Annotated in this window: 101 protein-coding genes, 4 tRNA genes and 1 other RNA gene (1 of these 106 cut by a window edge); 44 read left to right on the top strand and 62 right to left on the bottom strand. The window is 67.6% G+C overall.

The window, feature by feature from the left end:
- Positions 1-175, top strand: partial view of a hypothetical protein gene (locus ACIP5T_RS02310; RefSeq protein ID WP_400860264.1) — the 3' portion only. The gene continues 122 nt to the left of window position 1, outside the view; 175 of the gene's 297 nt are visible here — the last part of the coding sequence; its start codon lies off the left edge, out of view; its stop codon occupies positions 173-175.
- Between the two features lie 72 nt (positions 176-247).
- Here ACIP5T_RS02310 and ACIP5T_RS02305 read toward each other — a convergent pair whose 3' ends face one another.
- The 4 genes from ACIP5T_RS02305 to nirB are packed head-to-tail and all read right to left on the bottom strand — an operon-like array spanning position 248 to position 5,080.
- Entirely contained in the window at positions 248-1,375 is a 1,128-nt protein-coding gene (locus tag ACIP5T_RS02305; RefSeq protein ID WP_400860262.1) for a uroporphyrinogen-III synthase, read from the bottom strand.
- Positions 1,372-2,139 (bottom strand): uroporphyrinogen-III C-methyltransferase, encoded by a 768-nt coding sequence (cobA, locus tag ACIP5T_RS02300; RefSeq protein ID WP_400860260.1) that lies wholly within the window; start codon positions 2,137-2,139, stop codon positions 1,372-1,374. The genes ACIP5T_RS02305 and cobA overlap by 4 nt, the downstream gene beginning before the upstream one ends.
- Complete coding sequence (nirD, locus tag ACIP5T_RS02295; protein WP_400860258.1) at positions 2,136-2,504, bottom strand: nitrite reductase small subunit NirD; 369 nt, start codon at positions 2,502-2,504, stop codon at positions 2,136-2,138. Before nirD ends, cobA begins: the two co-directional genes overlap by 4 nt.
- On the bottom strand, positions 2,501-5,080 hold the full coding sequence (gene nirB / locus ACIP5T_RS02290; RefSeq protein ID WP_400860256.1) for a nitrite reductase large subunit NirB: 2,580 nt from the start codon (positions 5,078-5,080) through the stop codon (positions 2,501-2,503). Before nirB ends, nirD begins: the two co-directional genes overlap by 4 nt.
- A gap of 215 nt (positions 5,081-5,295) precedes the next feature.
- Here nirB and ACIP5T_RS02285 point away from each other — a divergent pair, with 215 nt between their 5' ends.
- Both ACIP5T_RS02285 and ACIP5T_RS02280 read left to right on the top strand, forming a co-directional pair.
- Positions 5,296-6,657 (top strand): DUF349 domain-containing protein, encoded by a 1,362-nt coding sequence (locus tag ACIP5T_RS02285; protein ID WP_400860255.1) that lies wholly within the window; start codon positions 5,296-5,298, stop codon positions 6,655-6,657.
- A gap of 61 nt (positions 6,658-6,718) precedes the next feature.
- Entirely contained in the window at positions 6,719-7,270 is a 552-nt protein-coding gene (locus ACIP5T_RS02280; RefSeq protein ID WP_400860253.1) for a type IV toxin-antitoxin system AbiEi family antitoxin, read from the top strand.
- On the opposite strand, the gene ACIP5T_RS02275 is transcribed toward ACIP5T_RS02280, so the two are convergent.
- The 8 genes from ACIP5T_RS02275 to ACIP5T_RS02240 all read right to left on the bottom strand — a co-directional run bounded on the left by ACIP5T_RS02275 (position 7,257) and on the right by ACIP5T_RS02240 (position 15,854).
- A complete protein-coding gene (locus ACIP5T_RS02275) occupies positions 7,257-9,506 on the bottom strand; it encodes a RelA/SpoT family protein (protein WP_400860251.1) in 2,250 nt (749 codons plus the stop codon). The genes ACIP5T_RS02280 and ACIP5T_RS02275 overlap by 14 nt on opposite strands.
- Positions 9,507-9,574: 68 nt before the next feature.
- Entirely contained in the window at positions 9,575-10,564 is a 990-nt protein-coding gene (gene secF, locus ACIP5T_RS02270) for a protein translocase subunit SecF (RefSeq protein WP_400860249.1), read from the bottom strand.
- Positions 10,564-12,294 carry a protein translocase subunit SecD gene (gene secD / locus ACIP5T_RS02265; RefSeq protein WP_400860247.1) on the bottom strand — a complete coding sequence of 577 codons (1,731 nt, stop codon included), beginning with the start codon at positions 12,292-12,294 and terminating at the stop codon, positions 10,564-10,566. Before secD ends, secF begins: the two co-directional genes overlap by 1 nt.
- 52 nt (positions 12,295-12,346) lie before the next feature.
- On the bottom strand, positions 12,347-12,748 hold the full coding sequence (gene yajC, locus ACIP5T_RS02260) for a preprotein translocase subunit YajC (protein WP_400860245.1): 402 nt from the start codon (positions 12,746-12,748) through the stop codon (positions 12,347-12,349).
- Positions 12,749-12,829: 81 nt separating this feature from the next.
- The gene (gene ruvB / locus ACIP5T_RS02255) at positions 12,830-13,855 is read right to left on the bottom strand and encodes a Holliday junction branch migration DNA helicase RuvB (protein WP_400860243.1); all 1,026 of its coding nucleotides are present in this window, start codon (positions 13,853-13,855) and stop codon (positions 12,830-12,832) included.
- Positions 13,848-14,453, bottom strand: coding sequence for a Holliday junction branch migration protein RuvA (gene ruvA, locus ACIP5T_RS02250; RefSeq protein ID WP_400860241.1), 606 nt, complete (start codon positions 14,451-14,453; stop codon positions 13,848-13,850). Before ruvA ends, ruvB begins: the two co-directional genes overlap by 8 nt.
- Before the next feature lie 9 nt (positions 14,454-14,462).
- Positions 14,463-15,047, bottom strand: a complete 585-nt coding sequence (gene ruvC / locus ACIP5T_RS02245; RefSeq protein ID WP_400860239.1) for a crossover junction endodeoxyribonuclease RuvC — start codon at positions 15,045-15,047, stop codon at positions 14,463-14,465.
- Between the two features lie 45 nt (positions 15,048-15,092).
- A complete protein-coding gene (locus ACIP5T_RS02240; RefSeq protein WP_056510015.1) occupies positions 15,093-15,854 on the bottom strand; it encodes a YebC/PmpR family DNA-binding transcriptional regulator in 762 nt (253 codons plus the stop codon).
- A 183-nt stretch (positions 15,855-16,037) separates the two neighbouring features.
- Here ACIP5T_RS02240 and ACIP5T_RS02235 point away from each other — a divergent pair, with 183 nt between their 5' ends.
- The gene (locus ACIP5T_RS02235) at positions 16,038-17,417 is read left to right on the top strand and encodes a pyridoxal phosphate-dependent decarboxylase family protein (RefSeq protein ID WP_400860238.1); all 1,380 of its coding nucleotides are present in this window, start codon (positions 16,038-16,040) and stop codon (positions 17,415-17,417) included.
- 16 nt (positions 17,418-17,433) lie between these two features.
- On the opposite strand, the gene ACIP5T_RS02230 is transcribed toward ACIP5T_RS02235, so the two are convergent.
- From ACIP5T_RS02230 to pdxS, 5 genes are all read right to left on the bottom strand, one after another.
- Positions 17,434-20,793: an ATP-binding protein gene (locus ACIP5T_RS02230; RefSeq protein ID WP_400864561.1), complete on the bottom strand. Its 3,360-nt coding sequence runs from the start codon at positions 20,791-20,793 to the stop codon at positions 17,434-17,436.
- The gene (locus ACIP5T_RS02225; RefSeq protein ID WP_400860237.1) at positions 20,790-21,449 is read right to left on the bottom strand and encodes a DUF4194 domain-containing protein; all 660 of its coding nucleotides are present in this window, start codon (positions 21,447-21,449) and stop codon (positions 20,790-20,792) included. Before ACIP5T_RS02225 ends, ACIP5T_RS02230 begins: the two co-directional genes overlap by 4 nt.
- Positions 21,442-22,905 carry a DUF3375 domain-containing protein gene (locus ACIP5T_RS02220; RefSeq protein ID WP_400860235.1) on the bottom strand — a complete coding sequence of 488 codons (1,464 nt, stop codon included), beginning with the start codon at positions 22,903-22,905 and terminating at the stop codon, positions 21,442-21,444. Before ACIP5T_RS02220 ends, ACIP5T_RS02225 begins: the two co-directional genes overlap by 8 nt.
- A 73-nt stretch (positions 22,906-22,978) precedes the next feature.
- Positions 22,979-23,584: a pyridoxal 5'-phosphate synthase glutaminase subunit PdxT gene (pdxT, locus tag ACIP5T_RS02215; RefSeq protein WP_400860233.1), complete on the bottom strand. Its 606-nt coding sequence runs from the start codon at positions 23,582-23,584 to the stop codon at positions 22,979-22,981.
- Positions 23,574-24,467 carry a pyridoxal 5'-phosphate synthase lyase subunit PdxS gene (gene pdxS / locus ACIP5T_RS02210; protein ID WP_400860232.1) on the bottom strand — a complete coding sequence of 298 codons (894 nt, stop codon included), beginning with the start codon at positions 24,465-24,467 and terminating at the stop codon, positions 23,574-23,576. Before pdxS ends, pdxT begins: the two co-directional genes overlap by 11 nt.
- A gap of 112 nt (positions 24,468-24,579) precedes the next feature.
- On the opposite strand from pdxS, the gene ACIP5T_RS02205 reads away from it, so the two are divergent.
- A complete protein-coding gene (locus ACIP5T_RS02205; protein ID WP_400860230.1) occupies positions 24,580-25,887 on the top strand; it encodes an aminotransferase class I/II-fold pyridoxal phosphate-dependent enzyme in 1,308 nt (435 codons plus the stop codon).
- A 46-nt stretch (positions 25,888-25,933) separates the two neighbouring features.
- Positions 25,934-26,785, top strand: a complete 852-nt coding sequence (gene pdxY / locus ACIP5T_RS02200) for a pyridoxal kinase PdxY (RefSeq protein ID WP_400860228.1) — start codon at positions 25,934-25,936, stop codon at positions 26,783-26,785.
- Positions 26,786-26,794: 9 nt separating this feature from the next.
- Here pdxY and ACIP5T_RS02195 read toward each other — a convergent pair whose 3' ends face one another.
- The 5 genes from ACIP5T_RS02195 to ACIP5T_RS02175 are packed head-to-tail and all read right to left on the bottom strand — an operon-like array spanning position 26,795 to position 31,611.
- Positions 26,795-27,343: an HIT family protein gene (locus ACIP5T_RS02195; protein WP_400860227.1), complete on the bottom strand. Its 549-nt coding sequence runs from the start codon at positions 27,341-27,343 to the stop codon at positions 26,795-26,797.
- Entirely contained in the window at positions 27,340-29,340 is a 2,001-nt protein-coding gene (thrS, locus tag ACIP5T_RS02190) for a threonine--tRNA ligase (RefSeq protein ID WP_400860225.1), read from the bottom strand. Before thrS ends, ACIP5T_RS02195 begins: the two co-directional genes overlap by 4 nt.
- 46 nt (positions 29,341-29,386) lie before the next feature.
- Positions 29,387-29,743, bottom strand: a complete 357-nt coding sequence (locus ACIP5T_RS02185; protein ID WP_400860223.1) for a YnfA family protein — start codon at positions 29,741-29,743, stop codon at positions 29,387-29,389.
- A gap of 42 nt (positions 29,744-29,785) precedes the next feature.
- Entirely contained in the window at positions 29,786-30,457 is a 672-nt protein-coding gene (locus tag ACIP5T_RS02180; protein WP_400860221.1) for a response regulator, read from the bottom strand.
- Positions 30,454-31,611 carry a sensor histidine kinase gene (locus ACIP5T_RS02175; protein WP_400860219.1) on the bottom strand — a complete coding sequence of 386 codons (1,158 nt, stop codon included), beginning with the start codon at positions 31,609-31,611 and terminating at the stop codon, positions 30,454-30,456. Before ACIP5T_RS02175 ends, ACIP5T_RS02180 begins: the two co-directional genes overlap by 4 nt.
- Positions 31,612-31,788: 177 nt before the next feature.
- Here ACIP5T_RS02175 and ACIP5T_RS02170 point away from each other — a divergent pair, with 177 nt between their 5' ends.
- The 4 genes from ACIP5T_RS02170 (at position 31,789) to ACIP5T_RS02155 (ending at position 35,124) form a co-directional block, all read left to right on the top strand.
- On the top strand, positions 31,789-32,739 hold the full coding sequence (locus ACIP5T_RS02170; RefSeq protein WP_400860218.1) for an alpha/beta hydrolase: 951 nt from the start codon (positions 31,789-31,791) through the stop codon (positions 32,737-32,739).
- 19 nt (positions 32,740-32,758) lie between these two features.
- Positions 32,759-33,178 carry a hypothetical protein gene (locus ACIP5T_RS02165; protein ID WP_400860217.1) on the top strand — a complete coding sequence of 140 codons (420 nt, stop codon included), beginning with the start codon at positions 32,759-32,761 and terminating at the stop codon, positions 33,176-33,178.
- A gap of 57 nt (positions 33,179-33,235) precedes the next feature.
- Positions 33,236-34,585, top strand: coding sequence for a cryptochrome/photolyase family protein (locus tag ACIP5T_RS02160; RefSeq protein WP_400860215.1), 1,350 nt, complete (start codon positions 33,236-33,238; stop codon positions 34,583-34,585).
- Between the two features lie 89 nt (positions 34,586-34,674).
- A complete protein-coding gene (locus ACIP5T_RS02155; protein WP_400860213.1) occupies positions 34,675-35,124 on the top strand; it encodes a hypothetical protein in 450 nt (149 codons plus the stop codon).
- A gap of 77 nt (positions 35,125-35,201) precedes the next feature.
- On the opposite strand, the gene ACIP5T_RS02150 is transcribed toward ACIP5T_RS02155, so the two are convergent.
- The 3 genes from ACIP5T_RS02150 to ACIP5T_RS02140 form a co-directional block, all read right to left on the bottom strand.
- A tRNA-Val gene (locus tag ACIP5T_RS02150) sits at positions 35,202-35,273 on the bottom strand.
- A gap of 23 nt (positions 35,274-35,296) precedes the next feature.
- Positions 35,297-35,367 (bottom strand) — tRNA-Cys (locus ACIP5T_RS02145).
- Positions 35,368-35,420: 53 nt separating this feature from the next.
- Positions 35,421-35,493, bottom strand: a tRNA-Gly gene (locus tag ACIP5T_RS02140).
- Positions 35,494-35,645: 152 nt separating this feature from the next.
- On the opposite strand from ACIP5T_RS02140, the gene ACIP5T_RS02135 reads away from it, so the two are divergent.
- From ACIP5T_RS02135 to ACIP5T_RS02095, 9 genes are all read left to right on the top strand, one after another.
- Positions 35,646-35,718: transfer RNA gene (locus ACIP5T_RS02135), tRNA-Val, on the top strand.
- A 681-nt stretch (positions 35,719-36,399) separates the two neighbouring features.
- A complete protein-coding gene (locus tag ACIP5T_RS02130) occupies positions 36,400-37,215 on the top strand; it encodes an AraC family transcriptional regulator (protein WP_400860211.1) in 816 nt (271 codons plus the stop codon).
- A 109-nt stretch (positions 37,216-37,324) separates the two neighbouring features.
- Positions 37,325-38,290 (top strand): ABC transporter substrate-binding protein, encoded by a 966-nt coding sequence (locus ACIP5T_RS02125; RefSeq protein ID WP_400860210.1) that lies wholly within the window; start codon positions 37,325-37,327, stop codon positions 38,288-38,290.
- Positions 38,287-39,177, top strand: a complete 891-nt coding sequence (locus ACIP5T_RS02120; RefSeq protein WP_400860208.1) for a siderophore-interacting protein — start codon at positions 38,287-38,289, stop codon at positions 39,175-39,177. Before ACIP5T_RS02125 ends, ACIP5T_RS02120 begins: the two co-directional genes overlap by 4 nt.
- Positions 39,178-39,187: 10 nt before the next feature.
- Positions 39,188-40,216, top strand: a complete 1,029-nt coding sequence (locus ACIP5T_RS02115) for an iron chelate uptake ABC transporter family permease subunit (protein ID WP_400860206.1) — start codon at positions 39,188-39,190, stop codon at positions 40,214-40,216.
- Positions 40,213-41,280: a FecCD family ABC transporter permease gene (locus ACIP5T_RS02110; RefSeq protein WP_400860204.1), complete on the top strand. Its 1,068-nt coding sequence runs from the start codon at positions 40,213-40,215 to the stop codon at positions 41,278-41,280. The genes ACIP5T_RS02115 and ACIP5T_RS02110 overlap by 4 nt, the downstream gene beginning before the upstream one ends.
- Entirely contained in the window at positions 41,277-42,077 is an 801-nt protein-coding gene (locus tag ACIP5T_RS02105; protein WP_400860202.1) for an ABC transporter ATP-binding protein, read from the top strand. Before ACIP5T_RS02110 ends, ACIP5T_RS02105 begins: the two co-directional genes overlap by 4 nt.
- Before the next feature lie 61 nt (positions 42,078-42,138).
- Positions 42,139-42,591, top strand: a complete 453-nt coding sequence (locus ACIP5T_RS02100) for a hypothetical protein (RefSeq protein ID WP_400860200.1) — start codon at positions 42,139-42,141, stop codon at positions 42,589-42,591.
- 29 nt (positions 42,592-42,620) lie between these two features.
- Positions 42,621-43,043 (top strand): GIY-YIG nuclease family protein, encoded by a 423-nt coding sequence (locus tag ACIP5T_RS02095; protein WP_400860199.1) that lies wholly within the window; start codon positions 42,621-42,623, stop codon positions 43,041-43,043.
- A 50-nt stretch (positions 43,044-43,093) separates the two neighbouring features.
- Here the strand turns inward: ACIP5T_RS02095 and ACIP5T_RS02090 are convergent, their stop codons facing one another.
- The 4 genes from ACIP5T_RS02090 to zapE all read right to left on the bottom strand — a co-directional run bounded on the left by ACIP5T_RS02090 (position 43,094) and on the right by zapE (position 46,563).
- Complete coding sequence (locus ACIP5T_RS02090) at positions 43,094-43,477, bottom strand: SPW repeat protein (protein ID WP_400860197.1); 384 nt, start codon at positions 43,475-43,477, stop codon at positions 43,094-43,096.
- An 83-nt stretch (positions 43,478-43,560) separates the two neighbouring features.
- Complete coding sequence (locus ACIP5T_RS02085) at positions 43,561-44,139, bottom strand: type II toxin-antitoxin system PemK/MazF family toxin (protein WP_400860195.1); 579 nt, start codon at positions 44,137-44,139, stop codon at positions 43,561-43,563.
- A gap of 20 nt (positions 44,140-44,159) precedes the next feature.
- Positions 44,160-45,398 carry an ammonium transporter gene (locus ACIP5T_RS02080; RefSeq protein WP_400860194.1) on the bottom strand — a complete coding sequence of 413 codons (1,239 nt, stop codon included), beginning with the start codon at positions 45,396-45,398 and terminating at the stop codon, positions 44,160-44,162.
- Positions 45,399-45,513: 115 nt separating this feature from the next.
- Positions 45,514-46,563 (bottom strand): cell division protein ZapE, encoded by a 1,050-nt coding sequence (gene zapE / locus ACIP5T_RS02075; RefSeq protein ID WP_400860192.1) that lies wholly within the window; start codon positions 46,561-46,563, stop codon positions 45,514-45,516.
- 146 nt (positions 46,564-46,709) lie between these two features.
- Here zapE and ACIP5T_RS02070 point away from each other — a divergent pair, with 146 nt between their 5' ends.
- Both ACIP5T_RS02070 and ACIP5T_RS02065 read left to right on the top strand, forming a co-directional pair.
- Positions 46,710-47,603, top strand: a complete 894-nt coding sequence (locus tag ACIP5T_RS02070) for a sulfurtransferase (RefSeq protein WP_400860190.1) — start codon at positions 46,710-46,712, stop codon at positions 47,601-47,603.
- A 19-nt stretch (positions 47,604-47,622) separates the two neighbouring features.
- Positions 47,623-48,054 carry a SufE family protein gene (locus ACIP5T_RS02065; protein WP_400860188.1) on the top strand — a complete coding sequence of 144 codons (432 nt, stop codon included), beginning with the start codon at positions 47,623-47,625 and terminating at the stop codon, positions 48,052-48,054.
- Here the strand turns inward: ACIP5T_RS02065 and ACIP5T_RS02060 are convergent.
- On the bottom strand, positions 48,038-49,192 hold the full coding sequence (locus tag ACIP5T_RS02060; RefSeq protein ID WP_400860186.1) for an alpha/beta hydrolase family protein: 1,155 nt from the start codon (positions 49,190-49,192) through the stop codon (positions 48,038-48,040). The two genes, ACIP5T_RS02065 and ACIP5T_RS02060, sit on opposite strands and share 17 nt — an antisense overlap.
- Positions 49,193-49,217: 25 nt before the next feature.
- Here ACIP5T_RS02060 and ACIP5T_RS02055 point away from each other — a divergent pair, with 25 nt between their 5' ends.
- The 4 genes from ACIP5T_RS02055 (at position 49,218) to ACIP5T_RS02040 (ending at position 54,429) form a co-directional block, all read left to right on the top strand.
- The gene (locus ACIP5T_RS02055; RefSeq protein WP_400860184.1) at positions 49,218-49,799 is read left to right on the top strand and encodes a DUF3000 domain-containing protein; all 582 of its coding nucleotides are present in this window, start codon (positions 49,218-49,220) and stop codon (positions 49,797-49,799) included.
- Positions 49,792-50,985, top strand: a complete 1,194-nt coding sequence (locus tag ACIP5T_RS02050; protein WP_400860183.1) for a ribonuclease D — start codon at positions 49,792-49,794, stop codon at positions 50,983-50,985. The genes ACIP5T_RS02055 and ACIP5T_RS02050 overlap by 8 nt, the downstream gene beginning before the upstream one ends.
- 73 nt (positions 50,986-51,058) lie before the next feature.
- Entirely contained in the window at positions 51,059-52,264 is a 1,206-nt protein-coding gene (locus tag ACIP5T_RS02045) for a thiolase family protein (protein ID WP_400860181.1), read from the top strand.
- Positions 52,265-52,269: 5 nt separating this feature from the next.
- Positions 52,270-54,429: a 3-hydroxyacyl-CoA dehydrogenase NAD-binding domain-containing protein gene (locus ACIP5T_RS02040; protein WP_400860180.1), complete on the top strand. Its 2,160-nt coding sequence runs from the start codon at positions 52,270-52,272 to the stop codon at positions 54,427-54,429.
- A 48-nt stretch (positions 54,430-54,477) separates the two neighbouring features.
- Here the strand turns inward: ACIP5T_RS02040 and ACIP5T_RS02035 are convergent, their stop codons facing one another.
- The 3 genes from ACIP5T_RS02035 to ACIP5T_RS02025 are packed head-to-tail and all read right to left on the bottom strand — an operon-like array spanning position 54,478 to position 58,662.
- Positions 54,478-56,130 (bottom strand): GMC oxidoreductase, encoded by a 1,653-nt coding sequence (locus ACIP5T_RS02035; RefSeq protein ID WP_400860179.1) that lies wholly within the window; start codon positions 56,128-56,130, stop codon positions 54,478-54,480.
- Entirely contained in the window at positions 56,127-57,038 is a 912-nt protein-coding gene (locus ACIP5T_RS02030; protein ID WP_400860177.1) for a YegS/Rv2252/BmrU family lipid kinase, read from the bottom strand. The genes ACIP5T_RS02035 and ACIP5T_RS02030 overlap by 4 nt, the downstream gene beginning before the upstream one ends.
- The gene (locus tag ACIP5T_RS02025; RefSeq protein ID WP_400860176.1) at positions 57,031-58,662 is read right to left on the bottom strand and encodes an FAD-binding oxidoreductase; all 1,632 of its coding nucleotides are present in this window, start codon (positions 58,660-58,662) and stop codon (positions 57,031-57,033) included. Before ACIP5T_RS02025 ends, ACIP5T_RS02030 begins: the two co-directional genes overlap by 8 nt.
- Before the next feature lie 35 nt (positions 58,663-58,697).
- Between ACIP5T_RS02025 and ACIP5T_RS02020 the strand changes: the two genes are divergently transcribed.
- The 3 genes from ACIP5T_RS02020 (at position 58,698) to ACIP5T_RS02010 (ending at position 61,571) form a co-directional block, all read left to right on the top strand.
- A complete protein-coding gene (locus tag ACIP5T_RS02020) occupies positions 58,698-59,291 on the top strand; it encodes a TetR/AcrR family transcriptional regulator (RefSeq protein ID WP_400860174.1) in 594 nt (197 codons plus the stop codon).
- Positions 59,288-60,733 carry an FAD-dependent oxidoreductase gene (locus ACIP5T_RS02015; RefSeq protein WP_400860172.1) on the top strand — a complete coding sequence of 482 codons (1,446 nt, stop codon included), beginning with the start codon at positions 59,288-59,290 and terminating at the stop codon, positions 60,731-60,733. Before ACIP5T_RS02020 ends, ACIP5T_RS02015 begins: the two co-directional genes overlap by 4 nt.
- Positions 60,734-60,809: 76 nt before the next feature.
- The gene (locus ACIP5T_RS02010) at positions 60,810-61,571 is read left to right on the top strand and encodes an SPFH domain-containing protein (RefSeq protein WP_400860171.1); all 762 of its coding nucleotides are present in this window, start codon (positions 60,810-60,812) and stop codon (positions 61,569-61,571) included.
- 58 nt (positions 61,572-61,629) lie between these two features.
- Here ACIP5T_RS02010 and dxs read toward each other — a convergent pair whose 3' ends face one another.
- The 5 genes from dxs to dut all read right to left on the bottom strand — a co-directional run bounded on the left by dxs (position 61,630) and on the right by dut (position 68,509).
- Complete coding sequence (dxs, locus tag ACIP5T_RS02005) at positions 61,630-63,570, bottom strand: 1-deoxy-D-xylulose-5-phosphate synthase (protein WP_400860169.1); 1,941 nt, start codon at positions 63,568-63,570, stop codon at positions 61,630-61,632.
- 169 nt (positions 63,571-63,739) lie between these two features.
- A complete protein-coding gene (locus ACIP5T_RS02000) occupies positions 63,740-66,577 on the bottom strand; it encodes an aconitate hydratase (protein WP_400860167.1) in 2,838 nt (945 codons plus the stop codon).
- 153 nt (positions 66,578-66,730) lie between these two features.
- Positions 66,731-67,459, bottom strand: a complete 729-nt coding sequence (locus tag ACIP5T_RS01995) for a DUF3159 domain-containing protein (RefSeq protein ID WP_400860166.1) — start codon at positions 67,457-67,459, stop codon at positions 66,731-66,733.
- Positions 67,456-68,043, bottom strand: a complete 588-nt coding sequence (locus ACIP5T_RS01990; protein ID WP_311257136.1) for a DUF3710 domain-containing protein — start codon at positions 68,041-68,043, stop codon at positions 67,456-67,458. The genes ACIP5T_RS01995 and ACIP5T_RS01990 overlap by 4 nt, the downstream gene beginning before the upstream one ends.
- Positions 68,036-68,509 (bottom strand): dUTP diphosphatase, encoded by a 474-nt coding sequence (gene dut / locus ACIP5T_RS01985; RefSeq protein ID WP_400860163.1) that lies wholly within the window; start codon positions 68,507-68,509, stop codon positions 68,036-68,038. Before dut ends, ACIP5T_RS01990 begins: the two co-directional genes overlap by 8 nt.
- A gap of 12 nt (positions 68,510-68,521) precedes the next feature.
- On the opposite strand from dut, the gene ACIP5T_RS01980 reads away from it, so the two are divergent.
- Positions 68,522-68,986 (top strand): DUF3093 domain-containing protein, encoded by a 465-nt coding sequence (locus ACIP5T_RS01980; RefSeq protein ID WP_400860162.1) that lies wholly within the window; start codon positions 68,522-68,524, stop codon positions 68,984-68,986.
- 155 nt (positions 68,987-69,141) lie between these two features.
- On the opposite strand, the gene ACIP5T_RS01975 is transcribed toward ACIP5T_RS01980, so the two are convergent.
- Positions 69,142-69,435, bottom strand: a complete 294-nt coding sequence (locus ACIP5T_RS01975) for a DUF4193 domain-containing protein (protein ID WP_042540214.1) — start codon at positions 69,433-69,435, stop codon at positions 69,142-69,144.
- 196 nt (positions 69,436-69,631) lie between these two features.
- On the opposite strand from ACIP5T_RS01975, the gene sepH reads away from it, so the two are divergent.
- A complete protein-coding gene (gene sepH / locus ACIP5T_RS01970; RefSeq protein ID WP_400860159.1) occupies positions 69,632-70,672 on the top strand; it encodes a septation protein SepH in 1,041 nt (346 codons plus the stop codon).
- 29 nt (positions 70,673-70,701) lie between these two features.
- Here the strand turns inward: sepH and ACIP5T_RS01965 are convergent, their stop codons facing one another.
- The gene (locus tag ACIP5T_RS01965) at positions 70,702-71,823 is read right to left on the bottom strand and encodes an alkaline phosphatase family protein (protein ID WP_400860157.1); all 1,122 of its coding nucleotides are present in this window, start codon (positions 71,821-71,823) and stop codon (positions 70,702-70,704) included.
- Positions 71,824-71,882: 59 nt separating this feature from the next.
- Here ACIP5T_RS01965 and ACIP5T_RS01960 point away from each other — a divergent pair, with 59 nt between their 5' ends.
- The gene (locus ACIP5T_RS01960) at positions 71,883-74,324 is read left to right on the top strand and encodes a DNA topoisomerase (ATP-hydrolyzing) subunit A (protein ID WP_400860156.1); all 2,442 of its coding nucleotides are present in this window, start codon (positions 71,883-71,885) and stop codon (positions 74,322-74,324) included.
- Between the two features lie 55 nt (positions 74,325-74,379).
- Here the strand turns inward: ACIP5T_RS01960 and ACIP5T_RS01955 are convergent, their stop codons facing one another.
- The 4 genes from ACIP5T_RS01955 to ACIP5T_RS01940 all read right to left on the bottom strand — a co-directional run bounded on the left by ACIP5T_RS01955 (position 74,380) and on the right by ACIP5T_RS01940 (position 78,384).
- Positions 74,380-75,219, bottom strand: coding sequence for a 3-oxoacyl-ACP synthase III family protein (locus ACIP5T_RS01955; protein ID WP_400860154.1), 840 nt, complete (start codon positions 75,217-75,219; stop codon positions 74,380-74,382).
- A gap of 89 nt (positions 75,220-75,308) precedes the next feature.
- Positions 75,309-76,601 (bottom strand): F390 synthetase-related protein, encoded by a 1,293-nt coding sequence (locus ACIP5T_RS01950; protein ID WP_400860152.1) that lies wholly within the window; start codon positions 76,599-76,601, stop codon positions 75,309-75,311.
- Positions 76,601-77,398: an MBL fold metallo-hydrolase gene (locus ACIP5T_RS01945; protein ID WP_400860150.1), complete on the bottom strand. Its 798-nt coding sequence runs from the start codon at positions 77,396-77,398 to the stop codon at positions 76,601-76,603. Before ACIP5T_RS01945 ends, ACIP5T_RS01950 begins: the two co-directional genes overlap by 1 nt.
- Entirely contained in the window at positions 77,395-78,384 is a 990-nt protein-coding gene (locus ACIP5T_RS01940) for an NAD-dependent epimerase/dehydratase family protein (RefSeq protein WP_400860148.1), read from the bottom strand. The genes ACIP5T_RS01945 and ACIP5T_RS01940 overlap by 4 nt, the downstream gene beginning before the upstream one ends.
- A gap of 32 nt (positions 78,385-78,416) precedes the next feature.
- On the opposite strand from ACIP5T_RS01940, the gene ACIP5T_RS01935 reads away from it, so the two are divergent.
- Complete coding sequence (locus ACIP5T_RS01935) at positions 78,417-79,634, top strand: glycosyltransferase (RefSeq protein WP_400860146.1); 1,218 nt, start codon at positions 78,417-78,419, stop codon at positions 79,632-79,634.
- Between the two features lie 3 nt (positions 79,635-79,637).
- Here ACIP5T_RS01935 and ACIP5T_RS01930 read toward each other — a convergent pair whose 3' ends face one another.
- Positions 79,638-81,740 (bottom strand): type IIA DNA topoisomerase subunit B, encoded by a 2,103-nt coding sequence (locus tag ACIP5T_RS01930; protein ID WP_400860143.1) that lies wholly within the window; start codon positions 81,738-81,740, stop codon positions 79,638-79,640.
- A gap of 182 nt (positions 81,741-81,922) precedes the next feature.
- Here ACIP5T_RS01930 and ACIP5T_RS01925 point away from each other — a divergent pair, with 182 nt between their 5' ends.
- Complete coding sequence (locus ACIP5T_RS01925) at positions 81,923-82,135, top strand: hypothetical protein (RefSeq protein ID WP_042540282.1); 213 nt, start codon at positions 81,923-81,925, stop codon at positions 82,133-82,135.
- Positions 82,136-82,189: 54 nt separating this feature from the next.
- On the opposite strand, the gene ACIP5T_RS01920 is transcribed toward ACIP5T_RS01925, so the two are convergent.
- Complete coding sequence (locus tag ACIP5T_RS01920) at positions 82,190-83,230, bottom strand: alanine racemase (RefSeq protein ID WP_400860141.1); 1,041 nt, start codon at positions 83,228-83,230, stop codon at positions 82,190-82,192.
- Complete coding sequence (locus ACIP5T_RS01915; protein WP_400860139.1) at positions 83,227-83,934, bottom strand: alanine racemase C-terminal domain-containing protein; 708 nt, start codon at positions 83,932-83,934, stop codon at positions 83,227-83,229. The genes ACIP5T_RS01920 and ACIP5T_RS01915 overlap by 4 nt, the downstream gene beginning before the upstream one ends.
- A gap of 79 nt (positions 83,935-84,013) precedes the next feature.
- On the opposite strand from ACIP5T_RS01915, the gene ACIP5T_RS01910 reads away from it, so the two are divergent.
- Positions 84,014-85,030, top strand: a complete 1,017-nt coding sequence (locus tag ACIP5T_RS01910; RefSeq protein WP_400860137.1) for a sugar-transfer associated ATP-grasp domain-containing protein — start codon at positions 84,014-84,016, stop codon at positions 85,028-85,030.
- Between the two features lie 89 nt (positions 85,031-85,119).
- Here the strand turns inward: ACIP5T_RS01910 and ACIP5T_RS01905 are convergent, their stop codons facing one another.
- The 3 genes from ACIP5T_RS01905 to ACIP5T_RS01895 form a co-directional block, all read right to left on the bottom strand.
- On the bottom strand, positions 85,120-85,812 hold the full coding sequence (locus tag ACIP5T_RS01905) for a coenzyme F420-0:L-glutamate ligase (RefSeq protein WP_400860135.1): 693 nt from the start codon (positions 85,810-85,812) through the stop codon (positions 85,120-85,122).
- A complete protein-coding gene (locus ACIP5T_RS01900; protein WP_042540194.1) occupies positions 85,812-87,044 on the bottom strand; it encodes an RNA polymerase sigma factor in 1,233 nt (410 codons plus the stop codon). Before ACIP5T_RS01900 ends, ACIP5T_RS01905 begins: the two co-directional genes overlap by 1 nt.
- A gap of 167 nt (positions 87,045-87,211) precedes the next feature.
- The gene (locus tag ACIP5T_RS01895; protein WP_400860133.1) at positions 87,212-88,153 is read right to left on the bottom strand and encodes a proteasome assembly chaperone family protein; all 942 of its coding nucleotides are present in this window, start codon (positions 88,151-88,153) and stop codon (positions 87,212-87,214) included.
- Between the two features lie 103 nt (positions 88,154-88,256).
- Between ACIP5T_RS01895 and ACIP5T_RS01890 the strand changes: the two genes are divergently transcribed.
- The 3 genes from ACIP5T_RS01890 to sucB all read left to right on the top strand — a co-directional run bounded on the left by ACIP5T_RS01890 (position 88,257) and on the right by sucB (position 92,945).
- Positions 88,257-89,732: a leucyl aminopeptidase gene (locus tag ACIP5T_RS01890; protein ID WP_400860131.1), complete on the top strand. Its 1,476-nt coding sequence runs from the start codon at positions 88,257-88,259 to the stop codon at positions 89,730-89,732.
- 2 nt (positions 89,733-89,734) lie between these two features.
- Positions 89,735-91,108: a dihydrolipoyl dehydrogenase gene (gene lpdA, locus ACIP5T_RS01885; RefSeq protein WP_400860129.1), complete on the top strand. Its 1,374-nt coding sequence runs from the start codon at positions 89,735-89,737 to the stop codon at positions 91,106-91,108.
- Positions 91,109-91,175: 67 nt separating this feature from the next.
- The gene (gene sucB, locus ACIP5T_RS01880) at positions 91,176-92,945 is read left to right on the top strand and encodes a 2-oxoglutarate dehydrogenase, E2 component, dihydrolipoamide succinyltransferase (protein WP_400860127.1); all 1,770 of its coding nucleotides are present in this window, start codon (positions 91,176-91,178) and stop codon (positions 92,943-92,945) included.
- A gap of 8 nt (positions 92,946-92,953) precedes the next feature.
- On the opposite strand, the gene ACIP5T_RS01875 is transcribed toward sucB, so the two are convergent.
- Positions 92,954-94,492, bottom strand: coding sequence for a hypothetical protein (locus ACIP5T_RS01875; RefSeq protein WP_400860125.1), 1,539 nt, complete (start codon positions 94,490-94,492; stop codon positions 92,954-92,956).
- Positions 94,493-94,653: 161 nt separating this feature from the next.
- Between ACIP5T_RS01875 and ACIP5T_RS01870 the strand changes: the two genes are divergently transcribed.
- The gene (locus ACIP5T_RS01870; RefSeq protein ID WP_400860123.1) at positions 94,654-95,364 is read left to right on the top strand and encodes a DUF4191 family protein; all 711 of its coding nucleotides are present in this window, start codon (positions 94,654-94,656) and stop codon (positions 95,362-95,364) included.
- A gap of 66 nt (positions 95,365-95,430) precedes the next feature.
- On the opposite strand, the gene ACIP5T_RS01865 is transcribed toward ACIP5T_RS01870, so the two are convergent.
- Positions 95,431-96,618 (bottom strand): RimK family alpha-L-glutamate ligase, encoded by a 1,188-nt coding sequence (locus ACIP5T_RS01865; RefSeq protein ID WP_400860122.1) that lies wholly within the window; start codon positions 96,616-96,618, stop codon positions 95,431-95,433.
- Between the two features lie 26 nt (positions 96,619-96,644).
- Between ACIP5T_RS01865 and ACIP5T_RS01860 the strand changes: the two genes are divergently transcribed.
- Positions 96,645-97,124 carry an ATP-dependent zinc protease gene (locus ACIP5T_RS01860; RefSeq protein ID WP_400860121.1) on the top strand — a complete coding sequence of 160 codons (480 nt, stop codon included), beginning with the start codon at positions 96,645-96,647 and terminating at the stop codon, positions 97,122-97,124.
- Between the two features lie 6 nt (positions 97,125-97,130).
- Here ACIP5T_RS01860 and ACIP5T_RS01855 read toward each other — a convergent pair whose 3' ends face one another.
- Complete coding sequence (locus tag ACIP5T_RS01855; RefSeq protein WP_400864558.1) at positions 97,131-97,517, bottom strand: RDD family protein; 387 nt, start codon at positions 97,515-97,517, stop codon at positions 97,131-97,133.
- Between the two features lie 160 nt (positions 97,518-97,677).
- Between ACIP5T_RS01855 and glnA (ACIP5T_RS01850) the strand changes: the two genes are divergently transcribed.
- Positions 97,678-99,102 (top strand): type I glutamate--ammonia ligase, encoded by a 1,425-nt coding sequence (glnA, locus tag ACIP5T_RS01850; RefSeq protein WP_140037208.1) that lies wholly within the window; start codon positions 97,678-97,680, stop codon positions 99,100-99,102.
- 145 nt (positions 99,103-99,247) lie between these two features.
- Entirely contained in the window at positions 99,248-100,708 is a 1,461-nt protein-coding gene (locus ACIP5T_RS01845) for a hypothetical protein (RefSeq protein ID WP_400860119.1), read from the top strand.
- A 26-nt stretch (positions 100,709-100,734) separates the two neighbouring features.
- On the opposite strand, the gene ACIP5T_RS01840 is transcribed toward ACIP5T_RS01845, so the two are convergent.
- Positions 100,735-101,235: a GNAT family N-acetyltransferase gene (locus ACIP5T_RS01840; RefSeq protein WP_400860118.1), complete on the bottom strand. Its 501-nt coding sequence runs from the start codon at positions 101,233-101,235 to the stop codon at positions 100,735-100,737.
- A 133-nt stretch (positions 101,236-101,368) separates the two neighbouring features.
- On the opposite strand from ACIP5T_RS01840, the gene ACIP5T_RS01835 reads away from it, so the two are divergent.
- Entirely contained in the window at positions 101,369-102,523 is a 1,155-nt protein-coding gene (locus ACIP5T_RS01835) for an AI-2E family transporter (protein WP_400860116.1), read from the top strand.
- On the opposite strand, the gene ACIP5T_RS01830 is transcribed toward ACIP5T_RS01835, so the two are convergent.
- The 4 genes from ACIP5T_RS01830 to ACIP5T_RS01815 form a co-directional block, all read right to left on the bottom strand.
- Complete coding sequence (locus ACIP5T_RS01830; protein ID WP_400860115.1) at positions 102,510-103,424, bottom strand: diacylglycerol/lipid kinase family protein; 915 nt, start codon at positions 103,422-103,424, stop codon at positions 102,510-102,512. The two genes, ACIP5T_RS01835 and ACIP5T_RS01830, sit on opposite strands and share 14 nt — an antisense overlap.
- 70 nt (positions 103,425-103,494) lie before the next feature.
- Complete coding sequence (locus ACIP5T_RS01825; RefSeq protein WP_400860113.1) at positions 103,495-106,470, bottom strand: bifunctional [glutamine synthetase] adenylyltransferase/[glutamine synthetase]-adenylyl-L-tyrosine phosphorylase; 2,976 nt, start codon at positions 106,468-106,470, stop codon at positions 103,495-103,497.
- A 9-nt stretch (positions 106,471-106,479) separates the two neighbouring features.
- Entirely contained in the window at positions 106,480-107,817 is a 1,338-nt protein-coding gene (gene glnA / locus ACIP5T_RS01820; RefSeq protein WP_042541155.1) for a type I glutamate--ammonia ligase, read from the bottom strand.
- Between the two features lie 2 nt (positions 107,818-107,819).
- Positions 107,820-108,035: an SPOR domain-containing protein gene (locus ACIP5T_RS01815; protein ID WP_400860111.1), complete on the bottom strand. Its 216-nt coding sequence runs from the start codon at positions 108,033-108,035 to the stop codon at positions 107,820-107,822.
- 70 nt (positions 108,036-108,105) lie between these two features.
- On the opposite strand from ACIP5T_RS01815, the gene ppgK reads away from it, so the two are divergent.
- Positions 108,106-108,852 (top strand): polyphosphate--glucose phosphotransferase, encoded by a 747-nt coding sequence (gene ppgK, locus ACIP5T_RS01810; RefSeq protein WP_400860110.1) that lies wholly within the window; start codon positions 108,106-108,108, stop codon positions 108,850-108,852.
- 239 nt (positions 108,853-109,091) lie between these two features.
- On the top strand, positions 109,092-110,576 hold the full coding sequence (locus tag ACIP5T_RS01805; RefSeq protein ID WP_400860107.1) for an amino acid permease: 1,485 nt from the start codon (positions 109,092-109,094) through the stop codon (positions 110,574-110,576).
- A gap of 89 nt (positions 110,577-110,665) precedes the next feature.
- Here the strand turns inward: ACIP5T_RS01805 and ACIP5T_RS01800 are convergent, their stop codons facing one another.
- From ACIP5T_RS01800 to ACIP5T_RS01785, 4 genes are all read right to left on the bottom strand, one after another.
- Positions 110,666-111,202, bottom strand: coding sequence for a hypothetical protein (locus ACIP5T_RS01800; RefSeq protein ID WP_400860105.1), 537 nt, complete (start codon positions 111,200-111,202; stop codon positions 110,666-110,668).
- Between the two features lie 114 nt (positions 111,203-111,316).
- Positions 111,317-111,673, bottom strand: an RNA gene (rnpB, locus tag ACIP5T_RS01795) — RNase P RNA component class A.
- Positions 111,674-111,703: 30 nt separating this feature from the next.
- Complete coding sequence (locus ACIP5T_RS01790; RefSeq protein ID WP_400860104.1) at positions 111,704-113,398, bottom strand: bifunctional 3'-5' exonuclease/DNA polymerase; 1,695 nt, start codon at positions 113,396-113,398, stop codon at positions 111,704-111,706.
- Positions 113,399-113,423: 25 nt separating this feature from the next.
- Complete coding sequence (locus tag ACIP5T_RS01785) at positions 113,424-114,155, bottom strand: zinc ribbon domain-containing protein (RefSeq protein ID WP_400860102.1); 732 nt, start codon at positions 114,153-114,155, stop codon at positions 113,424-113,426.
- Positions 114,156-114,186: the final 31 nt, after the last annotated feature.

Below are 114,186 nucleotides of genomic sequence, written 5' to 3'. Positions count from 1 at the left end.
CGCCGTCGTCGTCGGCGCGCTGATCGTCGCCGGCGCCGTCGTGAGTCAGGTCGTGCACGCTCAGGTGAACCCGCCAGCGCCCTCCCCCACGCCGACCGTCGAGCCGACCGACGCGCCCTTGCCGACCGAACCCGCGAGCCCCGAACCCGCCCCCTCAGACGCTCCGGCCGAGTGAACCCGCGGTTCGCCCTCGTCTGCAGCGCACGAACTGCGACATCTGCTGATCCGTCAGCTCCTGCCGCGGCCCTCAGTACTCGGTGACGGCGAGGCGGTAGCCTCTCTTCACGACGGTGTGCACGAGTTCATTGCCCCCGAGTGCCTCCCGCAGCCGAGCCACGGCGACCTCGACCGCGTGTCCGTTGCGCTCGGCGCCCGGAAGCACCCCGCCGAGCTCGGCCCGCGAGAGCACACGGCCACCTGCCGAGGCCAGCGCTTCTATCAGCGCCGCCGCCGAGCGCGAGAGCGGGATGAACGCGCCGTCCACGAGGACTCCGCCGCTGCGGACCTCGACGAGGCCCGCGTCGGTCGGCAGCGACGGCGCCCTCCCTCCTCCGAAGTGCGCGATGACCGTTCGGGCGAGCGATCCGAGTCGCCCTCGGTCGGCGATCGTGGTGCGGAGGTTCGCGGTCCGCAGGGGTGCCGCGGTGATCGGCCCCACGCACGCCAGCAGGAGGCGTCCCGACTCGGCGCGCCTTCTGATGCTCTCCAGGGCGCCCGACTCCTCGGCGAACGCGATCCACGATGCCGCTCCCGGCGCCGAGGTGAACAGCACGGCGTCGGCTTCTCCGCCTGCGGCTTGGAGCGCCGAACGTCGCACCACGTCAGGATCCGGAGGAGGACCCCAGCGGTACACCGTGATGCTCAGCACGTCGGCTCCGGCATCCGCCAGCAGCTCGTCGAGTCCGTCCGCTCCGGCACCGTGATGCTGCACGAGGATCCGCTTGCCCGCCACGCCGGAGGCGAGGAGGTATTCGCCCACCTCGGCAGACGTCTCGGACTCGGCGACCCAGTCGGCGGTGAAACCGGCCTGCTGGATCGCACCGTGCGCCTTCGGACCTCGGGCGACGAAGTGGGCGCCCTGCAGCGCCGCGTCGAGCTGCCCGTCGAGTCCGTGCTCGTGCGCCGCGTCCATCCACCCGCGGAACCCCACCCCGGTGGTCACGATCACGATGTCCGGCGGAGAGCCGATGACCCGCTCGGTGCGGGCGAGCAGTTCGGCGTCATCGGAGTTGGTGACGATGCTCAATGCGGGCGCTCGATGGACGACCGCTCCCCGACGTTCGAGAGCGGTCGCCAGGTCGATCGAACGGCGGTCGGCCGCGACGATGATCGTGCAACCGGCAAGCGCCGAGTCCAGTGCCCGCGCGGTCGTCATGTGATGCTCTCCGCGATCATCGCCGGCGTCGGCAGCAGGAGCCCCGCCCGAGCGACTTCACCGATCACGATGACGGCCGGGTTCACCAGCTGGGCCGACGCCGCATCCTCCGCCGCGCGCGCGAGGGTGCTGCGAATCGTCCGCTGCCTCTCGGTGTGCCCGTTCTCGACGATCGCCACGGGGGTGTCGCCGGACACCCCGTGCGAGACGGCCGATGCGGCCAGCCGCGGCAAGGATGCCACCCCCATCAGGATCACGGTGGTGACAGACGGATCTGCCATGGATGCGAGCGAACTCGCGGTGAGCTCGCCGTGACCGTTGACGATGTGCACACCGGACGCGACGCCGCGGTGGGTCACCGGGATCCCCGCGGCCTGGGGCACGGAGATCGCGCTGCTGACGCCCGGCGTCACGCTGACCGGCACTCCGGCGGCCTCGCACGCGAGAACCTCCTCTCCGCCCCGTCCGAGCACGAACGGGTCGCCGCCTTTGAGACGCACCACGCGCTGCCCGGCGAGAGCTCGATCCACCAGCAGCGCGTCGATCTCGTGCTGCGGTACAGGATGATGGCCCGGTCGTTTGCCGACGTCGATGATCTCGACGTGCGGCGGAAGCTCGTTCCTGAGCTCCTCGAACGGCCCGAGGCGATCGGCGATCACGACATCGGCCGCCATGAGCAGCCGGTACGCGCGCACCGTCATGAGATCGGCGGGACCCGGCCCTCCGCCGATCAGGTCGACCCTGCCCACTCGTGCTCGCCTCATGAGTCCGTGCTCTCCGGCGTCCCGACGTAGACGTCGCCGTCGTCTATCGCGACCGGCCACACCCGCAGCGCTGCCGGCGGCTTGCCGTGGGTCTCGATGCACTCGCCGGTACGGAGATCGAAGACCTGCTTGTGCAGCGGAGAAGCGACGGTGGGGGCGTCTCCCCGGCTGCCGACGATCCCGCGCGAGATGACGTGCGCGCCGGTGAACGGGTCGAGGTTGTCGACACCGTGCACCGTCCCGTCCGGAAGGAGGAACAGCGCCACCTGCTGTCCGTCGATGAGGGCCGCGCGCCCCCGCTCGACCTCGAGGTCGCCGATCGCGCACACCCGCACGTGCGTGAAGGGGTCGATCGCGATGCTCATCGACGCACCTCGAGAGCGGTGCCGGCGATCAGGACCCCGCCGGTGCGTCGCTCTTCCGCGGTGGCCGGACGGATCTGACCGCGTTCCGAGACGTAGGCGAGCGACGGATCCGGGGTATCCGCGGCATTCACGAACGACCGGAACCGTTCGAGTTTGGTGGGGTCGGCGAGGGTCGCCGCCCACTCGTCCTCGTAGCGATCGACGTGCTGCGCCATCGCCTCATCGAGGTCGGCGCAGATACCGAGACTGTCGTCGAAGATCACGCTCCGGAGGCCGTCGAGACCTCCTTCGAGATCCTCGCACCACGGAGCCGTGCGCTGCAGACGATCGGCCGTACGGATGTAGTACATGAAGAACCGATCGATGGCCGTGATCAGTCCTTCGTCGTCGAGATCGGAGGCCAGCAGCTGGGCGTGCCGCGGAGTGAACCCGCCGTTTCCGCCGACGTACATGTTCCACCCGGTCTCGGTGGCGATCACTCCGACGTCCTTGCCCCGCGCCTCCGCGCACTCACGAGCGCATCCGGACACCCCGAGCTTGAGCTTGTGAGGCGCGCGAAGCCCTCGATAGCGGAGCTCCAGCTTCACCGCCATCCCGACGGCGTCCAGCACTCCGTACCGGCACCAGGTCGAGCCGACGCACGACTTCACCGTGCGCAGGGACTTGCCGTATGCCTGTCCCGATTCGAAGCCGGCGTCCACCAGACGCTGCCAGATCACCGGCAGCTGCTCGAGCCGCGCCCCGAACATGTCGATGCGCTGACCGCCTGTGATCTTCGTGTACAGCGCGAAGTCCTTCGCGATCTGGCCGATCGCGATCAGGCCCTCCGGGGTGACCTCGCCGCCGGCCATTCTCGGCACGACCGAGTAGGTGCCGTCCTTCTGCATGTTCGCCATCACGTGATCGTTCGTGTCCTGCAGCGTGGCGTTCTCCCCGTCGAGCACGTGGGCTCCGACGAGGACCGACAGGATGCTGGCGATCGCCGGCTTGCAGATGTCGCACCCACGCCCTCGTCCGAACCGGTCGACGATCGCACTGAAGGTCGTGAGCTGCGCGACGCGCACCGCGTCGAACAGCTGTCGGCGTGAGAGATCGAAGTGCTCGCACAGGGCGTGAGACACGGTCTGACCGAGCTTCGTCAGCTCCTGGCCGACGACCTTCTTCACCATCAGGACGCACGAACCACAGGTGGCGCCGGCTTTCGTGCATCCCTTGACCGCGGCGGCATCGGTGCAGCCCTCGTCGTGCACCGCCTGGCGGATGCGCCCCGCCGTCACATTGGAGCACGAGCAGACGACGGCCTCGTCAGGCAGCTCTCCGCCGGGGGCCTCATTGCCTCCTTCCGGCAGGAGATATGCGGCAGGGTCTGCTCCGAGCTTTGCGCCCACCAGCGGCCGCAGGGCGCCGTAGGCGGCCGCGTCGCCGACGAGGATCCCACCGAGCAGCGTCTGCGCGTCGTCCGACAGCACGAGCTTCTTGTAGACCCCTGCCACAGGATCGGCATAGACGACATCGAGAGCGTTCGGCGTGGTCGCCATCGCATCACCGAAGCTCGCCACGTCGACGCCCGAGAGCTTGAGCTTGGAGGAGTCGTCGTATCCGGGGAACGCCGCGTCGCCGCCGAGGAGCCGGGTGGCGGCGACCTCCGCCATCGCGTAGCCGGGTGCCACGAGGCCGACGCACCGGCCTTCGAAGCTGGCGACTTCGCCGATCGCCAGAATGTGCGGGTCGGAGGTCGCGCACCGGTCGTCGATGATGATCCCGCCCCGCGGATCCACGAGCATCTCCGCGTTGCGTGCGAGTTCGTCGCGCGGCCGCACGCCCACCGTGAAGACGACGACGTCGGCTCTTTCGACTGAGCCGTCCTGGAACTCGAGCGCGGTGACCGCACCCGAGGTGTCGGGGTCGAGACGCGTCGTGCGCGACTGGGTGCGCACCGAGATCCCGCGCGCTTCGAGCAGTCGCTTGAGCATCCCTCCACCCGCTGAGTCGAGCTGCGCCGACATCAGGCGATCCGAGTACTGCACGACGGTCGCCTCCACATCCATCCCCTGCAGCGCGCCGGCGGCCTCGAGGCCGAGCAGACCTCCGCCGATGACCGCGCCGCGGAGCGGACGGCCGAGCATTCCGCTCCGCTGCGTGACGAAGTCCTTGAGGCCCTGCACATCGTCGAGGGTCCGGTAGACGAAGCAGCCGGGCAGGTCGGCGCCGTCGACCGCGACCTTGGCGGCGTACGAGCCCGTGGCGAGCACCAGCGTGTCGTAGGGGATGCTCGTGCGCGACCTCGTCGTGACGGTGCGTGCCGCGCGGTCGATCCGCAGCACCCTGTCATCGGGGAGGAACCGCACGCGGAAGTCGTCGAAGACCGAAGGATCGAGCTCCAGATCCTCCGGCGTCGATCCCGAGAAGAACCCGGTGAGACCGACCCGGTCGTACGGCCTGCGCGCCTCGTCGCCGATCACCGTCACATGCAGGGGTGTCTCAGCTCGACTGATCAGACTCTCGACGAAACGGTGCGCGACCATACCCGCACCGACGACGACGATCTCCTTGGGGGTGAGGAAGACCTCGCTCATGCTGCTCCAATCGCCGGGGGACGTCGTGATGGCGACGATAGGAGCCTGGTGTTTCCCAGATGTGACGCATGGTGTTTCGTGCGTCGAACGATTCGCTCACAGATCGGTAACGGCCATTGTGAGATCCGAGCACCACATTGCAACCTCGCTCTCGTACTAGGCTGAAGCTCGTCCTTTCCGCCTCCCGCGGGCCCTACCGCGCAAGGAGAATCACCGTGTCTGCCACAGAGCCGTCGAAGCCGACTCCCCCCGTTCCCGCTCCCCCTGCCGCGCCCCTGCCGCGGAAGGTGCCGACGCCCGCAGCCGTCGCCCCGACGGGAGCAGCTGCCGCAGCCGTCACCGCGTCGTCCGATGCCGCGAAGTGGGGTCGTGTCGCAGACGACGGCACCGTCGAGGTTCGCGAGGGCGAGGAGTGGCGCGTCGTCGGCCAGTACCCTGACGGCACCCCGGACGAAGCTCTCGCCTACTTCGTGCGCAAATACGAGGACATCGCTTTCAAGGTGCACACGCTCGAACAGCGTCACCAGGCAGGTGGCGCCTCCGCCGCCGACCTCGTCAAGCAGGCAGGGCACCTCCTCGCCGAGGCGACGGATGCGGCCGCCGTCGGCGACCTCGCCGGACTCCGCGAACGCCTGAACGCCTTGACCTCGTCGCTGTCCGAGGCGACTGCTCAGGAGGCGCAGCAGGCGAAGGAACTGGTCGACAAGGCCATCGCGGAGCGCACCGCCCTCGTCGAGCGCGCCGAGGAGATCGCCGCCCGCGATCTGTCGAAGGTGCAGTGGAAGCAGGTCACCGCTGAGCTCGGCGAGCTCTTCGACGCCTGGCAGGCACAGCAGCAGAACGGTCCGCGCCTGTCGAAGGGCGTCTCTCAGCAGCTCTGGAAGCGGTTCCGCGACGCGCGTGGAACCGTCGACAAGGCACGCCGTGCCTTCTATTCCGAGCTCGACGACACGCACAAGAGCGCCCGCGACGCGAAGACCCGTCTGGTCGAACGTGCCGAGGCCCTCGCACCCCGCGGTGTCGACGGCATCCCGGCGTACCGCACCCTTCTGGACGAGTGGAAGGCCGCGGGCCGTGCCGGACGCAAGGCCGACGACGCCCTCTGGGCGCGGTTCAAGGCGGCCGGCGACGCACTGTACTCGGCGCGTGCCGAGCAGTCCGCTGCCGAAGAGGCTGACTCCGCCCCGAAGATCGAGGCTCGTCAGGCACTGCTCGAAGAGGCTAAGGCCGTGGCCGATGAACCGAACATCAAGCGTGCGCGTGCACTGCTCACCGGCATCCAGCGCCAGTGGGATGAGATCGGTCGGATCTTCCCCCGCGACAAGGAGCGCGCTCTCGATGATCGACTTCGCGTGATCGAGCAGGCGCTCAAGGCTCGTGAAGAGGTCGACTGGAAGAAGAACAACCCCGAGACCAAGGCACGCGCCAACGACATGAGCTCGCAGCTCCTCGAGGCGATCGAGAAGCTCGAGGCCGAGCTCGCCGCCGCGGAGAAGTCGGGAGACAAGAAGGCGGCCAAGGCTGCCGCCGATGCTCTCGAAGCGCGACGCACCTGGCTCAACGCCCTGGGCGGCTGACCTTCTCCACAGATCCCCGGATCGACTCGGAACGCGGGATGCACCGCGCCAGACTGGCGTGATGCATCCCGCTTTCCTGTACCTGCCCGGCGTTCGCCTCACGATCCCCGAACTCAGCGCGGCGAGGATCGACGGGCACCTGGTCGATCTCGGCGAGGGGTACATCCCCGCTGATCTGATCGAGACCCCGAGTGCGCGAGCGGCTGCGATCGCGACTCTCGTCCCCGTCCACACTGCGGCCTCCGGGCCGTCCGCAGCATGGATTCATGGGGCCGGCGACACGCCACCCGCGCGCCACCACGTCAGGCGCGCGGTCAGCCACCGCATCCGCCCTGCGCTGCCTCCTCGGGTGATCCTGCACGACACCGCGCTTGCTCGAACGGACGTCGTGCTGCTCGGCGGAGTTCCGGTGATGAGCCCTGAGCGCACGATGGTCGACCTCGCCCTCGGACTGCATCGCGACGAGTCGCTGCGGCGATGGATGCTTCTCCTCGCCCACGCCGAACCGGGGCTCGTGCGGATTGCGCTCAGCGAACTCGACACCATGATCCGCGTGCCGGGGAAGCTGGCCGGACGCGGTGCGCTCGAACGACTGCTCGTCAGGACGAGGTGACGCGGTAGACGTCGTACACCGCGTCGATGCGACGCACGGCGTTCAGCACGCGGTCGAGGTGCACGGCGTCGCCCATCTCGAACACGAAGCGGCTGATCGCGAGACGTTCGTCCGTGGTGCTGACCGTCGCCGACAGGATGTTGACGTGGTGCTCGCTCAGCACCCGGGTGACGTCGGAGAGAAGACCAGACCGGTCGAGAGCCTCGACCTGGATCTGCACTCGGAACACGCTCTTCGTCGTCGGCGCCCAAGACACCTCGACGAATCGGTCTTCCTCGCTCTCGAGTGCCTTGACGTTCGGGCAGTCGGTGCGGTGCACCGATACGCCGCTGCCGCGCGTGACGAATCCGACGATCGCATCGCCGGGCACCGGGGTGCAGCATTTCGCGACCTTGACCAGGATGTCGGATGCACCACGCACGAGAACGCCCGAGTCGCCCGAGCGAGGCTCGCGAGAGGGCATGCTGCCGGGGAGATCGATGGGGCCCGTGGCAGGGTCGGTCGCCGCGACCAGGGCCGTGACCTTCTCGAGCACCGACTGCGTCGACACATGCCCCTCGCCCACGGCGGCGTACAGCGCCGAGACGTCTTCGTAACGGAGCTGGTGAGCCACCTCGGCGAACGAGTCCTGACTCATCAGGCGCTGCAGCGGCATGTTCTGGCGACGCATCGCGCGCGCGATTGCCTCCTTGCCCTGCTCGATGGCCTCCTCGCGCCGCTCCTTCGTGAACCAGCCGCGGATCTTGTTGCGTGCACGGGTGCTCTTGACGAAGCCGAGCCAGTCCTGGCTGGGGCCGGCATCGGGGTTCTTCGACGTGAAGACCTCGACCACATCGCCGCTCTTCAGCTCCGACTCCAGAGGCACGAGACGTCCGTTGACCTTCGAGCCCATGGTGCGGTGCCCGATCTCGGTGTGCACGGCGTAGGCGAAGTCGACGGGTGTCGCGCCGGCGGGGAGTCCGACCACACGCCCCTTGGGTGTGAAGACGTAGACCTCTTTGGCGCCGATCTCGAAGCGGAGAGAATCGAGGAACTCCCCCGGGTCAGCGGTCTCCGCCTGCCAGTCGGAGATGTGCGCCAGCCAGGCCATGTCGCTGTCCGATGCGCGCACCTCGGCCTTGCCGCCGTTCATGCGCTCTTTGTACATCCAGTGCGCCGCGACACCGTACTCGGCCTGCTGGTGCATCTCGTGCGTGCGGATCTGGATCTCGACCGTGCGTCCGGACGGACCGATCACCGTGGTGTGCAGCGACTGGTACAGGTTGAACTTCGGGGTCGCGATGTAGTCCTTGAAGCGGCCGGGAAGGGGTGTCCATCGCGCGTGGATCGCGCCGAGGACGGCATAGCAGTCGCGCACGGAGGCGACGAGCACCCGGATGCCGATGAGGTCGTAGATGTCGTCGAACTCACGACCTCGCACGACCATCTTCTGATAGACCGAGTACAGCTGCTTCGGGCGTCCGACGACCTTGCCGCGGATGCGGAGATCGCGCAGATCCTCGTCGATCTCCTCGACGACCTGAGCGAGGTACTTCTCCCGCTGCGGGGTGCGCTGGGCGATGAGGTTGTGGATCTCGTTGTAGATCTTCGGGTGGAGGACGGCGAACGAGAGGTCTTCGAGCTCCGACTTGATCGCCTGGATACCGAGGCGGTTGGCCAGCGGCGCGTAGATCTCGAGAGTCTCCTTCGCCTTCTTCGCGGCCTTCTCAGGCGGCACGAAGCCCCAGGTGCGTGCGTTGTGCAGCCGGTCGGCGAGCTTGATGAGCAGGACGCGGATGTCCTTCGACATCGCGACGATCATCTTGCGGACGGTCTCAGCCTGCGCGCTCTCGCCGTACTTGACCTTGTCGAGTTTGGTGACGCCATCGACGAGCATCGCGACCTCGTCGCCGAACTCGGCCGTGAGGTCGGTGAGGGCGTAGCCCGTGTCCTCGACGGTGTCGTGCAGCAGTGCCGCCGCGATCGCACGAGGTCCGAGGCCCATCTCGGCGAGGATCTGCGCGACCGCGAGCGGGTGCGTGATGTACGGCTCGCCGCTCTGACGCTGCTGCCCGGCATGCTTGTCCTTGGCGACCGTGTAGGCGCGCTCGATGACCGCGAGGTCGCCCTTCGGATGGTTCGCCCGCACCGTGCGGATGAGGTTGTCGAGGTCGTTGACCCTGGGCGCGCGGGAGAAGATGCGGGGAACCAGTCGTCTCAGGCTGGATCCCTGCGACGCCGTCTGCGGTTCCGCCATCCGCTCACCTCCGAATCACAACAGCTTACGCGTGCTCTGCGGGGTGCGGCCCCGCAGAGCGGGGACTATCAGGCCTCTGCGGTGGCGAGGCTTCGAGCCTCGCGGATCTTCGCGTCGCGCGCCGCGATCTGCGGCTCGTTCTCACGGAACAGCGAGTACAGCGGCGCGGCGACGAACAGCGTCGAGTACGTCGCGACCAGGATGCCGACGAAGATCGAGAGCGAGATGTCGGTGAGCGACTCGGCGCCGAGCCAGAAGGCGCCGATGAAGAGCACGGCTCCCACGGGCAGTGCCGCGACGACCGACGTATTGATCGATCGGATGAGCGTCTGGTTCACCGCGAGGTTGACCGATTCGCCGAACGTCCGAGACGAGTTCTCGCCGTCCTCCGTCGTGTTCTCCCTGATCTTGTCGAACACCACCGTCGTGTCGTACAGCGAGTACGCGAGGATCGTGAGGAATCCGATGACGGCGGCGGGCGAGATCTCGAAGCCGGCGAGGGCGTAGACGCCGACCGTGATGACGAGCACGTCGAGCAGTCCGATGATCGCGGCCGCAGACATCTTCCACGTGCGGAAGTAGATCGCGAGGATCAGGAAGGTCAGTGCCAGGAAGATCGCGAGCCCCCAGAGGGACTGCTTGGTGACGTTCTCTCCCCACGCCGGTCCGATGAACGACGAGGTGACGCTCTCGGGGTCGATGCCGTAGGCGTCTGCGAGGGCGTTGGCGACCTGCTGCGTCTCAGCCGCGCTCATCTGATCGGTCTGGACGCGGATGTCCTTGCCGCCGACGACGACGACCTTGGTCGCCGCTCCCGGCACGACGGACTGCACTGCTGTCGTCGCGGTCTCCTGCTCGAGACTGTCCGGTGCCTGCACGGTGAACTGCGACCCGCCGGTGAACTCGATGGAGAACTGGATCGGGCGGAAGAGGGGCACCAGAGCCGAACCGACGACCAGCACGATCGCGATGATGAACCAGAGGCGGCGCTTCGCGACGAACGGGAACGATGTCTTTCCCGTGTAGAGGTTGTTTCCGAACTCGTTCATGGAAGCCATCAGGCGTCCCCCTCGCTTCCGGTGCGGCTGGATCTGTCACCGGCTAGTGCTTCGGCGCGCTTGCGCTCTGCGATGGTCTGACGGCGCTCGGCTTCGCCCTTGGCCCTGGCGTTCTTCGCGCCGCGCCCCGAGGAGGCGGCGGATACAGCGCGGAACTGCGATCGGCTGCGGTACACCGCGCCGAGCGAGTCCGGGTCGAGGCCCGAGAGCTTGTGACCGCCGCCGAAGAACTTCGTGCGGGCGAGGAGCTGCATCACCGGGTGGGTGAAGATCACGAAGATGAACACGTCGATGAGGGTCGTCAGACCCAGTGTGAAGGCGAAGCCCTTCACTGTGGAGTCGGCGAGGATGTAGAGCACGACCGCGGCGAGGATGTTGATCGACTTCGAGATGTAGATCGTCCGCTTGGCTCTGCCCCAGCCGTCTTCGACCGCCGAGGTGATCGACTTCCCGTCGCGCAGCTCGTCTCGGATTCGCTCGAAGTAGACGATGAACGAGTCTGCGGTGAAGCCGATCGAGACGATGAGACCTGCGACGCCGGCGAGCGACAGACGGAAGCCGAGTCGCCACGCGAGGATGCAGATGATGACGTAGGTGAGCACCGCCATCACCGCGATCGAGGCGATGATCACCGTTCCGAGTGCCCGGTACACGATCAGCGAGTAGATCGCGACGAGTGCGAGACCGATGAGTCCGGCGATGAGACCGATCTGGAGCTGCTGGGTTCCCAGCGTCGCAGAGATCGTATCGTCGCTCTGCACCTCGAAGCTCAGCGGCAGCGCGCCGAACTTGAGCTGGTCTGCCAGAGCGGTCGCGGACTCCTGATCGAAGTCGCCCGAGATGCTGGGGCGACCGTCGAGGATCTGGCCGTTCATCCGCGGTGCGCTGATCACCGAACCGTCGAGCACGAAGGCGAACTGGTCACGCGGCGAGAGCTCCGCCAGGCGGTTCTGGTTCAGTCGGGTGCTGACCTCGCCGAACGCCTCGGCGCCGTCGCCGTTCATCGTGAGCTGCACGTTCCACGCACCGGACTGCGGATCGCGGCCGGCGGTGGCGTCCGTGATCGCATCACCGGTGAGCTCCGTCGGGCCGAGCAGGTACTTCGCCTGACCGGAGGGATCGCACGCGATGAGCGGCTGATCCTTGGGCGCATTCGACGGATCGTTGTCGGGGTTGGCGCAGTCGTACGCCTGGAACTCGGCTGCGAGCTTCTCAGTGACCCATGACAGGTCGCTCGCATCCGTCGGCTCGGCGGTCGGGGTGTCGTTCACCGAGTCGTCCGGCGCCGGGTAGGCAGTCTCGTTGCCGTCCTCACCCACGAAGGTGTTCGTCCCCGCGGTCGTGGCGAGCACGGGGCGGAACTCCAGCTGCGCGCTGGACTGGATGCGGGCGCGGGTCTGCTCGTCGGCCACACCAGGGATCTGGACCACGATGTTGCGGCCGCCCTCGGTGGTGATGTCGGCCTCGGCCACGCCCGACGCGTCGACGCGCTGACGGATGATCGACGCGGCCTGGTCGAGCTGCTCCGGCGAGGGCGCAGCTCCATCCTCGGTCTCCGCGCTCAGCACGATCTGCGTGCCGCCCTGAAGGTCGAGCGCGAGCTCAGGGGTCCAGGAGCTCTTCTCGAACACGTGGACGCCGAGGGCGTTGATGCCGAAGAGGACGCCCGTCACCAGGAGCAGGCCCATGAGGACCCGCCAGGCATGACGGACCGGGGAAGAAGTGGCCACGTGTGATCAGCTTTCTAAGATGCCGGAGTGCCGAGGTGGTGCAGCGCGGAGGCTACTTGTCGTCGGCGTCGCGCTCGAGACGACGACGGGTCTCTTCGGTGGTCTCGATGGCCGGAGCGTCGTCGACGATCGGAGCCTCGTCGATCACGACGACCGAGTCGTCAGCGTCTTCGATGAGAGCGTCCTTGGGCTCCACGATGCGCAGGATCGCCTGGCTGTGCACCTCGATGACCGTGCCGGGCGCGATCTCGACGAGCGCGGGCGAATCGAGGTCATCGTGGTCGTAGGCCACGATCGTGCCGTAGATGCCGCCCTGCAGAAGCACCTTGACACCGGGAACGGTCTTGGTGGCCTTCTCCTCCTGCTCTGCCTTCATCTGCTTCTGGCGCTTGCGTCCGTTGACGAACATGAAGACGACGAGCACGGCGAGAAGGCCGAAGAGGAGGATTTCCATGGGCATGGTGGCGAAGGGCCTTTCTCAGGTGCGCGCACCAGAAAACGGGCGCGCAGTTCTATCGGGGGAAGTCTTCAGTGATTATAGGTCATCAAGACGAAGTGCCCCATCGGGGTGTGCGATGCCGAGGTGGCTGTAGGCCTCCGGCATCGCCACTCGGCCGCGTGGTGTCCGGCCGAGGAATCCGATGCGCACGAGGTAGGGCTCGACGACGCTCTCGACGGTCTCGGCCTCTTCGCCGACCGCGACCGCGAGTGTGCTGAGGCCGACGGGACCGCCGCGGAAGCGGCGCACGAGAGCCTCGAGGACAGCCCGGTCGAGGCGATCGAGACCGATGGGGTCGACGTCGTAGAGCTCGAGCGCTGCCCGAACTCCGTGCAGCGACGCCTCTCCGCCTCCGTGGACGAGCGCGTAGTCGCGCACCCGGCGGAGAAGGCGGTTCGCGATTCGGGGCGTGCCGCGCGACCGGCGCGCGATCTCCGAGAGCGAATCGTGGGGCAGATCGACACGCAGCATGAGAGCCGAGCGAGCGATCACCCGTTCGAGCTCGGGCTCGTCGTAGAACTCGAGATGGCCGGTGAACCCGAAGCGATCGCGCAGCGGGTTCGGGAGGAGCCCTGAGCGGGTGGTCGCGCCCACGAGCGTGAACGGGGCCAGATCCAGAGGGATGCTCGTCGCGCCCGCCCCCTTTCCGACCATGATGTCGATGCGGAAGTCCTCCATCGCGAGGTACAGCATCTCCTCCGCCGAGCGCGCCATCCGGTGGATCTCGTCGATGAACAGCACCTCACCGGGTACGAGGCTGGAGAGTAGAGCGGCGAGGTCGCCCGCATGCTGGATCGCCGGTCCGCTCGAGAGCCGCAGCGGGCGCTCGCTCTCATGCGCGACGATCATCGCCAGCGTGGTCTTGCCGAGTCCTGGAGGGCCCGCGAGCAGGATGTGGTCGGGCGGACGGTTCTGGATGCGCGCGGCATCGAGCAGGAGCTGCAGCTGCCCGCGCACCTTCTGCTGGCCGACGAACTCGCCCAGGCTCGTAGGGCGCAGCGCGCCCTCGATCGCGAGCTCGGTGTCGTCCGACGGCTCGGCGGCGTCGCGGACGTCAGACACGCGCCGGCCCCAGGAGAGCCAGGGTGCGGCGCAGGAGCGGCGCCACGTCGGATCGCTCTGCCTCAGAGGCCTCGGCGGCGGTCTGAGCGGCCGCTTCGGCGGCCACCTTCTCGGACCACCCGAGGCCCACGAGAGCGGCGGTCACCTGGTCGACGACATCGACCGGACCGGACTTCGTCGGCTTCGACCCGGCGCTCACAGGATGCACCTTGCCCGCGAGCTGCAGGACGATGAGCTTGGCCGTCTTCGGTCCGATCCCGGAGACACGCCGGAACGGCGCGTCGTCCTCGCCGGTCACGGCCTCCGCGATCTGGTCGACGGTGAGGTGCGAGAGCACGCCCAGCGCGGACTTCGGTCCGACTCCGGTGACGCTGATCAGCAGGCCGAAGATCTCCAGCTCGCTGCGATCGGCGAAGCCGAACAGCGACAGGGAGTCTTCGCGGACGATGAGGCTCGTGTGCAGCAGCAGCTTCTCGCCGACGGTAGCGGTGTGTGCCACGTCGGCGGGAACCGCGACCGAGAATCCGACGCCGCCGACGTCGATGATGACCTGATCGGCGGTCGAGTGGAGAACAGCGCCGTGCAGCGAGGAGATCATCCGACCAGCCTACGCACCCGATCGTAGATATGTTCGAGCGACACGCTCCGCGTCAGCCCATGCCTTCTGGGCGGGCGTCAACGACTCCTGCCCGGGCGCCCCGGCCGCTCCTCGTCGCCAGGCGTGACAGAGCGCGATCGCCAGCGCGTCCGCGGCATCGGGCGGTTGCGGAGGAGCGTCGAGGCGGAGGATCCGAGCGATCATCGCCTGGACCTGACGCTTGTCGGCAGAGCCGTAGCCCGTCACAGCCGCCTTCACCTCGCTCGGAGTGTGCGTCGCCGCAGGAATGCCGGCCTCGGCGGCGAGCAGCAGCGCCACGCCGCTCGCCTGCGCCGTTCCCATCACGGTGTGGGTGTTCTGCTGTGCGAACACCCGCTCGACCGCGACCGCGTCGGGGCGATGCGTCTCGATCACCTCGCGGATGCCGGCGGCGACCAGCGCGAGTCTTTCGCCGATCGGGAGGTCAGGCGCAGAGCGGATCACTCCGACGTGCACGAGCGTGCCCCGACGAGCGCGGTCCACATCGACCACGCCGACGCCGCATCGGGTGAGACCCGGGTCGATGCCGAGCACGCGAAGCGAGGAGGAGGTCACTCCCCCAGGCTAAGCGTCGTACCGAGGGGCGAGCCGTCGGCGCGCCTACGCGTCGTCGTTCTCGAGCTCGGCCTGCACGTCGGCAGTGAGATCGAAGTTCGTGAAGACGTTCTGCACATCCTCGCTGTCTTCGAGCGCATCGATGAGGCGGAAGATCTTGCGCGCGGTGTCTGCGTCGATCTCGACCTTGAGGTTCGGCACGAACTCCACATCGGCCGACTCGTAGTCGATGCCGGCCTCCTGGAGCGCGCTGCGCACGGTGACGAGGTCGGTCGCCTCGGTGATGATCTCGAAGCCCTCGGCGTGCGGCTCGATCTCTTCGGCTCCTGCCTCGAGAGCGGCCATCATGACGTCGTCCTCGGTCGTCCCCTCGGAGCCGACGACGATGACGCCCTTGCGGCTGAAGTTGTACGCGACGCTGCCGGGGTCGGCGAGAGTGCCGCCGTTGCGGCTGAGCGCCGTGCGCACCTCGGCCGCCGCGCGGTTCTTGTTGTCGGTCAGACACTCGATCATCATGGCGACGCCGTTCGGCCCGTAGCCCTCGTACATGATCGAGGTGTACTCGACCGCTTCGCCGCCGATGCCCGCTCCGCGCTTCACCGCGCGGTCGATGTTGTCCTTGGGGACCGAAGTCTTCTTCGCCTTCTGGACGGCGTCGAAGAGGGTCGGATTGCCCTGCAGGTCGGCTCCACCGAGCTTGGCGGCGACCTCGATGTTCTTGATGAGCTTGGCCCAGGACTTGGCGCGCCTGGAGTCGATGATGGCCTTCTTGTGCTTCGTGGTGGCCCACTTGGAATGCCCGGACATATTTCTCCGCTCGTCGTATCCGCCCGTGGGCTCGGCCCAGGGCATCGTCCATTCTATCGAACCATGACCGCGCCATGCGGCTGCACACGTGTCGAGGGGCTCCGGTGCGCCGCTGGTGGCGTCGGACCGACGACGGACGGTATCCCTCTGGTGTGACGCGCCGCGCGGGTGTACTCCTGACTCATGGACGACAGCGTCGACGATGACAGGATCCGCGGATTGGAAGCCGCTCACCGCGCGGCGCTGGAGTTCCTCGGCTCGCTCGACGACAGACCGGTGTGGCCGCGCGCCACCCTCGCCGACATGCTCGATGCATTCGGTGGATCGTTGCCCGCCGAGGGCATGAGCGCCGAGGCTGTCATCGACGAGATCGCGTCACGGGCGGACCCCGGCCTCGTCGCGATCCCCGGCGGACGCTTCTTCGGATTCGTGATCGGCGGCACGCATCCCGCAGCTCTCGCCGCCGACTGGCTCGTCTCGGCCTGGGACCAGAACTCGGGTTCGGCTCTGCTCACGCCGACCACCGTCGCTCTGGAGCGCGTGGCGGGACGATGGATGCTCGACGTACTCGGCCTGCCGGAGTCCGCGAGCGTCGGCTTCGTCACGGGCGGCCAAATGGCGAACTTCACCTGCCTCGCGACGGCGCGCAACGCCGTACTCGCCCGAGCGGGATGGGACCTCAGCGAACAGGGGCTGCGGGAATCTCCGCCGATCCGGTTCGTCGTCGGCGCCGACCGTCACGGGTCGATCGACCGAGCGGCCCGCTTCCTCGGGATCGGCCGCAGCGAGATCACCGTCGTCGAATCCGATGACGAGGGGCGCATGCGCCCCGACGCGTTGAGCGAGGTCCTGGACAGCGGCTCAGGACCGGCCATCGTCTGCCTTCAGGCCGGTGAAGTGCACACCGGAGCGTTCGACGACTTCGCGGCACTCGTGCCGATCGCCCACGAGCACGGCGCCTGGGTGCACGTCGACGGGGCCTTCGGCCTGTGGGCCGCCGCATCCGAGTCGCTCCGGCCGCTCACGATGGGCATGTCCGACGCCGACTCGTGGGCGACCGATGCGCACAAGACACTCAACGTGCCCTACGACTGCGGCATGGCCATCGTCCGCGACCCGGCCGACTCGATCGCCGCGTTCCGCACCGGCGGCGACTATCTGATCTACACGAGCCTGGATCCGTGGGATGTCACCCCCGAGCTGTCCCGTCGTGCACGCGGCGTCTCCGCCTGGGCGGCGATGCGCAGTCTGGGACGGGACGGCATCGCCCACCTGATCGACGGGCTGCACGAGAACGCGGTCGCGATGGCCGAAGGGCTCGCCACGATCGACGGCATCCGCATCCTCAACGACGTCGGCTACACGCAGGTCATGTTCCGGCTCGAAGACGACGATGCGACCCGCGCCCTCGGTGAGGCCGTTCTCGTCGAGGGCACGGCCGCTCTGACAGGCGCCGAATGGCGGGGTCGCGCAGCGCTGCGCTGTTCGATGTCGTCCTGGGCGACGACCCGAGCCGACATCGACCGCACGGTCGGGGCGATCCGGACCCTCGTGGCCGGATGAGCCGCGTCGAGTCCGATCACTCGCCCCCAGCGGGCAGGCCCACCTTCGGCCGAGCCCACGAGCGACCGCGGGTGTCCTTCAGGATGTCGTACTCCACGTCCACGTGCGGCTCGATCGCGCTGTACTTGTCGTTCGGCGCACCGATCACGAGCTGGAAGCCGAGACCCCGCCACGCGCCGATCGCCCGTTTCGTGAAGTGCGCATCGGCCTTGATGAGCGCCTCGTCCATGAACACCGGCGCGTATCGAGGACGCGCAGCCCCCGCGTCGCCGAGCTGATATCGCAGCGCGGCACCCACGATGAACGCGACGAGCTCCTGAGACTCTCCGCCCGACTTCTCGCCGATGTGGTCGTAGAGCGCGACGTGCTCCCGGGTCGTGGCGTGGATCCGCTCGGCGCTCACCCTGACGTGGTTGCGCACATCGATGAGCTCGGCGAAGTCCGGTGCGGTTCGCCGCATCCGGCCGATGAGGCGACTCATCCTCCGGTAGACGCTCTCGCGATCGGCGTCCGTCGTCGCCGCCTCGATCAGTCCCCGCACCTCGCGCAGCTCCCTGCGGAACCGTCTGCGTGCCTCTGACTGGTTCTCGCGCGGCGTGATCTGCAGGCGATGCTCGTCGTCGTAGAACGGCAGCTCCTCCATGATCCGGTTGATCGGGTCGATGCGGTTCTTGATCTCGCGCAGCGAGCGGCCGAGAGTCGAATCGAGACTCGTCAGATCGTTTCCGGAGAGCTTGAGGAGGCTGTCTCTCCACTCGGACTCGAGCTCGTGCAGCCCGTTGGTCTCGAGTGCCTCGAGAATGCCCTCGAACTCGGCGACGGACTCGTCGGGGTCGGGCAGGATCGTGAGCGTGTCCCAGCGCTCGAGGAACCCGGTCATCAGGCGCCGCATCTGCTCGCGCTGGTCGGCGTACGCCGTGGCTGCCGACGTGCGATCCTCGAGCAGCCTGGTCGCCGCGGTGCGCAACGCGGAATCGAGGTGGGCGAGTCGCTCCGACGCCGAGACGCTGACGGCCGCGTCCGCACCGAGGAAGCGCGCGTCGAGGAAGGAACGGTGCCGCTCCTCGAGCGCGATCTCCGCCGCCTCCGCCGCATCGACGATCCGCTGACAGGCGTCGACCTGGTCGGTCACCTCGACCCAGCGGTCCTGAGCGAGCGTGAGATCGCCGCCGAGTCGGGAGTTCTCGTCACGAAGCCGACCCGCCCGCTTCCTGAGTTCCTCAGCCTGAGCTCGCAGCTCGGAGATCTTCGGGTTCTCGTCGGTGACCTCGGCCTCGACAGCCAGCCACCGAGAGCGCTCGGCCGAGATGGCCCCGACGTCGATCTGATCCCAGGTGAGGTCCTCGATCTTCGCGTGCGCCTTTGCTGTGGCCTCGATCCTGTCGAGGCCCACCTCCGCCTCCGCAGCCGCCGTTGCCGCAGCATCCCGTCGACCCTCCAGATCGCTGATCTGCTCGTCGAGCTCCCGCAGCCGGCGGGCGTTCGAGAACCCGAGCATGTTCGCGCGGCCGTGCCCGCCGTGCGACCCGCGGTCGCCCTGCGAGACCTGTCCCGAGAGTGTGAGCGCGCGAGGGTGCTCGGCGAGCTCGGCCGAGGAGTCGACGCACACGTACTCGAACCGTTCGCGGAGTCGCTGCTGGAGCCACCCGGTGAACGGCGTGGAACGGTGGTCGAGACGACCGGGGAGCGTTCGCGGGTCCGCCGTCGTCGACTCGGCGAGCCCGGTGTGCACGCCTTCGTAGCTGATGCGGTCGGCGGTGCGCACGGTGTCGATGGCGGCGCGGAACCGCCCGAGGTTCGACACGTCGATCAGCAGCGTCCGCGCGAATCCGCCGAGCGCGAGGTTGAACGCGTCCCGCCAGGGCTCGAACTCGGTGCGGACCTCGATCAGCTCCCCGACGAAGGGCAGATCCGTCGGAGCGAGCCCGGCCGCCTGAGCGAGCAGGGCTCGCGACTCGTGCAGATGCGCGGGAATGCTCCCCCGCAGCTCTCGGGTGCGGTCCCGCTCGGCCCGCAACCGGGCCAGCTCCGTCTCCGCCGTCCGGCGCGCGGACTCGGCCTCCGCGAAGGCCGCACGCGCATTCCGGAGACCCGTCTGCGGGAGTTCACGACCGAGGCGGGCGAGCAGGTTCTCGAACCCGGCGGCATCATGCACCTCGACGCCGAGCTCGCCGGCCAGGGCGTCGAAACGAGCTCGCTCGCGCTGGATGTCCTCGAGTCGGCGCTCGACGCCGCGCAGTTCGCGCTGAGCGGTCTCGAGACGATCGCCTCCCGACTGTCGCAGCACATCGAGAAGCCCCTCGCGCTCGACCTCGGCCGCGGCGATGAGGGCGTTCTTCTCTCTGACTGCCAGGTGGAGGGCCTGGGTCCGGTCGCGCAGGTCCGTCTCCACCTCGCGCAGCAGGTCGAGACGACGTTCGGCGCTCCACAGAGCTGCGAGGGAGGTCGACTCGGAGAAGACCCCGACCTCGTCCACGACCCGCATCCGCTCCGTCGCTGCCTCGATGCGCTGCGAGATCCCGCGGATCGGCTCGAGTGCCGCCACCTGCTGCTTGGCGACCAGCATCCGCGTGCGTGTGCTCTCCAGCTCATCGAAATGAGCGACCACCGCGTCGGCGGTCGCCATCGTCTCCGGCTCCTCGAGCACGAGCTTCTTGTACAGGTCGTCGACCGTGGTGATCTGCTGGCCGGCCTGGATGCGGGCGAGGAGGCTGATCGCCTTCGCGCCCGAGCCTGCGGCGCCGATACCGAGCACGGCATGCAGGCGCGCCGAGAACTCGCGATCGGTCGCGACGGGATCGAGCCCGACGGCGCGCACCGCCGCATCGCTGAGACGCTGCGCCGCGCCCCGCTCGAGCTGGCTGAGATCGAAGGCGCCGTCGATCGTGGCGCGCAGCCTCGTGGTGTCTTCGAGCGTGCGGGCGTCCGCAGGGATGTACCACCCGCGCACCGCCGTGAAGCGCGAGCCGTCGTGGTCCAGCCAGGTCATCGAGACGGCGCTCCACGTGTCCTCGCCGTCACCGCGCAGCACGCGGAGCTTCGTGCCCTCGTCGGTGCGGGACTCGTCGATCTTCCCCCGGCCGTACGACAGGATGTTCCGCTGCTCCTCGCCGCGCGGCCGCCCGGTCACCCCGCCGTTCGAGGCACCGTTGAACGGAGTCGTGTGCGGCATCATCAGGGCGATGTAGCCGTCCATGAGCGTGGACTTGCCCGACCCCGAGCCGCCGCACAGCAGCGTGGCATCCGGCGAGAACCGCACCCGGTGCGGTCCGCCGTCGTAGCCGCCCCAGTTGATGAGCTGCAGCTCCTCAGCGACCCACTGCTGGCCGCGGGAGCGCGCGGGGATCATCCCGAAGAGCGTGTCCATCATCGTCATCGCGCCACCACCGCCTGGGCCCGCAGCCACTCGCGCAGCTCCTTGAGCGTCTCGGCGCTGAGCACCACCTCGACGAGAGCGGTGATCCGATACCGTCCGCTGGTCTCCTCCTGCACGATGCCCTCTCGGTCCAACCGGTCCAGCGCACTGCGGATCGCCCGCTGCTGCTTCGCGGTGCCGCCGTCCACGTCGGCGAAGTAGCTGAGGACCGTCTGCTCGACGTCCTCGATGTCGATCCGCACGGAGCCCTCGCCCGACGCCGACTCGCGCTGATACACGGTTCGCAGGTGCACCAGGACGAGCGTCTCCGCACGGGAGTACGGAGAGTCCTTCAGCAGCACCGGCATCTCGACCTCATCGGAGCGCAGCTGCTGCTTGTACGCGAAACCTCGGGCATGATCGATGATCAGCCGCAGGTAGATGTCGTTGAGTCGCGACTCGATGACCTGCTGATGCTCGAGCAGCAGGGTCCACTCCCGGCGATTGCGCTCCATCGAGATGAAGCGGCGCTGGAGGAGGTGCACGAGCACCCGCCTGATCTCCGGGTCGAGCGTTCCGCGGTCACCCGGGAAGTGCGCCTCGAGGTCGTCCTCCATCGCCGTGGGGGCGATGAAACCCTCGTCCGCGACGGCTGTGGTGAGGTCGTCGTCACTCATCTGCATCTTCTTTCGTGCTGCGGGCGGTCACGGTGCCGAAGGCGAACCGGCGAGTCGTACCGTCGGGTCTCAGGGCTTCGACCGTCGAGATCCCGTCACCGTCCGTGAGACCGTTCCGGTGCGCGATCTCGAGAAGGCCGAGGAGATCGACCGGACGTCTGGCCGCGTCAGGCACCGCCCTGAACGCCTCTGCGAGATCGAAGTCTGCCTCGAGCCCGGCGACGTACGCCTCGAGCTCCGCATATCGCGGACCGCCCCACGCCCGGGTGTCGTGATCGAGGAAGTCGACGTCGTCCGCGTCGGCGAGGGGCGCCGGAGCACGCGGAGGGCGGATGTCGCTGGTGGTCTGACGGAGATGCCCCAGATCGATCAGCGGCATGCTGCGTACCGGGTCGACGACTGTGGCCGGACCGGACCACCCGTGGAGCCCTGCGATGACGTCACGGAGGAGGTCGTCGATCTGACGATCGCGCAGCGGATCGTGGGTCTTCACCTGACCCGTGATGACGTGCGAGGCGCGGCGCTGCGCGGCCAGCACCTCCTCGACCCCCAGCTCCACGCGTCGCGCGATCGCGTCGAGCTCGGCACGCTGCGTGCCGTCGAGCATGCGCGCGAAGGGCTGGTCGAGCAGGCCGCGGAGCTGCTCGGTGAGGGCGTCGATGCGGTCAGGGTCGCCGATCAGGCGCAGGGCTCCCGCGAAGGCGCGTCCCTCCGGGGTCGACTGCATCACGTCCTGCGCACGCTGGAGGTACTCGCGCAGCACCTCGCTCGTCGGCCTCTCGTCCCTCCGGAGGTGGGCGACGACGTCGCGCTGCATCGCTCTGAGCGACTCGGCCACACGAGTGAAGTCGGCGGGGAGCTCGCGCGCCAGGTGCAGCACGTTCTCCGCTTCCTCGAGGAGCTCCTCGTCGTCCGTAGGGTCCGCGTGTCCGGTTTCCTGGATGCGAGCGATCTCGGCGTCGAGCAGATCGCGCTCCGCGCGCAGTCGTGACAGGCGACGAACCGGGTCGACCTCGGCGCTGACGGAGAGATGATCCACGGCATCCAGCAGGGTGCGGACGCGGGAGTTCGACACTCGAGTGCGCCCCCCGCCGGTGCGGCCCGAGATCTCGAGTGCGGCGACTGCGTGAGCAGACAGACGATAGACCTCGACGTCGTCGTCGATCTGCTGGATCAGCCAGCCGAGACGCACCCAGTTGCGGCACACGTCACGTCCGGTACCCGAGGGCAGCTTCCGGTCGTCCTCGTCGTACCCCGCCGCGCGGAGCTCGTCGAGCACCTCGGCCAGTTCGGCGTGCGCATCAGCGACCGCGACCGAGGCCCTGTCTGCATTGAACAGAAGGGAGAGTGATGCGACGACGAAAGGGGCGAACCGTCCGTGCAGGAGATCGAGGGTGGGGGTGCTGAATGCGGTGACGGCACGCGCATACGCGGCCTCAGCCCTGGATCCAGTCACTCGAACGAGAATAGTCCGCCCTCAGGCCCGCGCTTGTCATGCCGCGGTCCGTGGCGGGTCGCACCACAGCACGTCAGCCCCTGGCGACGTACTCCCGGACCCCCTCGAGGAACATCTCGTGGAACCGTGTCTCGCCGTCGACCTCGGGATGGAAGCTCGTTCCGAGGAGCGCTCCCTGCCGCACCGCGACGATCCCGCCGTCCGGCAGCGAGGCGAGCACCTCGACTCCCTCGCCTGCGCGTTCGACGATCGGCGCACGGATGAACGTCGCGTGCACCGGCACATCGCCCAGCAGCGGCACGTCGAGCCCGATCTCGAACGACTCGGTCTGACGACCGAAGGCGTTGCGGCGCACACTCACGTCCATGCCGCCGAACGACTGCTGCCCCTCGATGCCGTCGAGCACCTCGTCGGCGAGGAGGATCAGCCCGGCGCAGGTGCCGTACACCGGAAGCCCGGCAGCGATCGCGGCGCGGATCGGCTCCTGCATCCCGAAGATGCGCGACAGCTTGTCGATCACGCTCGACTCGCCGCCGGGAATGACGAGGCCGTCGACGGCCGCCAGCTCCTCCGGGCGACGCACCGGCGCGACCTCGGCGCCGAGCCCCGCGAGCAGGGTGGCGTGCTCGCGCACGTCACCCTGCAGAGCGAGGACGCCGATCCGTGGGTTACCAGCCACGCTCGGCCAGGCGGTGCGGTGCGGGGAGGTCGGAGACGTTGATGCCGACCATCGCCTCTCCGAGCCCGCGCGAGACCTCCGCGATGACCTTCGCGTCGTCGAAGAACGTGGTCGCCTTGACGATCGCCTTCGCGCGTTCGACCGGGTTGCCCGACTTGAAGATGCCGGATCCGACGAACACGCCGTCGGCACCGAGCTGCATCATCATCGCGGCGTCAGCAGGTGTTGCCACACCGCCGGCGACGAACAGCACGACGGGGAGCTTGCCGGTCTCGGCGATCTCCGCGACGAGCTCGTACGGTGCCTGCAGCTCTTTCGCCGCGACGAACAGCTCGTCCTTGGGCAGTGCCGTGAGGGCGGCGATCTCGCCGCGGATCTTGCGGATGTGCTTCATCGCCTCGGAGACGTCGCCGGTGCCGGCCTCGCCCTTGGAGCGGATCATCGCGGCCCCCTCGTTGATGCGGCGGAGCGCCTCGCCGAGGTTGGTGGCACCGCAGACGAACGGCACCGTGAAGCCGTATTTGTCGATGTGGTTCACGTAGTCGGCGGGCGACAGCACCTCGGACTCGTCGATGTAGTCGACGCCGAGCTCCTGCAGAACCTGCGCCTCGACGAAGTGGCCGATGCGCGCTTTGGCCATGACAGGAATCGACACCGAGGCGATGATGCTGTCGATCATGTCGGGATCGCTCATTCGCGAGACGCCGCCCTGCGCGCGGATGTCGGCGGGGACCCGCTCGAGGGCCATGACGGCCACGGCTCCGGCGTCTTCGGCGATCTTCGCCTGGTCTGCCGTGACGACATCCATGATCACCCCACCCTTGAGCATCTCGGCGAGACCGCGCTTGACGCGCGACGATCCGGTGGTGGTCTGTTCTGTCATGAGAGCTCCTGTCGGGGAAGCACGATGTGCGCGGGTGTCGAACGATGTCTCGTTTGATCTAGGCCAAACAGTAGCACTGTCCGGAACGACCTAGAATCAGTGCTGAGGACCCATGAGCGACCAGATCACCGGAACGACCGCAGCGGACATCGCCGACAGCGTGCGCGGCCTGCGCGACCGCGGAGTCCTGCGCGCAGGCAGCCCCCTTCCGCCTGTCCGCGAGCTCGCCGCGACACTCGGCGTCAACCGCAACACGGCGGTCGCCGCATACCGGCAGCTCGCCCAGGCGGGGATCGTCATCTCGCGCGGCCGGGCCGGCACTGTCATCACGGGTCTCGAGACTGTCGCCCAGGAAGGCTACGCATCAGACACCGTGCTGCGCGACGTCGGCACAGGCAACCCCGACCCGCGGCTGATCCCCGATCCGTCGCAGGCACTCGCCACGGTCGCAGGGCGACCCGTGCTCTACGGAGAGCCCGTCATCGACCGCGGTCTCGAGCTCTGGGCGCGCGAGTGGATCGCCGGCGACATCGGTCACGTCGACTTCGGCATCACCGTGACCAGCGGAGCGGTCGACGCCGTGGAGCGTCTGCTCGCCCAAGCGCTGATGCGCGATGACGCCGTCGCGCTCGAAGATCCCTGCTTCCTGGCCAGCATCCACACGGTGCGGCTCGGGGGGTACCGTGCGGTCCCCGTGCCCGTCGACGACCAGGGCATGACGGTTCAAGGACTTCGCGACGCGCTGGATGCCGGCGTCCGCGCCGTGATCTGCACTCCCCGAGCCCAGAACCCGACCGGCGCGAGCCTCACAGCCACCCGGGCCGCCGAGCTGCGCGCCGTCCTCGCCGACCACCCATACGTCCTGGTCATCGAGGATGATCATTTCTCGATGCTGTCCCACCGGCCTTACGAGTCGCTCATCGGACCGGAGCACCGACGGTTCGCCCTCGTGCGCTCGGTCTCGAAGTTCCTCGGTCCCGACATGTGCCTCGCGATCGCCGCGACCGACGCGACCACGGCTGAGCGCCTCGCCATGCGGCTCAGCCCCGGCACCACATGGGTGAGCCACCTGCTGCAGCGCCTCACGCTGACCCAGCTCACCGACGACTCGGTCGTCTCGCGGATCGCCGAGGCCCGTGAGCACTACGCCGCCAGGAACACCGCGTTCGCCACCCGTCTGCGCGAGCAGGGACTCGACTCCCCCGCCACCGACGGGCTCAGCCTGTGGGTCGAGCTCCCGAAGCCGGCGCGGATCGTCGCAGAGCGACTGATGCGACGCGGCTGGCTGGCACGCACAGGGGACGATTTCGCCCTCGACGAGCGAGCCGAGCCCTCACACCACCTGCGACTCACCGTGCACGATCTGTCCGACGACGACGCGGACACGCTCGTCGCCGATCTCGTCGCGGCCGTGCGATGATCACCCGCTGCGGGATCCTTCCCGCCCTCACTGAAAGGATCGGAGAATGAAGATCCTCTCCATCCAGTCCGCCGTCGCGTACGGCCATGTCGGAAACTCCGCCGCAGTCTTCCCCCTGCAGCGCATCGGCGTCGAGGTGCTCCCGGTCTACACGGTGAACTTCTCGAACCACACCGGCTACGGCGCCTGGCGTGGCCCGTTGATCGATCCGAACGACGTTCGTGAGGTCATCACGGGCATCGAGGAGCGCGGAGTGTTCGGCGAGATCGACGCGGTGCTCAGCGGTTATCAGGGTGGCGAGGGCATCGGCGATGTGATCATCGACGCGGTCGCGCGCGTCAAGGCGGCCAATCCTGACGCGGTATACGCCTGCGACCCGGTCATGGGCAACGCGAAGTCAGGATGCTTCGTCGCACCCGCCATCCCGATCCTGCTGCGTGAGAAGGTCGTTCCTGCCGCCGACATCATCACCCCGAACCAGTTCGAGCTCGGCTTCCTCACCGGCACTGAGCCCGACACGCTCGAGTCCACACTCGCCTCGGTCGACCTCGCGACGGCGATGGGTCCGCGCACGGTGCTCGTCACCAGCGTGGAACGTCCCGACCGCGAGGAGGGCACGATCGAGATGCTCGTCGCCGACCCCGCCGGAGCATGGATCGTGCAGACGCCCCGCCTCCCGATGAAGGCCAACGGCTCGGGCGATGTCACCGCGGCCCTCTTCACGGCGCACTACGTCGAGACCGGCGACGCGAAGACGGCGCTCGAGCGCACGGCATCCAGCGTGTTCGATCTGCTCGCCGCGACGCTCGAGTCGGGGGCGCGCGAACTGCAGCTCGTCGAGGCGCAGGAGTTCTACGCGAACCCGAGGATGCAGTTCACCGCACGCCAGGTGCGCTGAACCGCCGGTCTACGGCTTCGGCCAGGCGTCCGCCACGGCTTCTCGCACTTCGCCGAGCAGCTGGGGCAGCGCTTTGGTCTTGGCGATGATCGGGAAGAAGTTGGCGTCCGACGTCCACCGAGGCACGATGTGCTGGTGCAGGTGGCCGTCGACACCGGCACCGGCGACGGCGCCCTGGTTCATCCCGATGTTGAAGCCGTCGCAGCGCGACACCTCCCGCAGCACACGCATTCCGATCTGGGTCAGCACGCCGATCTCGGCGACCTCTTCTGGCGTGGCCTGGTCGTAGGTGCCGATATGGCGGTACGGGCAGACCAGGAGGTGCCCCGAGTTGTACGGGAAAAGGTTGAGCAGCACGTAGGCCGTCTCACCCCGGGCGACGATCAGCCGCTCGGCATCCGGGAACTTCGGCGCCTCACAGAACGGGCACTCCTCGCGCAACGGCTCGGGGCCCGCCTGGATGTACGCCATCCGGTGCGGAGTCCACAGCCGCTGGAACTCGTCGGGGACACCGGCGAACTCGCCGGCGTCCTCCCACGGCTCGGAGGGGGTCGTCACGCCAGATCCCCTGCCGTCTGCACGAGCGTGTGCGCATCGATCGCGGCACGGATGCGCGACACGGCATCGGAGATCGGCACGCCGTTCTCCTGCGTGCCGTCGCGGTAGCGGAACGAGACGGTGCCCGCGTCGCGGTCCTTCTCCCCCGCGATCAGCAGCAGCGGGACCTTGCCGGTCGTGTGCGTGCGGATCTTCTTCTGCATCCGGTCGTCGGAGTCGTCGAGCTCGGCGCGCACGCCCTGTGCACGGAGCGTCTGGACGATCTCGCCCAGGTAGTCGGCGAATTCGTCGGCCACGGGGATGCCCACGACCTGCACGGGAGACAGCCACACGGGGAAGTCGCCCGCATAGTGCTCGAGCAGAATGGCGAAGAACCGCTCGATCGAGCCGAACAGGGCACGGTGGATCATGATCGGACGCTTCTTCTGCCCGTCCTTGTCCATGTACTCGAGTTCGAAGCGCTCGGGCAGGTTCGGGTCGACCTGCACGGTCGACAGCTGCCAGGTGCGGCCGATCGCGTCGCGCGTCTTCAGGTCGATCTTCGGTCCGTAGAATGCCGCCTCACCGGGGACCTCCGTGAGCTTGAGCCCGGATGCCACGGCGACACGACGCAGGGCGTCCGTCGACGACTCCCAGAACTCGTCGGAGCCGATCCACTTGGACTTCTCGTCGTCCTTCATCGACAGCTCGAGCTCGAAGTCGGTGAGACCGAAATCGCGCAGCATCGACAGGATGAACTCGAGGACCTTCGAGACCTCCGCCTCGAGCTGATCGGGCGTGACGAAGAGGTGCGAGTCGTCCTGGGTGAAGCCGCGCACGCGGGTGAGTCCGTGCAGCGCGCCCGAGAGCTCGTTGCGGTAGACGGTGCCGTTCTCGGCGAACCGCAGCGGCAGGTCACGGTAGCTGCGCGCACGCTCCTTGTAGATCAGGATGTGCATCGGGCAGTTCATGGGCTTCAGGTAGTAGTCCTGGCCCTGCTTGGTGATGTTGCCCTCGTCGTCGCGCTCCTCGTCCATGACGATCGGCGGGTACATGCCCTCCTTGTACGTGACGAGGTGGTTCGAGGTGAGGAAGAGGTCTTCCTTCGAGATGTGCGGGGTGTACACATACGTGTATCCGCCCTCGATGTGGCGCTTGCGCGCGTGCTGCTCCATCTCGCCGCGGACGACTCCGCCGCGCGGGTGCCAGACCGAGAGACCCGAGCCGATCTCCTCGGGGAAGGAGAACAGGTCGAGCTCCTTGCCGAGGCGCCGGTGGTCGCGCTTGGCGGCCTCCTCGAGACGGTGCTGGTACTCGCGCAGTTCGTCCTTCGACGGCCACGCCGTGCCGTAGATGCGCTGCAGCTGCGGGTTCTTCTCGCTGCCCCTCCAATACGCGGCGGCGATGCGGGTGAGATCCCAGCCGTTGCCGATCATGCGGGTGTTGGGCAGATGCGGGCCGCGGCAGAGGTCCTTCCAGACCACCTCGCCGTCGCGCGTCGTGTTGTCGTAGATCGTCAGCTCGCCCTCGCCGACCTCGACCGATGCACCTTCGGCTGCTTCTTTGCCGCCCTTGAGGCCGATGAGCTCGAGCTTGAACGGCTCGTCGGCGAGCTCTGCACGAGCCTCGTCGTCGGTGACGACGCGGCGCACGAAGCGCTGACCCTCCCGGACGATGCGCTGCATCTCTTTCGTGATGGCCTTGATGTCCTCGGGCGTGAACGGGGTGTCGACGCCGAAGTCGTAGTAGAAGCCGTCCGTGATGGGCGGGCCGATGCCGAGGTTCGCCTGCGGGTTGATCCGCTGCACCGCCTGCGCGAGCACGTGAGCCGCCGAGTGACGGAGGATGTTCAACCCGTCGGGGCTGTCGATCGTGACCGGCTCGACCTCGTCGGCGTCGGTCACTGTCGCGGCGAGGTCCTTGAGGGTTCCGTTGACGCGCATCGCGACGACTGAACGGTCAGAGAACAGGGCGAAGCCGTCTTTCGGCTGAGCATTTTCAGGCACTGCACACTCCATCTGGGTCTGGATCTAGGCTACTCGCATGCCCGGGGGCGATTGACCGCTACGACACCGTCTCGGCCGTGTTCGCCGCTGTCGGTGCCAGGATGATGATCGCCGCTCCGACGAGCGCGATGGCGGATCCGACCCAGTCCCAGATCGTCGGCTTGAAGCCGTCGACGATGATCCCCCAGGCCAGCGAACCTGCGATGAACACGCCGCCGTACGAGGCCAGCACTCGTCCGAAGTTCGCATCCGGCTGGAGCGCCGCGATGAAGCCGTAGGCGCCGAGCGCCATGACGCCGAGCACCGCGAACAGCCACCCTCGATTCTCTTTGACCGCCTGCCAGATCAGCCAGGCCCCGCCGATCTCGGCGACGGCGGCGAGCACGAACAGGATGCTGATGCGCAGGATGGTCATGGCTCCCAGTGTGGCGCAGAGCCGCGCACCGGACCGCTCCGCTCAGGCTCCGGCGACGACCATCCCCGACTCGTAAGCCAGGATGACGAGCTGGGCCCGGTCGCGAGCGTCGACCTTCGCCATGATCCGATTCACGTGGGTCTTCGCGGTGTGCGGCGAGATCGTGAGTCTCGCAGCGATCTCCGTGTTCGGGAGCCCCTCGGCGACGAGCGTCAGCACCTCGCGCTCGCGCGGGGTCAGGAGAGCGAGGGCGGTGGTCCATCGCGCGGCGGGGTACGGTCCGCTGCGCCGGACCGAGCGAGCGATCAGGGCGCGCGTCGCGGTCGACGACAGCAGGGCCTCTCCCCCGTGGACTATCCGCACCGCGCGGACGATCTCCTCGGGTTCCGCAGCCTTGCCGATGAAGCCGCTGGCACCTGCGCGAAGTGCCCCGACCACGTTCTCGTCCTCTTCGAAGGTGGTCAGGATCAGAACCCGCGGCTGATCGGCAGCGTCGTTCTGGTCGCGGATGAGCGCTGTGGCGGCGATGCCGTCCAGCTCCGGCATCCTGATGTCCATGAGCACGACGTCGGGTGCGGTCGTCTTGGCCAGACGCACCGCATCGAGTCCGTTCGATGCCTCACCCGCGACCACGAGGCCACCGTCGATGAGGATGTCCCGCACAGCGTGTCGCACGAGCGGCTGGTCGTCTGCCACGAGCACCGAGACGGTCATGGCGCCTCGACGCTCTCGACCGGGATCCACGCCTCGAGTGAGAAGACCCCTCGGTCGCTGCCGAAGTGTGCGGCTCCGCGCACCGCTCCGAGTCGCTCCTGGATGCCGCGGAGCCCGTTGCCGGGGCTCTGCGAAGCGGGTGAGACGGCTCTGCTCGGGTTCACGACCGTCACGTGCAGGGCCGCGCTCTCGATGCGCAACGCGACCGTCGCGGTGCCCCCGAGGCCGTGTTTGTGGGCGTTCGTGAGCGCCTCCTGCAGCACCAGATACGCGACGTGGTCACTCGTCGGCGAGAGGGCGAATCCGTCGTCGTGTCGCCGAAGGTCGACGCGGAGACCGCCGCGCCGGAATCTCTCGACGAGGGTGTCGAGATCCGCCAGGCCGCGCTGCGGACGGAGCTCATCGTGGTCGTCGGGTGCGTCAGAGCGGAGCAGCGACATGAGGCCTCCGATATCGCTGAGCACGGTGCGAGATGCGCTGCGCACCGTGGTGAGTGCCTCTCTGGCGCGCTCCGGCCTGGTGTCGAGCGCCGAGGAGGCGACACCGGCATTCAGGCTGATCACGGCGATCTGGTGGGCCACGACATCGTGGAGGTCCCTGGCGATGCGCACCCGTTCCTCGGCGACACGTCTGCGTGCCTCGTCATCGCGAGTCCGCTCGGCACGCTCCGCGCGCTCGGTCATCGCGGCAGCGAACTCTCGGCGTGACCTGGCGGCGTCGCCGAGCGCGCCGCCGAGGGCCAGGAGCAGGACGAACTGCAGCGCGGTCGAGTCGAGGAGATCCCCCGCGAGCGCCCAGCCGTTCGAGAGGAATGCGACGACGGCGGAAGCTCCGACCGCGATCAGTCCGATGCCGCGGCCTCGTCGATCGATCGCCGCGTAGCAGCCGAAGGCCGCGGCGACGAGCGCGCTCGGAGAGATGGTGCCCGCTGCCGCGGACGCGACGGCGCAGACCAGACAGATCGCCAGCACCGCGAGCGGCCAGCGACGACGGAAAGGCATGGCCGCGGCGGGGACGAGCGCCGGCGCGAGGAGAAGGCCTCGCGCCCGGAAGGACTCATCGGGGAACGGCAGAACCGCGAAGACCACGATCAGCGCGACGACCACGACATCATTCGGCCGAAACCCGTCGCGAGATTCACGGATCGTCGGCATACCTCCAGTATTCCGTGTGTCGGCGTCCCCCGGATCGTCCTGCCGGATGACATCCGCATACCGCAGACGCGGTACGCGGGTGTCTGCCGAGGGCTGACGCGCAGGCACTCCGCGTTCGTCAGGCTGGAGAGCAGGCGCGCGTTCCTTCCGATATCCGCGTGTGCCGGGAAGGCCATCGTGCGCAGATCCATCAGGAGAGCCCTTGTCGCGCTGACCGCGATCGGCGCCGTCGTCACGATCGGCCTCACCACCACGACGGTCGTCGATGCGGTGGCCACGGCCATCGAGCAGGATCGGATCGAACCCTATGGGCGTCTGGTGTCGGTCGACGGCCGGGAGATGAACGTCCTCATCACGGGAGAGGGTGCGACGGACATCGTGTTCCTGCCGGGCTTCGGCACGGCCTCACCTGTGCTCGACTTCGAGCCGTTGGTGTCCGAACTCGCGACGGATCACCGGGTGATCGTCGTCGAACCGTTCGGATACGGCCTGAGCGACGGCACCGACACCGACAGGACCACGGCGAACATCGTCGGCGAGCTCCACGAGGCTCTCCAGGCGCTCGAGGTCGACGAGTACGTGCTGATGGGGCATTCGATCGCCGGGCTCTACGCCATCGAGTATGCCGACCGATATCCGGATGAAGTGACGGCGTTCGTCGGCATCGACACCAGTGTGCCAGGGCAGCCCAACATGGACGCGGAGTTCCCCACCGGCCTGTTGGGCGCGGCGAAGAGTCTGGGGCTCATCCGGCTCGCCGCGAGTCTCGTAGGAGATGGCCTCGACGACGCCCCGTATACCGACGAGGCTCGAGAGCAGATGTCGCTGATCAGCCACCGGACCTCGCTCGCTCCCACGTATCTGAACGAGATGGCGCACATCAGGACGAACTTCGCGGATGCGGCCGGCACTGCGTTCCCGGCCAGCATCCCGCTCCTCCTGTTCGTGCAGGCGGACAATGCGAAGAACCCGGACTGGACCCCGCTGCACGAGCGCCAGGCGGCGGCAGCGGACGACGGCACCGTCGTACCGATCGACGGCGAGCACTACCTCCACCACACCCGTTCCCCGGAGATCGCCGACGGATTCCGTGATTGGGAGGCGGCCCGCACCCTCGAAGAGGAGTGAGCCGAGGTAGCGTGAGCGGATGGTCAGAGCACTCGCGCGCTGGATCCTCGCCCTCGCACTGGGCTCGATCGGCGTCATCCACTTCGTCAGCACTCGCGGGTTCCGCGTGGTGGTGCCCGATTGGGCGACGACGCTCACTCGCCTGGACAAGGACACGATCGTGATCGCCTCCGGCGCGGCAGAGGTCGCGCTCGCGGCGGGGCTGCTCGCCCTCCCCCACGAGCGGCGCCGCATGGGCATCGCGACGGCCGCGTTCTTCATCGCCGTCTTCCCCGGCAACGTGCACCAATGGCACACGCATCGCTCGACACCGGGGCTGGACACCGAAGCTCGCCGGTTCGGGCGACTGTTCCTCCAGCCGCTGCTCGTGCTCTGGGCGCTGTGGTCTACGGCTCCGACCCCTGTTCGGGCGGGTCGCGGGCGCCGTCGTACCCGCTGAGACAGCCCGCAGGCAACCCCCGCCCGCCGATTCCGTGGAGCGAGTGAGAATGGAGACATGGCCTCTCCCTCGCTCGTCTGGCTCCGCGACGACCTCCGACTCGCTGACAACCCGGCGTTGCGGGCCGCAATCGATCGTGATGAGCCCATCGTGGTGCTCTTCGTCCTCGACGAGGAATCGCCCGGCATCCGTCCGCTGGGTGGAGCCGCCCGCTGGTGGCTGCACCATTCGCTCGCCTCTCTGAGTGAACGCCTGCGCGAGCTGGGGGCGTCGCTGGTCCTCCGGCGCGGTCCCGCCGAGCGCGTCGTGCGTGAAACCGTCACCGATACCGGGGCCACGGCGGTGTTCTGGAACCGTCGCTACGGCGGCCCGGAGCGGGATGTCGACTCGGCACTCAAGACCTCGCTGCGCGCCGACGGGCTCGAGGTGACGTCGTTCCAGGCTTCGCTGCTGCACGAGCCATGGACCGTGAAGACCGGCAGCGGCACGCACTTCTCGGTGTTCACACCCTTCTGGCGCGCCTGCCTCGCGCTCCCCACGCCGCGTGCGCCACTCCCCGCGCCGCGAAGCCTCGACGGAGTCGCCAGCGCGCCGGCCTCAGACGATCTCGATGACTGGAACCTGCTGCCCACCCGCCCGGACTGGGCCGGCGGACTGCGCGAGACCTGGGAGCCCGGCGAGCCCGCAGCGCGCGCTCGCCTGCACGCCTTCCTGCACGAGGACATCGGGTCGTACGACCGCGCCCGCGACGAGCCATCGGCCGGTGCCACTTCCCTTCTCTCGCCTCGCCTGCGCTGGGGCGAGCTCAGCCCGTTCACCGTCTGGCATGAGGCAGTCGACGCACACGGCGCCGCAGGTTTCCTCTCGGAGCTCGGCTGGCGCGAGTTCGCCTGGCATACGACGTTCCACTCGCCGGATCTGGCGACCGTCAATCTGCGCCGACAGTACGACGCGTTCCCGTGGCCGCCGCTCGATCCGGCGCAGCTCGAGGCGTGGCAGCACGGCGACACCGGCATCCCGCTGGTGGATGCCGGAATGCGGGAACTCTGGCACACCGGCTTCATGCACAATCGGGTGCGCATGGTGACGGCGTCGTTCCTCGTGAAGAACCTGCTCATCGACTGGCGCCGCGGCGAGGAGTGGTTCTGGGACACCCTCGTCGACGCCGACGGTGCGAGCAATCCCTTCAACTGGCAGTGGGTTGCGGGATCCGGAGCGGACGCTGCGCCGTACTTCCGGGTCTTCAACCCCGAGCTTCAGGCCAAGAAGTTCGATCCGCAGGGTCTGTACATCTCCCAATGGGCATCGGATGCTCCGTCAGAGCCGATCGTCGATCTCGCTGCCACCCGCAAGGCGGCGCTCGCGGCATACGACGTCGTCAAGCGGTCGTCACAGCCGACCTCCTGATTGCAGTACGGCCGATTCGTCGCGCCGGCTGACGCCCGAGAACGCTCAGTGGCATGCCGAACCGCCTGGTCGACTGACATGATTGCGTTGTGCCACGTCGTCGCTTCTCCGCCGGTGCTCAGACCGCGCTCGCTCTCACGATCCCGCTGGTGCTTCTCGCCGGATGCGCGGCGGACCGGCAAGTCAACGAGTCTGAGCCGTCGGACGCAGCGCCCCCAATCGCCGCGATTGGCAGCACCCATGCGTGGGTCGTTGTGATGTTCGAGGACCGTCCCGAGAAGTTCGACGGGAATCTCATGGACGCCCTTCTCGACACCGAGATGAAAGCCGACGAGGCCCTCGCAGAGGCGAATGCCGGGATGATCGACGGCAACGATGTCGGCGCGTACGGCTACGAGCTCTACTTCGTCGGAGATGACGCGGAGTCGATGTGGGACGTTCTCGAACCGATCTTCAGCGATGCTCCCGTCGCGTGGACACGGGTGGAGCTACGGAGTGGGCTGGAGGACCCTGCTCCGACGCTCATCACTGCCGAGTAAACGATCTCGTCGCTGCCTCATTCATCGAGAGCTCCCCGCACAAACAAAAAACCCCCGGAAAACCGGGGGTTTCTCTGTGCGCGATACTGGGATCGAACCAGTGACCTCTTCCGTGTCAGGGAAGCGCGCTACCGCTGCGCCAATCGCGCCCGTTCGGGCTATTCAGTTACTGAGGTGGCGACGGGATTCGAACCCGTGTAAACGGCTTTGCAGGCCGGTGCCTAGCCGCTCGGCCACGCCACCGTGTGGATTGACCCCACGTGCGGAAGGCCTTCCGAAGAAGGCCCCTGCACTTGAGCGGATGACGAGACTCGAACTCGCGACCCCAACCTTGGCAAGGTTGTGCGCTACCAACTGCGCTACATCCGCGTTGTTCCCGGTTGTTGTCCCGGGCACTTATGAAACATTAGCCGATGATCGGCGACTGTCCAAACCGAAACCGAATCTCGCGCGTGTCTCTCAGGGTGGTCAACTTCGCCTCCGACCGTCGGGTAGTATCGGTTGACGTACCCCACAGGTATGGGCGATTGGCGCAGTTGGTAGCGCGCTTCCTTCACACGGAAGAGGTCATCGGTTCGAGTCCGGTATCGCCCACAGAAACGAAGCCCCATCAGGGAAAGAAAGCCTGATGGGGCTTCTTCGTGCGAGGTCAGGGTGGGCATCGTGGTCGATCGCGTTCGAGCGGAGGAGATCGCACAGCGGAGGGACTCTCTCTCCGGGTCGCGCGACCCTGATGAGGAAGAGCCCCTCGACCGGAGCGTCATCGATGCGGTCCCCAGACCATGGCCGATGAACGCTCTCGAGCGCGATGCTACGTCCGATCGGCGCAACATCACATCCCATGGCGGATGCCGATTCCCGGGCGTACCCTAGGTGGGACGAAACACGGTGGCTCGGACCGGTGCGTGGTCACCACCAGGAGGTTCGAGGTCGGCCGGGCCCCTGAGATGGCCCTCGAATCGCCGCGTATCCGCAACCACTAGATACACCGATGTATTGGCGATACGTTGGGCCGTGGCCATACAAAACACGGCCTTGAGCCGGTGGAGTTCCCCAGCGAAGCCGGTTAGGTGTCCCGATAGGTACCCCAGGACCGGTCGGGGCACCGTTCCGCGTCGGAATGGCGCTGCTGCAGGTCGACTGCGTCGAGTCCCCTCGCGTGATGGCCTCCTTCCTCACCGGTTGCGCCGACGCCGCGCGGCGATCACCGGCACCTCTCGAGTGGCAGGACTCCGACCGCAGCACGCCCACATGCTAAGTTAGGGTCACCTAACCATGCCGCGGGACGACAGATGGGGAGCGATGTCGCTGATCGGACAGCACCCTGCAGATTCGGAAGTCTGGCGCATAGACACGAACTCATTCGTACTGTCGGACCACAGCGAATGGGGAGCCCATTCCCACGAAGACCGTCATGAGCTGCTCTGGGGAGCACGCGGGGGCCTGACCGCCGACACGGACGACGGCTACTTCGCCATCCCCGGATCGCTCGGCCTCTGGATCCCCGCCGGGGTGACCCATCGCGTGGTCGCTGCCGCAGGAACGACCTTCCGCTGCACCTTCATCACCGCCGACATCCCTCCCATCGCGAGGCGGACGACCGCGGTGGCCATGCCCGAAGTGGTGCGCGCGGTTCTCGATCGCCTCGAAGCCTCCCCCTACCTTTCGGCTTCCCCGCGTCTGCATGCCGAAGAGCTGGCCCTGAGCCTCCTCGAACCCGTCGAGGTGTCGACGGTCGACCTCCCTCTCCCCCGCGACATGCGGACGCGACGAGTCGCCGAGACTCTGCTCTCCGACCCATCCGACGACAGGTCGCTCGAGGACTGGGGTCGTCACGTGGGCGCGAGCGCCCGCAACCTGTCTCGTCTCTTCGCGGCAGAGACCGGCATGAGCTTCTCGACCTGGCGCACTCGCGCGCGCATGCGCCGCGCCATCGAATGGCTCGCGGCCGACCACACCGTCGCGTATGTCAGCCGGCGATCGGGCTATGCGACACCGAGCGCGTTCGTGCAGGCGTTCCGGCGAGAACTCGGACGCACGCCGGGCGAATTCGCCTCAGTGCGGAACGACGCCACGAAGAAGTCGGCCTGAGCGCGACACGGACTGGCACCTGCGCGACACACGGGCGATCCATACTTGGTAAGCCAAGCCTTAGCTAACTTCTTCGGCGCCTCCCGAATCCACACCTGGAAGACGATCCATGCGCTCCACACCCCTCTCTCTCGTCGCGCTCGCCGCGACCGGACTCCTGCTCACCTCCTGCGCCGGCTCGACCGCCGCCGGCTCCTCTGAGGAGGGGCGAACCGTCGAGCTGACCACGCCCGCAGGCGTCGACATCACGATCCCCGCCGAACCGCGGTCCGCGCTCGGCTTCTACACGACCGACCTCGACATCCTCATCACCCTCGGCTTCGAGCTCGCAGACACCCAGCCGATCCGCGACGACTTCACATCGTTCCCCGACTTCTTCCCCCAGGAAGAGCTCGAGGGGCTCGACACCTTCGGCAATTTCCCCGAATTCAACCTCGAGGCCGTGCTCGAGGCGGAGCCGGACTTCATCCTCAACGGCCTCGGCTATGAGGAGGACCTCGACGGCAAGCTGCAGAAGATCGCTCCCACCTACACGTACAACGCGTTCGACGGTGGTGACTGGCGGGATGTGGTGGCTCAGGCTGCCGAAGACCTCGGACGACAGGATCAGTGGCGGGCCTGGGTCGATCAGTACGAAGAGCGCGTCGCCGACATCAGGGCTCGTCTCGACGCTGCCGACATCCACCCCGTGGTCGCCGACGTCGGCTACTTCGAGGGCCACGTCACGACATCCTGCTACGGCGTCCCCTGCCTGGTGTTCGCCGACCTCGGCCTCGAGATGCACGAGCTCATGAACGCCACCGAAGACGGCCTCCCGGCGAGCGATGACTATGCGAGGCTCAGCCCCGAGCAGGTCGGGCAGCTGGACGGCGTGGATGTCGTCTTCACAGGTGCGGACGAAGACGGCACCGTCTGGATCGAGCACGACGACGCGCTGAAGCAGAATCAGCTCTGGCAGGACCTGCCCTTCGTCCAGGGCGGCGCCTATCACCCCTACAACTACGAGATGATCTACGGCTCCCCCAGCGGCATGGACGCGTTCCTGACCGTGGTCGAGAAGGCGCTTCTCGGATGACCGTCAATCTGATCCACCGGATCGTCGTCGAGCGCGTGCAGCGTCTGAGCCCCGGCATGGTCCGCATCGTTTTCGGAGGTGAGGGGCTCGACGGATTCGTCTCCACCGGGGTCGGAGACGAGTACTTCCGTGTCTTCTTCCCCGCTGAAGGGCAGCACGAGCCGAATCTCCCGTTCCCTACAGAAGACGGCTATTGGGACTTCGCCGACGGCGTCGAACCGGCTCCGATGCGCACCTACACGGTTCGCGGATGGGATGCCGAAGCCGCCGAGCTGACGATCGACTTCGTCGTGCACGACGGCGGCGTCGCGGCAGCCTGGGCGCTGAACGCCCGCCCCGGCGACGTCGTGGGGGTGAACACCCCGAAAGGACTCTACGATCCGCCGTCCGAGATCGAGTGGCAGCTGCTGATCGCCGATGCGACCGGGCTGCCCGCTGCCGCGCGCCTCGCCGAGAACGCTCCCGCCGGCGTCCGCACCCGGGTCGTCCTCGAGGTCTCCTCCCCGGAGGACGAGCTCGACATCCGTCCGGCCGACGGCGTCGAGTTGCATTGGGTGCACGGCGGCAACGGCCACGCGCCCACGCGTATCGAGGAGATCCTCCGTGCGTCCGAGCTTCCGAGCGGCCCTGGCTATGTCTGGGTCGCAGGAGAGACGAAGGCGACCCGAGGCGTCCGCAAGCATCTGCGCCACCAACTCAAGCTGCCCGCGTCTGCGTACAAGGTGATCGGGTACTGGACGGAGAACGCCGAGGCGTGGCGGGAGCGCTACGACTCGCTCGATGAAGGCACCCACGCACGCCTCATGGCGATGTGGGATGACGACACCCGTCCCACAGAGGATATCGAGGAAGCGTACGAGGCCGAGCTCGAGAAGCTGGGCCTGTGACCGCCGACTCATGACCGACGTTCTCACGGAGGAGCAGACACCCCGGGTCTCAGCCTCGCGCCGGGGCCTGGTGATCGTCCTCCTCGCCATCGCACTGGTGATCGTCTGCACCGCCAGCATCTTCTCCGGCTCGCAGCGCATCGGCGTCGACGAGGTCTGGAGCGGGCTCACCACGGGTGAGGGCGACCCCGGAGCGATCGTCCAGGGCATGCGCATCCCGCGCACGCTGATCGGTCTCGCCGTGGGCGCCGCACTCGGCATCGCCGGGGCATTGATCCAGGGCTTCACGCGCAACCCGCTCGCCGACCCCGGCATCCTCGGCGTGAATGCCGGCGCGAGCCTCGGCGTCACGATCGGGGTCGCATTCTTCGGACTCAGCGCGGCCAGCGGATACATCTGGTTCTCGTTCGCCGGAGTCATCGTCGCGACCGTCCTCGTCTACCTGATCGGATCCGCCGGTCGCACGGCGCCGGATCCGATGCGGATGACCCTCGCCGGCGTAGCTCTCGGCGCCGTGATGGGCGGTGTCGTGGCGGCGGTCGGACTGCTCGACCCCCGGGCCTTCGACGCGATCCGCACCTGGAACGCCGGATCGCTGACCGCCCTCACTCCTGACGTCTTCACTGTGATCCCGTTCCTGCTCGTCGGCCTCCTACTCGCCTTCTGCCTTGCGCCCTCCCTCAACGCGCTCGCGCTCGGCGACGACCTCGCGACGGCTCTCGGATCGCGGGTCGTCCTGACCCGGACGCTCTCGATCGTCGCCGTGACTCTGCTGTGCGGTGCAGCCACCGCGGCAGCCGGACCGATCGCCTTCGTGGGTCTGATGGTTCCGCACGCCGTGCGCTGGTTCGTCGGCTCCCATCAGGGGTGGATCCTCCTCGGCACGCTGTTCGCCGCCCCGCTGCTGCTGCTCACCGCCGACGTCGTCGGGCGATCGGTACTCCGCACCGGAGAGCTTCCGGTGTCGGTGATGACGGCGCTGATCGGCGCCCCCGTGCTCATCGCACTCGTGCGTCGGCGGAAGGTGAGCGGACTGTGACCGCTCTTCTGACCTCGCCCGTCGCGGTCGATGCCGGCCGACGGGTCTTCACACCGCGTACGTCCGTGTTCTCGCGACGGATCGGCGTGCGTGCGACGATCGTCGCCGTGCTCGCGCTCCTGGCCGCCGCAGCCCTGGGTGTCTTCGCCCTGACCCTCGGCGATGTCGCCTTCTCCCCCGGCGAGGTGCTCCTGACGTTGCTCGGTCTCGGCGAACCACGCGCTGAACTCGTGATCATCGAATGGCGACTGCCCCGTGTGCTCGCAGCACTGGTGTTCGGCGTCGCCCTGGGCATGGGCGGCGCGATCTTCCAGTCGCTCACCCGCAACCCGCTGGGCAGTCCCGACGTCATCGGATTCGATGCCGGCGCCTACACCGGCGCGCTGATCGTGATCACCACGACGGGTATCAGTGTCGCCTCGACCGCAGCAGCTGCTCTCGTCGGCGGCGCCACGACGGCTCTGCTCGTGTACCTCCTCGCATTCCGACGGGGATTCACGGGTTTCCGGCTGATCATCGTCGGCATCGGAGTCGCCTCGATGCTGGCATCCGTCAACACCTGGATCGTCCTCAACGCGGATCTGCGGATCGCGATGCTCGCCAGCGCCTGGGGCGCCGGCTCCCTCAACGTCATCACCGCCGAGCAGGTCTCGATCGCCGCGTGCGTGATCATTCCCATCGGGGTGGCGGTGGCGACGATGGCGGATCGGATGCACCTGCTCGAACTGGGCGACGACACGGCATCTGCCCTCGGCGTTCGAACCGGCGGCACCCGTCTGATGCTCATCGTCCTCGGCGTCTGCCTCACCGCCGCCGTCACCGCCATGGCGGGACCGATCGCCTTCATCTCTCTGGCCGCCCCGCAGGTCGCACGACGTCTGACCGGCTCAGCGAGCGTGACACTCACAGCATCCGCAGCCGTCGGAGCACTTCTGCTGATCGCCAGTGACGTCCTGGCGCAACGACTGTTCGCACCCACCCAGATCCCGGTCGGCATCATCACGGTGTGCCTCGGCGGCCTCTACCTGGTCTGGCTGCTCATTCAGGAAGCGAGAAGACGATGACCATCATCGACATCGACATCGACAGCGCTGCGCGGCTGCGCGCAGACGACCTCACGATCGGATACGACGGCCGCGTCGTCTCCGAGCATCTCGGGGTCGACATCCCCACCGGATCGTTCACGGTCATCGTCGGACCGAACGCGTGCGGCAAGTCGACGCTGCTGCGCGCCTTCGCCCGCCTGCTGAAGCCCCGGACGGGACAGGTGCTGCTCGACGGTCGGGCGATCACCGAGCTGCCCACCAGGGAGGTCGCCCGGCGTCTCGGCCTTCTGCCGCAGACGTCCATCGCTCCCGACGGCATCCGGGTCTCCGACCTGGTGGCGCGTGGGAGGCACCCGCACCAGACGATCCTGCGCCAGTGGTCGCACCGCGATCAGTCAGCGGTAGCGGCAGCGCTCGCCGCCACGGGGACGACAGACCTCTCCGGGCGCCTGGTCGACGAGCTGTCGGGTGGACAGCGCCAGCGCGTGTGGGTGGCGATGCTGCTCGCACAGGAGTCGCCCACCATGCTTCTCGACGAGCCGACGACCTTCCTCGACATCGCGCACCAGTACGATCTGCTGCGCCTATTCCACGAACTGCACGGGGAGGGGCGCACGATCGTCGCCGTGCTCCACGATCTCAACCAGGCGGCCCGATTCGCCGATCACATGATCATGATGCGCGACGGCCGCATCGTGGCTTCCGGCGACCCTGCGTCGATCGTGACAGGTGACCGTGTCGAAGAGGTGTTCGGGCTCAGCTGCAGCATCATCCCCGACCCGCACACTGGCACTCCGCTCGTCGTCCCCCGCTGACTGCGCGCTGCGGACGACGTCAAGACAGTGCGGTCCGGGCACGCATTGTTAGCCTGACGGAGTGACGACCCTGCTGGACGATTTCCTCTCCGACGACCGCAGCCGCGTGATGCACGCAGTGTGGGAGACGATCCACTCCAGAGATGCCGAGACTCTCGACCCTCTTGTCGGGGCCCTCCCTCAGCTCAGGCGTGAGGCGACGAGGCTCGATCTGGGTGGGATGGTCTATTCGAACAACGCCAACCTCGAGCACGCACTCCTCAAGCTCGAGCAGTATCGCGACGGGAAGTGCTGGTGCGCCGTCTACCCTGGCCTGCTCACGCACGACCCGCGCAAGGAGGAAGCGCACGGGCACATCCGGATCCTCTCCACGAGTGAACCCGGCTGGTCGATGACCTACCTCTGCGAGTGCACCGTGTGCGGACAGGTGTTCGACATCGAGCAGGGCGATCACCACTTCACCTGGTGGAACTGGGTGCCCCGCGGATTGAAGAGGCGTAGAGGCGAGGTCTGACGTCGGTGGATGCCGGTAACGTGCCGACCGTGCCGGCCATCCAGCTCCCCACCCCCTGCTCGCTGTGCGGCCACGCGGATGCGGTGCGCGTGGGTGCCGCTCTGATGTGCGCGTGGTGCGGATGGCGATACGGGGACTCGCCGGATCCGGGACTGCCGCGGCCGGTGATCGAGGTCGTCTACTACATCCGCTACGACCGCCGAGTGAAGATCGGCACCAGCCGTCGTCCCCGTCAGCGCCTCTCCAGCATCCGTCACGAAGAGCTCCTGGCCTTCGAGCGTGGGGGTCGGGATGTGGAGCAGGCGAGGCACCGGGAGTTCGCGGAGGCCCGAGAAGGGGGCGAGTGGTTCACGCTCACCCCTGTTCTCTCCTCCCACATCGCGGGGCTTCGCGCGGCTGGTGATCCCTGGCAGCTGTACGCACGCTGGGTGAGCGCGTCGCTGCAGAACTGAAGCCCCGCACGGGGCCGACGTTCCGTGCGGGGCTTCAGAGTTCTGAGGGATCAGGCGCGAGCGGTGGCCTTGACGCTCGCGGGCTGGGGCTGCGAGAACAGCACGACGACGATCACGGCGACACCCACCACCACGTGCGGGACCCACACGTTGGGCGCCTCGGTCGAGAACCCGAAGATCCAGGGCGACAGCGCCAGGAAGAGGCTCGCGACGATGTCGAAGACGAGGTGGACGGGCATCGGGATGAAGCCGAAGGGGCCCCACTCGTACTTCGTGAACAGACTGTAGACGATGAGTCCGACGCCGAGCACGATCGGGATGATCACGGCGGGGCCGCCGACGCTCGCGAAGCCGAACAGCCACGGAGCAGCGATCAGCGCCACGCCGACGACGTAGTCGAGAATTCCGTGGACCTTGGTGGGGATGAAACGCATGATTCCTCCTGTGGTGTCGTCGCGTGCTGCGACTCACAGATGGTTCGCAGCGGTTCGCCGAACGGATTGCAGGAGTCAGGTGCTCAGGCGCTCGCCCAGCCGTATCGCCGCGTGAGCGCGGAGGCGACCCGACCGTAGCGTGACCGGTCGAGCACCGCGGCCTCACGGCGCAGCCCGGTCTCGTGCACGCTGTAGAGCTGCTCGATGTCGACCCAGGATTCCCGCCCCTGCGAGTCCCAGGCTCCGGAACCGATCGACAGGTAGTCACGATCGCCGTCATGGGCCTTGCTCGTCATCCGCACCGCATACACGCGATCGGCGGATTCGCGACCGATCACGAGCACCGGTCGGTCTTTGCCCCTGCCGTCGTTCTCCTCGTACGGCACCCACGTCCAGATGATCTCACCGGCGTCCGGCGCACCGTCCCGGTCGGGTGCGTAGCCGATGCGGAGCGCCTGGATCCGGTCGGGATCGATGCGCACGGTCCCCGTTCCGCGCGGCGGATCATTCGTGCCGGATGCAGCGGAGCGCACCTCGTCAGAGGTGCGCACACGCGAGACCGGGCGTCTCGGACGATTGTTCGTCCGAGACGCCCGGTCAGATCCCAGCGCTGTGAAGAGGATCTCCGCGAGTCTTGCCAGGATGCCGTTCGAGTTGCTCACACGGTCACCCTAACGGCAGTTCAGGCGTCGGCCAGCGCGTATCCCTCTTCGCCGTGGACGACCTGGTCGACACCGGCGATCTCGTCTTCGCTGGTGACGCGGAAGCCGATCGTCTTCTCGATCGCGAAGCCGATGATGAAGGCGACGACGAAGGAGTAGATCAGGACACCGAGCGCGGCGATCACCTGGACAGCGAGCTGGCGACCGTCACCGCCGACGAACAGGCCGGTGCCGGTGGCGAAGAAGCCGAGGTAGAGAGTTCCGATGAGGCCACCGACGAGGTGGATGCCGACGACGTCGAGCGAGTCGTCGAAGCCGAGGCGGAACTTCAGCTCCACCGCCAGTGCGCAGACGATACCGGCGACGGCACCGAGGAGCAGCGACCAGCCCGGGGTCAGGTTGGCGCAGGCGGGCGTGATGGCGACGAGACCGGCGACGGCACCGGACGCTGCGCCCACCGACGTGGGCTTGCCGTCCTTGATCTTCTCGATGAGGATCCAGCCGAGGATCGCGGCCGCGGTTGCGCCGAGCGTGTTCAGACCGATGAGTCCGACGCCGCCCATGTCCTCTGCGAGCCACTCGGCACCGGCGTTGAAGCCGAACCAGCCGAACCACAGCAGCGCGGCACCGAGGAGGGTCAGCGGCACGTTGTGCGGCTTGAGGATGCCCTTCTGGAAGCCGATGCGCTTGCCGAGGACGATCGCGAGGGCCAGTGCTGCAGCGCCCGCGTTGATGTGCACAGCGGTACCACCGGCGTAGTCGATGACGCCGATGCCGCTGTCCTCACCGAACAGCGTGGTTCCGAGGTTCATGATCCACCCGCCGCCCCAGACCCATGCGGCGACCGGGAAGTATCCGACCGTGGCGAAGACGCCTGCGAAGATCAGCCAGCTGCCGAACTTCGCACGGTCGGCGATGGCGCCCGAGATCAGCGCGACGGTGATGATCGCGAAGGTCGCACCGTATGCGACTCCGAGAAGTGCGACGTTCGAGCCCTCACCGGAAGCGAGGCTGGAGAGGCCGATGTCGGCGAAGGGGTTGCCTGCGAAGGCGGTGGGGCTGTCGACGGCGCTCATCGAGAATCCGAAGAGGATCCACAGAACGGCGACGAGGCCGATCGAGCCGAAGCTCATCATCATCATGCTGACGACGCTCTTGGCCTTGACCAGACCGCCGTAGAAGAAGGCGACGCCGGGCGTCATGAGCAGTACTAGGGCGGTCGCGGTGATCGCCCAGGAGATGTTGCCTGGAGCATCCATAGTCAAACCTCACATTCGGGAAACTGAGAGCTTCAGTGTGACGAGGCCCGATTTCCGGTATGCGTGAAGTTTGTTGCGGTGGCGTTACAGAGACGACTCTCGTGTGAACATCGCGTTACGCGACACTGCGATCCGCGTGTGTAAGTGCATTGAGTCTGGAGATGGCACGCAGGTACTTCTTGCGGTATCCGCCGCTCAGCATCTCCTGCGCGAACACCTGATCGAGGCTCACACCGGTGGCGACGATGGGGATCTGCGCGTCATAGACACGGTCGACGAACGCGACGAAGCGCAGCGCCTCGGACTGATCGGTCAGAACCTGCACATCGCGCAGGCCCACGAGGTCGAGCCCGGCGATGATGCGGAGGTAGCGCGAGGGGTGCACGCGGGCGAGGTGACGGATCACATCTGCGAACGCGTCGTCGGATGCGGTTCCGCTGCCCGCACCCTCTTCGATCGCGCGACCGTAGACGTCGTCGTCGCTGACCACGGCGTGTCCGTCGAGTGCGCGCTGACGGAAGTCCACGCCGTCGATGCGGATCGTCTGGAAGCTGTCGGACATCGCATGGATCTCACGGAGGAAGTCCTGAGCCGCGAAGCGTCCTTCACCCAGCGCGTTCGGCGGCGTGTTCGAGGTCGCAGCGAGTCTGGTGCCGGTCGGCACGAGTTCGCCGATCAGGCGTGTCATCACCATGGTGTCGCCCGGGTCGTCGAGCTCGAACTCATCGATGCAGAGCAGGTCGGCGCCTTTGAGCAGGTCGACGGTGTTCTTGTATCCCAGTGCACCGACCAGAGCCGTGTACTCGATGAATGACCCGAAGTACTTCCTGCGCGCAGGCATCGCGTGATAGATCGACGCGAGCAGGTGCGTCTTGCCGACGCCGAACCCTCCGTCGAGATACACGCCCGGCTTCACCTCCGGTTCTTTCTTCGCCCGGCTGAAGAAGCCGCCCCGCTTCACTGGAGCGCCCTTCCCGGCGAAGCGGATCAGCGTCTCCTTGGCCTCCTCCTGCGAGGGGTACGCGTCATCAGCGCGATAGCTCTCGAACGTCGCGCCGTCGAACTGCGGCGGTGGAACGAGGCTTGCGAGCATCTCTGGGCCGGTCACGGTCGGCTGGCGATCGGTCAGGTGCACGATGCCCGTGCGGGTGGGCGTGTCGGTCATCACGGTCCTGTGTCGGGGGCGCACCTGTGTCGAAGTCTTACGAATCGGGTGCAGGGCGCACGGCGTGGATCTATCGTCGAAGTATCGGCTCCACATTACGCCGTCACCCCCTGCATCATCGCCGCTCACCGTCTGAGGAGATCCCTGTGGCCATCGAGTTCGACACCACTTCATCGAAGTTCGCCGAGTACGCCGAGCCCGGCCGGCTCGTCACCACCGAGTGGCTGGCTGCACGCCTCGGCACGCCCGGCCTGGTCGTGGTCGAATCCGACGAGGACGTGCTGCTCTACGAGACGGGTCACATCCCGGGCGCTGTGAAGGTCGACTGGCACACCGAGCTCAACGACCCGGTCGTTCGCGACTACGTCGACGGCGAGGGATTCGCCACACTCCTCAGCAGCAAGGGGATCTCCCGCGACGACACCGTCGTGATCTACGGCGACAAGAACAACTGGTGGGCGGCCTACGCGCTCTGGGTCTTCTCGCTGTTCGGTCACGAGGATGTGCGACTGCTCGATGGCGGGCGCGACCGCTGGATCGGCGAGGGTCGCGAGATCACCCGCGACGCGCCCCAGATCACTCCGACGGACTACCCCGTCGTGGAACGCGACGATTCGGCGATCCGGGCCTACAAGGAAGACGTCCTCGCCCACATCGGCAGCCCCCTGATCGACGTGCGCTCCCCTGAGGAATACAGCGGTGAGCGCACCACCGCGCCGGCGTACCCCGACGAGGGTGCTCTGCGCGCAGGACACATCCCCACGGCTCAGAGCGTGCCGTGGGCGAAGGCCGTCGCCGAGGACGGCGGCTTCCGGTCGCGCACGGAGCTCGACGCGATCTACCGCGACGGCGCCGGACTCGCAGACGGCGACGAGGTCGTGGCCTACTGCCGCATCGGTGAGCGATCCAGCCACACCTGGTTCGTGCTCAAGCACCTGCTCGGATTCGAGAACGTGCGCAACTACGACGGCTCCTGGACCGAGTGGGGCAGCGCGGTGCGCGTTCCGATCGTCACCGGATCGGAGCCCGGATCCCTCTGACCGTGGAAGGATGGCAGGGATGAGCATGAGCGAAGTTCCTGACACCCTCGCCGAGATCCGCGACGGATTCCTCGAGACCCCGGAGGCGGATCGCCTGCTGCTCCTGCTGGAGTATTCGGACGAACTGCCCGAGGTCTCCGAGGAGGTCGCGAACCACCCCGAGATGTGCGAGCGCGTCGCAGAATGCCAGTCCCCCGTCTACATCTATGTCGAGGTGAACGACGACGTGGTCACGATGCACGCGACGGCTCCGCCCGAGGCTCCGACCACGCGTGGCTTCGCCAGCATCCTCGTGCAGGGCATCACCGGTCTCACCGCCGACGAGGTCCTGGCGATCCCCGATGACTACCCGCAGTCGATCGGACTCACCAGAGCGGTGTCGCCGCTGCGGATCGGCGGGATGACGGGCATGCTCATGCGAGCCAAGAAGCAGGTCAGGCAGAAGCGCTGAATCCCCGGGCTGCGAGCCATCCGGTGATGGCGTCATTCCAGCCGATCTGGTCGTAGTTCCAGATCTTGGTGTGCCGCGCACCGGAGAACGCCGGCATGGTGACGAGATCAGGGCGGGCCTGCTGGAGCGCATGCGATGCGTCGGCCGGCACGAATCCGTCGTCGTCGCTGTGCAGGATGAGGATCGGCACCGTCAGCTCATGGGCTCGCGCCACCATGTCGAGGCTGTCGAACGGGATCGCGTTCTCCGCGCCGCTGAGCCGCGCGGTGAACGGAACGGACAGCGCGCTCATCGCCAGATCCGGCAGCGGCGCTCGCATGCCCGATTCCCTGGCCTGGAAGCGCAGCACGCTGCGCCAGTCGATCACGGGCGACTCGAGGATCAGTCCGGCGATGCGATCGCGGTTGCCCGAGTTGAGGGCGGTCTGCAGCGAGACGGCTCCCCCCATCGACCACCCCATCAGGATCACCCGTTCAGCACCATGGCGTAGGGCGAAAGAGACCGCTGCATCGACGTCGCGCCACTCGGCGGCCCCCAGCGCGTACGCACCGCTTCTGCTGCGCGGAGCCTCCCCGTCGTTCCGATAGGACACGACGAGATTCGGGAAGCCTGCGGCGTGCAGCACCGGAACTGCGCGAAGGCACTCGGCGCGGGTGACGCCGCGGCCGTGCACCTGGATGACCCACGTCGATGACTCGGCCGGGAAGAGCCACGCCGGGCAGGGGCCGGCGGGCGACCCGATGAGCACGTTCTGCCAAGGCAGATGCAGCTCGCTGGGTGTGGAGTAGTACCAGCCGCTGAACGCCGCGGTCCTGTCTACCCGGGCGCCGGGCTCGATCTGCGTGAGCAGCTTGCGCCGCACGGTCGTCGCGTCCGCGCTGAGCACAGCACCGAGCTTGACGTAGCCGTAGGTTCCCGACGTGAAGAGGCCGTACCGCCCCGGCAGCTCGGTATCTCGTGTCCGCGTGAGCTCGATCGTCTGCGCGCCGGTGTCCACGGCGAGGATCTCTGCATTCGCGGGGCGTGCGGCAGGCTTGACGACCCGGCGTGCGACGCTGAAGACGAGCAGGGCCAGCGCCGTCCCGAGAGCGAGCAGTGCAGGGACAAGGAGTGCAACGGCGTGCCTGAGACTCTTCATCGCTTCCTGACTCTAGCCTGTTGCCGTGACCGCACACCCCGATGCCGGGACGATCTTCGACGCCGCCGTGGCCGAACTGCGCGATATCGCCTTCCGCGCAGACATCACCATCCGCGAGATACCCACTCCGCAGGGCCTCGCCCCGCACGCCCTCGCGCTCGCCGCCGACGTCCGCCCGGACGACGACGGGGAGTCCGCGTACGGCACCGGACGCTTCGTGCTGCTGCATGATCCCGACAATCCGGCAGCGTGGGACGGCGATTGGCGGATAGTGATCTTCGCCCAGGCACCGCTCGAGACGGAGATCGGCACCGACCCTCTGCTCGCTGACGTCACGTGGTCGTGGCTCGTCGACGCGCTCGATTCGAGGGGCGCCGGATACCACTCCGCCTCCGGCACATCGACCAAGACCCTGTCGAAGGGCTTCGGGGGCCTCGCGGTCGAAGGCGACGGCGCACAGATAGAGTTGAGGGCGTCCTGGACACCCGAGGGCCCCTTCACACCCCATGTCGAGGCCTGGGTCGAACTGGTCGGGATGCTGGCGGGTCTTCCGCCTGGTTCCGAGGGCATCGCCGTTATCGGCGCGCGAAAGGCAGCACGTGACTGAATACTCCGTGATCTCCGACGTCTCGGAGTTCCATGCGGCATGCGCCGCACTGGCCGCAGGCACAGGTCCTGTCGCCGTCGACGTCGAGAGGGCATCCGGATTCCGCTATTCACAGCGGGCATATCTCGTGCAGGTGTTCCGTCGTGACGCCGGGGTCTTCCTCTTCGACCCTCCCGCGCTCGGCGACTTCAGCCCGCTGCAGGAGGCGATCGGCGACGTGCTCTGGGTGTTCCACGCCGCCAGCCAGGACCTCCCCTCGCTTCGCGAGCTCGATCTGCTGCCGCGGGGCATCTTCGACACCGAGCTCGCATCCCGTCTGCTGGGTCACGAACGTGTCGGTCTCGCCGCGGTCGTGGAGAACTCGCTCGGCATCACCCTCAAGAAGGAGCATTCCGCCGCGGACTGGTCGACCAGGCCGCTGCCCGCAGCCTGGCTCGAGTACGCTGCGCTCGATGTGCTGCACCTCATCGACGTCTACGAGGCGCTGGAGGCAGAGCTCGAAGAGCAGGGCAAGACCGAGTACGCGGCCGAGGAGTTCGCCGCCACGCTCACCCGGCTTCCCAAGCCTCCTCGGGAGGACCCCTGGCGTCGACTGAGCGGTCTCCACCAGGTGCGGGGTGCACGCAACCTGGCCGTCGCTCGATCGCTGTGGCAGGCCCGTGAGGCGTTCGCGCAGGATCAGGATGTCTCTCCTGGGCGTCTGGTGCCGGATCGCTCGCTGATCGCGGCCGTGCTCGCGAACCCGCAGAGCAAGCAGGCCCTCGCGGGAGTCAAGGAATTCCAAGGTCGGGCGAGCCGCACACAGCTCGATCGCTGGTGGCAGGCGATGATCGACGGACGTGCCACGGAGGAGCTCCCCCGTGAACGTGTTCCGAGCGACACGCTGCCGCCGCCGCGTGCATGGTCTGACCGCAATCCCGAGGCCGATGCTCGTCTGAAGGCTGCTCGACCCGTCGTCGAGGCCACGGCTGAAGAGCTCGGCATGCCCACGGAGAACCTCCTGACCCCCGATCACCTCCGTCGAGTGGCATGGGACGTGCCGGGAACCACGCCCGAAGCGATCGGCGAGGCGCTCGCCGCCCTCGGTGCCCGCCCCTGGCAGATTGCACAGACTGCACAGAAGATTGCCGACGCCTTTGTAGAAGCAGCGCAAACCCCCGACGAGGCCCCCTCAGACGCTTCGTAGGTTCGATCCAACCGATTCCTCCCCGTTTCCGGCCCTCCATAGACTGAGGCCACCGCACAAACTTGGAGGCAGAGTGGCCGAGATCTCGGACGTCTTCTTCGTCGATGGAGTGCGCACCCCCTTCGGGCGCGCCGGCGAAAAGGGCATGTACTGGAACACCCGCGCTGATGACCTCGCCGTCAAGGCGACCATCGGCCTCATGGAGCGGAACGCAGCCGTCCCGGCTGACCGCATCGACGACGTCGCCATCGCCGCGACCAGCCAGACCGGAGACCAGGGTCTGACCCTCGGCCGCTCCGTGGCGATCCTCGCGGGGCTTCCGCAGACGGTGCCGGGACTGGCGGTCGAGCGGATGTGCGCCGGCGCGATGACCAGTGTCACGACCATGGGCGCGTCGATCGGCGTCGGCATGTACGACTTCGCTCTCGCCGGCGGTGTCGAGCACATGGGCCACCACCCGATTGGCGCCAACGCCGATCCCAACCCGCGCTTCGTCGCCGAGCGCATGGTCGACCCCGGTGCTCTGAACATGGGCGTCACGGCCGAGCGCATCTTCGATCGCTTCCCGCACCTGACCAAGGAGCGCTCCGACCGGTTCGGGATGCTCAGCCAGCACAAGGTCCAGGCGGCGTACGACGCAGGGAAGATCCAGCCCGACCTGGTGTCCGTCGCGACCAAGGGCGCCGACGGCGCCTGGGGTCTCGCCACTGAAGACGAGGGCCGTCGTCCGCAGACCACGATGGAGGATCTCGCGGCTCTGAAGACGCCCTTCCGTCCGCACGGTCGTGTGACTGCTGGGACCTCGTCTCCGCTCACCGACGGCGCGACCATGTCGCTGCTCGCCGGAGGCGGAGCCGTGAAGGAGTTCGGTCTCGCACCGAAGATGCGCATGGTCTCCTTCGCCTTCGCCGGCGTGCAGCCCGAGATCATGGGCATCGGACCGATCCCCTCGACCGAGAAGGCACTGCAGAAGGCCGGCCTCACGATCGCCGACATCGGGCTGTTCGAGCTCAACGAGGCCTTCGCGATTCAGGTCATCTCCCTGCTCGATCACTTCGGCATCGCCGACGACGACCCCCGTGTCAACCAGTGGGGCGGCGCGATCGCACTCGGTCACCCGCTCGCGGCATCCGGCGTGCGCCTGATGATCCAGCTCGCGGCGCAGTTCGCCGAGCGACCCGACGTGCGCTACGGCCTGACGGCCATGTGTGTCGGACTCGGACAGGGCGGCTCCGTCATCTGGGAGAACCCGCACTACGACGGCAAGAAGAGGAAGTAAGCCCGATGGCCCACTCGATTTCCGAGCAGTACGCGAACGTCGACTTCTCCCCCATCCAGGCCCTCACCGACGGCGAGGTGATCACGCACTCTCCCGTGCGTGACATCCGTCTCGCCTCAGGCAAGGTGCTCGCACTGATCACTCTCGACAACGGACGCGACCACAACCGCCCGAACACCCTGGGACCTGCCACCCTCACCGCGCTCGGCGAGACACTCGACGCCCTCGCCGCGCGCGCTGCGGCCGGCGAGATCCAGGCGGTCGGCATCACCGGCAAACAGTACATCCTCGCCGCCGGTGCCGACCTCTCCGACATCAGCAAGGTCGGCTCGCGTGACAACGCCCGCCTGATCGCCCAGCTCGGTCACACGGTCCTCGGCAAGCTCGGTGAGCTCGGCGTCCCGTCGTTCGCCTTCGTGAACGGCCTCGCGCTCGGTGGCGGCCTGGAGATCGCGCTCAACTCCAGCTACCGCACGGTCGACGCCTCCGCCGCGGCTATCGCGCTGCCCGAGGTCTTCCTCGGCATCATCCCCGGCTGGGGTGGCGCTTACCTGCTCCCGAACCTGATCGGGATCGAGAACGCCCTCGAGGTCGTCATCTCGAACCCGCTCAAGCAGAACCGGATGCTGAAGCCGCAGCAGGCCTTCGATCTGGGGATCGTCGACGCGATCTTCCCCGCGGCGAACTACCTGGAGAACTCGCTGGCCTGGGCCGACGCCGTTCTCGGCGGCAGGAAGGTCGAGCGCAAGAACGAGCCGGGCAAGATCGAGCGACTCACCAAGTGGCCGATCGCCATCAAGATGGCTCGTGGCATGCTCGAGTCGAAGATCGGCACCGTTCCGAAGTCCCCGTATGCCGCGCTCGACCTGCTCGACAGGGCGAAGAGCGGAACGAAGGCCGAGGGTTTCGCTCGCGAGGACGAAGCTCTCGCAGAACTCGTGACGGGCGACCAGTTCGCGGCATCCATGTACGCCTTCGACCTCGTGCAGAAGCGTGCGAAGAGGCCCGTCGGCGCGCCGGACAAGACTCTCGCCAAGAAGGTCACCAAGGTCGGCATCATCGGCGCGGGGCTCATGGCGAGCCAGTTCGCGCTGCTGTTCGTGCGCAAACTGCAGGTGCCGGTGCTGATCACCGACCTCGACCAGGCGCGCGTCGACAAGGGCGTGGCCTACATCCACGAGGAGATCGGCAAGCTCGAGGGCAAGGGTCGCCTGGACGCGGACTCCGCGAACAAGCTGCGTGCGCTCGTCACCGGCACGACCGACAAGAGTCTGTACGCGGATTGCGACTTCGTCATCGAGGCCGTGTTCGAGGAGGTCGGCGTCAAGCAGCAGGTGTTCGGCGAGATCGAGAAGATCATCGCCGAGGACGCGATCCTGGCGACCAACACCTCGTCGCTCTCAGTCGAGGAGATCGGCGCGAAGCTCACTCACCCCGAGCGTCTCGTCGGCTTCCACTTCTTCAACCCGGTCGCGGTGATGCCGCTGATCGAGATAGTCAAGACGCCGACGACCTCGGAGCCGGCGCTGTCGACCGCCTTCGTCGTCGCGAAGAGTCTCGGCAAGAACGCGGTCCTCACCGCCGACGCGCCGGGCTTCGTGGTGAACCGTCTGCTGGCGAAGGTCATGGGCGAAGCCGCCCGCGCGGTGTACGAGGGCACTCCGATCACGGATGTCGAGAAGGCCTTCGCGCCTCTCGGTCTGCCGATGGGACCCTTCCAGCTGATCGATCTGGTCGGATGGAAGGTCGCCGCCCACGTGCAGGACACGATGGCGCACGCGTTCCCGGAACGCTTCTACGCGAACGAGAACTTCCACGCTCTCGCGGAGCTCGACGCGGTCATCGAGAAGGACAAGGGCGGACGCGTGACCGGCTGGACGAAGCAGGCCGAGAAGCTGCTGAAGCCCGCCGTCGGCAAGACACCGGCCTCGGCGGAGACGATCCTGCAGCGCGTGCAGGACGGTCTCGCGAGCGAGATCAAGCTCATGCTCGACGAGGGGGTCGTGCCCGAGGTCGAGGACATCGACCTGTGCCTCATCCTCGGCGCCGGCTGGCCGTTCATCGACGGTGGGGCCTCGCCCTACCTCGACCGAGAGGGCGCCTCGCAGCGGGCGTTCGGCGGCGATTTCCACACCCCGCAGATCCGCGGCATCGAGAACCGCTGATCCGAGGGATCGAAGGGGGTCGCGTTCTCGCGGCCCCCTTCTTCGCGTCTACTGCGGAGGACGTGAGTCAGGCTCGCCCACGCGCGGCCAGTACGACATGGCCCGCTCAGCGAGCGCGGCGATCGTCAGCGAGGGGTTCACCCCGGGGTTCGCCGGCACTGCGGCGCCGTCGACGATGTGCAGCCCCGGATGACCCCACACTCGATGGTAGAGATCGACCACGCCGGTCTCGGAGCTGGACGAGATCACCGCACCTCCGAGGAAGTGTGCGGTCAGCGGGATGCCGAACACCTCGGGCCAGGATCCTCGCGCCGCGGCCGGGATGCCGCCCTCTTCCTCGACGCGCGCCGCGATCGCCGCGGCCGCACGATGTGCCTGTGGCAGATGACTGGGGTTCGGTGCACCGTGCCCCTGGGCGCTGGTCATGACCAGCCGCCCGAGCCGCCGCCGCAGCGACAGCGAGAGGGAGTTGTCGACGGTCTGCATCACCAGCGCGATGATGCCGCGTTCGCTCCAGCGACGAAGCGACCCCAGGCGCAGCTGACGGATCGGCGCACGCAGGAACTGCCCCAGCAGGCTCGCCAGCCGACGTCCGAGTCCGCGGTCGCCGGGTACCATGATCGACGCGAGCGCTCCCATGAGGTTCGATCCCGGCCCGTATCGCACATTCTCGACATGCGTGTTCGCATCGATGTGGAAGGACGTCGTGATCGCGATTCCGCGCGCGAGTTCGAGAGACGGGGGAACCTCGACGGCGACGGCGCCGTCGAGAGCCTCCGAGTTCGTTCTGGTGAGGAGGCCGACAGCCTCGGACACGTGAGGAAGCGCCCCGGCGTGTTTCATCCGGTGCAGCAGCTGCTGCGTGCCCCAGGTGCCCGCCGCGAGCACCACCTGGTGCGCGCGGACCGTGCGCAGCTCTCGTCGGAACCATGCTCCGCTCCGCTCCGTCGTCACGGCGAAGCCACCGCCGGGGAGTGCACGCACCTCGGTCACGGTGCGCATCGCCTCGATGACGACGCCACGCCTCTCGGCCAGGGCGAGATAGTTCTTCATCAGTGTGTTCTTCGCACCGACACGGCATCCGACCATGCAGTTTCCGCAGAGCGTGCAGCCTGTGCGGTCCGGCCCCTCCCCGCCGAAGAAAGGGTCGGGCGTGCGTTCGGCGGGCTTTCCGAACCACACGCCGACCGGTGCATGGCGGAACGTGCTGCCCACGCCGAGGTCGTCGGCCGCGCCTGCCATGATGCGCTCGACCGGGCCGGTGTGCGGATAGCGTTCGACGACTCCGAGCATGCGCTTCGCCGTCGCATAGTGCGGAGCGAGCTCGGTCTCCCAGTCGGCGAGAGCACTCCACTGCGGGTCGTCGAAGAACGCGCCGCTGGGTTGATACAGCGTGTTGGCGTAGTTGAGAGACCCCCCGCCGACCCCTGCTCCCGCGAGGATCATCACGTGCGGCAGTCGATGGATGCGCTGGATGCCGAAGCAGCCGAGCTTCGGTGCCCAGAGATAGCGTCGGACGTTCCAATTGGTCTTCGGGAAGTCCTCGTCCTCGAAGCGACGACCTGCCTCGTACACGCGGACGCGATATCCCTTCTCCACCAGTCGCAGTGCGGCCACCGAACCACCGAAGCCCGAGCCGATGACGACGACCTCCTCGTCGAAGGCGAGGTCGCGCTGCGGCTCTCGTGACGTGTCGTTCATGACTGCCGCCCCGGAGCAGCGGGCACGAGGATCGTCAGAGCCGACCGGCGGATTCCGATGGTGCACTCGTTCTCGGCGATCCGCTCTCCGTCGGCGTAGACGACGAGTCCTGGGGCGCTCACCGTCACGGAGCGCGCCTGGCGCCGGGTCACCTCAGGTCTCGAGAGATGCACTCCGCGCAGCAGCAGAGGGAACAGGCGCAGCAGTCGGAGCCGTGTCAGCGGAGCGACCTGCACGATGTCCAGCAATCCGTCATCTGCGGCGGCTCCGGCGCACAGGGGCATACCTCCTCCGTAGCTCTCGGTGTTGCCCACCGCGACGAGCGTTCCCGGGGTGCGGACGGGCGGCTCGCCGTCGACGGAGACCGTGAACTCCATCGGGCGAAGACGCACGAGCTCCACGACCAGCGCGAGGTAGTAGCGCAGCACACCGTGCGGCCAGCGCAGCCTGTTGGTTCGATCGCTGACCTTCGCATCGAATCCGAGAGCGGCGATCGTCAGGAAGGGGTCGATCCGGCCCGCGGCGCGGACCTCGCCGACGTCGATCGCGCGCGGCACGCCGGTCAGGGCGAGCTCGGCTGCGGCGACCGGGTCGCGGCGGGGCAGGCCCAGAGCTCTCGCGAGGTCGTTGCCGGTGCCTGCAGGCACAAGGACGACGGGGATGCCGGCCGCGCACACTGGGTCGAGGATGCCGGACAACGTGCCGTCACCTCCGACGATGACGAGCATCCGAGGACTCTCCAGGAGCGCCCGTGCCACCAGAATCCGGCTGGATGCAGCCGACTCTCCCGTGTAGACCCGAAGATCCACGCCCCGCGCGCGCAGATGCGCGAGTGCGGCCTCGGTCTCTCGAGCGCCGCGCCCCTTGCCGGCGAAGGGATTCGACAGCACCGCGACGTGCTCAGCCACGTCGGCCCGCCCGATCTGACGTGATGACTGCGCCCGGGTTGAGGATCCACGTCGGATCGAGCTCCCGTTTGATGGCCGCCAGGATCCGCACCCCCGTCTCGCCGATCTCCTGTTCGAGCCATGGGGCATGATCGCGACCGACGGCGTGGTGATGGCTGATGGTGCCACCCGCCGAGATGATCGAATCGTTCACCTGTCGCTTGATCCCCGCCCACGCCTCCAGGGGGTCGGACCGGAGGTTCGCGAGCACGGTGAAGTACAGCGATGCGCCGGTGGGATAGACGTGCGAGACGTGGCACATGACGTACGATCTGGCACCGGCCTCCGCGAATCCACGGCGGAGAGTGGCCGTGATCTCCGTTCTGAGGTGCTTCAGGTTCGACCAGGTCGTGGCGGTCTCCAGTGTCTCGCAGAACACCCCCGCATCCAGCAGGGAATCACGCAGGTAGGGACCGTCGAATCGACCGTCGAGCCATCCCTCCGCAGCGCCCTCTCCGGACGACACTCCGCCCGCCGCCGTCAGGATCTCGGAGGTGCGTGCTCGACGCTCGGCGATGCCGTCGCCCTCGTACACGGTGACGATGCTCGCACCTGTCGTGAGTGCCTTCCCGATCCGGCCCACCTGAGCGAGGCTGACAGCGGTCTCTGCCTCGTCGGAGAGACGGATGACGGTGGGGCCCCCGCCGTTCTGGGTCACCAGTCGCAGTCCGTCGACGCCCTGCGGGAAGTCGGGGAATCTCCACGCCTCGAGGATGCGCTCTCGCGGCACCGGATGGACTCGCACCCGCACCTCGGTGATCACCCCGAAGATGCCCTCCGACCCGAGGAACACCCTGATGAGATCGGGCCCGGCTGCGGAACCCGGTGACCGGCCGAGCTCGATGTCACCTGTCGGGGTCGCGACTCTGAGCCCGGTGACCATGGAGTCGAATCGTCCGTGACCGGCGGAGTTCTGCCCGGAGGAGCGCGCCGCGGCGAATCCGCCGATGGTGGCGTAGCGGAAGCTCTGCGGATAATGGCCGAGTTCGAAGCCCTGTGCGGCCAGCAGCGCCTCGGCGTCGGGCCCCGTGGTGCCGGCTGCGATGCACGCCTCGCGGCTCACCTCATCGAGGCGGATGAGGCCGGAGAGGCGCCGCAGATCCAGGCTGATCACCCCGCGGTGCGCGCCGCGCTCGGGGTCGAGAGCGCCCACCACGCTCGTGCCGCCGCCGAACGGTATGACCGCGATCCCTCGCCCGGCGCACGCGCGGAGCACGTCCACGACCTCGGCGTGACTCCCCGGCAGCACGACGGCGTCCGGGGACGCCTGCTCGCACCTTCGCCGTCTGAGCAGGTCAGGTGTCGAGCGCCCACCCGCATGGCGGATCCGAGACTCGTCCGCAGTCTCGACGTGCTCCGCTCCGACGATCGACCCGAGCTCCTGCAGATCGTCCTCCTGAAGCGACGACGGCTCGAGCCGCACCTCGGCGAGATCCACCGCCGCTGCGGGCTTCCGCACGCGTCCGAGCAGCAACGGCAGGAGCATCCGCACCGCCCGCGGCAGATCCGATGCCCGGGCAGGTTCACCCCAGCCGTTCCACCGCATCTCCGACCGCACGGCGACCCTGCCGTTCTCTCCACTCATGCGTTACAGTGTGACAGATCATGGAAGAACGTCAAGTGACCGTCCCTATCGAGGCCGGCCGACAGCCCGACTGGGATCCCACCCAGTCGCGCATCCTCGATGCGGCCGATGCGCTGATCGGACGCCGGGGTGTGCGCGGCGTGACGATCGCGGAGCTCGCTCGGCGTGCCGGTCACAGCCGTCCCACGATCTACCGCAGCTGGAGCGATGCCGATGATGTCGTACGCGCAGCTCTACTCCGCAGGGTCGCGAGGATCCTCGAGCAGTTCCCCGCGCATGCGACCACCCGACACGAGTTGGTCGACGATGTTCTCCGCTTCTCCGCGCTCTTCCGCGCCGACGCGGTGTACGGGCAGCTTCTCGCTGAGGAACCGGAGGCATTCACCCGGTACACGTTGCAGCGGGTGGGATCGAGTCAGCGACTGATCCTGGGCTGGCTGGCCACGGCTGTCGGCACGGCACAGCGTGGCGGCTCTGTGCGCGCAGGAGCTCCTGACGAGATCGCGGTCATGCTGCTGCTCATCGCCCAATCGGCGGTGCTCTCGCACGGAACGGTCTCTGAGCTCTTCTCAGAGAATGCCTGGGAGCGCGAGCTGAGGGCCGCGCTCGATGGGCTGCTCAGGCCATGACCGCTCACTCCCCCGATCTCAACGCAGCGCGTCGGGCCGCCGAGCTCCTTCGGGCCGGGGAGGAGACGGTCGACATCCTCGTGATCGGCGGAGGCATCACAGGCGCGGGCGTCGCACTCGACGCCGCAGCACGGGGCCTGAGCGTCACGCTTCTCGAGGCTGAAGACCTCGCGTTCGGCACCAGCCGGTTCAGCTCCAAGCTCGTGCACGGTGGACTTCGCTACCTGGCGACGGGAGACGTGGCCACCGCGAAGGAGAGCGCCGTCGAGCGCCACCTGCTGATGACACGGATCGCGCCGCACCTGATCCGTCCGCTCGGGCAGCTTCTGCCTTTCGCGACCGGGGTGACGGCGCGCCAGCGTACAGCCGGGTCGATCGGGATGGCTATGGGAGACCTGCTCCGCATGCGAGCACGCACACCGAGCCGGATTCTGCCGCCGCCCCGCCTGGTCTCGGCTCGAACGGCTCAGCGCCTCGTTCCCGCACTCTCGCACACCGGATTACGGGGCGGGATGCTGTCGTACGACGGGCAGCTCGTCGACGATGCCCGCCTCGTCGTCACTGTCGCCAGGACAGCGGCGAGTCGCGGTGCTCGCATCCTCACACGGGTACGGGCGCTCGAACTGCGCAGTGATGGCGCGACAGCGCAGGACGTGCTGACGGAGGAGCGCCTGGAGATCCGTGCGCGGGCGGTCGTCAATGCCACCGGTGTCTGGGCCGGGAGCCTCGATGAGTCGATCACGGTGCGTCCCAGCCGTGGAACCCACATCGTGCTCGATGCCGCCGATCTCGGCGATCCCTCGACGGCGCTGACGATCCCCCACGAGGGCTCGATCAGCCGCTACGTGTTCGCGCTGCCTCAGCAGCACGGACGGGTGATAGTCGGGCTCACCGACGAGGATGCTCCCGGACCCGTGCCGCGCGTGCCGGCGGCCACGGAGGGCGAGATCGCGTTCCTGCTCGCCACCCTCAACCGAGTGCTCGCGGCGCCGATCAGTCGGGGTCAGGTGCGGGGCTCCTTCGCAGGGCTGCGCCCGCTCGTCGACACGGGCGCCCTCTCGACGGCGGACATCTCGCGGCGTCACCTCGTCACCGTCTCCCAGAAGGGTTTCATCAGCGTCCTCGGTGGCAAGTTGACCACCTACCGGCGCATGGCAGAGGATGCAGTCGACCTTGCAGTGCACACCGCCGGACTCGACGCGGGCGCCGGCAGCACGGCCTCCCTGCGGCTCACGGACACTGCCAGCCCGGGTGAGGACACCGCGCCCGGTGAGCGCCTGTCGCGCGCCACCATCGAGTTCGCGGTCCGTGCCGAGGGCGCACTCACCGCCGACGACGTGCTCGATCGACGCACTCGCGTCGGACTCGTCGATGAGGACCGAGAGCGCCAGCGGTCACGCGTCGAATCCGTCGTCGCCGAGACCCTCTCCGCGCTCTTCTGACGACGCCGCGACCGTCGCGATCCGCGCGCACCGTATCCACCTCGCGGCAGGCGGGGTAACGCGTGCGGAACAGCGCATGAACACCTCCGCCTCCGCGTCGAAGATGGTGATCCGCGTGCGCTGGAGGAGGCACAGTGGTGGCATGGACATGCTCCTCTCGATGCTGGGTGGCAAGGGAATGTCGGGCCTCTTCAAGACCGGCACGGCGATCCTCACGATTCTGCTGGTCGTGCCGGCGCTGTTGAAGATCTTCATCGTCACGGTCGACGAGGGGTGGGCGGCGATCCGCACTCGCAACGGCAAGCCGATCATCCGGAACCGCCCGCAGCGTCGTCCCACGTCGCGCGGCGGAGCGGTCGGTGAGGTCGTCGTGCTCGACCCGGGATCGCACGGCGCATTCCCGCTCTTCTACTGGTACCGGCTCATCGATGTGCGGTGCCGGGCCACCGATCTGCCCGCGCGGGAGATGACCGGGGCCAACGGGCACCAGCACCGTGTGCATGCATCCTTCGAATGGCGTCCGATCCCGACCGGGCGAGATCTGCGGGTCTTCGAACTCGACGTCGTCAACGTCAAAGAACGCGCCTCGAACATCGTCGGCGCGGCGCTGCGCGACGTCATCCGCGGGCTCGACGGCGCGGACCTGCCGCACAACGACGAGATCAACACCCGCGTGATCGCAGCCAGTGCCGACGAGGTGCGCCGCGCGTGCGGAGTCGAACTCGTGCGCGTCATGGTCACCGGCGATGCGCTGACCGACGGCTACCTGCTCTCGACCGCGCTCCGTGACTCTGATCGCGGAGCTCAGGCCGTCGCCGCCCTCCACGCCTTGAACTGATCCGTCGGGTGCTCTGCAACCCCGCGGTCGCGTGCCGACGTGCGACCTATGAAGCCGCTCAGCGCCGCTCGTGGAGCGGCACGTCGACCGTCCCGTTCGCGCCCGCGTCGCGAGCGACAGGGATACGTGTTCCGAGCACCTGAGAGACGACGTCCTGCGCGATCTTCGACGCGGTGAGGCCTGCGTCGGCGAGGATCTGGTCCCTCGACGCATGATCGATGAACTCGTCCGGCAGCCCGAGCTCGTCGACGGCCGTGTCGATGCCCGCTTCGCGAAGCACCTGACGCACGCGAGTGCCGATGCCGCCGACGCGGATGCCGTCCTCGATGGTGATCACGAGTCGATGCCGCGCGGCCATGCTCACGATCGAGGGCTGCACGGGGATCGCCCATCGCGGGTCGATCACGGTCGCGCCTATGCCCTGCGCTCGGAGCCGCTCGGCGACATCCATCGCGAGAGCCGCGAACGGGCCGATGGCCACCAGGAGGACGTCCTCGGACTCTCCTCTCGCCAGCACGTCCACACCATCGTGCAGGCGCTCGATCGCGGGCAGCTCGGGTGCGACGTCACCCTTGGGGAATCGGATGACCGTGGGAGCGTCGTCCACGAGGACTGCCTCGTCGAGAGCCTCCGTGAGGCGCGCCCCGTCTCGAGGCGCGGCGATGCGGATGTGCGGGACGATCTGCAGCATCGCAAGATCCCACATCCCGTGGTGGCTGGGTCCGTCCGGCCCGGTGACGCCCGCGCGATCGAGAACGAAGGTCACGCCCGCGCGATGCAATGCGACGTCCATGAGGACCTGGTCGAACGCGCGTCCCATGAACGTCGCGTACAGGGCCACGACGGGGTGCAGCCCGCCGAACGCGAGACCCGCGGCGGAGGCCACAGCATGCTGCTCGGCGATCCCCACGTCGTACACCCGGTCGGGGAACCGCTCGGCGAACGGAGCGAGTCCCGTGGGACGCAGCATCGCCGCCGTCATCGCGATGACGTCATCGCGACGCTCGCCGACCGAGACCAGGGCGTCGGAGAAGACGTCGGTCCAGCCGGTGCCGCTCGAGGAGAGCGTCTCGCCGGTGGTCGGATCGATGCGCCCGACAGCATGGAACTGGTCGGCCTCATCATCCCGGGCGGGCTGGTATCCGCGCCCCTTCTCCGTGATCGCATGCACGATCACCGGAGCGCCATAGGACTTCGCGAGCTCGAGTGTCTCGAGGAGTGCCGGCAGGTCGTGCCCGTCGACCGGACCGAGGTACTTGATGTCGAGGTTGGAGTACAGCGCCTCGTTGTTCGTGAAGCGCGACAGGAATCCGTGCGTGCCCCCACGCACGCCTCTGAAGACCGCGCGGCCGACGGGGCCGAACGCCCGGAAGAGCCGATCCGACTTGTGGTGCAGCTCCTTGTAGGCCGCGGCGGTGCGCACCCGGTTCAGGTACCGGGACATCCCGCCGATGGTCGGAGCGTAGGAGCGTCCGTTGTCGTTGACCACGATCACGAGGTTCCGGTCGTTGTCATCGGAGATGTTGTTGAGGGCCTCCCACGTCATACCACCCGTGAGGGCGCCGTCGCCGACCACCGCGACCACGTGACGATCGCCGCGACCGGTCGCGGTCAGCGCACGGGAAACCCCGTCGGCCCAGCTGAGGGAGCTCGAGGCGTGGGAGGACTCGACCACGTCGTGCGCGCTCTCGCCGCGCTGGGGATAGCCCGCGAGGCCGCCGCGGACGCGGAGAGACGAGAAGTCCTGTCGGCCCGTGAGCAGCTTGTGCACATAGGACTGGTGGCCGGTGTCGAAGATGAACGGGTCATCGGGCGAGGAGAAGGTCCGATGCAGGGCGATCGTCAGTTCGACCACACCGAGGTTCGGCCCCAGGTGTCCACCGGTGCGAGACACGTTCTCGACGAGGAACTCGCGGACCTCGCCGGCGAGTTCGATGAGCTGCTCCGCAGACAAGGAGTCGAGATCACGGGGTCCTGAGATGCTCGGAAGAATGGGCATCTGCACCTCCTCATAGGCACCATTGGCGGCATCCGATTCCGGTTCGAAGCCTGATCGATCCTACCGCGACCACCCGGGAAAGCTCGGAGAACGCCTCGCCCCTTGACACCGCCCGTGCACACGCGAAAGGGCCCGGTTCCGAAGAACCGGGCCCCTGATGTCGCTGTGATCAGACCAGCGAGCGCAGCACGTACTGCAGGATTCCGCCGTTGCGGTAGTAGTCCGCCTCGCCGGGGGTGTCGATCCGGACGACGGCGTCGAACTCTACGACCTGCTTGCCCTCGGGTGAGTCCTCGGTCGGCGTCGCGGTCACCCGCACCGTCTTCGGCGTCACACCGTTGTTGAGCTCTTCCAGACCCGAGATCGAGACGACCTCGGTGCCGTCGAGACCCAGCGACTCCCAGCTCTCCCCGGCGGGGAACTGCAGCGGGACGACGCCCATGCCGATGAGGTTCGAGCGGTGGATGCGCTCGAAGCTCTCGGTGATGACGGCCTTGACGCCCAGCAGGCTCGTGCCCTTGGCCGCCCAGTCTCGCGACGAGCCGGAGCCGTACTCCTTGCCACCGAAGATGACGAGGGGCGTGCCCTGCTCCTGGTAGTTCATGCTCGCGTCGTAGATGTACGACTGCGGTCCGCCGGGCTTCGTGAAGTCACGGGTGAAGCCACCCTCGACGACCTGGCCGTCGTTGACGGCCGAGACCATGACGTTCTTCAGGCGGATGTTCGCGAAGGTTCCGCGGATCATGACCTCGTGGTTGCCGCGACGCGATCCGAAGGAGTTGAAGTCCTTGCGATCGACGCCGTGCTCGGTGAGGTACTGCGCCGCGGGCGTGCCCGGCTTGATGTTGCCGGCGGGCGAGATGTGGTCGGTGGTGACCGAATCACCCAGGGTCGCCATGACCCGCGCGCCCTCGATGTCGCGCACCGGGGTGAGCTCCATCGTCATGCCGTCGAAGTACGGCGCCTTGCGCACGTACGTCGAGTTCTCGTCCCACTGGAAGATGTCGTCGTCCGGCGTGGGCAGGCTGCGCCAGCGCTCGTCGCCGTCGAAGACGGTCGAGTACTGCTTGATGAACTGCTCACGGGAGATCGACGAGTCGACGAGCTCCTGGACCTCGGCCGGGGTGGGCCAGATGTCCCTCAGGAAGACGTCTTCGCCGTCGGTTCCCTTGCCCAGCGCGTCGTTCTCGAAGTCGAAGTGCATCGATCCGGCGAGTGCGTAGGCGATCACCAGCGGCGGGCTGGCGAGGTAGTTCATCTTGACATCGGGGCTGATGCGTCCCTCGAAGTTGCGGTTTCCGGAGAGAACTGCGGTCACGGCGAGGTCGTGATCGTTGATGGCCGCAGAGACCTCCTCGATCAGCGGACCGGAGTTGCCGATGCAGATGGTGCAGCCGTAGCCGACGGTGTAGAAGCCGAGACCTTCGAGGTCCTTGTCGAGGCCGGACTTCTCGTAGTAGTCGGTGACGACCTTGGAACCCGGGCCGAGCGTGGTCTTGACCCACGGCTTCTGCTTGAGCCCCTTCTCGAGCGCCTTGCGGGCCACCAGACCCGCGGCGATCATCACCGACGGGTTCGAGGTGTTCGTGCACGAGGTGATCGCGGCGAGGGTGACCGCACCGTTGTCGAGGATGTACTTCTCGCCCGAGGGGGTCGTGACCGGCACGGGCTTCGACGCGTTCGCCGGAGCACCGCTGTTGATGTGCACGGGGCGAGTCGTGGTCGGCTCTTCCTCACCGGGGACCGAACCGGGGTCGGATGCCGGGAAGGAGTGCTTCGACTCGAGATCGACGAGCGAGTCCGACGTCGACGCCGAGGCGTAGGCGAGGATGTCCTGCTCGAACTGCGACTTGGCCTCGGACAGGAGAATGCGGTCCTGCGGGCGCTTCGGGCCGGCGATCGACGGCACCACGGTGCCGAGGTCGAGCTCGAGGTACTCGCTGAAGACGGGCTCCTGCGAGGCGTCGTGCCAGAGCTTCTGCTCCTTGGCGTAGGCCTCGACCAGAGCGACGGCCTCTTCGCTGCGGCCGGTGAGGCGCAGGTAGTCGAGGGTGACGTCGTCGATCGGGAAGATCGCCGCGGTCGAACCGAACTCGGGCGACATGTTGCCGATGGTGGCGCGGTTCGCGAGCGGCACGGATGCGACGCCCTCGCCGTAGAACTCCACGAACTTGCCGACGACGCCGTGCTTGCGCAGCAGGTCGGTGATCGTGAGCACGACATCGGTCGCCGTGACACCGGCCGGGATCTCGCCCGAGAGCTTGAAGCCGACGACGCGCGGGATGAGCATCGACACGGGCTGACCCAGCATCGCGGCCTCTGCCTCGATGCCGCCGACACCCCACCCGAGCACGCCCAGACCGTTCACCATGGTGGTGTGCGAGTCGGTGCCGACGCAGGTGTCGGGGTATGCGCGCAGCACGCCGTCGACGTCGCGGTCGTAGATGACCTTGGCCAGGTGCTCGATGTTCACCTGGTGCACGATGCCGGTCCCCGGGGGAACGACCTTGAAGTCGCTGAAGGCCGTCTGGCCCCAGCGCAGGAACTGGTAGCGCTCGCCGTTCCGCTCGTACTCGATCTCGACGTTGCGCTCGAGAGCGTTCTCCGAGCCGAAGAGGTCGGCGATCACCGAGTGGTCGATGACCATCTCGGCGGGCGAGAGCGGGTTGATCTTGTTCGCATCGCCGCCGAGCGCCGTCACGGCCTCGCGCATGGTGGCGAGGTCGACGATGCACGGGACGCCGGTGAAGTCCTGCATGACCACACGGGCCGGCGTGAACTGGATCTCGGTGCTCGGGTCTGCCGCAGCATCCCAGGAGCCCAGGGCTTCGATCTGCGCCTTCGTCACGTTCGCGCCGTCCTCGGTGCGAAGCAGGTTCTCGAGGAGGACCTTGAGACTGAAAGGGAGCTTGTCGAAACCGGGCACCGTGTCGATGCGGAAGATCTCGTAGTCGGTGCTGCCGACCGTCAGGGTGCTCTTGGCACCGAAGCTGTTCACCGTGGACACGATTCCGTCTCCTTCTATTCGGATGGGAGCGACAGGCGCCTCCATCTTGCTCGCCAGCGAGCCCCTGCGGCTAGCAAGGCAGACCTAACCAGTCTGCTCTGCTCGACCTCCGGGCGAAAGCCTGCAATTTATCTTGATGTCAAGATAAATCTATCACGACCGCGTCGCCGTGTCGGCATCACGGTCGCGCGGATACAGCGCGCGCACGACGAGCCAGGTGACGGCGATCAGCGGGGCGAACAGCGGCAGACCCATGATGAGCTTCAGCGTGCCCAGAGCCGTGACATCCCCGGCCAGGTACAGCGGCAGCTGCACCGCGAGGCGGGCGAAGAACAACGCAGCCCAGGCGATGCCGAGCCACAGGAAGGCGCGGCGCTTGCGACGGTCGCTCCTCCAGGCGGTGCCCTCTCCCATCAGGAAGCCGACCGCGAGGCCGATCAGCGACCAGCCGATCAGGGCCGAGACGAGCATGCCGGTGCCGTAGACGGCGTTGGTGATCAGGCCGGGGACGAAGTTGTCCTCGCCCCGTCCCGTCCACAGCGCGAGTGCTGCGGCTGCCGCCGCAGCCACGAGGCCGCCGATGGCAGCCGAGGGCGGGGACTTCTGGAGCAGCCTGACGACGGTGAACACCGCCGCGAGTCCGACCGACACTCCCAGAGGCAGGATCAGGGGTTCCGGTCGGAGCGTGAACAGGATCACGAACGCGAGGCTGGGCAGCACCGATTCGAGGATGCCGCGCCACCCGCCCATCGCAGACCACACGACCTTGTGCGTCGCGTCGCTCTGCGCAGGGTCGAGGCCCGCGCGGCGAGCAGCGCCGCCGAGCGCGGCCCCGACGATGTCGGATGCGCTCTGCTCGGGGTCGGGGGCCGGCGTGGTCACGCGGAGCCGGGAGTCGCGGGCATCTTCAGCGGGATCAGGTCTCGCGGAGGCATCGGAGCACCACCGCGGACCACGACGATCGACCGGAAGAGATCCTCGACCTTGGCAGCGGCCTCGAGGTCGGACGCCGCTGCTCCGCCGATGACGCCGCGGAGGAACCACCGAGGACCGTCGATGCCGATGAACCGGGCGAGCCGCAGCTCGGAACCCTCATTCGCAGCCGCAGGGACCTCGGCGAGAAGCTCCTTACCGAGCGGGCCCTCGCGCTCCTCGACCCGCCCGCCCTGGGTGCGGACCTGATCACGCAGCTGCACGCGGGTCTCGTCCCACAGCCCGCCGGATCGGGGCGCAGCGAACGGCTGCACCTGAAGAGAGGAGTCGGCGTAGTCGAGGCCGACGGCGACGATGCGCTTGGACTGCTCCTCGACCTCGAGGCGGAGGTTCAGCCCCTCCCGCGGCAGGATCTTGATGCCGCCGAGGTCGATGTACGGTCGCACCGGGTTCGCCTCGGAGTCGTCGAAGGGGCCCTGCGTAGCCCGGTCACCCGGTGCCGACTTCGAAGGAGTCGCGTTGTTGTCAGTCATTGATCTGTCCTGCCGAAGATGAATGGAGTCCTGCCTGGTAGCCGGTCGAGCCGAAGCCGCCCTCGCCGCGGAGGCTGTCCGGCAGCTCCTCTACCGGGATGAAGGTGGCACGCGTCACGGGCATCACGATCAGCTGCGCGATGCGATCGCCGACGGCGACATCGTACGCCGTGTGAATGTCGGTGTTGATCAGACTCACCTTGATCTCGCCGCGATACCCGGCGTCCACCGTCCCCGGCGAGTTCACGATCGAGATCCCGTGCTTGGCCGCGAGACCGCTGCGGGGCACGACGAACGCCGCGTACCCCTCCGGCAGCGCGATGCGCACGCCGGTCGCGACGAGCGCCCGCTCCCCCGGGGCCAGATGAACGGCCTCGGCCGCCACCAGATCGGCTCCGGCATCCCCGGGGTGGGCGTAGCCGGGCACCACAGAGGCGATAATGGGGACATCAACGGATTCAGTCACCCCCCGAGGCTAATGCAGAACATCGATCCTGACACGCGGACCCGCTACCGCGAGAGACTGTCCCCCAGCCTGTGGCTGCTGGTGACGGTCGCTCTTGCGGGCCCCATGGTGGCGCTCATCTTCGTGCCCATCGGCTCGACCGTCGCCCTGATCGTCGGAGCCGCGGTCTCCGCGGTGCTGGTCGTCGCCTTCATCGCCCTCGCCCCGGTCGTGTCGGTCGATGGCGACGTGCTTCGCGCCGGTCGAGCGCACATCGAGGTCCGGCATCTCGGCAGGCCCCGAGCGCTGAGCGCCGAAGAGGCACGCCAGGCGCGAGGCCCCGGACTGCCGGCGCGAGGCTGGCACCTCATCCGCGGCGGGGTCGACGGCATCGTCGTCGTTCCGAACGAGGACTCCGACGATCCGGTGGACACCTGGACGATCTCGACGCGCACTCCCGATCGGCTGGCCGCGGCGATCACCGCAGCCCAGCGCTGACGATCGCGCCCGTCTCGCACTCACTCGCCCCGCGGCATCCGCTCTGTGCGCGATCTCGAACGACGGTTGCAGAGACGGGATGGATCAGCCCCGGAAAGACGACGCGCCCCTGACCGTGAGGTCGGGGGCGCGTGAGATCTTGTTCTCTGGTGCGCTCAGGCAGCGCACTCCTTGCAGATGGGGCCGGAAGCGCCCTCGTGATCGAGCTGCGAACGGTGCTTCACGAGGAAGCAGTTCATGCAGGTGAACTCGTCCTGCTGCGCGGGCAGCACGACGACATCGAGTTCGAGATCGGAAAGATCGGCTCCAGGAAGGTCGAAGCTGGACGGGTTGTCCGCGTCTTCGTCTCCTGACGAGCCGGAGAGCTTGTCCGGCACACGCTCCTTGAGGGCTTCGATCGACTCGGAGTCGTCTTCACTCTTGCGGGGGGCGTCGTAGTCGGTTGCCATGTGGTGAATCTCCACTTTCATGCGAGTGGGTGGTGCGCCGTCGGGGTAATCGGCGGCCATAGTTTGCATGACCGCGGAGGAATAAGCAAATGCCCGCGGCTGCGACAGACCAAACTCACGGCACGCCCAGAGTATTCCCGGCTCCGAGCGGCCCCGCGTGACACCATGAACGCACACCCATCAGAGGGGCATTCGCATGGAAAACGTCACCATCGTCGGCACAGAAGCAGGACTGCTCGTACTCGCGACCGAGTCGGGCGAGCGGTTCGCGCTGCCCATCGACGACGTCCTGCACCGTGAGATCCGGCGCGCGACCCGGCAGAGCGAGCCGACGGCTCAGCGGCTCGCCGCGAGCCCTCGCGACATCCAGGCCCAGATCCGCGCCGGCCTGACGGCACCCGAGGTGGCGGCGCTCCTCGGCATCGGCGTCGATGACGTCATCCGCTTCGAAGGACCCGTTCTCGCCGAGCGCGAGCACGTCATCGGCCAGGCTCTCGCCGTGCCCGTCCTGATCGGCAGCGACGTCGAGCCCGATGCTCAGCCCACCTTCGGCACCGCGATCCGCGCCAAGCTGTCGGAGGTCGAGGCATCAGCCGAGCGCTGGGCGAGCTGGAAGGACGAGAGCGGCTGGATCATCAAGCTCGAGTTCACCGCCAACGAGGTCGAGCACGACGCCCGCTGGAGCTTCGATCCTCGCCGCAGCGCACTGGCGCCCCTCAACGCCGACGCCACCCAGCTGTCGCGCCAGGGCTCGCTGCCCGACGGTCTCATCCCTCGTCTGCGCGCCGTCGAAGCCGAACGGCAGGCATCGCCCTACAAGGACGACAGCCGCTTCGACTCCGGCGCTTTCGGACCTCGTCTGCTGCCCGCACCCGAGGCTGACGTCGACGACAGCATCGCGCCGGAGCGCTCGACAGCCGCCGTGCAGGATGCAGCCATCAAACGCGCCCCGGAATCAGCGACGACGAGCCCCGAGACCGCCGATCTGCTCGAGGCGCTGCGACGCCGACGCGGTCAGCGCGAGACCGCGCCGATCCTCGACCACACAGACGACAGCGACACGGACCAGAACCCGATCGCTCTGTTCGACGCCTTCGAGAACGTCCAGCCCCACGAGGACGACGAGCCGGAGGTCGCCCCCGAGCCGTCGAACGAGGGCGGCAACGGACGCCGCAAGCGCCGCAACGCGATGCCGTCGTGGGACGAGATCGTGTTCGGAGCACGCACCGACGAATAGGGCGTCCGCAAAACCGCGGATGCAGACGCTCAGCGGGCGAAGGCGCCGAACCTGAGCAGCGGAACCTGACGCTCCTCCGGAGTCAGACCGCCATGCTGACCGATCATCCCCCGGCTGCGCTGGTCGGCTGCGGTGCCGTCGTAGACGGCCCCGTTGCCTCTCGCGACGACGAGCACGTCGCCGATCCGCGACGCGGCGGCCCGGGTCACCTCGGGGCCGAAGAACCCGGATGCGATCGCCTGCTGCCGGGTGCCCACGTCGGCGAGACCCTCGAGATCCCGGCGCCACCGCTCAGCCACAGCCGCCCCGTCAGCACCCGATTCCGCGTAGACGTGGAGCATCCTCGGCTCTCCGCCGATGTGCTGAACCCCCACGAGGTGCTCGGCCTCGAGCACGATCTGCCGATGCGCCGGCACGTCGATCATGCCGTGATCCGACGTCACGAGGACGCCGACACCTGGCGGCACGGGTCGCGACAGCGCGGCATCGATCTCCTCGAGCGCCGACACCCAGTGCACCGAGTCGAGACCGTACCTGTGCCCGGCCTTGTCGGCCTCCGGCAGATAGCAGTAGACCAGGGAGCCCGGGTGGCGCTCTGCGAGGTCATAGGCCGCCTCGACGCGTTCTGCGGGTGTCTGTGCGGCGACGAAGTCGGCCCCGCGCAGCGTGGCTCGGGTGAATCCGCTCGCCGCATAGGCTGCGACGCCGACCGCGTAGGTCGGACGCCCCTCCGCACGAGCGCGTTCGAAGACGGTCGGAGCCGCCTGCCAGGTCGCCGGATCCAGTCCTTCCGACTCCCAGCCCGTGAGCTGGTTGACCAGGATCCCCCGGGAAGGGTCGAGAACGCGATAGCCGACCAGACCGTGCTGGCCCGGCCACACCCCTGTGAGGATGCTGGTCAGAGCGGCCGCGGTGGTCGACGGGAAGACCGAGTGGGCGACATCCTTCTTCGCCATCCCCGACGTGAGCGCCCTGGCATGGCCGGAGTGGGCGCGCAGACTGATGGCGCCGAGGCCGTCGATCAAGACGAGGACGACGGATTCGGCCCGCGGCAGGCTCGCCGATTCGCCGCGCAGAGCGGCGAACACGTCGTCCGCCACCCCGACGACGCTGCGGGCTGCAAGCGACTCGGACGGTAGAATGAGGGACATCCGAGCCAGTCTGACACAGGCTCCCGTACGCCCTCAGCCTCGCACCACTCAGGATGCCCATGCCGAAGACCCCGCCTGCCGAGCTCGCCCCTGAGCGTATCCAGGACATCGATCTCGAGACAGAGATGCAGGGTTCATTCCTCGAGTACGCCTACTCGGTGATCTACTCGCGCGCTCTGCCCGACGCTCGCGACGGCCTGAAGCCCGTGCAGCGTCGCATCCTCTACCAGATGGCGGAGATGGGACTCCGCCCCGACCGCGGTCACGTCAAGAGCGCCCGCGTCGTGGGCGAGGTCATGGGAAAGCTGCACCCGCACGGCGACTCCGCGATCTACGACGCCCTCGTGCGCCTCGCCCAGGAGTGGGCTCTGCGCGTGCCTCTGGTCGACGGTCACGGCAACTTCGGCTCGCTCGACGACGGACCCGCAGCCGCCCGCTACACCGAAGCACGGCTGGCATCCCCTGCCATGGCCCTCACCGAGAACCTCGATGAGGACGTCGTCGACTTCATCCCGAACTACGACGGCCAGTTCCAGCAGCCGTCTGTGCTCCCCGCGGCTTTCCCGAATCTCCTGGTCAACGGCGCGAGCGGCATCGCCGTGGGCATGGCGACCAACATGGCACCGCACAACCTGATCGAGGTCGTCGCCGCTGCCACGCACCTCCTCGAGAACCCTGACGCCACGACCGAAGAGCTCATGGAGTTCGTGCCCGGCCCCGACTTCCCCTCGGGCGGAATCCTGATGGGTCTCGAAGGCGTCAAGGACGCGTACACGAACGGGCGCGGCGCGCTGAAGGTGCGAGGCAAGGTCTCCGTCGAGCCTCTCGGCCCTCGGCGCACCGGCATCATCGTGTCCGAGCTGCCCTACATGGTCGGACCCGAGCGACTGATCGAGAAGATCCGTGATGCCGTGCAGTCGAAGAAGCTGCAGGGCATCAGCGACGTGACCGATCTCACCGATCGCAACCACGGGCTGCGCGTCGCGATCGGCATCAAAACCGGTTTCGACCCGCACGCAGTGCTCGATCAGCTCTACCGGCTCACCCCGCTCGAGGATTCCTTCAGCATCAACAACGTCGCCCTGGTCGACGGGCAGCCCCGCACGCTCGGGCTCAAGGAGATGCTTCGCGTCTACGTCGCGCACCGGCTCGAGGTGGTCACCCGTCGCAGTCGATACCGCCTCGCCCGGCGCGAAGAGCGCCTGCACCTCGTCGAGGGCCTGCTCATCGCGATCCTCGACATCGACGAGGTCATCCAGGTCATCCGCTCGTCGGACGACTCCGAGCAGGCGCGCGCCCGGTTGCGCTCGGTGTTCGACCTCAGCGAGCTGCAGGCCGAGTACATCCTCGAACTGCGGCTGCGGCGCCTGACGAAGTTCTCGCGCATCGAGCTCGAGACCGAGCGAGACGCCCTGCTCGCCGAGATCGCCAGACTGCGGGAGCTGCTCGGTAGCGATGTGCTTCTCCGTGCGGTGGTAGCCGAGGAGCTGGATGCCGCGGCTGAGGCATACGGCACCCCTCGCCGCACGCTCCTGATGAACGCCGCGCCCCCGAAGCCGCGCGCCACGAAGGGCGCGGTCGACCTGCAGATCGCCGACGCTCCGACCGTGCTCGTGCTGTCGACGACCGGCCGCGGCGTGCGGGTGGACCTCGCCGAGGGCCAGGAGCTGACGCTTCCGGCGCGGCGGAGCAAGCACGACGCGATCCTGACGACGGTCGATACGACGGTTCGCGCAGAGATCGGCGCGCTGACCACGGAGGGGCGCGTGCTGCGCTTCTCCCCCGTCGACCTGCCGTCCGTACCGTCGTCCTCCGTGCAGCTCGCCGCGGGCGCCCCGCTGCGCGACTACCTCGGGATCACCACCCGCGGAGAGCGCATCCTCGGCTTCGTCCGCTTCGACAGCGATACGCCGATCGCGCTCGGCACCGCGCAGGGCACGGTCAAGCGGATCGTCCCGTCCACGCTGCCCGTGCGGCCGGATCTCGAGGTCATCGGCATGAAGCCCGGTGACACCGTCGTCGGGGCCGTGGAAGCTCAGGACGACGCCGACCTCGTCTTCGTCACGACCGACGCACAGCTGCTGCGGTTCTCGGCCTCCGCGGTCCGACCGCAGGGTGCACCCGCAGGCGGCATGGCCGGCGTCAAGCTCGGCGCCGGTTCGTCGGTGCTGTTCTTCGGCGCGGTCACGCCGGAGGCCGATGCCGTGGTCGCCACCGTCTCGGGCTCGGACAGCAGCCTGCCGGGCACCGAGCCGGGCCGCGCCAAGGTGACGTCCTTCACCGAATACCCGTCGAAGGGCCGAGCGACCGGCGGAGTGCGCGCTCACTCGTTCCTGAAGGGCGAAGACCGCCTCACGGTCGCCTGGGTCGGGCCGAGTCCCGCGCAGGCCGTCGATCCGACAGGCGCTGTGCGCAAGCTCCCCGAACCCGGTGCACGACGCGATGCATCCGGTCAGCCGATCGACGGCGTGATCGGGAGCATCGGTCGCACTCTGGTCTGAGCGCCAGGGAGAGTACGATCTCTCCCTGGCGCTGACCTGACAGCCGCCGTCCGGCTCAGAGTCGGAGAGCGAGGATGTTGGCGGTGAGGCCCGCGGCCGTGCCGCAGAGGATCACCGTGTCGCCCGGCTCGACGCGACCGCTCTCGAGCGCCCGGATGAGCATGAACGGCACGGACGACGAGACCATGTTGCCGAAGTCCCGCACCTCGTCGATCCGACGGTCTGCCGGGATCCCGAGGCGGTCGAGCATCGGTCCGAGCGCCGCAGACGCCTGGTGCGGAACCCAGAGAGCGACATCCTCGTGCGAGATGCCCGATCGTCGATGGAACGCGTCGAAGAACTCGGGAAGCACGCGCATCATCCCCAGCAGCGCCCGGCGTCCGTTCATGTCGAAGAGGTAATCGGCGGGATCCCCCGCGGAATAGGCCTGGGCGGGCGATCTCGACAGCCCTCCTCTGATCTCCGTGTCGTGCGCGTACGCGGGCCAGGTGCGTTGAGCGCTGGCGATCACGCCTCGATCGGGGTCGGCGGAGCGGCGCAGCACGACGGCCGCGCCTGCATCGCTGAAGAGCTCGAAGCTCTCCCGCTGCTCCGGATTCAGGAATCGCGTTCCCACGTCTCCCGCGAACACCAGGATCGTGTCGTGATCACCGGCATCGAGATACCGCGAGGCGATGTCCAGACCGGTGATGAAACTCGTGCAGGTCGAGTTCACGTCGAAGGCCGCTGCGTGGCCTGTGAGCGAGAGCCTCTCCAGCACGAGCGCGGCCGTGCACGGGATGGGCTGGATTCCCGCGGCCGAGGCGCCGAGAACGAGGTCGACGTCGTCGGCCGTGATGCCCGCGTGCGCGAGTGCCCGCTCGCACGCCTCGGTCAGCATGTCGAGATGGGACACGTCGTCGTCGATGCGATACCGCGTCTGGTCCCCGAACCGCACGACACGCGAAGGCAGAGACGTCCCCCAGCCCACGATCTCGCAATTCCTCACCATCGCCGGTCCCCCCATTCCTGCACCACGCGGCGCAGCTTCACGGATCCGTCGCTCACGAAGTCGATGAATGTGAGAGCCGGTCGCTCGCACCCCAGCCGATCGGCCAGCGCGTGCACCTCGCCTTCGACGAGACCCCGCGATCGATCGTCGAGGGTGTCGAGCGCGATCTGCAGGTGCGACTCGCCGATCTGAGTGATGCGGTACTCGTCGAATCCGTCGGCGTACAGCAGTGCGCGTGCGATCACATCGGCGAAGACGGGCAGATCGCGGCCGTCGAGCGAGCGGAAGACCAGGGTGTCGCCCTCTCGGCCCTCGATGCGCTCGATCGCCGTGAGCGCACTGCCGCAGGGGCACGGTCGGGTCCGCACGCGCAGGACGTCACCGAGCCGATACCTGACGATCGGCTGCGCACGACGGCGAAGATCCGTCACGATCGGCGTGAACCGCTCGGCATCCAGTGCGTCGCGCTCGACCAGGATGTCGTCCTCATTGAGATGGATCACACCGTGCTCGCAGGTGTGCGCCAGGAACCCCTCCGTGCACTGGTAGAGCTGGTGCAGAAGGGGCTGACCGAGTGCAGCCCTGATACGCCGCTCGTCGGCTATCTCCAGCACCTCGGCCACCGAATACACCCGCTGCGGCATGATGTCGAGCCGACCTGCATCGGCCGCACGCGCGATCAGTCTGAGCACCGACGGCGGAGCGACCAGGATGGTCGGTCGGTACTCTCCCAGCCGGGTGATGTTGTCATCCATGTCGGCGTACACGTCGAAGTAGCGGAAGGACACCGCCCGTGAGCCGACCGACTCGTACAGACTGTTGTCCGCGCGGAGGAACAGCGCGATCCGGTGTCCGAGAAGTGTGCCCCGCGGGAGCGTGCGGGCGAGCACGGTTCCCACCCAAGCATCGCGCTCGGCACTGCTGACGACGAAGAGGCCGCGGTGCCCGCTGGTCCCGCTCGAGAGGCCGACCGAGTTCGAGCCCAGATCCGCGTCGAAGTCTCGGGAGCGCTCGTTCGCGATCGCCAGCGCGAGTGCCTCGCTCTTTCCGACGCCGACGGTGTTGATCTCGTCGAATCGACTCATCATGACGCTTTTGTCCATGAGGGGGAGTTCCGAGAACGAGCGCGTCGCCAGGAGGTCACGGAAGTACGGCGACCGCCGTCGCAGGAATCTCAGGTGCGAGCGCAGCAGGCGCCTCTGACGCCGCTCGATCGCGGCCCGAGTACGCATCGGGCGCAGCCACCGCACCGCGACGAACTCGCGCAGGATCCTGAGCGTCGACATCAGCTCAACAGCTCCTTCGCGTCGAGCGGATCATGGCTGCAGACCACACGGATGCCGGCGGCCGCGAGTACGCCGAGACTCCGCGCCGTGGCGGCGTATCGATCCGCATCGTGCTGGACCGCCCGGGGCAGTGCCTTCAGGTTCCCCGACACGTGGATCAGGTCGTTCCCCCATGCCGCATCGCCCGCGAGCAGGACACGGCGCTCGATCAGCGCGCCGAGGTGACCGTCGGCATGGCCGGGCAGATCGAGCACGAGGTACGAGCTGTCGCCGAGAAGATCGTGAGCGCGCAGCACGATGCCGCCGAGCTCGACGGTGGAGAAGGCCTCCTCGCCGATCACGATCCGCTCGGCATCCGGGAACCAGGTCGGAAGCAGGCCGGTGAGCACCCCCGCGCGCAGACGTGGGGCCGCCAGCGTCCGCTCGTGGCCCGCGCTCAGCACGAACGTCGCATGCGGGAAGCGACGGACTCCCCCGACGTGGTCCGGATGCAGGTGCGACAACACGACGTGGGTGACGGATGCCGGGTCGACGCCGTCCGCGCGAAGCCGTGCGGCCACATCGTCGGAGCCCCTGATGACCGGAGGGAGCAGAAGCCGGTAGACGGCACCACGCCAGCCGGTGTGCCACGGTCCCGTCGCATAGCCGGTGTCGAACAGCACGCGCCGGCCGTCCGCGGCGTCGTAGAGGAATACGCCGGACGGGAACTCGCGGACTCCACGCGCTCCCCCGCGGAACATCGCACCGACGTCGTGCGACGTGCTGCCGCAGGTGTAGTGACGGAGGCGGCCTGTCATCTGCTCTCCCCCAGGTGAGCGGCGACAGCGGCGAGGGCATCATCGAGTGACACCTCGGGGTGGTAGCCGAGGTCCGCCTTCGCGCGGGTGATGTCGAGCGTCTGCGAGTAGGCGATGGTGCTGAGCGTGTACCGGGTGAGCGCAGGCTCGGGTCGCCACGGCAGCATCGAGCAGACGCCCTCCATCGCGGAGGCCAGGGCCCAGGCCACCCGTCGGTTCATCGGGCGGAACCGCGGGGCCTGGCCCATCCTCGCGAGGAGGATCGTCAGCAGCTCGCGGAATCGGCGCGGGTCGTCGTTGGTGATGTTGTACACCCCGCCCGCGGCATCTCCTCGGGTGACCGCGAGCCTCAGCGCCGAGGCGACGTTCTCGACCGCCGTGACGTCGATGAGATTGTCGCCTCCATCGAAGACCGGCACGCCCACCCTGGCATGCACATCCAGCAGCCTCGGCACGAGGCTCGGGTCGCCCACGCCGATCAGACCGCGAGGACGCACGATCACGAGCTCGGCTATCGCCCCGCTGTCCAGCCCATCGAGCAGCAGGTCCTCTGCGGCGATCTTCGACCGGATGTAGCCGTTGAGACGGTTGCTCCGGTCGACGTCGGGTTCCCGGACGGCGATGCGGTCGCGGGCCGCGGCATAGACGCTGGGCGACGACACGTGCACGATCCGTCTGACTCCGTTGCGGCGGGCGAACTCGACGACATGACCGGTGCCCACGACATTCGCCTCATGGAAGTCCTTCCACGGACCCCACGGCGTCGACAGCGCCGCGCAGTGGATCACGGCATCCAGCGGCAGGTCGCGAAGGCGGAGCGAAGCGAGATCACCGGGCACGCGATGCGCGGCGTCGGCGATTCGCGCGAGCGCCTGCTCGTTGCGACCGGCGGCGAAGACCTCGTATCCGTGTCGCTGCAGCTCGGGCACGACGTAGCCGCCGAGGAACCCGCTCGCCCCCGTCACCAGCACACGGGCTCCGGACATGCTCATCACGATAGTCGTCCTATTGTGGTCGAGTGCGCATCGCCATGGTCACCGACTACTACCTGCCCACGCTCGGTGGCGTGCAGACCGCCATCAAGGCGCACAGAGAGGCGCTCGAGCACGCAGGGCACGAGGTCGTCGTCTTCGCGCCCCTCACCGACCCCAGCGATGACCCGCAGGTCGTGCGCCTTCCGACCGCCCGAGCCTTCGCGCCGGACGGATACCCGTTCGCCTGGCCGCCCTCCGCCGTGGCGGCGGCCCTCACGGAAGGTCTGCGTTCGCACGCGATCGAGATCGTTCATGTGCACACCGAGATGTTCGCGGCGCTGGGCGGTTTCGAGGCGGCGAGGGCGCTCGGCATACCCGTCGTGCAGACCATGCACGGGCGCATCGACGTGTACACCCGCTCGGTGCTCCCGGTGCCCTCGGTCACGACGGCACTGCTCGCGACCATGCACCGTCGCCGCATGAGCCACGCCCGCGCGACGGTCGACAGCGACGCGCCGTATGCGAAGACGCGCACGGCACGGCGTATGTGGAGACTCATGGTCAGCCAGGCGAACCATGCCGATCAGGTCATCGTGCCCTCGGAGCACTTCGCGGCGAAGCTCTCGGCTCAGGGTGTGCACACGCCGCTCACAGTGATCTCGAACGGCCTGGAGGCGACCGTGCTCGAGGAGGTCGGCGCTCCCCCGCCACGCACGCTCGAACCCGAGGAGCCGTTGAGGGTGATGTGGTGCGGCAGGCTCTCGCCCGAGAAGCGCCCTGAGGTGTTCGTCGACGCCGTGAGGCAGGTCTCCGGCATCCGCGCCGAGATGTTCGGCGACGGCGTGGCCAGACGCCGCGTCTCCTCGGCATCGGACGGGATGCCGCCCGGCCGGCTCACGGTGCACGGCGGTGTCGCGCAGTCGCGCGTCCTCGAAGCGATGCGGGGCGCTCACGTCCTGGTGTCGAGCTCTCTCGACTTCGACAATCAGCCGATGGTGATCCTCGAGGGGATCGCCGCGGGGCTGCCGGTCATCGTCGCGGACCCGGATCTCCTCGAGATGCTGCCCGCGGACGGAGGTCTCGTCTCACGCACACCGGATGCCGACGGCCTGGCGACCGCGATCCGAGAGTTGCGCGACGATCCTGCACGGCTCACGCTCATGAGCGCAGCCGCACTCGCTCATCGCGACCGTGTCGCTCAGGACACGCACCGCGACGCGCTGCTGGGCGTCTATCGGGCCGCTCTGGCGCTGAATCGCTGAACTTCAGGCGTCGATCGATTCGCGGGACAGCCGATCCGACGACTCGATGATGAACTCCCGGCGAGGAGCGACCTCGTTGCCCATCAGCAGCTCGAAGACCCGGCCGGCCGCCTCGGCATCCTCCATGCGCACGCGGCGCAGCAGTCGTCCGCCACGCTCCATGGTCGTCGTGGCGAGCTGCTCCGCGTCCATCTCGCCGAGACCCTTGTACCGCTGGATCGGCTCATGCCACCGCTTGCCCGACTTGCGGAGCTTTGCGAGCAGCGCGTGCATCTCCTGCTCGCTGTAGGTGTAGATCGTCTCGTTCGGCTTGGAGCCGGGGTTCATCACGATCACCCTGTGCAGCGGCGGCACGGCGGCGAACACTCGACCGTGCTCGATGAGCGGACGCATGTACCGATAGAAGAGGGTGAGGAGCAGCGTGCGGATGTGCGCGCCGTCGACGTCCGCGTCGCTCATCAGGATCACTTTGCCGTACCGTGCGGCGTCGATGTCGAAGCTGCGCCCGGAGCCCGCGCCGATCACCTGGATGATGGACGCGCACTCGGCGTTGGAGAGCATGTCGCCCACCGATGCCTTCTGGACGTTGAGGATCTTGCCTCGGATCGGCAGCAGCGCCTGGAACTCGCTGTTGCGGGCGTTCTTCGCTGTGCCGAGTGCAGAGTCGCCCTCGACGATGAACAGCTCGCTCCGCTCGACCTCGTTGGTGCGGCAGTCCACCAGTTTGGTCGGCAGGGTCGACGACTCGAGGGCGTTCTTGCGACGCTGGGTCTCTTTGTGTGCGCGAGCGGAGACCCGAGCCTTCATCTCGGCGACGACCTTGTCGAGCAGCTGCGTCGCCTGGCTCTTGTCATCGCGCTTGGTCGAGCTGAACCGGGCAGCGAGATCCTTGCGAAGCACCTGTGCGACGATCTGACGCACAGCCGGCGTGCCGAGGATCTCCTTGGTCTGCCCCTCGAACTGCGGCTCGGGTACGTTGACCGTGAGCACCGCGGTCAACCCGGCGAGGACGTCGTCCTTCTCGAGCTTGTCATTGCTGCCGACCTTCAGCCGACGGGCGTTCTGATCGACCTGCGCCCTGAGAACCTTGAGCAGCTCCTGCTCGAAACCCTGGTTGTGCGTGCCGCCCTTGGGCGTGGCGATGATGTTCACGAACGAACGGGTCGTCGTGTCGTACCCCGTGCCCCAGCGCATCGCGATGTCGACCGCGCAGACGCGCTCGACCTCGGTCGCGATCATGTGACCGTCGGCCTGCAGAACGGGAACCGTCTCCTTGAACGTGCCCTCGCCCTGGATGCGCCAGGTGTCGGTGACGGGCGCATCGTTCGCGAGGTACTCCACGAACTCCGAGATGCCGCCGTCGTACCGGTAGGAGGTCTCGATCGGCTGGCCCTCGACCTCGGAGCCGTTCGCGGCGCGCTCGTCTCGGATGACGAGTTCCAGTCCGGGGACGAGGAAGGCTGTCTGTCGCGCGCGGGTGACCAGGTCGTTCAGCTGGAACGCGGCATCCTTCGTGAAGATCTGGTGATCAGCCCAGTAGCGGATGCGCGTGCCGCTGGTGCCGCGCGGTGCCTTGCCGACGACCCGCAGCTCGCTCTTGTCCTGGAACGGCGTGAATTTCGCGTCCGGCCGCTTCTCGCCGTCATCGGCGAAGAGTCCCGGCTCGCCGCGGTGGAACGACATGGCGTAGGTCTTGCCGCCTCGGTCGACCTCGACGTCGAGGCGCTCGGACAGAGCGTTGACGACGGAGGCTCCGACACCGTGCAGGCCACCGGATGCCGCGTACGAACCGCCGCCGAACTTGCCACCGGCGTGCAGCTTGGTGAAGACGACCTCTACGCCGGTGAGACCCGTGCGGGGCTCGACGTCGACGGGGATGCCACGACCGCGGTCATGGACCTCGACGCTGCCGTCTTCATGCAGGATGATGTCGATCTTCGAGCCGTTGCCCGCGACGGCCTCGTCGACGGCGTTGTCGATGATCTCCCAGAGGCAGTGCATGAGACCCGGGGATCCGTTCGAACCGATGTACATACCGGGACGCTTGCGGACGGCCTCGAGCCCTTCGAGCACCTGGAGATGATGGGCGGAATACTCGGCGGTCACAATCTCCGAGTCTATTCGCGATGCCCCGCCTGAAGCCGCAGACACTCCCCCGCGACCCCGATGCCGGGCCCCGCGCGTACGCGCTGAGCGAAACACGCCGCAAACCGGGCATGCGTACAGCGTCAGCGTGGTTGTATTGAACACGCCCAACCAGCGAACCCGACACTCAAGGAGGCACCATGATGAACGCAACGACCGAACGTGAGACCTCCGCCGTCGAGTTCCGCCTGACCGCCATGGATCGCTGTGATTCGTGTGGCGCTCAGGCCTACATCGCCGCCGAGGTCAACGGCTCCGAACTTCTCTTCTGCGCGCACCACGGGCGCAAGTACGAGGAGAAGCTCCGCAGCATCGCAACGAGCTGGCACGACGAGACCGCTCGCCTGATCGACTGATCAGCTGCGGTCAGATCCGCCTCGGAGCCCGTCATCAGACGGGCTCCGCTTTCGTTAAGGGGTGCTCACTCGCCGGATGCGCGCGGTGAGCCGGGTGAGTATCTCCTCACCCACGGTGTCGATGCGCTCGGCGAGGGTCGTCGCGCTCGACTCGCCATGATCTCCTGCGCCGAACATCCAGACCGAATCACCGAGCCGCATTCCCGGCCACCCTTCGACCACCGACGTCGTCGCGTCGATACGCAGAAGCTCCCGGGCACCGGAGGGGGTGCCGACTCGAGCCCCCGCCAACGACGACGGGATGCCGTCGAAGGCGCCGATGCCCACCACGGCGTCACCGTCGACGATCTCGATGACCGTCGCGGTGAGCTCAGCGACCGGTGTCACACCTGCGAGCTCCGGGCCATCCGCCGAGCGGACGCCGTAGCAGAATGCTCCGATCCTCGACACCGAGCCGCGAAGCTCAGGGCGCCACCAGGATGCGGCGGATGCCGTCAGGTGCAGCGCCTCGGGCGTGGCACCGGACTGCTCGGCCGCGCGCACCGCATCGAGGAACAGTGTCTGCGCCTCGTCGTCCTCGTCGTCGCTGGCCTCCGCGAGATGGCTCCAGACGCCCACGAGCTGCAGGTGGCCTGCGGCCTCGCCGGCTCGTACGTCGGCGATGGTGCGTGCCCACTCGTCGGGAAGCAGACCGTTGCGATGCAGTCCGGTGTCGATCTTCAGGTGAATCCGCGCCTGCAGTCCCTCTCGCGCCGCCCGAGCGGTGATGCGCGCGAGGTACTCCGCTGACCCGACACCGAGATCGATGCGCGCGTGCAGCGCCTCGTCGACCTCATCGTCGGTCGATGTGGCCCACGCGAAGATCCGCCCGGTGTCTCCCAGCACGCGCCTGGTCTCGACGCCGCTGCGGACGTCGTACGCCCCGTACCATTCGACGCCCATCCCCTTCGCGGCTTCCACTGCCCAGCGGAGACCGTGTCCGTAGGCGTCGTCTTTGAGCACGATCATCAGCGCTGATGGAGCGATGCGATCACGCACGGCGCCGATGTTCGATCTGAAGCGGTCTGTGTCGACGCGCAGCTCCGGGCGGCTCATGCCTCCCACCCCCGCTCCGCATGGGAGCCCGAGACCGTGACGAGCTCGGCGACCGTGAGTCCTGTCACCGCGCTCCACCTCGCGAGGCCGGGAGCGGCCGGTCCGCGTCCTCCGAAATAGGTGGCATCGGCCCCCAGGGCGACTTCGGCAGATCCCTCCAGATCGATCACGCAGACATCCATCGCGACACGTCCGATGATCGGACGCTGCACGCCCTCGATCTCGACGTGCGCGGCATTGCCCAGAGCACGGACGATCCCCTGTGCATATCCGCCCGTCACCAGCGCGGCCGTCGTATCGCGCATCGCTCGATGCGTGTAGCCGTACGAGACCGCGTCTCCGGCTGCGAGCGGCTTGGTGGAGAGCACTCTGCCTGCGAGACGCATCACCGGACTCGTCCGCAGCGTCCCGTCGAAGTCAGGCAGTCCATAGAGCAGGAACGGGTCGATGTCGGCTTCGCCGGCTGTCGTCGCATCGATGCCCTCGAGCGCCAGCGCCTCCACCTCCGCCTCGTAGTCGACCCGCACGGCGGCGGCACCTGCCGCGACGACGGCATGCGCGACAGCGAGCACTCCGTGCCCCCACGCATCCCTGCGAAGGTCGGCCACTCGGCCGCCGGCACCGACAGCGGCGCTCGATGCAGCAGCCAGCGCCGACCGCGAGATCATCGCGCGCGGACGGGAGCTCGATGTCTTCTCACACACGTTTCCAGCCTAGCTCCGCCTTCTCAGGATGCCCTGCGCACCCACCGTAGACTGGAGGCGACCCCGACCTTGGAGATCCATGTCACGCTTTTCCCTCGCGCCCCGCGTCCGCTATCTGCTGGCGCGCGCCCGCCGCATCGACGTCACCTCGGTCATCGAGAGGGCCAAAGAGGCGTCGTCCCAGCATGGCAAGGCCGTCCCGCTCGTGGTCGTCGACATGCTGTGGTCGGCCGGGCGGCACAACGTCGGGTTCCAGGACTACATCGACTACGACTTCGCGATCCTCACCAAGGCGGAGCGCGACACCTTCATGACCCACCCGGTGTCGAACGAGATCTCGCAGAAGTACGACCACCCGGACTACCGTCACTTCTTCCACGACAAGGCGGAGTTCAACCCCGTCTTCGATGCGTTCCTCAAGCGCGAGTGGATGGTCATCACCGAGGGCAACGCCGACGAGCTGCGAGATTTCACAGAGCGTCAGGGCACGATCGTCGTCAAGGAGACCCACGGTCAGGCAGGCACGGGTGTGCACCGCTATCACGCCGCCGATGTCACCGATTGGGATGCGTTCCACGCCGACCTCCTCTCGAAGAAGCAGGTCCTCGTCGAAGAGGTCATCCGCCAGCACGCCGACCTCGCGGCCGTCTGCCCCGGCACCGTCAACACCACCCGCATCACCGCATTCTTCGATGGAGAGAAGACGCACATCCTCGCGATGGCACAGAAGTTCGGGCGCGGCGCGGTGAGCGACCAGATGAGCTTCGGCGGCTTCTACACGATGCTCGACGAGAACGGCCATGCCGTCGGCTCGGGCTACGACTCGCACGGTCACGTGCACGTCACGCACCCGGATTCGGGCTTCCCGATCGCCGACTTCCAGCTGCCGATGATGGACGAGGTCCGGGAGTTCGTCGACCAGGTGGCTCGCGTCGTGCCTCAGGTGCAGTACGTGGGCTGGGACGTGGTGGTCACCCCCGAGGGACCTGTCCTGGTCGAGGGCAACTGGGGAGCCGGCGTGTACGAGAACAAGCCGAGCGTCACGGGCATCCGCACCGGCCACAAGCCGCGCTATCAGGCCGCGATCGGGTTCTGACGCGACTGGGTTCTGGCCCGAATCGGGCACGAAGAAGGCCCGGATGCTGAGCATCCGGGCCTTCTTGCTGTGAGTGCGACTCGCGAAGATCAGACCTCGCGGACGATGCCCATGGGCGTCGACTGCGTCGCCTGTCCGAGCGGGTTGTCGCCCAGGATCTGGACGAGCCGACGCTCGCCCGCCTTGTCGAGAGTCGAGCCGAGGATGTTGCCGCCGATGTCGTTGATGTCGACGACGGCCACTTCGAGGTCTCCGCCGAGCATCTTCTTCAGGCGCTCGGCGACCTCGCGCGGGTTCTTCGGGCCCAGAACGACCGCCTGGTTGTACGGCGGGATCGTGTTCTTCGTCGGGCCGTCGATCGCACGCGCCTTGTCGCCGGCGATGCGATAGAAGTCGCCCCGGCGTCCGAAGGCCTTGGTGACGACCGAGACGCCTGCGGCGAACAGGATCCGCAGAGTGCCGCACTCGCGCAGCGCCATCTCCATGGTCTCGGGCATTCCGAGACCGATGCCGTAGGAGGTGCGCACGACGTATCGCGAGAGAAAGCGTGCGAGCGGGCGCGGCGAGATCTCATCGAGTCGGTACGACCGGCCCTGTGTGATCGCGACGATCTTCTCGGTCACGAACAGCAGGTCGCCCGGCTGCACCGCATCCTTCGCGTACTCGATGACGACCGAGTCGAGATCGTCATTCGGCATGACCACGCGCGTCCGCAGCGGGATGCGCGCGTAGCTCTTGCCGTCGACAATCGTCTCGAGCGCCTTGCCCTCGTTCGCCTGCATCACTCGAGGTAGTCCCGCAGCGACTGCGAGCGGCTCGGGTGGCGCAGCTTCGCCATCGTCTTCGACTCGATCTGACGGATGCGCTCACGCGTCACGCCGAACGTGTCTCCGATCTGGTCGAGCGTCTTGGGCTGTCCGTCACCGAGCCCGAAGCGCATCCGGATGACACCGGCCTCGCGCTCCGAGAGCGAGTCGAGCAGCTGCTCGAGCTGACGCTGCAGCATCGTGAAGCCGACCGCGTCCGCGGGGACGACGGCCTCGGTGTCCTCGATGAGGTCACCGAACTCGCTGTCGCCGTCCTCACCGAGGGGCGTGTGCAGCGAGATGGGCTCGCGGCCGTACTTCTGGACCTCGACGACCTTCTCGGGCGTCATGTCCAGCTCGCGGCTGAGCTCTTCCGGCGTGGGCTCGCGGCCCAGATCCTGCAGCATCTGGCGCTGCACGCGGGCCAGCTTGTTGATGACCTCGACCATGTGCACCGGGATGCGGATGGTGCGGGCCTGGTCGGCCATGGCGCGGGTGATCGCCTGACGGATCCACCAGGTGGCGTACGTCGAGAACTTGAAGCCCTTGGTGTAGTCGAACTTCTCGACCGCGCGGATCAGACCGAGGTTGCCCTCCTGGATCAGATCCAGGAACTGCATGCCGCGACCGGTGTAGCGCTTGGCGAGAGACACGACGAGACGCAGGTTCGCACCGAGCAGGTGGCTCTTGGCGCGCTGACCGTCACGGGCGACCCACTGCAGGTCGAGTCCGAGCTGGCTGGCCTTCTCAGCGGCCGTCATCGTGGAGAGCTTCTCCTCGGCGAACAGACCGGCCTCGATGCGCATCGCGAGTTCGACCTCTTCGGCCGCGTTCAGCAGCGCGACCTTTCCGATCTGCTTCAGGTAGTCCTTGACGGGGTCGGCGGTCGCGCCGGTGATCTGCGTCGAGTAGACGGGCACGTCTTCGTCGTCGTTCGACGAGATGACGATGGCGCCGGTGGGCAGAGGCTCGGTGAACTTCGGCTTCGAGTCCTCATCGTCCTCGTCGGGCTCTGCGGCGGGAGGAGTCTCGTCGTCTTCGACGATGTCTTCGGCCTTCTTCTTCTTCGCGGGCGCGCGCTTGGCAGCGGCCCGCTGCGCTGCCGTCTTGGGGGCCGGCTTCTCAGCCGCCTCCTCGACGGGAGCGTCGACCTCGGGAGCGTCGGCGGTCTTCTTCGTCCGGGTCTTCTTCGTCGTGGCAGGAGTCACGTTTCGCCTTTCACGGGGCCGCTCGCAGGCCCCGGAGCATTTCGGACACTAGTAAGACCCTTGTCAAGTCCGATCTCCGGAGAGATCGATTGACAACGGGTCAGAGTCCTAGTATCGCACACGTGTGGGCATGCAGGTGCAATCCGCCGAAGTTCCCGCCTTTGACCTCAACCCCGACCCGGCTTGTCCTCGTCGCCGCTGGGGCGCGATGCGAGATAGCGCTCGAGTTCTGCGGCCAGCTCGTCGGCGCTCGGCAGGTCACGCTCGTTGAAACCGCCTTCGTCGTACGAGCCGTCCTCGGGGTCACGACCAGCCATGTAGGCGTCGTAGCGGCGCTCGAGACCCTGCACCATCTGCTGCAGCTCGTCATTGCCGAGGACCTGATCGTCGACGCGGGTGAGGTAGTCCTCGCGACGCTGCTGCACCTCGTCGAGCAGGATCACCAGGCCCGTCGCCGCCATCAGCTTCTCCGCCGCCGCGATCACAGCGTCGGGGTTCTCGGTCTCGGCCAGGTAATGCGGAACCAGCAGCACGAAGCCGACGACCCGATCACCGTGTTCGGCGAAGCGGAATTCGAGAAGGTGCCCTGCGGTGGCCGGCACCTGGGTGCGCGGTCGCCAGACGGAGTGCGCCACGGTGAGTTCGCGCCTGTTGCCGCTCACCGTCGTGCCGATGGGACGCGTGTGCGGAACAGGCATCGCGATCGAATGCACCCAGTTCAGCCCGGACACCTCGAACTCGTCGGCGAGTTCGAGCACGGTGCGTGCGAACTCGTTCCATGCGAAATCAGGCTCGTAACCTGCGAGGAGAAGGAACTTCTGGCCGAGGGCATCCGTCGCGAGCGAGAGTTCGAGTCGTGCGGGACGGAACTCTGTCAGATGGTCCTGATCGAAGGAGATCACCGGACGACGCGCCCGATAGTCGAGGAGCACATCGTTATCGAAGACCGCTACCGGTTGCGGAGAGGTCGTCTCTCGAAGGTGCTCGATGAGCCCCGAGACCGCGTTGCCCGCGTCGGTGAAACCTGTCAGGAGCAGTACAAGGGGCAGTCCGCGCGGCACGACCGGTGCGTTCGCTACACGTTCATGGATCTCTCCGGAGAAGGGCATGAGTCAATGCTACGAGCAGGGTCGGACGGCCGGGCGGTGACCTTCATGCTGAGAGCGAACACCCGCTCGGCGACCTGACGCACGACCGACCTAGGATGGAGTCATGACGCTTCCCGCGCTCTCGCGCACCTCAGATCAGTTCCCCGGAAGCGCTGCAGACGCCGCAGTGCTCGTCATCCCCGACATCTCGGACTCCGCAGAGTCGCTCGACGGCTATCCCGGTCTCGCAGAATCGCTGCAGGGCATCGGGTTCACGGGTTCGGCGTCAGCCTTCGCCCGTGTGTACGCGCCAGAGGTGACGGCACTCCCGTTCGCCGTCGTCGGCGTCGGGCGCGATGCAGGGGTCCCCTCGGTGCGCGACGCCGTCGGCGCGGCACTGCGTTCCTTCACCGGTTTCGAGACCGTGTCCGTGGCTCTCGCGCCAGGGCTCGAGTCCTTCGCCGACGCCGCTGCCGAGGGCGCGGTCCTCGGTGGGTACCGTTTCGACGGCTACAAGAGAGACGCCGGAAAGACCCGCGCCTCGTCTGTCCTGCTCCATGCAGACGTCGACGACGCGAACCTCGCGCGGGCTACCGCGATCGGCGAGGCCGTCGCGCTCATCAAGGACCTCGTCTTCGTGCCCGCCGAGTGGCAGAGCCCCGCCCAGCTCGCTCAGAGCGCTGCGGACAGCGTCGATGGCCTGTCAGACGTCAGTGTCGAGATCCTGGACGAAGACGCCCTCGCAGAGCAGGGCTTCGGCGGCATTCTCGGCGTCGCTCAGGGCTCCGACAGGCCGCCCCGCCTCGTCCGGCTCGACTACGCACCGGCGGATGCCACCCGCCACATCGCGCTCGTCGGCAAGGGCATCACCTTCGACACCGGCGGGCTCTCGCTCAAGCCCGCGGCCTCGATGGTCGGCATGAAGTTCGACATGGCCGGAGCCGCCACCAGCGTCGCCGCGCTTCGCGCGATCGCCGCACTCGGCCTGCCTGTGCGCGTCACCGCATGGCTGTGCATCACCGACAACATGCCGTCGGGTCGCGCGCTGCGCCCCGGCGACGTGATCCGCATCCTCGACGGCACGACCGTCGAGGTCCCGAACACGGATGCCGAGGGGCGCCTGGTCATGGCAGACGGACTCGTGGCGGCCAGCCGGGAGAACCCTGACGTCATCATCGACGTCGCGACGCTCACCGGCGCGATCGTGATGGCACTCGGCCACCGTCATACCGGGGTCTTCGGCGCAGACGAGGCGGTCGCCGAGTTCCTCACCGCGGCCGACGCCGCCGGCGAACTGGCGTGGCACATGCCGCTCCCGGAGTACATGGAGGACTCGCTCGACTCCCCCATCGCCGACATGCAGAACGCCAACATGGGCGACCGCATGGGCGGCGCATCGTACGCGGGACTCTTCCTGCGCCGCTTCATCGGGCGGGTCTCCGACGAGAAGGACGCTCCGCGCATCCCCTGGGTGCATCTCGACATCGCCGGCTCCGGCGAGCACAACGGCGCACCCTACGGGTTCACCGACAAGGGCCCCACAGGAGCGATGGTCCGATCGATCATCGCGTTCGCCGAAGCATCCCACAAGGAGGCATGACCATGACCACTCATACGTTCGACATCGTCGTCCTGGGCGGAGGCAGCGGCGGATACGCCGCGGCGCTGCGCGCGAGCGAGCTCGGCAAGTCCGTCGCGCTCATCGAGAAGGACAAGGTCGGCGGCACCTGCCTGCACCGCGGCTGCATCCCCACGAAAGCGCTGCTGCACGCGGCGGAGGTCGCCGAGCACGTGCGGGATGCCGCCCATGTCGGCATCTCAGCGACCCTCGAGGGCATCGACCCCGCCGGCGTCCGCGCGTACCGCGAGGGCATCGTGGCGAAGAAGTACAAGGGCCTCGAAGGCCTGGTGAAGGCTCGAGGAATCACCACCGTCGCCGGCTTCGGCCGACTCAATGCCGACCGCTCTGTGAGCGTCGGCGACGATGTGTACGTCGGCACGGACGTTGTCCTCGCGACCGGCTCGTACAGCCGGACGCTTCCCGGACTCGAGATCGGCGGTCGGATCCTCACCAGCGAGCAGGCGTTGTCCCTCGATGTGATCCCCGAGCGCGTACTGGTGCTCGGCGGTGGCGTCATCGGCGTCGAGTTCGCCAGCGTGTGGCGCTCGTTCGGCACCGAGGTCACCATCATCGAAGCGCTGCCGCACCTGGTGCCCAACGAGGACATCGCGATGAGCAAGGGGCTCGAGCGGGCGTTCCGCCGGCGCGGGATCCAGTATTCGCTCGGGATCCGCTTCCAGAGCGCGAGCCAGGACGACAGCTCGGTCACCGTCACGCTGGAGGACGGCAAGGAGTTCACCGCCGACTACCTGCTCGTCGCCGTGGGTCGCGGACCGGTCACGGCCGACCTCGGCTTCGAGGAAGCGGGTGTCACGCTCGACCGCGGATTCGTCACGGTCGACGAGGAGCTCCGCACCGGAGTGCCCGGAGTCTGGGCGGTCGGCGACATCACGCCGGGACTGCAGCTCGCGCACCGCGGATTCCAGCAGGGCATCGCCGTCGCCGAACGCATCGCCGGGCTCTCGCCCGTGAACGTCCCCGACATCCAGATCCCCAAGGTCACCTACTCGAGCCCCGAGGTCGCCTCGGTCGGCGTCACGGAGGATGCGGCCGTCGCCGAGCACGGCGCGGATGCCGTGGTGGCTTACGAGTACAACCTCGCGGGCAACGGGAAGAGCGAGATCATCGGCACCGGCGGGCTCGTGAAGGTCGTCCGACTCAAGGAGGGCCCGGTCATCGGCGTCCACCTGCTCGGCGACCGCGTGGGCGAGCTCATCACCGAGGGCCAGCTGGCCGTCGCGTGGGAGGCCCACCCCGAGGACATCGCCCCCCTCATCCATGCGCACCCCACACAGAGCGAGGCGCTCGGAGAAGCCTTCCTCGCCCTCGCGGGAAAGCCGCTGCACGCCCTCTGAACACCAACCGGTGAACAGTTCACTAAGCTAGACACGCGTCATTTAACTTCCTGAAGGAGACTCAGTCATGAGCACATCCGTCGTCCTCCCTCCTCTCGGCGAGAGCGTCACAGAGGGCACCGTCACCCGCTGGCTCAAGCAGGTGGGAGACACTGTTCAGGCGGATGAGGGCCTGCTCGAGATCTCGACCGACAAGGTCGACACCGAGATCCCCTCTCCTGTCACCGGTGTCATCGAGGAGATCCTCGTCGCCGAGGACGAGACCATCGAGGTCGGCGCGCTGCTCGCGCGCATCGGCGATGGCAGCGCGGCTGCTCCGGCAGCGGATGCTCCCGCCGCCGCCGCGCCCGCCGCGGAAGAGGCCGCCGAGCCCGCCGCCCCGCAGGCTGAGGCTCCCGCCGAGCCCGAAGCCGCCGCGCCTGCTGCCCCCGAGGCGGCTCCCGCCGCCGCACCTGCAGGAGACGCCACGGACATCGTCCTCCCCGAACTCGGCGAGAGCGTCACCGAAGGCACCGTCACGCGCTGGCTCAAGCAGATCGGCGACACCGTCGAGGTCGACGAGGCACTGCTCGAGATCTCGACCGACAAGGTGGACACCGAGATCCCGTCGCCCGTCGCCGGTGTGCTGCAGGAGATCGTGGCAGGCGAAGACGAGACCGTCGAGGTGGGCGCCGTGCTCGCACGCGTCGGCTCTGGAGCCGCTCCCGCTGCGCAGGCTCCCGCCGCCCCCACCGAGACTCCTGCCTCTCCTGCAGAGGCTCCCGCCGCTCCGGCTGCGGAGGCCCCCGTGGCTCAGGCGCCCGCCGCCGAGGGTACGGCTGCACCCGTCACCCCCGCTCCTGCGGCAGCACCGTCGGAGCCTGCACCCGCTGCAGCATCTACTCCGGCCCCCGCCGCCGCCGAGTCGAAGCTGTCGCTCCCGACCGAGAGCGACAACCTCTACGTGACGCCGCTCGTGCGTCGTCTGGCGTCGCAGCAGGGCGTAGACCTCGCCAGTGTCACCGGCACCGGTGTCGGTGGACGCATCCGCAAGGAAGATGTCCTCAAGGCTGCTGAGAGCGCGTCGTCGGCACCCGCTGCCGCTGCCGCTCCTGCTGCCCCCGCTCCGCTCGAGGTCTCGCCGCTCCGCGGCACCACTCAGCCGATGTCGCGCCTGCGCAAGGTTCTCGCCAAGCGCGCGGTCGAGTCGATGCAGCAGACGGCTCAGCTCACGACGGTCGTCGAGGTCGACGTCACCGCTCTCGCGGAGTACCGCGACAGCGTCAAGGGATCGTTCCTCGAGAAGACCGGCGACAAGCTGTCGTTCCTGCCGTTCTTCGCTCTGGCTGCCGCCGAGGCGCTGCGCGCCTTCCCGATCGTGAACGCCACGGTCGACGGGGAGAACATCGTCTACCCGGAGTCGGAGAACGTGTCGATCGCAGTCGACACCGAGCGCGGTCTTCTCACGCCGGTTCTGCGCGATGCCGCATCGAAGAACATCGCGGAGATCGCCCACGAGATCGCCGACCTCGCCGCGCGCACGCGTGACAACAAGCTGAAGCCCGACGAGCTCGCTGGCGGCACGTTCACGCTGACCAACACCGGTTCGCGTGGCGCGCTGTTCGACACCCCCGTCGTGTTCCTTCCGCAGTCCGCGATCCTCGGCACCGGAACGGTCGTCAAGCGCCCCGGTCTGGTCAAGGTCGGCGGCGCAGACGCGATCGCCGTCCGTTCGTACGTGTACCTCGCGCTCTCGTACGATCACCGCATCATCGATGGAGCTGACGCCGCCCGCTTCCTCGGCGCAGTGAAGGCCCGCCTCGAGTCGGCGCAGTTCGCCGCTCAGCTCGGAGCCTGACCGCAGCATCATCCTGGCTGGTCCGCGACGTCGTAGACGTCGCGGACCAGCCATTTCTCTGTGATCCGGACGAGCACGACCATCCGCTCCCCCTCCGCGGGCGCCGCCCCATCGCCACCCCCTTCGGACGAGGACACCCGGATCACGGCGACGTCCCCGTACTCATCCACCGGTTCGAACTGCAGCGTTCCGACGCTGGAATCGCCCAGTGCTTCCACGACACCGGCAGAACCGTCAGCGACGGCACCCGCGCAGACCGCGTCGTCCGTCTCGCTGCAGACACCTATCGCATCGATCAGCGATCGTGCCGCCTCGACGGGGTCCCCCGAATCAGATCCGTCATGCGGCTTTCCCTCCCCCGAGGGTGGTACTGGTGCTGGTGCAGAAGGCGTCGGCGACGGGTCCGCGGGGATCCGGTCGGGTTCCGTCGCCCGGGGAGTGCTCTTCGGCTCGGCAACGGCACCTCGCCCGGCAGGCTCCCCGGTCGCCCCACCCGGCCAGAGGAACCCGCCAGCGAGCACCACGGCGGCCGCACCCGCGGCGACGATCGTTCGCCGACCACGGCTCACGGGAGCGCGACCGCCCACCTCGGCGCGGGCACGCGAGCGTCCCCGCGCGCCGACGCGTTCGCCAGCGCCGGCATCCGTCCGCCCGCCTCGAAGGAGGGGGTCTCGGTCGGCGTTGCGCCTGCCGTGGCGCTCGAGACGAACGACGACCGCCGCCCGCCAGGCGCCGAGACGATGCACGAGAGGAGTGAGGATGCGCGAGGACAGCGCCCTGACGCGACCGACCTCCCGCGGCAACGAGGAGCGGCTCCTCACAGGACGTCGCACGTCGGTCCTGGGAACCGCTGCGTGCCTCGCCGCGTCCGCATCCCTCGCCAGTTCGGGTGCATGCACGTCCAGCCTCAACGGTTTCGGAGCTGCCGTGTCGAAGAGCTCGGCCTCCCACTTCTCGAGCTGGCGCACCGGCATCCCAGGTCGCGCACTGTCGGCGGTGAGCCCCTCCTCGATCACGACAAGCAGACGTGCGAGCGTACGGTCGGCGCAGTCCCGCCGTAACCGAGCCACGAGGGCGGCCCCCGCCGACCGTGCAGTCTCGCCGGCACCGATCACGAACGTCGGCCTGCCGTCATCCGTGATCCACCACTCGCCGGTCTCTTCCTGCGTCGCGCCTCTCGCAAGCTCGCCCATACCGCGCAGGATGCTGGCCACGAGAGTCGTCATCTCCCCTGACGAGAACGCGGCGTCGGCGGCGACACGACGACCGAAGAACGAGGAGACCCGCTCCGTGCACCACGGCAGAAGCACGTCATGCCCGTCTGATCGCCGCACGATGTCGAGCGGCCCCGCGACGTGATCGTCACCCGCATGCTCCCACCCTGCCCAGCCGCTGATCGACGCGGAGTCGACGAGCACCGCCACCGTTCCTCCTCGCGTCACCAGCACTCCCCCATACGGCCCTTCGCCCAGATCGATCCTTCTGATCACGCGATGTGCGCCGGGCACGAGGACCGCCCCTCGTGGTCGCGCTTCTGTGTCTGCCATCACCCCATGTCAGCGCATCACTCGGATCGCGTGTGGACATGAAGGGGTATGTGGAGGCATCCGCGCGGATCGATGACCTGTGCAGAGCAAGATGGGGCCCGGGAATCCGCCTGACGCGAACGACGCCATGAGCGCCTCTCGGAGTCGGTATTCTTATGCACATGGCAAACCGCACGTCCGCGCCCGAGAAGCGTCCGGGGTTCTTCTCCCAGATCAAATCCCTCTTCAAGTTCACGAGAGAGATCTACCCCTGGCTGCCCTGGGCTCAGATCGCGCTACTGGTCGTCGGGGTGCTCCTCGGCCTCATCGTCGGCTACCTGATCCCGCCGTTCCAGGTGTGGACCCTCATCCTCTGGGGCATCTCGGGCCTGATGCTCGGCCTGCTCGGCGCCATGTTCCTGATGACGCGCCTGTCGACCTCCGCGATGTATCAGAAGATCGACGGAATGCCCGGTGCTACCGGACACGTGCTCAGCACGAGCCTCGGGCGCAACTGGCAGGGTTCCGAGACACCTGTGGGCATCAACCCGAAGACGCAGGACGCCGTCTACCGCACGGTCGGACGTGGCGGTGTCGTCGTCGTCGGAGAGGGATCGCGCGGACGCCTCAGCCGCCTCGTCAACGACGAGCGCAGCAAGGCCGCCCGTGTCGCCCACGGAGTGCCCGTGACGGTGCTCTACGTCGGCCACGGCGATGATGACGTCGCGATCGCCGACCTCGCCAAGACCATCAAGAAGCTTCCGAAGGTCATCGACAAGGCCACCATGGGCGCCGTCATCCGACGCATCGAGTCGGTGTCGCAGTCGATCTCCTCGCTGCCGATTCCGAAGGGCATCGACCCCACCAAGGTCCGGGCTCAGCGCCCGCGCTGATCCAGCGCCCCCCAGACGCAGAAGCGCGGCCGCACCTCCTCGGAGGAGCGGCCGCGCTTCTTCGTGTCACTCGGAGAGCGGCTGGCGCGGCAGTCGGCGCACCTTCGCGCGACGCCGGCGCCGCTCGGGCACCATCGATCGCATCTCGTCGAGCTTGCCGAAGCAGAAGAGCCGATCCTCGGCCTCGAGAACGACATGCTTACGCGGGTTGGGGATGACGGAGACGCCGCGGTGCAGCGTGAGCACCGTGATGTCGCGCTCCCAGAGCCCGGCCTCGCCCAGCGTCTTGCCGACGAGGTCGACCGCGCCGTGCACCATCAGCTCGGCGACTCCGTAGCCTGTGGACACCGTCAGGCGCTGGCGCACATCGATCTCGGGGAATGCCACCTGCCCCGCGATGTAGTCGATGATCGCCCCGGCGACGTCGAGCTTCGTGGCCGTCTCGATGCCCTGCAATCCGGGCGAGGAGTTGACCTCCATGACCAGGGGACCGTCTTCTCCCTCGAGCATGTCGACTCCGGCCACGCGAAGACCCATGATCTGGGCCGAGCGGACAGCGGCGCGTTCGTAGACGGGGTCGAGCTCGACGGCTTCGACAGAGCCACCACGGTGCACGTTGGAGCGGAACTCGTCTCCGGCCGCCGATCGTCGCATGGCCGCCACCACGCGGTCGCCCACCACGAGCGCGCGGATGTCCCGCCCGCGGCTCTCGGAGATGAACTTCTGGATCAGCACGTTCTGCTTGGTCGAGTGCAGAGTCTCGATGATCGCCTCGGCCACCTTCACCTGGGGGGCGAGGATGACGCCGATCCCCTGTGTGCCCTCGAGGAGCTTGATGACGACGGGAGCGCCGCCGACCCGTTCGATCGCCGGCCGCACGTCGGCTCGATTGCGCACGAAGGCGGTCGGCGGCATCGCGATGTTGTGGCGCGAGAGGATCTGGTTCGCGCGGAGCTTGTCGCGCGCGCTCGATATCCCGTTCGCGGTGTTCGGCGTGTAGACGTCCATCTGCTCGAACTGCCGGACCACGGCAGTGCCGAAGTAGGTGATCGAGTTGCCGATGCGAGGCAGGATCGCGTCGTAGTCGCTGAGCTGACGACCGCGGTAGTGCAGATCGGGCTCATCGGCCGTGAGGTCTATCGCGAACCGCAACGTGTTCAGCACCTTGACGTTGTGACCTCGCTGGAGCGCGGCGGCGCGCAGCCGTTGGGTGGAGTACGCCTGCGGCGCGCGGGAGAGCACTGCGATCTTCACGGGGGATTTCCTGCCAGGATGGTCGGGTGAGTAAGTCATCCCATTCAAACACCCTTATCGGGTGGCGAGAATGGGTGAGCCTGCCCGATCTCGGTGTGGACTGGCTCAAAGCCAAGATCGACACGGGTGCTCGGACCTCGTCGCTGCACGCATTCAAGATCCAGGAGTTCGAGCGAGACGGCGTGTCGTGGGTTCGGTTCCGGGTGAAGCCCTGGCAGGACAGCCAGGAGGACGCCGTCATCGTCGAATCCCCGGTGCACGATCGCCGTGCCGTGCGCAGCTCCTCCGGTCACGCGCAGGAGCGCCTCGTCGTCGAGATGCTCATTCGCCTGTATGACCGGGAGGTGCTCGCCGAGGTGACGCTGAGCAATCGGGATGAGATGGGATTCCGGATGCTCATCGGACGCGAGGCGCTGCGACAGGGATACGTCGTCGACCCTGCGCGCTCCTTCCTCGGAGGCCGCGCACCACGAGAGGCGAGACGCCGCAATCGCGGCAAGGACTGAGCCGGCTCAGGCGCGGATGAGCACGAGTCCCGTCACCTTGTCATGCACACCGCGCTGGTCGGCATCCCAGATCACCGCCGGGATCACTATGACGATGAGCAGCGTGCGCACGATCGGTCGCCACACCCCCACCCAGCCGCCACCGAGGCGCACGACACGCATGCCGAGGATGCGGTGCCCTGGGCTGCCGCCCGCAGTCGGGATGAACAGAATCTGCAGCACGGCGAATACGGCCATCGGCGCGAACATCGTCAGCCCGGCCTCGGCGGGCAGAGCGAACTGGTCGTATCCGAGGAAGCCGGTGGCGATGATCGTCGCAGCGACGTAGTCGATGAGGAGAGCCCCGATCCGTCGGCCAGGGCGGGCGATGCTGCCCGTCCCCGTCTGCGGCATTCCGAGTCGTTCTCCGGGGTACGTGTTCACAGCATCCGTCACGTATCCAGCCTACCGGCGCGTAACATGCCGGAAACAAAGCGGATACCGTGGGGTAACGCCCCGCACGTACTGTGCACAATGGCCGTGAAGCCATCGATCCGCAATCCAGGAGTCGTACATGTTCAAAGATTCGTCCGAGGTACTGACCTACATCAAGGAGAACGACGTCAAGTTCCTTGACATCCGATTCACTGATCTTCCTGGTGTCCAGCAGCACTTCAACATCCCTGCGTCCACTGTCGATGAGGACTTCTTCGTCAACGGCCAGCTGTTCGACGGCTCCTCGATCCGCGGCTTCGCGAGCATCCACGAATCAGACATGCAGCTCATCCCCGACGTGACCACGGCATACGTCGACCCGTTCCGCGAGGCGAGCACCCTCGTCATGGTGTTCGACATCTACAACCCGCGCACGGGTGAGATCTACTCGAAGGACCCGCGTCAGGTCGCCAAGAAGGCAGAGAAGTACCTCGCGTCGACCGGCATCGCCGACACCGCGGTCTTCGCCCCCGAGGCCGAGTTCTACATCTTCGACGACGTCCGCTACTCGGTCACCGCCGGCGAGAGCTTCTACAAGGTCGATTCCGAAGAGGCCGCGTGGAACACCGGTCGTGAGGAAGAAGGCGGAAACCTCGCCAACAAGACCCCGTACAAGGGCGGCTACTTCCCCGTCAGCCCGGTCGACAAGACCGCTGACCTGCGCGACGACATCACCCTGAAGCTGATCGACGCCGGGTTCATCCTCGAGCGTTCGCACCACGAGGTCGGCACCGCCGGCCAGCAGGAGATCAACTACCGCTTCGACACCATGGTGCACTCGGCGGACGACATCCTGAAGTTCAAGTACATCGTCAAGAACACCGCCGAAGAGTGGGGCAAGGTCGCCACCTTCATGCCGAAGCCGCTCTACGGCGACAACGGCTCGGGCATGCACACGCACCAGTCGCTGTGGAACGACGGAAAGCCGCTGTTCTACGACGAGGCCGGCTACGGCCAGCTCAGCGACATCGCCCGCTGGTACATCGGAGGCCTCCTCGCGCACGCCCCCGCAGTGCTCGCGTTCACCAACCCGACCCTGAACAGCTACCACCGTCTGGTCAAGGGCTTCGAGGCTCCGGTCAACCTGGTCTACTCGGCCGGAAACCGCTCGGCTGCGATCCGCATCCCGATCACGGGCTCCAACCCGAAGGCCAAGCGCATCGAGTTCCGCGCGCCGGATGCATCGGGCAACCCGTACCTCGCCTTCGCCGCGCAGCTCATGGCGGGCCTCGACGGCATCAAGAACCGCATCGAGCCGCACGAGCCCGTCGACAAGGACCTCTACGAGCTTCCTCCCGAGGAGGCCAAGAACATTCCGCAGGTTCCGAACTCCCTGCTGGACTCGCTCGAGGCACTGAAGGCCGACCACCAGTTCCTCCTCGAGGGCGGCGTGTTCACCGAGGAGCTCATCGAGACCTGGATCTCGTACAAGTACGAGAACGAGATCCTGCCGATGGCTCAGCGCCCGCACCCGTTCGAGTACGAACTGTACTTCGGCGTGTAGCCAGATCCCGCGGGAATCCTCGGGTTGGTCCGCAGGGAGTCCGCAGAATCTCACAGAGAGAGCCCGTCACGGACGTCGTGACGGGCTCTCTCTTGCGTTCACTTCTGCCAGAGCTGGCAACGATCTCGCCCAGTCCGAGTCATGGATGGGGAGAAATACCTCATCCCTTGTATTGAGCCCCGTCAGTATCGACGACGTCCCTGGCTCAGAAGACAGCCATCAGCCCGGGCTCACTGAGTACTGCACGCAGCGGGGGCGTCGTGGCCGGAATGCGTCACGCAGCCCGTTCGCTAAAGTTGACCGGGTGAGGGGATACGCAGAACGCTTCGATTTCGACAAGCACACCATCAGAGGATGGGTGTACGACGCGGAAGCCGAGGACAACCGCGATGTTCGCGTGGTCGCGACCTTCGACGGCGAGATCATCGGGGAAACCAGTCCGAGCGCAACTCGCAGCGACCTGCAGAGGATCACAACCCAAGATGCCTTGTTCTCCCTCGAGTGTTCCCGACGCTTCACCGCTCTCGATGTCGCATCCGGACGCCTCCTGGTGAAGTCTCATTCTGACGACCGAGTGGCAGCGCTGAGCCTCGGGGAAGACGGTCTCGCCGCCATGAAGAAAGCCGCTGTAGAAGAACTGAGTGGCGTTGCGACACCCACCCTTTGGTCTCGAGCCGAGCGTGACGCGGTGAAACTACACATCGAAGCGGGCAACCTGTCGCCCATGCTCATGCCTGCCAGGCTGCCATCGATGGATGGATCAGCGGTCACCGGACTGCGCGGGCACCTGTTCCTCACCGGGGGGACCAACTCCCTGCTGCCGCTGTACGACGAGCCTGTCGACGACGCGCTCATGTCGCGAGTTGACCGGTGGATGGATGTGCTTGCCCAGCGAGTGGAAGGATGCGAAGCGCGAGGAGCACGCTTCGTGCAGACCGTCATCCCAGAGAAGCTGACCGTTCTGCGCCACGATGCTCCCTTCGTTATCGATGGCCCAACCCCCGTGCTCCAAGAGATCGAGAACAGGCTGCGCGACGCCGACTTCTACGTCAGTGGCCTCGCACCCTTCGATGAGTGGAACAACGCCGATGATCCATTCCTGATGACAGACACGCACTTCTCAGCGATCGGCGCTCAGAGGATGTTTTCTGCCCTGGCCGCTCAGATCGACCCCCAGCTCGTTCCACTCGTGGATGCCGTGCGGATGTACCAGTTCAGGTATGCAGTCGGCGATCTCACCGGACGCTTCGGGCTGCCGTTCTACTCGCGAATCGTCGAGCCGAGCGACGGTGAGTTAGCCGCCTACGCGGACGGCATCATGATGATCGAGAAGTACATCCCTGCCGAGGGCGGCATGAGGGGCCGGCGTTTCGGGTGGACCAACAGCACCGCGCCGAGCCGGCTCAAGGTACTCGTCTTCGGCAACTCGTTCTTTGGGCCCGGTGACTTCGCCGGACACCTCTCGTGGTGGGGGAAGCACCTCTTCAGCGAGTTCCATTTCCTCTGGGGGCCGAACCTCGACTGGGATCTCGTGGATCAGTTGAAACCGGATGTCGTCGTAGGGCAGACCGTCGAGAGGTTCCTCAACCGAGTCGCTGCGGTATAGCGGACGCAGCGCCCGAGTCCGCGCACTCAGCCGACGAGATCCAGCACCCATTCGTTCATCGTCAGCTCGGCATCGCGAAATGTATCGGTGAAAGTGCCCACCATCTCGAACCCACTTCGACGGCATACGCCGTTCGAACCCGCGTTCTCCACCGATGGGAATGCCGTCAGGAACCTTCGACCTGCACGGTGCTCTCTCGCATCATCGATCAGCAGGCCGAGCGCCCGGGAAGCCACGCCCATCCCCTGCGCCTCGGGGACCACGAACCAGCCCGTCTCGAATGCCGGCTCGCCGCGCCACTCGACCCTCCAGAAGCCGATCGATCCGAGCGGTCGCTGTTCACCGTCTTCGATGACGAACATCCTCGCTTCTCCCGCGTCCCACAGCCGCAGGTAGCGGGCGTTGCGATCGAGAAGCTGCCGCTCGGTCTCGACGCCGTTCAGGTATGCCGTCATCTCCGGCGTATTCGCTCGCCGCAGCAGCTCGAGATCGCCCGCGGACCAGCGTCTCAGTGTCAGCGCATCCATGCGTGAACGATCGCACGGGCATCGGACAATCACCACGCTATACACCACAAGGGGCGCGGCCGTGTCGCGCTTGCTTTCGCCCGCCCTGACTGGTCAACTGAGAGGTCCAAACGAACACAAGTGGGGGGCCATCATGCGCCGCAAGAACGACAGGCTGCAGCCGAAGAAGGTCCACACCACCGAGACTCCCCCGGCACAGCCGAAGACCGCCGCCGCCGCCATCGCCCGGATCAATCCCTTCACGTTCGGCCTGCTCGGCGCGTTGGGGGTGCTCGTCGCACTGATGCTCGGCGGGATCGTCAACCAGCTCGCGACGGTCCTGGTCTACATCGGCGTCGCGATCTTCCTCGCGCTCGGCCTCGATCCGATCGTCGCGTTCATCGAACGCAAGCTCCCTCGCCCCGCTGCGGTCGCGATCGTGGTCTCCGTGGTGGTCCTCGCGTTCGCCGGAATCATCCTGGCGATCGTGCCGCTTCTCATCGAACAGGTGACGAACCTGATCAACGACGGGCCGAAGATGGTCGAGGACTTCATGGCCAGCGCCTGGTTCAAGGACGTGAGCGAGCAGTTCGGTTCCACCTTCGACGATGCGGCACAGGGTGTGCTGAGCTTCGTCCAGGATCCGGGCAACATCCTGAACATCAGCGGCGGAGTCTTCGCGGTCGGCGCCGGGATCGCCGGAGGTTTCACCGGTGTCACCATCGTGCTCATCCTGACCCTGTACTTCATGGCCTCGCTGCGCAGCATGAAGCGCGTCGCGGTGCGCTTCGTCCCCTCGTACCAGCGGGATACCTTCGGCGGTCTCCTGGAAGACGTCTCCGGCGCTGTCGGCCGCTATGTGATGGGGCAGGCCAGCCTCGCGCTGATCAACGGCGTCCTGAGCCTGATCGTGCTCAGCATCATCGGTGCACCCGTGCCGGCCCTGCTCGCGCTGATCGCCTTCATCGGGTCGATGATCCCTCTCGTCGGCACGCTGAGCGCGTCGATCATCAACGCGCTGATCTGCCTCATCGTGAGCCCCGTGACCGCCCTGATCGCGTTCGGGTACTACCTCGTATACATGCAGATCGAGGCATACGTCCTGTCTCCGAGAATCATGAACAAGGCGGTCGCGGTTCCCGGTTCGCTCGTCGTGATCGCGGCCATCGCCGGAGGCGCGCTCGGCGGCATCCTCGGTGCGCTCGTTGCGATCCCGGTCGCCGCCAGCATCATCATCATCGTGCAGAAGGTCGTCTTCCCGACGCAGGACAGCAAGGTCGTCCCGCCGGGAACGCTCAGCGAACGATGAGAGCCGCGGGCTGGACCCGCACCCCGAACGTCGACACCTCGCCGACCTCTTCGCCGTCGATCTCGAAGGCGAGCGGGGCGGACAGCGTGATCGTCGCCTTCTCCGCCGAGATGTGCCGCGTGGATTCGCTGCTCACGGCTTCGTCGACGCTTCCGAGAATCCGCCGGATGCCGTTCTCCCAGACGAAGGTGCGCACGGTGTCGAGCCACTGGAGCGGGCCGTCGGCGCTGACGAGCAGGATGTCGAGCAGACCGTCGTCGAGCACCGCGTCGGGGAGCAGCCGGATGCCACCCTGCACCATTCCGCAGTTTCCGATCAGCATCGTGTGACCGCGCAGCTCCTGTGCATCGCCGTCGTCCAGAGTCACGGTGATGTCGGTCATCTCGGTGCCCGCGAGCGCGCGGCCCATCGCCTCGACGTAGGCGAGCCAGCCTGCCTTGTCTTTCAGATCATCGTCCGTCTCGACGAGCATCTGCGCGTCGATCCCGAACCCGACCATGACGACGAAGGCATGCTCCTCACCGTCGAGGTCGACCCAGCCGATGTCGATCTTCTTCGGTTCGCCGTCTCGGACACGCTTCAGCGCGGCGGGAATGTTGTTGAGTGGGATCTCGAGGTTGCGGGCCAGCAGGTTGCCGGTGCCCTGCGGGACGATGCCGAGCGCCGTCTCGGTGCCGGCAAGGGATTCGGCCACGGCACGCACCGTCCCGTCGCCGCCCACGGCGACCACCACATCGCACCCCGCCTCGACCGCGGCGGTCGCCATTCCGCGACCCGGGTCCTCGACGCTCGTCTCCCACCACTCGACCTCGGCGGTGAAAATGTCGGCCACGGCGGCGCGCAGCTTCTCCTCATCGATCTTCGAGGGGTTCCAGATCACACCGAGCTTCGAGATCGTCATGCGCTCAGCCTGTGCGACAGGCCGGGAAAAGGCAAATGACGCGCCAGTCCTTGACGGAGCGAGTGCGCGGTCACCCGTAGAAGAGCTGCTCGAACGCCCTGCGTGCCCGGCGGGTCACGCCGAGGTAGTCGTCGTCGAGCACGCTCGCGGAGCGGTCGGGGTATCCGAGCAGCCGACCGATCGCATCGAGGTCACGCGGGTCCGTCGGCAGGACATCGCTCGTCTTGCCCGTGTACAGAGTGATCGCGGAACGCAGACGGCTCGACAGCAACCACGCGGCGCGGAGGAGATCGGCAGCGTCCGCCGGGACGAATCCCGCGTCCACAGCAGCCCCCAGCGCAGTGAGCGTCGACGTGGTCCGCAGCTCCGGCACATCGTGGGCATGCTGCAGCTGCAGCAGCTGCACCAGCCACTCGACATCGCTGAGAGTGCCTGGTCCGAGCTTGAGATGGCGACGCGGATCCACGCCCTGAGGCAGCCGCTCCCCCTCGACCCGAGCCTTGATCCGCTTGATCTCACGGGTGCCCTGCAGATCGACCTCCGCGGGATACCGGATGCTGTCGGCGAGGGCAGTGAACTTCGCGATCAGAGTCGCGCTGCCCGCGACTCCTCGAGCCCGCAGCAGCGCCTGCGCCTCCCACGAGAGCGACCAGCGTCGGTAGTACTCCGCATACGCGTCGATCGACCGCACCACGGGGCCGTTGCGCCCCTCCGGTCGGAGGTCGGCGTCGAGGTCCAGCGGCACCCGATGATCGGTCAGATGCTCTCTGAGCCCCGCGACGATGCGGGTGGCGAGCGATTGCGCCCGCTGAGCATCGACGCCGTTCGCGTCGTAGACATAGAGGATGTCGGCGTCCGAGCCGAATCCCAGCTCCGCTCCCCCGAACCGCCCCATGCCGATGATCGCGAAGTCGAGTGCCTCGTCATCGGCGGGGACGATCTCGCGCCGGACCGCGCGCAGTGCAGCCTGGATCGTGGCGTCGGTGATCTCGGTGAGCGAGGTCGCGATCTGCTCGATCGACAGCACGTCGAGGACGCCGCCCATGGCGGTGCGCAGAAGCTCCCGGCGACGGAGCGCGCGGACGGCCTGCAACGCGTCCCCCACATTCCGGTGGCGCGTCTGGATGGCCCTGGCCTCTTCGTCGAGCGCGGCCCCGCTGCGAGGACGGAGCAGCTCGCTGCTGTCGAGCCAGGCCACGGACTCGGGGATCCACTCCATCAGCTCGCCGACGTACCGTGACGACGACAGCAGCCTCGTCAGGCTCTCCGCGGCGCCGGAGGAATCCCGCAACATCCGGAGGAACCAGGGGGTGTCGCCGAGACGCTCGCTGATGCGGCGGAACGCGATCAGCGCGTAGTCCGGATCGCTGCCGTCAGCGAACCAGCGCACCATGACGGGCATGAGATGCCGCTGGATGGTCGCCTTGCGACTCAACCCTGTGGTGAGCGCGCCGATGTGCCGCAGAGCACCTGCCGGATCCCGGAAGCCGATGGCCATGAGCCGGTCGTGCGCCTGCGCCGTCGACAGGGTGCGCTCCTCTTCCGGCAGCGAAGCCACGGCGCTGAGGAGTGGGCGATAGAACAGCCGGGTGTGGATGTCACGTACCTCACGTCGGACGCTCTCCCACCGAGCCCAGATCGCCTCGCCGGATTCGCCGAGTCCCGTGCTGCGGGCCAGCACGCGCAGGCCGGCAGGCGTGCGCGGCATCAGGTGGGTGCGGCTGAGCTCCCTGAGCTGCAGTCTGTGCTCCATCAGACGGAGCACGCAGTAGTCGTCGGCGAACGAGGCAGCGTCGGCCCTGCCGATGTAGCCGCCCTCCACGAGTGCGTCGAGGCTCTCCAGCGTCCCGCGCGTGCGCAGCCGCGGGTCTGTGAGGCCGTGCACGAGCTGCAGCAGCTGCACCGTGAACTCGATGTCGCGCAGGCCGCCCGATCCCAGTTTGAGCTGGTACGGAGCATCCTCCGGGTCGATGTGCTCCATGACCCGTTCGCGCATGCGCTGCACGCTGTCGACGAAGTTCTCCCTCGCGGCGCTCGAGAAGACCTTGGGCTGCACCGCGGCGATGTACTCGGCGCCGAGTCCGGGATCGCCCGCGAGAGGTCGCGCTTTGAGCAGCGCCTGGAACTCCCAGCTCTTGGCCCAGCGGTCGTAGTACGCCAGGTGCGAGCCGAGAGATCGCACCAGCGCGCCCTGCTTGCCCTCTGGACGCAACGCCGCGTCGACCTCCCAGAGCGGCGGTTCGACCTCGATGCCGCTCAGGCCGCGCATCGTCTCCCTGGCGAGACGCGTCGCGATGTCGATCGCCCGCGATTCCGAGACGACGTCGTCGTCTGCTGTTCCGCCGACGAAGATCACGTCGACGTCACTGACGTAGTTCAGCTCGCGTGCGCCCGCCTTGCCCATGCCGATGATGGCGAGCTGTGTGGCTGCGACCTCGTCACGGCTCATCGTGTCGACGAGCCGTCGACGAGCGATCGCCAGCGCCGCCTCCAATGCGGCACCGGCGATGTCGGCCAGCGCCGCCGCGACGTCGGCCACGATCCGCACGGGGTTGTGCGCCGTCAGATCGATTGCGGCGATCACAGCGAGATTGCGCCGGTAGGCCACACGCAGGGTGACCACCGCACCGTCGTCGCCCGACTCCGCGAACCCGTCGCGCGCACCGACCGCGTCGAGCATGCGCGTGCGCAGCTCGTCTGCCGAAGGCAGCTCCGTCGATCGGTCGGCCAGCACCGACACCTCGGTGGGGTGTCTCAGGAAGAAGTCGGCGAAGCCCTGTGACGCCCCGAACACCCTCCATGCCCGTCTGCGTGCCCGCTGGTCGGCGAACAGGGCCGCGATCGGTGCCGCATCGCGTCTCGCCACACGCAGCATCCCCTCGACCGCCGCGTCGGGATCAGCAGCATCCGCCTCGCTGAGCAGGAGCGACCGGTCGACGCCGATCAGCGTCGCGAGTTCGGTGAGGTTCGCCGCAGCCTCGCTGAGCTCGGCGAACCCCAGCCTGGCCAGCGCGGAAAGAGAGACGGAGTCGTCCGAACGGGCCATGGGCGACGCTCAGAGGAGCTCGAGGTTGTTCTTCAACTCCAGCGGCGTGACCTGGCCTCGGTAGGCCTCCCACTCCTTGCGCTTGTTCAGAAGCACGTAGTTGAAGACCGACTCGCCGAGGGTCTCGGCGACCAGCTCGGAGCTCTCCATGTATTCGAGCGCGTGATCGAGGCTCGCCGGCAACGCCGAGTAGCCCAGCGCACGGCGCTCGGCGTCACTGAGCGACCACACGTTGTCCTCGGCCTCGGGAGGCAGTTCGTACTCCTCCTCGATGCCCTTGAGGCCGGCCGCGAGCATGAGCGCGTAGGCGAGGTAAGGGTTCGCCGCGGAGTCGAGCGCACGATACTCCACGCGCGACGAGCCGCCCTTGTTCGGCTTGTACATCGGCACGCGTACGAGCGCCGAACGGTTGTTGTGCCCCCACGTGACGAAGCTCGGAGCCTCGTCGCCGCCCCAGAGGCGCTTGTACGAGTTCACGAACTGGTTGGTCACCGCGGCCATCTCGTTGGCGTGCCGCAGGAGACCGGCGATGAAGTGACGACCGGTCTTGGAGAGCTGGTACTTGGCACCCTCTTCGTAGAACGCGTTGCGCTCCCCCTCGAAGAGCGACATGTGCGTGTGCATGCCGCTTCCGGGGTGACCGCTCAGAGGCTTCGGCATGAACGTCGCGTAGACACCCTGCTCGATCGCGACCTCTTTGATGACCGTGCGGAACGTCATCACGTTGTCGGCCATCGTCAGCGCGTCGGCGTAGCGGAGATCGATCTCGTTCTGGCCCGGTCCACCCTCGTGGTGGCTGAACTCGACTGAGATACCGAGGTCCTCGAGCATCCGCACCGAGCGGCGGCGGAAGTCGTGGGCCGTGCCGCCCGGGACGTTGTCGAAGTACCCTGCCGAGTCGACAGGTACAGGGCCTTCAGGGCCGAACGACGACGACTTGAGCAGGTAGAACTCGATCTCGGGATGCGTGTAGAAGGTGAACCCCGCATCGGCGGCCTTCGCGAGCGTGCGCTTGAGCACGTGCCGCGGGTCTGACACGGCCGGTCGCCCGTCCGGCGTGGTGATGTCGCAGAACATGCGCGCGGTGGGGTCGATCTCGCCGCGCCACGGCAGGGTCTGGAAAGTGGTGGGGTCGGGCTGCGCGAGCAGGTCGGACTCGTAGCTGCGGGTCAGCCCCTCGATGGCGGAGCCGTCGAACCCGATCCCCTCGGCGAACGCGCCCTCGACCTCGGCCGGCGCGATCGCGACGGACTTGAGAGTGCCGATGACATCGGTGAACCACAGGCGGACGAACTTGACGCCGCGCTCTTCGATCGTCCGGAGGACGAAATCTCTCTGCTTGTCCACGGTCACTCAGCGCCCTTGCCGGTTCCGGCGTCCCAGCCGCTCTCGGCGGCTTCCTCGTCGGCCCAGGCACGCGAACGCTCCTTGAGCTTCTCGGGAGCCCGAGACGCCTCTGCCTCGGTGTCGAAGGGACCGACACGGTCAGCCGACGCGGAGATCATGCCGAACTCCACCTGACCGGTCTCCAGGTTGTACCAGTACTTCTCATCGCCGTTCGACATGGCCGATCCCCTTCTTCACGTGGTGTCATCGATCCTATCGGCGCGGACGTCGGTCGCTAAGCTATCGAGCATGGCAAAAGCGATCGGCGTCGACATCGGCGGCACGGGTATCAAGGCAGGTCTCGTCGACCTGGAGCACGGCATCATGGCCTCGGACAGGGTTCGCGTGCCCACTCCTGAGGGTGCATCTCCGCAGGATGTCCTGCAGGCGGTGCAGACCGTGCTGAAGACCCTCGACGTCAAGGACTCGACTCTCCCGCTCGGCGTGGCGTTCCCCGCCATCGTCAAGCGCGGCAAGACCCTCTCGGCCGCCAACGTCTCGAAGGAGTGGGTCGACTTCGACGCCGAGCGGTTCTTCCGCGACGGCCTCGGACGCAACATCGTCTTCGTGAACGACGCCGACGCGGCAGGTGTCGCCGAGGCACGCCACGGTGCAGCCCGCGATGTGCGCGGTTTCACGCTGCTCACGACGCTCGGCACGGGTATCGGCTCGGCCTTCCTCTACGACGGCGTGCTGCTGCCGAACACCGAGCTCGGTCACCTGAACTTCGGCGAGTACGAGTCTGTCGAGACGTATGCCGCGACCTCCGCCCGGGAGCGAGAGGGGCTCAGCTGGTCGGAGTGGGCCGAGCGTCTGCAGAAGTTCTACTCGCACATCGAGTTCCTGTTCAGCCCCGACCTGTTCGTGGTCGGCGGCGGCGTGTCGAAGAACGCCGGGGACTTCCTCCCGCTTCTCGACCTCAAGACCCCGATCGTCCCGGCGATCCACCGCAACAATTCGGGCATCATCGGCGCGGCGTCCCTCGCAGGCGACTGATCCCACGACCACAGAGTGCAGAAGGCCCCGTCGATCCGGCGGGGCCTTCTCCGTTTCCGGGCGAGAGATCGGCTGCATCCCGGGGTGCGGGCTATCGGACGGTCGGTCCGCAGAAAATACTGCGCACCACCAGGACACGTGGCAACATGGCATCCCTGCGTGTCCTCCTCGGTCGGTGAGATACCTCTGGACTACGGCCCCGACGTCCAGGTCGCGTGGCAACGAAAGGCAGCTTCGAGATGAACCAACCGTCAGAATCATCCTGGGAGAAGCCGGTCTCGCCGGCGACGTCGGCGGGGTTCGTGCCCGTCGAGAGACCTCAGGCGAAGAAGCTGAGATCGCGCCATGTCACGATGATCACCCTCGGCGGGATCATCGGGGCGAGCCTCTTCGTCGGTTCCGGCAACGTGATCCGCGCCGTAGGGCCGGCCGCGGTGCTGTCGTATCTCATCGGCGGGCTGCTCGTGTTCCTCGCAATGCGCATGCTCGGCGAGATGGCGGCTTCGCGCCCGGCCATCGGCTCGTTCATGGAATACGCACGAGTGGGCCTCGGCAACTGGGCCGCGTATCTCGTCGGGTGGCTGTACTGGTACTTCTGGGTAGGCGTGCTCGCCTACGAGGCGGTGCTGGGAGGCGAGACGATGGCGAGCTGGTTCCCCGCAGTCCCGTCGTGGGCGTGGTCGCTGATCCTGATCGGGATCTTCGTCGGCACGAACATCATCTCGGTCCGAGCGTTCGGCGAGGTCGAGTTCTGGCTCGCCAGCGTCAAGGTGCTCGCGATCGTCGTGTTCCTCGGTGCCGGCCTGCTCTTCGCCTTCGGTCTGTGGCCGAACTCCGAGGTCTCGATCTCCAACCTGTGGGAGCACGGAGGCTTCGCCCCGAACGGATACGGCGTCGCCTTCACCGGCGTGGCGCTGGTGATCTTCTCGTACTTCGGCACGGAGATCGCCGTGATGGCCTCCGCCGAGTCCGAAGACCCTGCCAAGGGCATCCGCCAGGCGACGAGCACGATCATCTGGCGCATCCTGCTGTTCTTCGTCGGCTCGGTGCTCATCATCGTCACGGTCGTGCCGTGGAACGAGCTGCCGGCGCCCACAGACGTCGCCAACGCACCGTTCACCTACGCCCTCGAGCAGTTCGGCATTCCCGGCGCGAGCATCATCATGCAGCTCGTCATCTTCACCGCGGTCATCTCGGTGCTGAACTCGGGTCTGTACTCCGCCTCGCGCATGTTCGCGGCGCTCGCCGAGCAGGGCTTCGCGCCGAAGATCGTGGCGAAGAGGTCGAAGAACGGCGTACCGGTGATGGCGCTGCTGGCCTCGACCAGCGGCGGACTCATCGCCACCCTGGTGAACTTCCTGACGCCCGGATCGGGCATCTTCGACTTCATCATGAACTCGGCCGGCCTCGTCGCCCTGCTCGTCTACGTCTTCATCGCCGTCACTCAGTGGCGGCTCCGCCAGAAGATGACACCGGAGGAGGTCGCGAATCTCAAGCTCAAGATGTGGCTGCACCCCTGGCTGAACATCCTGCTGATCGCCTGCATCGCTGCAGTGATCGTCGTGATGATGTTCAGTGAGGGAGGCCGCACCCAGGTGTGGACGAGCCTCATCGCCACGGGCGTGCTCGTGCTGTTCTGGCCCCTCGTGCGACGCAACCTCACGCGCAGGAAGGCTGCGGAGGCTGCCGACAGCGTCTCGGACACTCTCAGCGGTCGGCCGTAGAACCGCTCCGAGAACACCGTCCGCCTTCACGTCGACGCTCGGCTGTCGCCGGTCGCACCCGGGCGCTCGGCGAGAGCATCTTTCCGCGCTCAGCGTCGCTGAGGCTCCATCACGAACGGTTCCGTCGCGAGCGGCTCCATAGCTCCCGGCCCCAGCGTCAGAACATCGCCCGGATAGAGCAGCGACCCCAGCCGGTTGTATGTCATCGCCGCGTGGACGTCCGTGCACAGCCGTTCCCGCACTGCGATCGGCGCATCCCCTTCCGCGACCGTGTACGTCGCGATCCGGCCGTCCGATGTCTTCATGATCGTGCCGCGGGCATGATCGGTCTCGCCGTTGTCCACCGGGAGTACACCGTTCCACGTGGCGTAATAGGTCGGCTCTTCATCTCCCTCGCTGTACCCGGGAATCGAGATCATGGAGAGCAGGTCGCAGCGGCTCACCTCTGAAGTCGACGTCGAAGTCGGGGTCGGCGTGGGGGTGCCGCTCGGCGTCGGCTTCGCGGCGGGCTGCACCTCGGCCGCGGTCTCTACGATCTCCGGCGTCGGCGCGCTGCAGCCGGTGAGCGCTGAGACGGACAGGGCGGTGAAGAGCGCCACGGTCGCGGCAGCTGTGCGGTTCGGCATCAACGAACGCTACCGAGCAACCGGCTGTGACGCCAGAGGCAGGAGCGGACGGTCGGGACGCTCCGCGGAGGCCTGACACGCTGAACCGGACAATCCTGGCCAAGCCTGTAAGTGCGAATGGGCCGACCTGTACGCCGGGTTCTGTTCCGGGGTTCTTCGCCCCTTCGACGGCCATCTCTCTCGGCGACACGTTGCCGTGGCACTCTAGCGGTCTACCCGAGGACTCGGCGAGCCGCGTCAACATCCTCTGTCTGACCTTGCTCCGGACGAGGTTTACCTGGCGGGCCATGTCACCATGGCCCCCGGTGGTCTCTTACACCACCCTTTCACCCTTACCCCTTGCGGGGCGGTCTGCTCTCTGTGGCACTTTCTCGCGGATTGCTCCGGGTGGGTGTTACCCACCGTCCTGCCCTGAGGAGCCCGGACGTTCCTCGGTGCGGTTGCCCGCCACGCGACCGTCCAGTCGACCCATTCGCACCTTCAGTCTACGACCAGCGCGGCTCATTTCTCAGCCGACTCCGCGATCCGCAGATCCAGCGGAACATCGATGGGGAAGTCCCCGAAGAGTCGGCGCGTGGCCACCGCAGCGGCTTCGCGCACGGCATCCGCTGCGGCATCCGCCTGCTCTCGGGGAACGTGCAGGATCACCTCATCGTGCAGGAAGAAGGCCAGGTGCGCGCGTGAGCGGAAGATCCCGGATGCCGGGGCCTCTCGCTCCGCCTCGGGAAGTCGCTGCAGGCGGTGCCGGATCTCAGCGAGCCAGATCAGCGACCACTCTGCCGCGGTGCCCTGCACCACGAAGTTGCGGGTGAAGCGTCCCCAGTCGCGCGCGCGACGCCGGGCGAGTGCCACCTCTGCGGGATCGGCGTCGGCATCGGTGGCGGCGGCCTGCATCGCCTCCCACTCGATCGACGGACGAGGAGATGATCGTCCCAGCCAGGTCGACACGACTCCCCCGTCCTCGCCGAACCGTGCAGCCTTGTCGACGAGCGCCATCGCCCGCGGATACACCTTGCGCAGCCGGGGAACCAGCCGCCCGCTGTCGCCGGTCGTCGCTCCGTACATCGCCCCGAGCACGGCGTACTTCGCTTCTTCGCGCGTCGCCACGGCGCCCGATTCCACGACCCCGGCGTACAGGTCCTTTCCCTGCGCCGCCCGGGCCATCGCACGGTCGCCCGCCATGCCTGCGAGCATCCGCGGCTCCAGCTGAGCGACGTCGGCGACGACCAGGGTCCACCCCTCATCAGCGCGCACGGCGGCGCGCAGGTTGCGCGGCAGCTGGAGGGCGCCACCGCCGGCCGATGCCCACCGCCCCGTCACGACACCGCCCGTGATGTAGATCGGGCGGAAGCGCCCGTCATGCACCCACTCGGCGAGCCAGGCCCATCCGTTGGCGCTGAGCAACCGCGACAGCTTCTTGTACGCCAGCAACGGTTCGACCACGGCATGGCTGTGCTGGGCGAGCTCCCACCGACCGGTCGACTCGACCTGCACGCCGACGCGGTGCAGAGCGCGGAGCAGCTTCGGCTGGCTTTCGAGGTTGAGGGTGGGGTCTGCGAGGATCGAACGCACCCGGTCGCCCTGAGCCACCATGTGGCTCGGCAGACCTCCCGCCATCGGGCGGGTGCCGAGTATCTCGGTGAGGATGCCATCGTGCACCGACTCGTTCCAGGGCAGGCCGGCTGCGCGCATCTCCTCTGCGATGAGGCCCCCTGCCGATTCGGCCGAGGTGAGCAGCGTCAGGCGACCGTCCTTGCTGTCCTTGAGAACGCGGCGTTGCTCGCGGTACTGATCGAGGGCGTCCCCGACAGGGTCATCCGGCGCGTCATGCGCGACGACGTCGAACAGCGCCGGGGCTTCGTCGACGGGCTCCCGTCGCACCCAGGACGACGACGGAGCGAGCGGGCGGGGGACCTTGTCCGTGTCGCGAAGAATCGCATGGGAGAGCAGCAGGTCATGCGATCGGCTGAGAAGGACACCCGCCTCGAGAAGCACGGGATAGATCTCCCTGGCGCTGCGGATCACCCAGCGCGGCGGATACTCCCTCTCCTGAGCCGCGACCCACTCGGGCATCTCCGCCGCGGAGAGCTCGAAACGACGGGCCTCAGCGTCGTCGGCATCGAGTTCCACCGCGGTGTAACCGCCCGAGCGAGCCGCCACCAGGAGGACACGGCGCTCGGCCTGCCGCGAGCTCACCGCTGTCGCGCTCGCGGCGCAGAGATCACAGCCCGGATTCCTCGGTGCGCACGAGAATGCACCCGCACTCGGGGCAGTAGACGACGAGGTCGTCCGCAGCATTGCGGATGTCGTTCAGATCGGTGCCAGGGAGCAGCATCCGGCAGCCTTCGCAGGTGCCACGGGACAGCACAGCGGCGCCGGCGCTGTTCGCGGCGCGACGCGTGTACTCGGCCAGGAGCGGCGCAGGAAGTGGTGCCGTCACCGCTTCGCGATCGCGAGTCAACTGGGCGATGAGGTCGGTCGCGGCAGCGACGTCTGCCTTGGCCTGAGCAGTGAGCGCGGTTCCCTCTGCCGTCGTCGTTCCGAGCAGCGCCTGCTGAGCGGCGACAGCTGCGTCGGCGTCTTCGACACGGCCCATGACATCGAGCTCGATGTCCTCCAGATCGCTCTGACGCTTGGCGAGGCTGGCGATCTCGTGCTCGAGCGCCTGCGCCTCCTTCGAGTTCGTCGCCGTGGCGAGGCGATCGGCGTCGCGGGCCCGGCGCTGTTCGACGAGCTTCACATCGGACTCCAGCCGCGTGAGCTCGGTGCGCACATCGTCACGCGTGCCGGTCAGCGCGGTCAGCTCGCGGAGCTGATCCTGACGGATGGCGACGAGCTCGGTGATGCGGGCGGCCTGAGGCGGCTTGGTGCGCGCACGCTCCGCCTGCGCGATGCGCCGGTCCAGGTCGGCGACGTCGAGCAGGATGCGCTGGTGTTCTGGGCTGGCGTTCACGCTCTCAAATCTAGTCGCTGCGCGGTGACGT

It is taken from the genome of Microbacterium sp. NPDC088619 (assembly GCF_044752825.1).
Lineage (GTDB): Bacteria > Actinomycetota > Actinomycetes > Actinomycetales > Microbacteriaceae > Microbacterium.
The sequence above is the reverse complement of the archived record's forward strand: the minus strand, read 5'-3'. Positions and strand labels throughout refer to the sequence as shown.

Bases quoted from the DNA above. Each gene is read 5' to 3' on its own strand.
- ruvA (WP_400860241.1), bottom strand. From the start codon at position 14,453: ATGATCTCCTCGCTGCACGGCGCTGTTCTCCACTCGACCGCCGATCAG.
- ACIP5T_RS02125 (WP_400860210.1), top strand. From the start codon at position 37,325: ATGCGCTCCACACCCCTCTCTCTCGTCGCGCTCGCCGCGACCGGACTC.
- pdxY (WP_400860228.1), top strand. From the start codon at position 25,934: ATGAAGATCCTCTCCATCCAGTCCGCCGTCGCGTACGGCCATGTCGGA.
- ACIP5T_RS02305 (WP_400860262.1), bottom strand. From the start codon at position 1,375: ATGACGACCGCGCGGGCACTGGACTCGGCGCTTGCCGGTTGCACGATC.
- ACIP5T_RS02185 (WP_400860223.1), bottom strand. From the start codon at position 29,743: ATGACCATCCTGCGCATCAGCATCCTGTTCGTGCTCGCCGCCGTCGCC.
- ACIP5T_RS01990 (WP_311257136.1), bottom strand. From the start codon at position 68,043: ATGACTGACAACAACGCGACTCCTTCGAAGTCGGCACCGGGTGACCGG.
- ACIP5T_RS01910 (WP_400860137.1), top strand. From the start codon at position 84,014: ATGTCACGCTTTTCCCTCGCGCCCCGCGTCCGCTATCTGCTGGCGCGC.
- ACIP5T_RS02180 (WP_400860221.1), bottom strand. From the start codon at position 30,457: ATGACCGTCTCGGTGCTCGTGGCAGACGACCAGCCGCTCGTGCGACAC.
- ACIP5T_RS01855 (WP_400864558.1), bottom strand. From the start codon at position 97,517: ATGCCGCAGACGGGGACGGGCAGCATCGCCCGCCCTGGCCGACGGATC.
- ACIP5T_RS01875 (WP_400860125.1), bottom strand. From the start codon at position 94,492: ATGGCAGACACAGAAGCGCGACCACGAGGGGCGGTCCTCGTGCCCGGC.
- ACIP5T_RS02230 (WP_400864561.1), bottom strand. From the start codon at position 20,793: ATGACGATGATGGACACGCTCTTCGGGATGATCCCCGCGCGCTCCCGC.
- sepH (WP_400860159.1), top strand. From the start codon at position 69,632: ATGGAAAACGTCACCATCGTCGGCACAGAAGCAGGACTGCTCGTACTC.
- ACIP5T_RS02065 (WP_400860188.1), top strand. From the start codon at position 47,623: ATGAGCATGAGCGAAGTTCCTGACACCCTCGCCGAGATCCGCGACGGA.
- lpdA (WP_400860129.1), top strand. From the start codon at position 89,735: ATGACCACTCATACGTTCGACATCGTCGTCCTGGGCGGAGGCAGCGGC.
- ACIP5T_RS01960 (WP_400860156.1), top strand. From the start codon at position 71,883: ATGCCGAAGACCCCGCCTGCCGAGCTCGCCCCTGAGCGTATCCAGGAC.
- ACIP5T_RS01920 (WP_400860141.1), bottom strand. From the start codon at position 83,230: ATGAGCCGCCCGGAGCTGCGCGTCGACACAGACCGCTTCAGATCGAAC.
- ACIP5T_RS01825 (WP_400860113.1), bottom strand. From the start codon at position 106,470: ATGGCCCGTTCGGACGACTCCGTCTCTCTTTCCGCGCTGGCCAGGCTG.
- ACIP5T_RS02175 (WP_400860219.1), bottom strand. From the start codon at position 31,611: ATGCCGACGATCCGTGAATCTCGCGACGGGTTTCGGCCGAATGATGTC.
- ACIP5T_RS02040 (WP_400860180.1), top strand. From the start codon at position 52,270: ATGGCCCACTCGATTTCCGAGCAGTACGCGAACGTCGACTTCTCCCCC.
- ACIP5T_RS02225 (WP_400860237.1), bottom strand. From the start codon at position 21,449: ATGAGTGACGACGACCTCACCACAGCCGTCGCGGACGAGGGTTTCATC.
- ACIP5T_RS01965 (WP_400860157.1), bottom strand. From the start codon at position 71,823: ATGTCCCTCATTCTACCGTCCGAGTCGCTTGCAGCCCGCAGCGTCGTC.
- ppgK (WP_400860110.1), top strand. From the start codon at position 108,106: ATGGCAAAAGCGATCGGCGTCGACATCGGCGGCACGGGTATCAAGGCA.
- ACIP5T_RS01840 (WP_400860118.1), bottom strand. From the start codon at position 101,235: ATGGATGCGCTGACACTGAGACGCTGGTCCGCGGGCGATCTCGAGCTG.
- ACIP5T_RS02115 (WP_400860206.1), top strand. From the start codon at position 39,188: ATGACCGACGTTCTCACGGAGGAGCAGACACCCCGGGTCTCAGCCTCG.
- ACIP5T_RS02130 (WP_400860211.1), top strand. From the start codon at position 36,400: ATGCCGCGGGACGACAGATGGGGAGCGATGTCGCTGATCGGACAGCAC.
- nirD (WP_400860258.1), bottom strand. From the start codon at position 2,504: ATGAGCATCGCGATCGACCCCTTCACGCACGTGCGGGTGTGCGCGATC.
- ACIP5T_RS01870 (WP_400860123.1), top strand. From the start codon at position 94,654: ATGGCAAACCGCACGTCCGCGCCCGAGAAGCGTCCGGGGTTCTTCTCC.
- ACIP5T_RS01815 (WP_400860111.1), bottom strand. From the start codon at position 108,035: ATGTCGAACGGCGATGAGAAGTACTGGTACAACCTGGAGACCGGTCAG.
- ACIP5T_RS01800 (WP_400860105.1), bottom strand. From the start codon at position 111,202: ATGCCGAACCGCACAGCTGCCGCGACCGTGGCGCTCTTCACCGCCCTG.
- ACIP5T_RS02280 (WP_400860253.1), top strand. From the start codon at position 6,719: ATGCATCCCGCTTTCCTGTACCTGCCCGGCGTTCGCCTCACGATCCCC.
- ACIP5T_RS01975 (WP_042540214.1), bottom strand. From the start codon at position 69,435: ATGGCAACCGACTACGACGCCCCCCGCAAGAGTGAAGACGACTCCGAG.
- nirB (WP_400860256.1), bottom strand. From the start codon at position 5,080: ATGAGCGAGGTCTTCCTCACCCCCAAGGAGATCGTCGTCGTCGGTGCG.
- ACIP5T_RS01830 (WP_400860115.1), bottom strand. From the start codon at position 103,424: ATGACGATCTCGAAGCTCGGTGTGATCTGGAACCCCTCGAAGATCGAT.
- ACIP5T_RS02090 (WP_400860197.1), bottom strand. From the start codon at position 43,477: ATGCGTTTCATCCCCACCAAGGTCCACGGAATTCTCGACTACGTCGTC.
- dxs (WP_400860169.1), bottom strand. From the start codon at position 63,570: ATGCCCATTCTTCCGAGCATCTCAGGACCCCGTGATCTCGACTCCTTG.
- ACIP5T_RS02080 (WP_400860194.1), bottom strand. From the start codon at position 45,398: ATGGATGCTCCAGGCAACATCTCCTGGGCGATCACCGCGACCGCCCTA.
- cobA (WP_400860260.1), bottom strand. From the start codon at position 2,139: ATGAGGCGAGCACGAGTGGGCAGGGTCGACCTGATCGGCGGAGGGCCG.
- ACIP5T_RS01835 (WP_400860116.1), top strand. From the start codon at position 101,369: ATGCGCCGCAAGAACGACAGGCTGCAGCCGAAGAAGGTCCACACCACC.
- secF (WP_400860249.1), bottom strand. From the start codon at position 10,564: ATGGCTTCCATGAACGAGTTCGGAAACAACCTCTACACGGGAAAGACA.
- ACIP5T_RS01950 (WP_400860152.1), bottom strand. From the start codon at position 76,601: ATGTCGACGCTCAGGATCCTGCGCGAGTTCGTCGCGGTGCGGTGGCTG.
- glnA (WP_140037208.1), top strand. From the start codon at position 97,678: ATGTTCAAAGATTCGTCCGAGGTACTGACCTACATCAAGGAGAACGAC.
- ACIP5T_RS02120 (WP_400860208.1), top strand. From the start codon at position 38,287: ATGACCGTCAATCTGATCCACCGGATCGTCGTCGAGCGCGTGCAGCGT.
- yajC (WP_400860245.1), bottom strand. From the start codon at position 12,748: ATGGAAATCCTCCTCTTCGGCCTTCTCGCCGTGCTCGTCGTCTTCATG.
- thrS (WP_400860225.1), bottom strand. From the start codon at position 29,340: ATGGAGTGTGCAGTGCCTGAAAATGCTCAGCCGAAAGACGGCTTCGCC.
- ACIP5T_RS01905 (WP_400860135.1), bottom strand. From the start codon at position 85,812: ATGCAGGCGAACGAGGGCAAGGCGCTCGAGACGATTGTCGACGGCAAG.
- ACIP5T_RS02025 (WP_400860176.1), bottom strand. From the start codon at position 58,662: ATGAGTGGAGAGAACGGCAGGGTCGCCGTGCGGTCGGAGATGCGGTGG.
- ACIP5T_RS02160 (WP_400860215.1), top strand. From the start codon at position 33,236: ATGGCCTCTCCCTCGCTCGTCTGGCTCCGCGACGACCTCCGACTCGCT.
- ACIP5T_RS01895 (WP_400860133.1), bottom strand. From the start codon at position 88,153: ATGCCCTTCTCCGGAGAGATCCATGAACGTGTAGCGAACGCACCGGTC.
- zapE (WP_400860192.1), bottom strand. From the start codon at position 46,563: ATGACCGACACGCCCACCCGCACGGGCATCGTGCACCTGACCGATCGC.
- ACIP5T_RS02060 (WP_400860186.1), bottom strand. From the start codon at position 49,192: ATGAAGAGTCTCAGGCACGCCGTTGCACTCCTTGTCCCTGCACTGCTC.
- ACIP5T_RS02105 (WP_400860202.1), top strand. From the start codon at position 41,277: ATGACCATCATCGACATCGACATCGACAGCGCTGCGCGGCTGCGCGCA.
- ACIP5T_RS01890 (WP_400860131.1), top strand. From the start codon at position 88,257: ATGACGCTTCCCGCGCTCTCGCGCACCTCAGATCAGTTCCCCGGAAGC.
- ACIP5T_RS01940 (WP_400860148.1), bottom strand. From the start codon at position 78,384: ATGTCCGGAGCCCGTGTGCTGGTGACGGGGGCGAGCGGGTTCCTCGGC.
- ACIP5T_RS01845 (WP_400860119.1), top strand. From the start codon at position 99,248: ATGGGGAGAAATACCTCATCCCTTGTATTGAGCCCCGTCAGTATCGAC.
- ACIP5T_RS02035 (WP_400860179.1), bottom strand. From the start codon at position 56,130: ATGAACGACACGTCACGAGAGCCGCAGCGCGACCTCGCCTTCGACGAG.
- ACIP5T_RS02275 (WP_400860251.1), bottom strand. From the start codon at position 9,506: ATGGCGGAACCGCAGACGGCGTCGCAGGGATCCAGCCTGAGACGACTG.
- pdxS (WP_400860232.1), bottom strand. From the start codon at position 24,467: ATGACAGAACAGACCACCACCGGATCGTCGCGCGTCAAGCGCGGTCTC.
- sucB (WP_400860127.1), top strand. From the start codon at position 91,176: ATGAGCACATCCGTCGTCCTCCCTCCTCTCGGCGAGAGCGTCACAGAG.
- ACIP5T_RS01980 (WP_400860162.1), top strand. From the start codon at position 68,522: ATGCAGAACATCGATCCTGACACGCGGACCCGCTACCGCGAGAGACTG.
- ACIP5T_RS02235 (WP_400860238.1), top strand. From the start codon at position 16,038: ATGGACGACAGCGTCGACGATGACAGGATCCGCGGATTGGAAGCCGCT.
- ACIP5T_RS02205 (WP_400860230.1), top strand. From the start codon at position 24,580: ATGAGCGACCAGATCACCGGAACGACCGCAGCGGACATCGCCGACAGC.
- ACIP5T_RS01805 (WP_400860107.1), top strand. From the start codon at position 109,092: ATGAACCAACCGTCAGAATCATCCTGGGAGAAGCCGGTCTCGCCGGCG.
- ACIP5T_RS01945 (WP_400860150.1), bottom strand. From the start codon at position 77,398: ATGACAGGCCGCCTCCGTCACTACACCTGCGGCAGCACGTCGCACGAC.
- ACIP5T_RS02015 (WP_400860172.1), top strand. From the start codon at position 59,288: ATGACCGCTCACTCCCCCGATCTCAACGCAGCGCGTCGGGCCGCCGAG.
- ACIP5T_RS02010 (WP_400860171.1), top strand. From the start codon at position 60,810: ATGAACACCTCCGCCTCCGCGTCGAAGATGGTGATCCGCGTGCGCTGG.
- ACIP5T_RS02165 (WP_400860217.1), top strand. From the start codon at position 32,759: ATGGTCAGAGCACTCGCGCGCTGGATCCTCGCCCTCGCACTGGGCTCG.
- ACIP5T_RS01925 (WP_042540282.1), top strand. From the start codon at position 81,923: ATGAACGCAACGACCGAACGTGAGACCTCCGCCGTCGAGTTCCGCCTG.
- ACIP5T_RS02240 (WP_056510015.1), bottom strand. From the start codon at position 15,854: ATGTCCGGGCATTCCAAGTGGGCCACCACGAAGCACAAGAAGGCCATC.